Annotated in this window: 101 protein-coding genes and 2 pseudogenes (2 of these 103 cut by a window edge); 52 read left to right on the forward strand and 51 right to left on the reverse strand. The window is 73.3% G+C overall.

From position 1 onward, the window contains the following. The 8 genes from ACE1OC_RS38445 to ACE1OC_RS38480 all read left to right on the forward strand — a co-directional run. Nucleotides 1–1,354: the 3' portion of a beta-ketoacyl synthase N-terminal-like domain-containing protein gene (locus tag ACE1OC_RS38445; protein ID WP_407840929.1), read on the forward strand. The gene continues 3,545 nt to the left of window position 1, outside the view; the window shows 1,354 of its 4,899 coding nt (coding positions 3,546–4,899); its start codon lies beyond the left edge, outside the window; its stop codon occupies nt 1,352–1,354. Next, nucleotides 1,344–1,712: an acyl carrier protein gene (locus ACE1OC_RS38450; RefSeq protein ID WP_407840930.1), complete on the forward strand. Its 369-nt coding sequence runs from the start codon at nt 1,344–1,346 to the stop codon at nt 1,710–1,712. The genes ACE1OC_RS38445 and ACE1OC_RS38450 overlap by 11 nt, the downstream gene beginning before the upstream one ends. A gap of 7 nt (nt 1,713–1,719) precedes the next feature. After that, nucleotides 1,720–2,550 carry an alpha/beta fold hydrolase gene (locus tag ACE1OC_RS38455; protein WP_407840931.1) on the forward strand — a complete coding sequence of 277 codons (831 nt, stop codon included), beginning with the start codon at nt 1,720–1,722 and terminating at the stop codon, nt 2,548–2,550. Next, nucleotides 2,547–3,722, forward strand: a complete 1,176-nt coding sequence (locus ACE1OC_RS38460; RefSeq protein ID WP_407840932.1) for a glycosyltransferase — start codon at nt 2,547–2,549, stop codon at nt 3,720–3,722. Before ACE1OC_RS38455 ends, ACE1OC_RS38460 begins: the two co-directional genes overlap by 4 nt. Next, nucleotides 3,719–5,764, forward strand: a complete 2,046-nt coding sequence (locus ACE1OC_RS38465; protein ID WP_407840933.1) for a class I SAM-dependent methyltransferase — start codon at nt 3,719–3,721, stop codon at nt 5,762–5,764. Before ACE1OC_RS38460 ends, ACE1OC_RS38465 begins: the two co-directional genes overlap by 4 nt. Beyond that, nucleotides 5,761–7,068 carry a hypothetical protein gene (locus tag ACE1OC_RS38470; protein ID WP_407840934.1) on the forward strand — a complete coding sequence of 436 codons (1,308 nt, stop codon included), beginning with the start codon at nt 5,761–5,763 and terminating at the stop codon, nt 7,066–7,068. The genes ACE1OC_RS38465 and ACE1OC_RS38470 overlap by 4 nt, the downstream gene beginning before the upstream one ends. A gap of 130 nt (nt 7,069–7,198) precedes the next feature. Continuing rightward, on the forward strand, nt 7,199–8,485 hold the full coding sequence (locus ACE1OC_RS38475; protein ID WP_407840935.1) for an alkaline phosphatase family protein: 1,287 nt from the start codon (nt 7,199–7,201) through the stop codon (nt 8,483–8,485). Nucleotides 8,486–8,518: 33 nt separating this feature from the next. Further along, complete coding sequence (locus ACE1OC_RS38480) at nt 8,519–9,766, forward strand: MFS transporter (RefSeq protein ID WP_407840936.1); 1,248 nt, start codon at nt 8,519–8,521, stop codon at nt 9,764–9,766. A gap of 10 nt (nt 9,767–9,776) precedes the next feature. On the opposite strand, the gene ACE1OC_RS38485 is transcribed toward ACE1OC_RS38480, so the two are convergent. Next, on the reverse strand, nt 9,777–11,075 hold the full coding sequence (locus ACE1OC_RS38485; protein WP_407840937.1) for an MFS transporter: 1,299 nt from the start codon (nt 11,073–11,075) through the stop codon (nt 9,777–9,779). A gap of 134 nt (nt 11,076–11,209) precedes the next feature. On the opposite strand from ACE1OC_RS38485, the gene ACE1OC_RS38490 reads away from it, so the two are divergent. Further along, nucleotides 11,210–13,243, forward strand: a complete 2,034-nt coding sequence (locus ACE1OC_RS38490; protein WP_407840938.1) for a prolyl oligopeptidase family serine peptidase — start codon at nt 11,210–11,212, stop codon at nt 13,241–13,243. 88 nt (nt 13,244–13,331) lie between these two features. Here ACE1OC_RS38490 and ACE1OC_RS38495 read toward each other — a convergent pair whose 3' ends face one another. Next, complete coding sequence (locus tag ACE1OC_RS38495) at nt 13,332–13,718, reverse strand: peptidoglycan-binding domain-containing protein (RefSeq protein WP_407840939.1); 387 nt, start codon at nt 13,716–13,718, stop codon at nt 13,332–13,334. A gap of 263 nt (nt 13,719–13,981) precedes the next feature. Between ACE1OC_RS38495 and ACE1OC_RS38500 the strand changes: the two genes are divergently transcribed. Both ACE1OC_RS38500 and ACE1OC_RS38505 read left to right on the forward strand, forming a co-directional pair. Next, complete coding sequence (locus ACE1OC_RS38500; RefSeq protein ID WP_407840940.1) at nt 13,982–14,800, forward strand: helix-turn-helix domain-containing protein; 819 nt, start codon at nt 13,982–13,984, stop codon at nt 14,798–14,800. After that, nucleotides 14,797–15,696, forward strand: a complete 900-nt coding sequence (locus ACE1OC_RS38505) for a helix-turn-helix domain-containing protein (RefSeq protein ID WP_407840941.1) — start codon at nt 14,797–14,799, stop codon at nt 15,694–15,696. Before ACE1OC_RS38500 ends, ACE1OC_RS38505 begins: the two co-directional genes overlap by 4 nt. A gap of 27 nt (nt 15,697–15,723) precedes the next feature. On the opposite strand, the gene ACE1OC_RS38510 is transcribed toward ACE1OC_RS38505, so the two are convergent. Beyond that, the gene (locus ACE1OC_RS38510) at nt 15,724–16,428 is read right to left on the reverse strand and encodes a TetR/AcrR family transcriptional regulator (protein WP_407840942.1); all 705 of its coding nucleotides are present in this window, start codon (nt 16,426–16,428) and stop codon (nt 15,724–15,726) included. A 129-nt stretch (nt 16,429–16,557) separates the two neighbouring features. Between ACE1OC_RS38510 and ACE1OC_RS38515 the strand changes: the two genes are divergently transcribed. From ACE1OC_RS38515 to ACE1OC_RS38565, 11 genes are all read left to right on the forward strand, one after another. Then, on the forward strand, nt 16,558–18,240 hold the full coding sequence (locus ACE1OC_RS38515; protein WP_407840943.1) for an amidohydrolase: 1,683 nt from the start codon (nt 16,558–16,560) through the stop codon (nt 18,238–18,240). Between the two features lie 131 nt (nt 18,241–18,371). Further along, complete coding sequence (locus ACE1OC_RS38520; RefSeq protein WP_407840944.1) at nt 18,372–20,087, forward strand: ABC transporter substrate-binding protein; 1,716 nt, start codon at nt 18,372–18,374, stop codon at nt 20,085–20,087. After that, nucleotides 20,084–21,064 (forward strand): ABC transporter permease, encoded by a 981-nt coding sequence (locus tag ACE1OC_RS38525; protein ID WP_274546713.1) that lies wholly within the window; start codon nt 20,084–20,086, stop codon nt 21,062–21,064. The genes ACE1OC_RS38520 and ACE1OC_RS38525 overlap by 4 nt, the downstream gene beginning before the upstream one ends. Next, a complete protein-coding gene (locus ACE1OC_RS38530; RefSeq protein ID WP_407840945.1) occupies nt 21,061–21,960 on the forward strand; it encodes an ABC transporter permease in 900 nt (299 codons plus the stop codon). Before ACE1OC_RS38525 ends, ACE1OC_RS38530 begins: the two co-directional genes overlap by 4 nt. After that, nucleotides 21,957–22,931 (forward strand): ABC transporter ATP-binding protein, encoded by a 975-nt coding sequence (locus ACE1OC_RS38535; RefSeq protein ID WP_407840946.1) that lies wholly within the window; start codon nt 21,957–21,959, stop codon nt 22,929–22,931. The genes ACE1OC_RS38530 and ACE1OC_RS38535 overlap by 4 nt, the downstream gene beginning before the upstream one ends. Continuing rightward, the gene (locus tag ACE1OC_RS38540) at nt 22,928–23,806 is read left to right on the forward strand and encodes an ABC transporter ATP-binding protein (protein ID WP_407840947.1); all 879 of its coding nucleotides are present in this window, start codon (nt 22,928–22,930) and stop codon (nt 23,804–23,806) included. The genes ACE1OC_RS38535 and ACE1OC_RS38540 overlap by 4 nt, the downstream gene beginning before the upstream one ends. Before the next feature lie 207 nt (nt 23,807–24,013). Then, entirely contained in the window at nt 24,014–24,862 is an 849-nt protein-coding gene (locus ACE1OC_RS38545) for an ABC transporter substrate-binding protein (protein ID WP_407840948.1), read from the forward strand. Next, entirely contained in the window at nt 24,829–25,659 is an 831-nt protein-coding gene (locus ACE1OC_RS38550; RefSeq protein WP_374213292.1) for an amino acid ABC transporter permease, read from the forward strand. Before ACE1OC_RS38545 ends, ACE1OC_RS38550 begins: the two co-directional genes overlap by 34 nt. Before the next feature lie 7 nt (nt 25,660–25,666). After that, nucleotides 25,667–26,497 carry an amino acid ABC transporter ATP-binding protein gene (locus ACE1OC_RS38555; RefSeq protein WP_407840949.1) on the forward strand — a complete coding sequence of 277 codons (831 nt, stop codon included), beginning with the start codon at nt 25,667–25,669 and terminating at the stop codon, nt 26,495–26,497. 161 nt (nt 26,498–26,658) lie between these two features. Beyond that, entirely contained in the window at nt 26,659–27,783 is a 1,125-nt protein-coding gene (locus ACE1OC_RS38560) for a mechanosensitive ion channel family protein (protein ID WP_407840950.1), read from the forward strand. Between the two features lie 106 nt (nt 27,784–27,889). Further along, a complete protein-coding gene (locus tag ACE1OC_RS38565; RefSeq protein ID WP_266875230.1) occupies nt 27,890–28,141 on the forward strand; it encodes an EF-hand domain-containing protein in 252 nt (83 codons plus the stop codon). A 78-nt stretch (nt 28,142–28,219) separates the two neighbouring features. Here ACE1OC_RS38565 and ACE1OC_RS38570 read toward each other — a convergent pair whose 3' ends face one another. From ACE1OC_RS38570 to ACE1OC_RS38585, 4 genes are all read right to left on the reverse strand, one after another. Continuing rightward, complete coding sequence (locus tag ACE1OC_RS38570) at nt 28,220–29,458, reverse strand: cytochrome P450 (RefSeq protein WP_407840951.1); 1,239 nt, start codon at nt 29,456–29,458, stop codon at nt 28,220–28,222. A gap of 24 nt (nt 29,459–29,482) precedes the next feature. Further along, nucleotides 29,483–30,877 (reverse strand): NAD(P)/FAD-dependent oxidoreductase, encoded by a 1,395-nt coding sequence (locus ACE1OC_RS38575; RefSeq protein ID WP_407840952.1) that lies wholly within the window; start codon nt 30,875–30,877, stop codon nt 29,483–29,485. After that, the gene (locus ACE1OC_RS38580; RefSeq protein WP_407841815.1) at nt 30,870–31,112 is read right to left on the reverse strand and encodes a ferredoxin; all 243 of its coding nucleotides are present in this window, start codon (nt 31,110–31,112) and stop codon (nt 30,870–30,872) included. The genes ACE1OC_RS38575 and ACE1OC_RS38580 overlap by 8 nt, the downstream gene beginning before the upstream one ends. A gap of 108 nt (nt 31,113–31,220) precedes the next feature. Beyond that, nucleotides 31,221–31,868 carry a hypothetical protein gene (locus tag ACE1OC_RS38585; protein WP_407840953.1) on the reverse strand — a complete coding sequence of 216 codons (648 nt, stop codon included), beginning with the start codon at nt 31,866–31,868 and terminating at the stop codon, nt 31,221–31,223. A 134-nt stretch (nt 31,869–32,002) separates the two neighbouring features. Between ACE1OC_RS38585 and ACE1OC_RS38590 the strand changes: the two genes are divergently transcribed. Genes ACE1OC_RS38590 through ACE1OC_RS38600 form a run of 3 tightly spaced genes read left to right on the forward strand, consistent with a single transcriptional unit; the run spans nt 32,003 to nt 33,674 of the window. Continuing rightward, nucleotides 32,003–32,470, forward strand: coding sequence for a hypothetical protein (locus ACE1OC_RS38590; protein ID WP_407840954.1), 468 nt, complete (start codon nt 32,003–32,005; stop codon nt 32,468–32,470). After that, entirely contained in the window at nt 32,467–32,706 is a 240-nt protein-coding gene (locus tag ACE1OC_RS38595; protein WP_407841816.1) for a helix-turn-helix transcriptional regulator, read from the forward strand. The genes ACE1OC_RS38590 and ACE1OC_RS38595 overlap by 4 nt, the downstream gene beginning before the upstream one ends. Continuing rightward, nucleotides 32,703–33,674 (forward strand): NAD(P)-dependent alcohol dehydrogenase, encoded by a 972-nt coding sequence (locus ACE1OC_RS38600; RefSeq protein ID WP_407840955.1) that lies wholly within the window; start codon nt 32,703–32,705, stop codon nt 33,672–33,674. The genes ACE1OC_RS38595 and ACE1OC_RS38600 overlap by 4 nt, the downstream gene beginning before the upstream one ends. Nucleotides 33,675–33,679: 5 nt before the next feature. On the opposite strand, the gene ACE1OC_RS38605 is transcribed toward ACE1OC_RS38600, so the two are convergent. The 8 genes and pseudogenes from ACE1OC_RS38605 to ACE1OC_RS38640 form a co-directional block, all read right to left on the reverse strand. After that, a complete protein-coding gene (locus tag ACE1OC_RS38605; RefSeq protein WP_407840956.1) occupies nt 33,680–35,242 on the reverse strand; it encodes a PKD domain-containing protein in 1,563 nt (520 codons plus the stop codon). A 79-nt stretch (nt 35,243–35,321) separates the two neighbouring features. After that, nucleotides 35,322–36,983, reverse strand: coding sequence for a hypothetical protein (locus ACE1OC_RS38610; protein WP_407840957.1), 1,662 nt, complete (start codon nt 36,981–36,983; stop codon nt 35,322–35,324). A 117-nt stretch (nt 36,984–37,100) separates the two neighbouring features. Then, a complete protein-coding gene (locus ACE1OC_RS38615) occupies nt 37,101–38,060 on the reverse strand; it encodes a VanW family protein (RefSeq protein WP_420497897.1) in 960 nt (319 codons plus the stop codon). A 112-nt stretch (nt 38,061–38,172) separates the two neighbouring features. Beyond that, nucleotides 38,173–39,417: an MFS transporter gene (locus ACE1OC_RS38620; protein ID WP_407840958.1), complete on the reverse strand. Its 1,245-nt coding sequence runs from the start codon at nt 39,415–39,417 to the stop codon at nt 38,173–38,175. Then, complete coding sequence (locus ACE1OC_RS38625; protein WP_407840959.1) at nt 39,414–40,799, reverse strand: GH1 family beta-glucosidase; 1,386 nt, start codon at nt 40,797–40,799, stop codon at nt 39,414–39,416. Before ACE1OC_RS38625 ends, ACE1OC_RS38620 begins: the two co-directional genes overlap by 4 nt. 88 nt (nt 40,800–40,887) lie before the next feature. Next, nucleotides 40,888–41,454 carry a DUF305 domain-containing protein gene (locus ACE1OC_RS38630; RefSeq protein ID WP_407840960.1) on the reverse strand — a complete coding sequence of 189 codons (567 nt, stop codon included), beginning with the start codon at nt 41,452–41,454 and terminating at the stop codon, nt 40,888–40,890. Beyond that, complete coding sequence (locus ACE1OC_RS38635; RefSeq protein WP_407840961.1) at nt 41,430–42,794, reverse strand: DUF1996 domain-containing protein; 1,365 nt, start codon at nt 42,792–42,794, stop codon at nt 41,430–41,432. Before ACE1OC_RS38635 ends, ACE1OC_RS38630 begins: the two co-directional genes overlap by 25 nt. 72 nt (nt 42,795–42,866) lie before the next feature. Further along, nucleotides 42,867–44,584: pseudogene (locus tag ACE1OC_RS38640) on the reverse strand (discoidin domain-containing protein). Between the two features lie 439 nt (nt 44,585–45,023). Between ACE1OC_RS38640 and ACE1OC_RS38645 the strand changes: the two are divergent. Next, on the forward strand, nt 45,024–46,016 hold the full coding sequence (locus tag ACE1OC_RS38645; RefSeq protein ID WP_407840962.1) for a LacI family DNA-binding transcriptional regulator: 993 nt from the start codon (nt 45,024–45,026) through the stop codon (nt 46,014–46,016). A gap of 49 nt (nt 46,017–46,065) precedes the next feature. On the opposite strand, the gene ACE1OC_RS38650 is transcribed toward ACE1OC_RS38645, so the two are convergent. The 9 genes and pseudogenes from ACE1OC_RS38650 to ACE1OC_RS38690 all read right to left on the reverse strand — a co-directional run bounded on the left by ACE1OC_RS38650 (nt 46,066) and on the right by ACE1OC_RS38690 (nt 56,240). Next, nucleotides 46,066–46,905, reverse strand: coding sequence for a PaaX family transcriptional regulator C-terminal domain-containing protein (locus ACE1OC_RS38650; protein ID WP_407840963.1), 840 nt, complete (start codon nt 46,903–46,905; stop codon nt 46,066–46,068). Nucleotides 46,906–46,968: 63 nt separating this feature from the next. Then, on the reverse strand, nt 46,969–47,712 hold the full coding sequence (locus ACE1OC_RS38655; protein ID WP_338056933.1) for an Asp/Glu racemase: 744 nt from the start codon (nt 47,710–47,712) through the stop codon (nt 46,969–46,971). Nucleotides 47,713–47,829: 117 nt separating this feature from the next. Continuing rightward, nucleotides 47,830–48,744 (reverse strand): fumarylacetoacetate hydrolase family protein, encoded by a 915-nt coding sequence (locus ACE1OC_RS38660; RefSeq protein WP_407840964.1) that lies wholly within the window; start codon nt 48,742–48,744, stop codon nt 47,830–47,832. Nucleotides 48,745–48,864: 120 nt separating this feature from the next. Beyond that, complete coding sequence (locus ACE1OC_RS38665) at nt 48,865–49,977, reverse strand: cupin domain-containing protein (RefSeq protein WP_407840965.1); 1,113 nt, start codon at nt 49,975–49,977, stop codon at nt 48,865–48,867. Continuing rightward, the gene (locus ACE1OC_RS38670; RefSeq protein WP_407840966.1) at nt 49,974–51,005 is read right to left on the reverse strand and encodes a carbon-nitrogen hydrolase family protein; all 1,032 of its coding nucleotides are present in this window, start codon (nt 51,003–51,005) and stop codon (nt 49,974–49,976) included. Before ACE1OC_RS38670 ends, ACE1OC_RS38665 begins: the two co-directional genes overlap by 4 nt. Nucleotides 51,006–51,024: 19 nt before the next feature. Then, nucleotides 51,025–53,316, reverse strand: a complete 2,292-nt coding sequence (locus ACE1OC_RS38675; protein ID WP_407840967.1) for an FAD-dependent monooxygenase — start codon at nt 53,314–53,316, stop codon at nt 51,025–51,027. Then, nucleotides 53,307–53,801: an acyl-CoA thioesterase gene (locus tag ACE1OC_RS38680; protein WP_407841817.1), complete on the reverse strand. Its 495-nt coding sequence runs from the start codon at nt 53,799–53,801 to the stop codon at nt 53,307–53,309. The genes ACE1OC_RS38675 and ACE1OC_RS38680 overlap by 10 nt, the downstream gene beginning before the upstream one ends. Nucleotides 53,802–53,885: 84 nt before the next feature. After that, nucleotides 53,886–55,523 (reverse strand): annotated as a pseudogene (locus ACE1OC_RS38685) (AMP-binding protein); the annotation flags it as partial. Between the two features lie 192 nt (nt 55,524–55,715). Continuing rightward, nucleotides 55,716–56,240, reverse strand: coding sequence for an ATP-binding protein (locus tag ACE1OC_RS38690; RefSeq protein ID WP_407840968.1), 525 nt, complete (start codon nt 56,238–56,240; stop codon nt 55,716–55,718). A gap of 275 nt (nt 56,241–56,515) precedes the next feature. Here ACE1OC_RS38690 and ACE1OC_RS38695 point away from each other — a divergent pair, with 275 nt between their 5' ends. Further along, a complete protein-coding gene (locus ACE1OC_RS38695) occupies nt 56,516–57,475 on the forward strand; it encodes an alpha/beta hydrolase fold domain-containing protein (RefSeq protein WP_407840969.1) in 960 nt (319 codons plus the stop codon). Between the two features lie 89 nt (nt 57,476–57,564). Here ACE1OC_RS38695 and ACE1OC_RS38700 read toward each other — a convergent pair whose 3' ends face one another. The 4 genes from ACE1OC_RS38700 to ACE1OC_RS38715 form a co-directional block, all read right to left on the reverse strand. Further along, on the reverse strand, nt 57,565–58,956 hold the full coding sequence (locus tag ACE1OC_RS38700) for a hypothetical protein (protein WP_407840970.1): 1,392 nt from the start codon (nt 58,954–58,956) through the stop codon (nt 57,565–57,567). 235 nt (nt 58,957–59,191) lie between these two features. Next, nucleotides 59,192–59,977, reverse strand: coding sequence for a substrate-binding domain-containing protein (locus ACE1OC_RS38705; protein WP_407840971.1), 786 nt, complete (start codon nt 59,975–59,977; stop codon nt 59,192–59,194). Beyond that, the gene (locus ACE1OC_RS38710) at nt 59,977–60,198 is read right to left on the reverse strand and encodes a LacI family DNA-binding transcriptional regulator (protein WP_407840972.1); all 222 of its coding nucleotides are present in this window, start codon (nt 60,196–60,198) and stop codon (nt 59,977–59,979) included. The genes ACE1OC_RS38705 and ACE1OC_RS38710 overlap by 1 nt, the downstream gene beginning before the upstream one ends. Nucleotides 60,199–60,323: 125 nt before the next feature. After that, entirely contained in the window at nt 60,324–61,874 is a 1,551-nt protein-coding gene (locus tag ACE1OC_RS38715) for a carboxylesterase/lipase family protein (protein ID WP_407840973.1), read from the reverse strand. 403 nt (nt 61,875–62,277) lie between these two features. On the opposite strand from ACE1OC_RS38715, the gene ACE1OC_RS38720 reads away from it, so the two are divergent. Next, nucleotides 62,278–62,460, forward strand: coding sequence for a hypothetical protein (locus ACE1OC_RS38720; protein ID WP_407840974.1), 183 nt, complete (start codon nt 62,278–62,280; stop codon nt 62,458–62,460). 115 nt (nt 62,461–62,575) lie between these two features. On the opposite strand, the gene ACE1OC_RS38725 is transcribed toward ACE1OC_RS38720, so the two are convergent. Next, entirely contained in the window at nt 62,576–63,193 is a 618-nt protein-coding gene (locus ACE1OC_RS38725) for a phosphatase PAP2 family protein (protein WP_407840975.1), read from the reverse strand. A 977-nt stretch (nt 63,194–64,170) separates the two neighbouring features. On the opposite strand from ACE1OC_RS38725, the gene ACE1OC_RS38730 reads away from it, so the two are divergent. The 5 genes from ACE1OC_RS38730 (at nt 64,171) to ACE1OC_RS38750 (ending at nt 71,684) form a co-directional block, all read left to right on the forward strand. Then, nucleotides 64,171–65,424, forward strand: coding sequence for an MFS transporter (locus ACE1OC_RS38730; protein ID WP_382975349.1), 1,254 nt, complete (start codon nt 64,171–64,173; stop codon nt 65,422–65,424). 219 nt (nt 65,425–65,643) lie between these two features. Further along, the gene (surE, locus tag ACE1OC_RS38735; RefSeq protein ID WP_407840976.1) at nt 65,644–66,570 is read left to right on the forward strand and encodes a 5'/3'-nucleotidase SurE; all 927 of its coding nucleotides are present in this window, start codon (nt 65,644–65,646) and stop codon (nt 66,568–66,570) included. 86 nt (nt 66,571–66,656) lie between these two features. Next, a complete protein-coding gene (locus ACE1OC_RS38740; protein ID WP_407840977.1) occupies nt 66,657–68,288 on the forward strand; it encodes a carboxylesterase/lipase family protein in 1,632 nt (543 codons plus the stop codon). A gap of 316 nt (nt 68,289–68,604) precedes the next feature. Next, nucleotides 68,605–70,203, forward strand: coding sequence for a lipase family protein (locus tag ACE1OC_RS38745; protein WP_407840978.1), 1,599 nt, complete (start codon nt 68,605–68,607; stop codon nt 70,201–70,203). A gap of 17 nt (nt 70,204–70,220) precedes the next feature. Then, nucleotides 70,221–71,684 carry a hypothetical protein gene (locus ACE1OC_RS38750; RefSeq protein WP_407840979.1) on the forward strand — a complete coding sequence of 488 codons (1,464 nt, stop codon included), beginning with the start codon at nt 70,221–70,223 and terminating at the stop codon, nt 71,682–71,684. Between the two features lie 78 nt (nt 71,685–71,762). On the opposite strand, the gene ACE1OC_RS38755 is transcribed toward ACE1OC_RS38750, so the two are convergent. Next, nucleotides 71,763–72,545: a lysophospholipid acyltransferase family protein gene (locus tag ACE1OC_RS38755; RefSeq protein ID WP_407840980.1), complete on the reverse strand. Its 783-nt coding sequence runs from the start codon at nt 72,543–72,545 to the stop codon at nt 71,763–71,765. A 76-nt stretch (nt 72,546–72,621) separates the two neighbouring features. On the opposite strand from ACE1OC_RS38755, the gene ACE1OC_RS38760 reads away from it, so the two are divergent. Continuing rightward, nucleotides 72,622–72,873 (forward strand): acyl carrier protein, encoded by a 252-nt coding sequence (locus ACE1OC_RS38760; RefSeq protein WP_407840981.1) that lies wholly within the window; start codon nt 72,622–72,624, stop codon nt 72,871–72,873. Between the two features lie 217 nt (nt 72,874–73,090). Here ACE1OC_RS38760 and ACE1OC_RS38765 read toward each other — a convergent pair whose 3' ends face one another. Then, on the reverse strand, nt 73,091–74,029 hold the full coding sequence (locus ACE1OC_RS38765; protein ID WP_407840982.1) for an ion transporter: 939 nt from the start codon (nt 74,027–74,029) through the stop codon (nt 73,091–73,093). Between the two features lie 208 nt (nt 74,030–74,237). Between ACE1OC_RS38765 and ACE1OC_RS38770 the strand changes: the two genes are divergently transcribed. After that, nucleotides 74,238–75,566, forward strand: coding sequence for a CoA transferase (locus ACE1OC_RS38770; RefSeq protein ID WP_407840983.1), 1,329 nt, complete (start codon nt 74,238–74,240; stop codon nt 75,564–75,566). 191 nt (nt 75,567–75,757) lie between these two features. Here ACE1OC_RS38770 and ACE1OC_RS38775 read toward each other — a convergent pair whose 3' ends face one another. Together ACE1OC_RS38775 and ACE1OC_RS38780 are read right to left on the reverse strand one after the other, a co-directional pair. Then, nucleotides 75,758–77,785: a putative Ig domain-containing protein gene (locus ACE1OC_RS38775; RefSeq protein ID WP_407840984.1), complete on the reverse strand. Its 2,028-nt coding sequence runs from the start codon at nt 77,783–77,785 to the stop codon at nt 75,758–75,760. Nucleotides 77,786–78,371: 586 nt separating this feature from the next. Continuing rightward, complete coding sequence (locus ACE1OC_RS38780; protein ID WP_407840985.1) at nt 78,372–78,596, reverse strand: hypothetical protein; 225 nt, start codon at nt 78,594–78,596, stop codon at nt 78,372–78,374. Between ACE1OC_RS38780 and ACE1OC_RS38785 the strand changes: the two genes are divergently transcribed. After that, nucleotides 78,565–81,327 (forward strand): LuxR C-terminal-related transcriptional regulator, encoded by a 2,763-nt coding sequence (locus tag ACE1OC_RS38785; protein WP_407840986.1) that lies wholly within the window; start codon nt 78,565–78,567, stop codon nt 81,325–81,327. The two genes, ACE1OC_RS38780 and ACE1OC_RS38785, sit on opposite strands and share 32 nt — an antisense overlap. 55 nt (nt 81,328–81,382) lie before the next feature. On the opposite strand, the gene ACE1OC_RS38790 is transcribed toward ACE1OC_RS38785, so the two are convergent. From ACE1OC_RS38790 to ACE1OC_RS38810, 5 genes are all read right to left on the reverse strand, one after another. Next, nucleotides 81,383–82,828, reverse strand: coding sequence for a glyceraldehyde-3-phosphate dehydrogenase (locus ACE1OC_RS38790; protein ID WP_267040614.1), 1,446 nt, complete (start codon nt 82,826–82,828; stop codon nt 81,383–81,385). An 83-nt stretch (nt 82,829–82,911) separates the two neighbouring features. After that, the gene (locus ACE1OC_RS38795; RefSeq protein WP_407841818.1) at nt 82,912–83,571 is read right to left on the reverse strand and encodes an NADPH-dependent FMN reductase; all 660 of its coding nucleotides are present in this window, start codon (nt 83,569–83,571) and stop codon (nt 82,912–82,914) included. Between the two features lie 131 nt (nt 83,572–83,702). Next, nucleotides 83,703–84,470 (reverse strand): 3-hydroxybutyrate dehydrogenase, encoded by a 768-nt coding sequence (locus ACE1OC_RS38800; RefSeq protein ID WP_407840987.1) that lies wholly within the window; start codon nt 84,468–84,470, stop codon nt 83,703–83,705. Nucleotides 84,471–84,590: 120 nt separating this feature from the next. Further along, nucleotides 84,591–86,012 (reverse strand): 3-hydroxybutyrate oligomer hydrolase family protein, encoded by a 1,422-nt coding sequence (locus ACE1OC_RS38805; protein WP_407840988.1) that lies wholly within the window; start codon nt 86,010–86,012, stop codon nt 84,591–84,593. Nucleotides 86,013–86,086: 74 nt separating this feature from the next. Then, on the reverse strand, nt 86,087–87,601 hold the full coding sequence (locus tag ACE1OC_RS38810) for an alpha/beta hydrolase family esterase (protein WP_407840989.1): 1,515 nt from the start codon (nt 87,599–87,601) through the stop codon (nt 86,087–86,089). A gap of 190 nt (nt 87,602–87,791) precedes the next feature. Between ACE1OC_RS38810 and ACE1OC_RS38815 the strand changes: the two genes are divergently transcribed. Next, nucleotides 87,792–88,400, forward strand: coding sequence for a hypothetical protein (locus ACE1OC_RS38815; RefSeq protein WP_407840990.1), 609 nt, complete (start codon nt 87,792–87,794; stop codon nt 88,398–88,400). Here the strand turns inward: ACE1OC_RS38815 and ACE1OC_RS38820 are convergent. Then, the gene (locus ACE1OC_RS38820) at nt 88,372–89,058 is read right to left on the reverse strand and encodes a CoA transferase subunit B (protein ID WP_407840991.1); all 687 of its coding nucleotides are present in this window, start codon (nt 89,056–89,058) and stop codon (nt 88,372–88,374) included. The two genes, ACE1OC_RS38815 and ACE1OC_RS38820, sit on opposite strands and share 29 nt — an antisense overlap. Nucleotide 89,059: 1 nt before the next feature. After that, on the reverse strand, nt 89,060–89,857 hold the full coding sequence (locus tag ACE1OC_RS38825; RefSeq protein WP_407840992.1) for a CoA transferase subunit A: 798 nt from the start codon (nt 89,855–89,857) through the stop codon (nt 89,060–89,062). Between the two features lie 227 nt (nt 89,858–90,084). Here ACE1OC_RS38825 and ACE1OC_RS38830 point away from each other — a divergent pair, with 227 nt between their 5' ends. Continuing rightward, the gene (locus ACE1OC_RS38830; RefSeq protein WP_407840993.1) at nt 90,085–90,813 is read left to right on the forward strand and encodes a hypothetical protein; all 729 of its coding nucleotides are present in this window, start codon (nt 90,085–90,087) and stop codon (nt 90,811–90,813) included. On the opposite strand, the gene ACE1OC_RS38835 is transcribed toward ACE1OC_RS38830, so the two are convergent. Continuing rightward, nucleotides 90,758–91,735 carry a LysR family transcriptional regulator gene (locus tag ACE1OC_RS38835; protein WP_407840994.1) on the reverse strand — a complete coding sequence of 326 codons (978 nt, stop codon included), beginning with the start codon at nt 91,733–91,735 and terminating at the stop codon, nt 90,758–90,760. The genes ACE1OC_RS38830 and ACE1OC_RS38835 overlap by 56 nt on opposite strands. Before the next feature lie 71 nt (nt 91,736–91,806). Here ACE1OC_RS38835 and ACE1OC_RS38840 point away from each other — a divergent pair, with 71 nt between their 5' ends. Beyond that, complete coding sequence (locus ACE1OC_RS38840) at nt 91,807–92,652, forward strand: reductase (protein ID WP_407840995.1); 846 nt, start codon at nt 91,807–91,809, stop codon at nt 92,650–92,652. A gap of 29 nt (nt 92,653–92,681) precedes the next feature. Here the strand turns inward: ACE1OC_RS38840 and ACE1OC_RS38845 are convergent, their stop codons facing one another. Then, nucleotides 92,682–93,431, reverse strand: coding sequence for a GntR family transcriptional regulator (locus tag ACE1OC_RS38845; RefSeq protein WP_407840996.1), 750 nt, complete (start codon nt 93,429–93,431; stop codon nt 92,682–92,684). A 300-nt stretch (nt 93,432–93,731) separates the two neighbouring features. Here ACE1OC_RS38845 and ACE1OC_RS38850 point away from each other — a divergent pair, with 300 nt between their 5' ends. Genes ACE1OC_RS38850 through ACE1OC_RS38870 form a run of 5 tightly spaced genes read left to right on the forward strand, consistent with a single transcriptional unit; the run spans nt 93,732 to nt 98,611 of the window. Next, nucleotides 93,732–94,901 carry an ABC transporter substrate-binding protein gene (locus tag ACE1OC_RS38850; RefSeq protein ID WP_407840997.1) on the forward strand — a complete coding sequence of 390 codons (1,170 nt, stop codon included), beginning with the start codon at nt 93,732–93,734 and terminating at the stop codon, nt 94,899–94,901. Next, on the forward strand, nt 94,901–95,809 hold the full coding sequence (locus tag ACE1OC_RS38855; RefSeq protein ID WP_407840998.1) for an ABC transporter permease: 909 nt from the start codon (nt 94,901–94,903) through the stop codon (nt 95,807–95,809). Before ACE1OC_RS38850 ends, ACE1OC_RS38855 begins: the two co-directional genes overlap by 1 nt. After that, a complete protein-coding gene (locus ACE1OC_RS38860) occupies nt 95,797–96,789 on the forward strand; it encodes an ABC transporter permease (protein ID WP_407840999.1) in 993 nt (330 codons plus the stop codon). Before ACE1OC_RS38855 ends, ACE1OC_RS38860 begins: the two co-directional genes overlap by 13 nt. Nucleotides 96,790–96,794: 5 nt before the next feature. Further along, nucleotides 96,795–97,949 carry an ABC transporter ATP-binding protein gene (locus ACE1OC_RS38865; RefSeq protein WP_407841000.1) on the forward strand — a complete coding sequence of 385 codons (1,155 nt, stop codon included), beginning with the start codon at nt 96,795–96,797 and terminating at the stop codon, nt 97,947–97,949. Continuing rightward, complete coding sequence (locus ACE1OC_RS38870; protein WP_407841001.1) at nt 97,946–98,611, forward strand: HAD family hydrolase; 666 nt, start codon at nt 97,946–97,948, stop codon at nt 98,609–98,611. Before ACE1OC_RS38865 ends, ACE1OC_RS38870 begins: the two co-directional genes overlap by 4 nt. 85 nt (nt 98,612–98,696) lie before the next feature. Here ACE1OC_RS38870 and ACE1OC_RS38875 read toward each other — a convergent pair whose 3' ends face one another. Both ACE1OC_RS38875 and ACE1OC_RS38880 read right to left on the reverse strand, forming a co-directional pair. Next, the gene (locus ACE1OC_RS38875; protein WP_407841002.1) at nt 98,697–99,179 is read right to left on the reverse strand and encodes a hypothetical protein; all 483 of its coding nucleotides are present in this window, start codon (nt 99,177–99,179) and stop codon (nt 98,697–98,699) included. A gap of 64 nt (nt 99,180–99,243) precedes the next feature. Next, entirely contained in the window at nt 99,244–99,630 is a 387-nt protein-coding gene (locus ACE1OC_RS38880) for a cupin domain-containing protein (protein ID WP_407841003.1), read from the reverse strand. 172 nt (nt 99,631–99,802) lie between these two features. Here ACE1OC_RS38880 and ACE1OC_RS38885 point away from each other — a divergent pair, with 172 nt between their 5' ends. Next, nucleotides 99,803–100,582, forward strand: coding sequence for a GntR family transcriptional regulator (locus ACE1OC_RS38885; protein ID WP_407841004.1), 780 nt, complete (start codon nt 99,803–99,805; stop codon nt 100,580–100,582). A 13-nt stretch (nt 100,583–100,595) separates the two neighbouring features. Here the strand turns inward: ACE1OC_RS38885 and ACE1OC_RS38890 are convergent, their stop codons facing one another. Together ACE1OC_RS38890 and tmpA are read right to left on the reverse strand one after the other, a co-directional pair. After that, nucleotides 100,596–101,204, reverse strand: coding sequence for a phosphonate degradation HD-domain oxygenase (locus tag ACE1OC_RS38890; RefSeq protein WP_407841005.1), 609 nt, complete (start codon nt 101,202–101,204; stop codon nt 100,596–100,598). Next, nucleotides 101,201–102,310, reverse strand: a complete 1,110-nt coding sequence (tmpA, locus tag ACE1OC_RS38895) for a TauD/TfdA family dioxygenase (protein WP_407841006.1) — start codon at nt 102,308–102,310, stop codon at nt 101,201–101,203. The genes ACE1OC_RS38890 and tmpA overlap by 4 nt, the downstream gene beginning before the upstream one ends. A 332-nt stretch (nt 102,311–102,642) precedes the next feature. On the opposite strand from tmpA, the gene ACE1OC_RS38900 reads away from it, so the two are divergent. Next, complete coding sequence (locus ACE1OC_RS38900; RefSeq protein WP_407841819.1) at nt 102,643–103,716, forward strand: DUF2330 domain-containing protein; 1,074 nt, start codon at nt 102,643–102,645, stop codon at nt 103,714–103,716. A gap of 16 nt (nt 103,717–103,732) precedes the next feature. Here ACE1OC_RS38900 and ACE1OC_RS38905 read toward each other — a convergent pair whose 3' ends face one another. Continuing rightward, nucleotides 103,733–104,482 carry a phosphatase PAP2 family protein gene (locus tag ACE1OC_RS38905; protein ID WP_407841007.1) on the reverse strand — a complete coding sequence of 250 codons (750 nt, stop codon included), beginning with the start codon at nt 104,480–104,482 and terminating at the stop codon, nt 103,733–103,735. 236 nt (nt 104,483–104,718) lie between these two features. Beyond that, nucleotides 104,719–105,771 carry a zinc-dependent alcohol dehydrogenase family protein gene (locus tag ACE1OC_RS38910; protein ID WP_407841008.1) on the reverse strand — a complete coding sequence of 351 codons (1,053 nt, stop codon included), beginning with the start codon at nt 105,769–105,771 and terminating at the stop codon, nt 104,719–104,721. A 108-nt stretch (nt 105,772–105,879) separates the two neighbouring features. On the opposite strand from ACE1OC_RS38910, the gene ACE1OC_RS38915 reads away from it, so the two are divergent. Together ACE1OC_RS38915 and ACE1OC_RS38920 are read left to right on the forward strand one after the other, a co-directional pair. Further along, entirely contained in the window at nt 105,880–106,017 is a 138-nt protein-coding gene (locus ACE1OC_RS38915; RefSeq protein WP_407841009.1) for a hypothetical protein, read from the forward strand. A 63-nt stretch (nt 106,018–106,080) separates the two neighbouring features. After that, entirely contained in the window at nt 106,081–106,464 is a 384-nt protein-coding gene (locus ACE1OC_RS38920) for a VOC family protein (protein WP_407841010.1), read from the forward strand. Between the two features lie 4 nt (nt 106,465–106,468). Here ACE1OC_RS38920 and ACE1OC_RS38925 read toward each other — a convergent pair whose 3' ends face one another. The 3 genes from ACE1OC_RS38925 to ACE1OC_RS38935 form a co-directional block, all read right to left on the reverse strand. Further along, nucleotides 106,469–107,212 carry a DUF4232 domain-containing protein gene (locus ACE1OC_RS38925; RefSeq protein WP_407841011.1) on the reverse strand — a complete coding sequence of 248 codons (744 nt, stop codon included), beginning with the start codon at nt 107,210–107,212 and terminating at the stop codon, nt 106,469–106,471. Between the two features lie 181 nt (nt 107,213–107,393). After that, on the reverse strand, nt 107,394–108,182 hold the full coding sequence (locus ACE1OC_RS38930) for an ATP-grasp domain-containing protein (RefSeq protein ID WP_407841012.1): 789 nt from the start codon (nt 108,180–108,182) through the stop codon (nt 107,394–107,396). Continuing rightward, nucleotides 108,179–109,156: an ATP-grasp domain-containing protein gene (locus ACE1OC_RS38935; RefSeq protein WP_407841013.1), complete on the reverse strand. Its 978-nt coding sequence runs from the start codon at nt 109,154–109,156 to the stop codon at nt 108,179–108,181. The genes ACE1OC_RS38930 and ACE1OC_RS38935 overlap by 4 nt, the downstream gene beginning before the upstream one ends. A 344-nt stretch (nt 109,157–109,500) precedes the next feature. Between ACE1OC_RS38935 and ACE1OC_RS38940 the strand changes: the two genes are divergently transcribed. The 4 genes in view from ACE1OC_RS38940 to ACE1OC_RS38955 are tightly spaced (each overlapping or abutting the next) and all read left to right on the forward strand, a layout consistent with a single transcriptional unit that may run on beyond the window. Next, the gene (locus ACE1OC_RS38940) at nt 109,501–111,198 is read left to right on the forward strand and encodes a sensor histidine kinase (RefSeq protein WP_407841014.1); all 1,698 of its coding nucleotides are present in this window, start codon (nt 109,501–109,503) and stop codon (nt 111,196–111,198) included. Beyond that, nucleotides 111,195–111,596, forward strand: coding sequence for a roadblock/LC7 domain-containing protein (locus ACE1OC_RS38945; RefSeq protein ID WP_112451677.1), 402 nt, complete (start codon nt 111,195–111,197; stop codon nt 111,594–111,596). Before ACE1OC_RS38940 ends, ACE1OC_RS38945 begins: the two co-directional genes overlap by 4 nt. Further along, the gene (locus ACE1OC_RS38950) at nt 111,593–111,955 is read left to right on the forward strand and encodes a DUF742 domain-containing protein (protein WP_274546642.1); all 363 of its coding nucleotides are present in this window, start codon (nt 111,593–111,595) and stop codon (nt 111,953–111,955) included. The genes ACE1OC_RS38945 and ACE1OC_RS38950 overlap by 4 nt, the downstream gene beginning before the upstream one ends. Beyond that, nucleotides 111,936–112,377, forward strand: partial view of a GTP-binding protein gene (locus tag ACE1OC_RS38955; RefSeq protein ID WP_407841015.1) — the 5' portion only. Its footprint extends 275 nt past the window's final position; the window shows 442 of its 717 coding nt (coding positions 1–442); it begins with the start codon at nt 111,936–111,938; the stop codon falls past the right edge of the window. The genes ACE1OC_RS38950 and ACE1OC_RS38955 overlap by 20 nt, the downstream gene beginning before the upstream one ends.

A 112,377-nucleotide genomic window follows, 5' to 3' on the forward strand; every position in this document is an offset into this window, starting at 1 on the left:
CACCGTACGGCCCGCCGGACCGGGCCGCGTGCGCGTCACCCTCGGGGAGTACGCCGACGTGTTCGTCCTGCTCGGCGAGCGCTACGACGCCCTGCCCGGCCCCGACACCACCCCGCTGCGCGAACCCCGGCCGGCCCCCGTCAGCGCCGAGGCCCTCTACCGGGACCGGTGGATGTTCCACGGCCCCCGCTTCGCCGGGGTGCACGAGGTGCGGGCCGTCGCCGCGGACGGCATCCGCGGCGTGCTGCGGGCACTGCCCGACCCGGGGGCCCTGCTCGATGCCGCCGGGCAGCTCTTCGGGCACTGGATGCAGCTGAACCTCCCCGTGGACCGGCTGGTGTTCCCGGCCACCGTGGACGGCATCCGCTTCTCGGGGCCGCCGCCCGCCCCGTACGAGCTCGTCGGGGCCACGGCCCGGATCCGCGAGGTCCGCGAGGTCACCGTGCGCGGCGACATCGAGCTGCTGCGCGCGGACGGCCGGGTCTGGGCCCGGATCGACGGCTGGACGTACCGCCGCTTCGGCGCCGACGAGCGGGTCTGGCCGATGAAGTTCACCCCGGAGGTCTGCGGCATCGGCGAACCCCGACCCGAGGGCTGGTGCCTGGCCCGGCGCCGCTGGACCGACCCCGCCTCGCAGGAGCTGGTCATGCGCCGCTACCTCGGCGCCGCCGAGCGCGCGGCCTACGAGCGGCTCGCGCCGCGCGCCCGGGCGCCCTGGCTGCTGGGCCGGATCGCCGCCAAGGACGCGCTGCGCCACCTGCTCTGGGACGGCGGAGCCGGACCGGTCTTCCCGGCCGAGGTGCCGATCGGCAACGACCCGGCCGGGCGGCCCCTCGCCGGGGGAGCCCTGGCCGGGGGAGTCCGCCTGACGATCGCCCACAAGGACCGGATCGCCGTCGCCCTCGCCCACCCCGATCTGCCCGTCGGCATCGACGTGGAGCAGGTGACCACCGACCCGGACGCGCTCATCCGCATCGCCCTGGCACCGGGCGAACTCGGCCTCGCCGAGCGGCTTTCGGCCCGGGAGGGCACCGGACTGCCGGCCGCGCTCACCGCCCTCTGGTGCGCCAAGGAGGCGGCGGCCAAGGCCGCCGGGACCGGACTCGGAGGCCGCCCGCGCGACTGGCGGACCACCGGCGACCCGGACTCCGGCGAACTGCGCGTGCTCTCCCCGGACGGGCACCCGTACCCGGTCCGCACCACCCTGCTCGCGGACTCGCCACTCGACCACCCCGACCACCGTGGCCGGCCCGGCCACACCGGCCAACCCGGCCACGTCGTCGCCTGGACCGACCGGCCGGCGACCCCGTCCCCCGTCCCCTTTTATCTCACGGAGACCAGTCATGGCAGCTGACATCCTCGCCGAGATCACCGGCATGCTCGTGGAGATCGTCGGTGACGAGCACCTCCTCGCGGACGAGGTCACGATGAAGACGACGTTCAACGAGGACCTCGCCCTGGAGAGCATCGAATTCGTCGCCCTCGCCGAACTCCTCCACCACCGCTACGGCGCAGGCGTCGACCTGATGGGCTTCCTGTCCGAGAAGGACATGGACGACATCCTCGCCATGTCCGTGGGCGAACTCGTCGCACACATCGGCCGGATCACCCATGCCTCGCTCACCCACACCCCCCTCACCCACACCCCCCTCACCCACACCCCCCTCACCCGCGCCTCGGCGGGAGCCGCCGCGACCGGATCGGACGGCTGATCCCGCCATGGCCTTCGTTCCCGCGGGCACCGTCCGCTTCCACGTCCAGCAACTCCCGGCCACCGCGCACGCGGACGGCCCCGACGCATCCGACCGCCCCGTGGTGGTGTTCGTGCACGGGCTGGTCGTCGACAACCTCTCCTCCTTCTACTGCCCCCTCGCCGTGCCGGTGGCCCGGGCCGGGCACGAGGTGGTCCTCTACGATCTGCGCGGCCACGGCCGTACCGAGCGGCCGGCCACCGGCTACGACAGCCGCACCGCCGTACGGGACCTCTTCGCCCTGCTCGGCGCCCTCGACCTCGGGCGCCGCCCGGTCCACCTGGTCGGCAACAGCTACGGCGGAACACTGGCGCTGCACGCCGCCCTGGCCCGACCCGACCTGGTCGCCGGGCTCACCCTGCTCGAACCCCCGCTCAGCGGGGCCTGGGTGGACAACATGGTCGACACCCTGTCGGCGGCGGCGCTCAGCCTGGAGGACAGTGCGGTACCCGCCGAACTGCTCACGCTGCGCCTGCGCAAGGCGGCCAACCTCACGGCCATCGCCGACGACCTGCTCAACCGCACCACCCTCATCGACGACATCGCGGCGAGCCGCACCTTCACCCCGGTCGACTACGCCGGACTGCGCTGCCCCGTCCTGATCGTCTGCGGCGAGCACTCCGAACTCGTCCCGGGAGCCCGGGAACTGGCCCGCCACGCCCCGCACGTCACCGCCGTCGAGATCCTGCCGGGCCTCGGGCACGACGTGCTGAAGGAGAGCAGCGGAGCGCTGCGAGCGGCCGTACTCTCCCACCTCGACGCCACGGCCACGGCCATGGCCGGAGCGCTGGTCCGATGAGGGTGCTCTTCACGGTGCCGCCGCTCGCGGGCCACATCAATCCGACCGTGGCGGTCGGCGCCGAACTGGCCGCCCGCGGGCACGAGGTCGCCTGGACCGGCCCGCCGGGGGCGCTGTCCCGGCTGCTGCCCGAACACGCCCGGATCCTCTCCGCAGGCGCCGAAGCGGGCGGCGACTACGCCCTGCTGCACGCCCGCTGGCGCGATCTGCGCGGGGTCGGGGCGCTGCGGTTCCTCTGGGAGGAGGCGCTGGTCCCGTTGGCCAGGGCGATGCTCCCGGGCGTGGTCCGGGCGATCGGCGCCTTCCGGCCGGACGTGCTGGTCGCCGATCAGCAGGCCCTGGCCGGACCGGTGGCAGCGCGGCGGCTCGGGGTGCCCTGGGTGACCTCCGCCAGCACCTCGGCGGAACTCACCCAGCCCTTCGCGGACTTCCCCAAGGTCGGGGAATGGGTCGCCGCGCAGATCGCCGGGCTGCTGGCGGACTGCGGGGGCGGTCCCGAGCCGGCCGGAGAACCGTGGGATCCACGGTTCTCGGAGCGACTGGTCCTGGTCTTCTCCAGCCGCGAACTGGTGGGAGGAGAACTGAAGTTCCCGCCGCACTACGCCTTCGTCGGTCCGGCCTTCGGGGCCCGCCCGCCCACCCCCCGCTTCCCCTGGGAGCGGCTGGACCCGGAACGGCGACGCGTACTCGTCTCGCTCGGAACCCTCAACCAGGAAGCCGGAGGCCGCTTCTACGGTGCGGTCCTGGGCGCCGCCGAACGGCTCGGCGAAGACGTCCAGTTGGTCCTGGCGGCCCCCGCCCCGCTGGTCGGGGCGGTCCCCGGGAACGTACTGCTGCGCGACAGCGTCCCGCAGCTGGATCTCCTCCCGCACCTGGACGCCGTCGTCTGCCACGGGGGCCACAACACCGTCTGCGAGGCCCTCGCGCACGGCCTGCCCCTGGTGGTCGCACCGATCCGCGACGACCAGCCGATCGTCGCCCGGCAGGTCGTGGAGGCCGGGGCCGGGGTGCGGGTGCGGTTCGGCCGGACCAGGGCCGAGGAACTGCGCGACGCGCTGACGGCCGTCCTGGACGACCCCGGCCACCGCCGGGGTGCCCGGCGGATCCAGGCCTCATTCGCCGCGGCCGGCGGGGCCGCCGCCGCGGCCGACCGGTTGGAGGAACTCCTATGACGCGCTCCCCGCTCCCTTCCCCCGCCCGGATCCGCCGCACCGCGCCCCCGCTGCTGTCCGGCGTCCGGTGGACCTCCGTCCTCCTGCTCGCCGCCCTCGGCGCGGGCACGGTGCGCACGGCCCGCCGCCTGCGGGCGGTCCCGGTGCTGCCCACGGCCGTCTCCGCGGACGCCGGGGTGCCGCGCGCCGCCGGCTGGCGGCTGCTCACCGCCGGCGGCGTTCAGCCCGACGCGGCCACCTTCCTCGCCGCCTGCGCGTACGCCGACCGGGAGGGCCTGCGGGTCCTGGACCTACTGCCCGGGGACCTGCCCACCGAGCGGGTGCTCGGCCTGCTGCGCCTGGTCGACCCGGCCGGCTACCGGCAGGACCGGCTCGGCGAGGGGCGCGGCGCCGGGTTCGCCGTGCTCGTCGCCGAGGAGGTGCTCGCCCGGGCCGAGGTGGACCTGCCGGGACCGGACGCCACTCCGGCGGAACTCATGGCCGTGATCCGGCGCGTGAAGGAGTACGCCGCCGATGCCACGGGACTGGCCATCGCGCCCGCCCTGAGCTGCGGACCACCCGCCGACACGGACGGACCGGCGCGGGCGGCCGAACTGCGGGCCCAGGGACTGCCGCCGGGGGCGCTCGCCGCCGCCCAGCTCGCCGGGCTGGCCCTGCTGGCCGGGGCCGCCGCACGCCAGGGCCGGTGGGGGGCCGCCGCGGCGGGGCTGTACTGGATCCAGCCCTACCTGGCCCTCGGCCGGTCCGGCGCGCCCCTGCGCCCCGGCGACCTCGCCCGGGCCACGGCCGCCCGGCCCGTACGCTCCCTCGGCGCGGCCGTGCGTACGGCCGCCGCGACGACCCGTACGCCGACACCCGGGGCCGTCGTACCGGCGAACGGCCCGGACGCCGCGCAGGACGCGGACCGGACCGGCATCAGGGCCGAGGGGGTCCGGGCGGAGGTGGTCCGGGCGGAAGCGGTCCGCGCCGAGTCGCTCCGGGCCGAGGCGGACCGGGCCGAGTCGGTCCGCGCCGAGGCCGTCCGGGCGTACCGGTCCGACCTGGCCGCCGGGACCGACCGGTTCTTCGAACCGCGCCGGCCGGACTGCCCCTGGTGCGGCTCCGGGAACCTGACCGTCCGGGTCCGGGTGCCCGACCTGCTCCAGGGCAAGCCCGGCCGCTTCACCCTGGAACGGTGCGGAGCCTGCGGGCACGTCTTCCAGAACCCCCGGCTGTCCCCGGAGGGGCTGGAGTTCTACTACCGCGACTTCTACGACGGCCGCGGCGGCGAGGGCGCCGCCACGGTCTTCGGCCGGCTCGGCGCCGCCTACCGGGGCCGGGCCGAGATGCTCCGCCCCCACACCGATCCCGTGTCCTGGCTCGACGTCGGCACCGGCCACGGCCACTTCTGCAACGCGGCCCGCGCCGTCTGGCCCGACACCCGCTTCGACGGGCTGGACATGGGCGACGGGGTCCGCGAGGCCGAGCGGCGAGGCTGGGTGGAGACGGGGTACCAGGGCCAGTTCCCGGAGTTCGCGGTGAAACTGGCGGGCCAGTACGAGGTCGTCAGCATGTACCACTACCTGGAGCACACCCGGGACCCGCTCGCGGAACTGGACACGGCGGCCGCCGTCCTCGCCCCCGGCGGCTACCTCACCATCGAACTCCCCGACCCCGAGTCCCGGATGGCCCGGCTGCTCGGACCGGCCTGGCTGCCCTGGTTCCAGCCGCAGCACCAGCACCTGATCCCCTCCTCGAACCTGCGCGAGGCGCTGGCGGACCGGGGCTTCACCGTCCTCGCCGAGGAGCACGGGGCCGCCCACCAGGGCAACGACTTCTTCGGCGCGGTGGCCCTGACCGCGACCCGGCTGGCCCCCGACCCGGACCGGCCCTGGGGACCCCCGGCCACCGCCGGCCGTCGCGCCCTCACCGGCGCCGTACGGCTGGCCTCGCTGCCCTGCTTCGCCGCCGCGACGGTCCTCGACGGGCTGCGCACCGCCGCGGCCCGCCGCACGGACGGCGGCAACGCCTACCGGATGCTGGCCCGCAAGGACGAGCGATGACGGCCCCCGGCACACCGGCTGCCACGGGCCCGGCTGCCACGGGCCCGGCTGCCACGGGCCCGGCTGCCACGGGCCCGGCCGCCACGGGCCCGGCCACCATCGGCCCGGCCGCCACCGGCCCCGCAGAAACCGGCTCCGGCGAAACCGGCTCCGGCGGGAAGGGCCCCGCGGCAGCCGGCTCCGGAGGGATGGGCCCCAGCGGGACGGGCCCCGCGGCAGCCGGCCTCGCCGTAACCGTCCCCGGCGGGAGCCCAGCCGCAGCCGGCCTCGCCATATCCGTCCCCAGCGCGACCGCCCCCGCGGCAACCGGCTTCGCTGAACCCCGCCTCGCCGAACCCCGCCTCGCCGAATCCGCCCCCGGCGCGACCGGCCCCGCGGCACTCCCCGGAGGCGACCTCGCCCGGCGGGCCACCGCCGACCCGCTCTTCCGCCTGGTCGCCTACGCCCTGGAGGCCGCGCACGGCCGGCCCCCGGCCGCCGTCTGGAGCGCCCCGTACACCTTCCACCTCGGCTCCCCGGGCCTCGTCGCTGCCGCCGGCTGGCCAGTGGCGGCCGCAGCGGCCCCGCGCACCGACGGTCTGGTCCGGCTCAGCTCCCTGGCCCACCCGGCGGACGGCTGCGACCTGCCGCTGACCCTGTCCGGGCCGCCGCCCGCCACCCCGGCCTGGGCCGCCCGCCCGTACGCCCTGCTGCGCACGCTGGCCCGGGCCGGCTACGGCCGGGGCGGGACCGACCTGCACGTGCAGGGCTCCCTCACCCAGGCCGCCGGGCTGGCCACGGAGGAGGCCGCCGACTGTGCGGTGGCGCTCGCGGTGGCCGACGTCCACACACCGCCGGGCGAGGACCCGGACCGGGCCCTGCTGGCCCGGCTGATGGAGGAGGCGTTGCCGGACGGCGACGACGCCCTGCGCCGGGGCGCCCTCTTCGCCCGGCCCGGCAGGGCCCTGCTGATCGGCCACCGCCCGGCCGGGCCGGAGCCCCGGCGGCACCGGCAGCGGTACGTGCCCTTCGACCCGGCCGGGTCGGGTTCCCGCCTGGTGTTGCTGGCCCTCCGGCCGGACCCCGACGGCACGCAGGACCGTACGGCCGAACTGGCCCGGGCCGTCGCGTGCGCCCGCCGGGCCGGGGCCCTGAGCGCCTGGCCGCCCGGGCAGCGGCCGGGGCGGAGCGTCTTGGTCCTGCTGCCCGAGGCCCGGCTGACGGCGGTCCGGGCGGCGGTCGCGGAGGACTTCCGCGACCGCGGGCTGCCCGTGCCCCGCTTCCTGAACATCACCGTGGCCGGCGCGGCCCGCCGCGAGGCGTGACCCCGGGCCCTGGCCCAGGGCACTGACCCCGGACCCAGACCCCGGCCCCCCACACCGGCCCCCGATACCAGGCCCCGCACCGGGCCCTCACCCCGAGCACCACACCACTCATCACGAGGAGGAACCACCCATGCCCCTCCGTCCCCCGTCGTCGTCGGCGAGCGCGACCGCTCGCGCGAGACACCGGATCCACCGGTCCGCCCTGGTCGCAGGCCTCGGCGCCCTGGGCCTGCTGGGCGCCTTCACCATCGCCAACTCCCAGGCGGCCGAAAGCGGTTCCGCGGCCCCCGCGGCCGCGGCCGCCCTGCCCTCGTACGACCACGTGGTCGTCGTCGTGTACGAGAACAAGCAGTACGGCGAGATCATGGGCAGCGCCAACGCCCCGTACATCAACCAGCTCGCGGCCGGCGGCGCGAGCCTGACCGGCATGAAGGCGCTGACCCACCCCAGCCAGCCGAACTACTTCAACCTCTTCTCCGGCGCCACCCAGGGCATCACCGGGGACGGCTGCTACACCCCGCAGTCGATGACCGCGGCCAACCTCGGCCAGGAACTGATCGCGGCCGGCAAGACCTTCGCCACGTACAACGAGGACCTGCCCAGCGAGGGTTCCACGGCCTGCACCAACGGCCAGTACGCCCAGAAGCACAACCCGTGGTTCGCTTTCAAGAACGTGCCGCTCAACACCGGCAAGACCTGGGCGCAGTTCCCGCAGAACAACTTCGCGGCGCTGCCGAACCTCTCGTTCATCGTCCCCAACCAGTGCAACGACATGCACTCCTGTTCCGTCGGCACGGGCGACACCTGGACGAAGAACAACATCGACGCCTACGCGCAGTGGGCGAAGGCCAACAACAGCCTGCTGGTGCTGACTTGGGACGAGGACAACTTCCTCGGCTCCAACCAGATCGCCACCGTCTTCTACGGGGCGAACGTGAAGACGGGCACGTACGCCACGGCCTTCAACCACTACAACCTGCTGCGCACCTTCGAGGACCTGTTCGGCACGGCGACGCACGCCGGGAACGCCGCCAACGTCCAGCCGATGAGCGAGGTGTTCACCTCGACGACCCCGACACCCACCCCGACCCCGACGTCCACCACGACCCCGACCCCGACTCCCACGCCCACCCCGACCCCCACCCCGACCTCGGCCCAGCTGAAGCTGGTCAACCCCGGCCCGCAGAGCTGCAAGTTCAACCAGAACTGCACCATCCAGCTCACCACCACCGGCGGAAAGCCCCCCGCCCGCTACACCGCCACCGGACTCCCCTGGGGCCTGACCCTCGACGCCAACACCGGCCGCATCACCGGCAAACCCTGGGCCACCGGAACCATCCAGATCACCGCCACCGCCACCGACACCACCCCGGCCACCGCCACCACCACCTTCCCCCTCACCCTCACCTGGTTCTGACCCACCTGGTTCCGAACGTGCAAGGAGGCACCCGTGTACCTGTCGACCAGCCGTGCGGCGGACATCGCCGCCGACCCTCCGGCTCCGAAGGGCCCCCTGCGGGCCGTCCCCGGCACGGTGCTCGCCCTCGGCATGGTCAGCCTGTTCACGGACGTCTCCGCCGAGATGGTCACCGCCGTCCTGCCGCTGTACCTGGTGGCCGGACTGGGGATGTCCCCGCTCGCCTTCGGCGCCCTGGACGGGCTCAACCAGGGCGCCACCGCGCTGCTGCGCCTCGTGGGCGGACGGGTCTCGGACCGCACCAACCGGCGCAAGCTCGTCGCCGGCACCGGCTACGCGATCTCCGCCGCCTGCAAGGCGGCCCTGCTCGCGGTCACCACCCCCTGGTCGGTGGCGGCGGTGCTCGCCGCCGACCGGACCGGCAAGGGACTGCGCACCGCCCCGCGCGATGCGCTGATCTCGCTGTCCTGCCCGCCGGGGGAGCAGGGCCGGGCCTTCGGCGTGCACCGCGCGCTGGACACGGCCGGGGCCCTGCTGGGACCGCTGGCGGCCTTCGGCGTGCTGTGGGTGGCGGTGGACGGGTACGAGGCCGTCTTCACCGTGAGCTGCTGCCTCGCGGTGTTGGGAGTGCTGGTACTGGCCCTGTTCGTACGGGAGAGTCCCGCGCCCGCACCAGCGGCCGGTACGCCTCCGGTCCGGGCCCTCCTGCGGATCCCGGGCCTCCGGCGGCTCTGCCTGACCGCCGCCGTGCTCGGCCTGTTCACCGTCGGCGACGCCTTCCTCTACCTCCTGCTCCAGCGGCGCCTGGACCTGCCGACGGCCTGGTTCCCGCTGCTGCCGGTCGGCACCGCGGCCGTGTTCCTGCTGGCTGCCGTGCCCGTGGGGCGGCTCGCCGACCGGCTGGGCCGCCACCGGGTCTTCCTCGGCGGGCACCTGCTGCTGCTCGGCGCCTGTCTGCTGCTCCTGGCCCCGGTACCGCCCGGCCCCGCGCTCGTGCTCGGTGTCCTGGGCCTGCTCGGCCTGTTCTACGCGGCCACCGACGGGGTGCTGATGGCCGCCGCCGGGCCGCTGCTGCCCCCCGGGCTCCGCACCACCGGGCTGGCGGTTCTCCAGACGGCGCAGGCACTGGCGCGGTTCGCGGGTTCCCTGCTCTTCGGCGCCGCCTGGACCCTGTGGGGACCGGGCCCGGCGCTGGCCGCGGCGGCCGGCGGACTGCTGCTGGCCCTGACCGCGACGACCCTGACCACCTCCGCTCCGGCGGAGGAACCCCCCGAGGGGTGAGGGCGCAGGGTCAGGCGGTCGCTCCGCTCGGCTGCGGCTCCTCCTCCTTCGCGGCCCGCTGCCGCAGGGCGTCCTCGTCGGTGTCGGCGTCGTAGGAGATCAGCTTCGGCAGCAGGGCGGCCAGGAGCGCCACCGAGGCCACGCAGGCGAGTCCGCCGCTCCAGAAGGCCGAACGGGTACCGGTCCAGCCGGCCATCGTGCCCGCACGGACCTGGCCCAGCTGCGGGCCGACGGTGTACGAGAGCACCTCGATGCCCGCGAGCCGGCCCCGCAGTTCCTCGGGGATGGTCTGGTTCCAGATCGTGGCGCGCCCCAGCCCGCTGAGCATGTCGCCCGCACCGGCCACCGCGAGGCACAGCAGCACCAGCCAGATGTTCCCCGACCAGCCCGCGGCCGCGATGGCCAGCCCCCAGACCCCGGCCCCGCACACCACCAGCAGCCCGTGCCGGCGTACGCGCGAGGCCCAGCCGCTGGTCAGCCCCAGCAACAGGGAGCCCACCGCGCCCGCCGCGTACATCAGACCCAGCGCCCACACGGCGTCGAGCTCGTCCGCCAGGAACGGGAAGATGGCGTTCGGGAAGGCGAAGAGCATCGCGGCCAGGTCCACGGCGTACGTGCCCAGCAGCACGGGCCGGTTCCACGCGTACCGTGCCCCCTCGGCGATCCCCCGCAGGGAGGGCCGCTCGGCGTCCCGCGCGGGCGGAGCCGGACGCAGCCGCAGGCACAGCAGCACCGATACGAAGAATCCCGTGACGGTGACCGCGTACGCGGACGCGTAACCGGCGTACGCGACGACCAGGCCGGCCACCGCGGGACCGGCGATGGCACCGAACTGGTAGCGCAGCCCGTTCAGCGCGGCCGCGGCGGTCAGCTGGTCGTGTGGCACGATCCGCGCCATCAGCGAGTCCATGGCCGGCCGCTGCAGGCCGGTCAGCGCCGATACGCACGCCGCGACCACGTACAGCGGCCACAGCAGGGGAGTCGGCAGGGCCGAGTTCACCAGGAGGACCAGGGCGAGCACCCCGAGCCCGGCCTCGGTCAGCAGGATCAGCCGCCGCCGGTCCACGGCGTCCGCGAGGGCGCCCCCGTAAAGACCGAAGACCACCAGCGGGAGCAGCTCCACCGCGCCCATCGCACCGACCGCGAGCGGCGAGTCCGTCAGGTGCTTGATCTGCAGCGGCAGCGCGATCATCGCCATGAACGAGCCGAAGAAGGTGACCGTGCCCTGGTAGAACAGCAGCCGGAAATCGGGGCTCGACCGCAGCGGGGACAGGTCGGGCAGTACGGAGGCGAAACGGGATCTGCTCACGAGGGCCCATCGTCGGTGCCCGCTCCGCCCGGGGCAACGGATTTTCCGCCCGGGACCGCCGCGGACCGGCCTCGTGCGCCGCACCCGGGCCCGCGCGGTCGGAAGCACGCGGGCCGATCCTGCACAATCGGCGGATGAGTGATGCAGACTCCTACCTCTGGCTCGAAGACGTATCCGGCGAAGCCGCCCTCGGCTGGGTCCGCGAGCGCAACGCCGAGACCGTGGCCGCGCTGACGGAGGACCCCGGCTTCAAGGTGCTGGAGTCGTCGGTCCGCGAGGTCCTCGACGACGACGGCAGGATCCCCTACACCCGCCGCCGGGGACGGCACCTCTACAACTTCTGGCAGGACGCCGACCACGTGCGCGGCCTGTGGCGCCGCACCACGCTGGAGGAGTACCGCAAGGAGCGGCCCGCCTGGGAGCCCGTCCTGGACCTGGACGCCCTGGCCGAGGCCGAGGGGGAGAAGTGGGCCTGGGCGGGCAGTGCCGTCCTGGCGCCCGAGCACCGCCACGCCCTGGTCATGCTGTCGAGGGACGGCGCGGACGCCTGCGTGGTGCGCGAGTTCGACCTGGAGACGCTGGAGTTCGTCGAGGGCGGGTTCGAGGTCGCGGAGGCCAAGACCCGGATCGGGTGGATCGACCGGGACCGGGTCTGGATCGGCACGGACTTCGGCCCCGGCTCGATGTCCGGGTCCGGCTACCCCCTCCAGGTGCGCCGCTGGCGGCGCGGCACACCCCTGGCGGAGGCCGAAACGGTCTACGAGGGCAAGCCCTCGGACCTGTCCGCCTCCGGATGGCACGACGACACGCCCGGCTTCGAACGGGACTTCGTCCACCGGCAGATCGACTTCTGGAAGCAGGAGCTGTTCCTCCTGCCCGAGGAGGGGACCGGCGGCGCGCCCCTGAAGATCGACGTACCGGACGACGCCGGCGCCTCGGTCCACCGCGAGTGGCTGATCGTCGCCCCGAAGTCGCCGTGGCTCGGCCACGACGCGGGCAGTCTCCTCGCCTTCGACTTCGAGGCCTTCCGGGCGGGGGAGCGGGAGCCGGCGGTTCTCTTCACCCCGGACGGGCACACCGCCCTCGCCGGCTGGAGCTGGACCCGCCACCACCTGATCCTCACGACCAGCGCCGACGTCTCCTCCCGGATGGAGATCCTGACCCCCGGCCCGGGCCCCGACGGCTGGAGCCGCGCACCGCTGGCCGGCCTTCCGCCGCTGTCCACGGCCTCAGTCACCGGCACCGACCCGGACGTGAGCGACGAGTTCTTCCTGAACGTCTCGGGCTACCTCCAGCCGTCCACCCTCTACCGGGGTACGGCCCCGGCCGGCGCCGACGAGACCGTCAAGCAGGGCCCGGCGCTCTTCGACACCGAGGGACTCGCCGTCAGCCAGTACTTCGCGACGTCCGCGGACGGCACGAAGGTCCCGTACTTCGTCGTCGGACCCGAGGACCGCACCGGCCCCGGCCCCACCCTGCTCTACGGTTACGGCGGCTTCGAGATCTCCATGGTCCCGGGCTACAGCGCCGTGACCGGTCGCGCCTGGCTCGAGCGCGGCGGAACGTACGTCGTCGCGGGCATCAGGGGCGGCCACGAGTACGGGCCGGACTGGCACAAGGCGGCCCTCGGCGCGAACCGGGTCAGGGCCTACGAGGACTTCGCCGCCGTGGCCCGGGACCTCATCGCCCGGGACGTCACCACCCCCGCCCAGCTCGGCATCGAAGGCGGCAGCAACGGCGGACTGCTCATGGGCGCCATGCTCACCCGTGACCCCGAACTGTTCGGCGCCGTCGTCGCCCACGTGCCGCTGCTGGACATGCTGCGCTTCCACAAACTGCTCGCCGGAGCGAGCTGGATCGCCGAGTACGGGGACCCAGACAGCCCGGCCGACCGGCCCCACCTGGAGGAGATCTCCCCGTATCACCAGGTCCGGACGGAGGGACCCCCGTACCCCCCGCTCCTCCTGCTGACCTCGACCCGCGACGACCGCGTCCACCCCGGGCACGCCCGCAAGATGGCCGCCCGGCTGCGGGAGTTCGGGCATCCCGTCCTCTTCCACGAGCACCTCGGCGGCGGCCACTCCGGCGCCACCGACCACGGGCAGACCGCCTTCAACGAGGCGCTGGTCCACACCTTCCTGTGGGACCGGCTGACCCCGAAGCGGTGAACTCCGGGCAGCGGCCGCGTTCGCCGAACGGGTGCGACGACCGTTCGGCGAACACGGCCGGGGCGCGGCGGCGCGCGTCAGGTGCGGTCTACCACCAGACGCCGGCGCGCAGCTTGCTCCAGGTGTTGGGGCCGACCTCGCCGTCGTCCGCGATCTTGGCCTTCTGCTGCACCTTGATCACGGCGTCGTAGGTCTTCTGACCGAACCGGCCGTCTTCGTCCAGCCAGATCGGATAGCTTGTGTTGTAGTTGATCAGGCACTGCACCTGCTTGATGCGCTTGACCGCCGCGTCGCCGGTCTGTCCCGTCCGGGTGATCGTGGTGCCGGTCGGGTAGTAGTCGCAGGCGGCGGCGGCGCTCTGGCCCGAGAGGGTCGCGGACGCCGGACCGGCGGCGTTGGCGGCGCCACCGAAGGCGAGTCCGCTGCCGAGGACGGTCGCGGCCACGGTCACCATGATCTGCTTGCGAAGGTTCATGCTGCTTTCCTCCGTTGTCGAGGACCGGGCATCCGGCCCGGTGCTGGCAGCGACTCTCCTGCGCCAACATCGGCGGTGTCCAGGAAGCCCGGAGGCCGGGGTCAGCGCGGGACGTCCCACGCTCCGACCTGCTGGGACGTCCTGCGCTGGGACTCTTTCGTGGGATGCCGGGACGAGAGAGAGATCCCGCCAATGCGTGTGTGCCACTGGTGAGCCCCGCGCCGTGGCCCGATGCTGTGCCCTGAGCCGAGGGGGAAGCCACAGTGGCGCGTTGGAAGGAACTGCCCTCCGGGCTCGACAGCCGGGAGGGCCGGCTCGTCGCCGAGTTGCGGCGCCTGAAGGACCGCAGCGGCCTGAGCCTGGCCGCCCTCGCCGCGAAGACCGGATACAGCCGCTCCTCGTGGGAGCGGTACCTCAACGGGAAGCAGCCCGTGCCGCGCGGGGCAGTGGAGCAACTGGCCCGGCTCTGCGGGGCGGACGAGACGCGTCTGGTGGTCCTGCACGAGGTCGCCGTACGGGCGCGCCGGCAGGCTCCGGCCGCACCGGTGGCACCGGTCGCACCGGTCGCAGGAGCCGCCGGGGTGACGGGCGGGACGGCGAACGGCCCGGCGAACGGCCCGGCGGGCGGTGTGACGCCGGGGCCGGAGCCCGCAGCCGTACCGGCCCCGCGCCTCGTCCGGCTGCGCACCTTCCTCGCCGGGATGGCGGCAGCGGTGGTCGTGGCCTTCGGTGCCGGACTGCTGACCGGCGGCGCATGGGCCGACGACGGGGCGCGCGGTGAGGACGCCGGTACGTCCGGCTACCGCCGCGGAGTGGCGTACGACTGCGCCACCGAACGGAAGGACGGCGAGCTGCGGGCCGGGCACAGCACCAGCCGCGAGATCCTGCTCGACACCAACAGCACGGGCTTCGACGTCGTCGAGGTCCAGTGCCTGCTGCGCGAGCACGGCTTCGACCCGAAGACCACCGACGGACTGTACGGCCACGACACCAAGGAGGCCGCGACCCGGTTCCAGGCCGCGCGCGGGCTGGTCACGGACGGCATCGTCGGCCCGAAGACCTGGGCGGAGCTGCGCAAGTGACCCTGCCCGCGGAGTGCGGGCACCTCGCCGCCGAACTCAGGCGGCTGCGCCGCCGGACGGGCCTGAGCCTCGTGGACCTCGGCCGGCGCACGCCGTACAGCAAGTCCTCCTGGGAGCGCTACCTCAACGGCAAGCAGCAGCCGCCCCGGCAGGCGGTCGAGGTGCTGTGCGCCGTGGCCCGGGAGCATCCGGGCAGGCTGCTCGCACTCTGGGAGCTCGCGGACCTCGTCTGGAGCGGCCGGGCCGTCCCCGCGTCCCCCGGGACCGTACCCGTACCCGTGCCCACCTCCGCACCCGGTGCCGCCCCCGCCGCTGCCGGACCCGCCGTCACCGGACCCGCCGTCACCGGACCCGCCCCCGCCCCCGCCCCCGCCGCCGAGCGTGCTCCTGTGCCGGGAGGACGGCGCCGGCGGCTGGTCCTGTCGGGCTCCGTCCTGGGCGGCGTCCTCCTCGTACTGACCGCGGGTCTGCTGCTGTCCCGGGAGTCCGGACCGCGACAGGCCGGCGACCCCGGGCCGGCGGAGAGGATGATCCGCAACCCCGGCTGCGCGGGGGCGGGCTGTGCCGGCAAGGACCCGGTCCGCATGGGCTGCGGGGGAGCGGGCATGGTCACCGCTCTGCGTACCGACACGGGCCCCGGCGGTCGCCAACTGGAGCTGCGGTACGGGGCGTTGTGCGAGGCCGTGTGGGTGCGGGCGTCGGGCCTCCGGCCCGGGGACCGCGTCGAACTGATCGTCCCCGGTGTCGCCGACCCCCAGGAAGTGCGGGCGGGCGACCTGGACGTCGGCAAGTACGTGGCGACGCCGATGGTTCCGGCGCTCCGGGGGACCGCCGGCATCCGCTCGTGCGTGACGCCGGGGGAGCCGGCCGCGGAAGCCCGGGTCTGCTTCGGCTGAGCCGCCCGGCGCGGGCCCGGCCACCCCTCAGACGGCCCTTCCTCCCCGGAGCACCTCGACCCGGGTCTCGATCGCGTTGATCAGGGCTTCCACCCTGGCCTCGAAGATCTGCTCGTCCGTGACCTCGGCCAGCTGGGCGCCGAGCCGGGTGATGTTGGGGAAGCCCGCGGGGTCGACCAGGCGGTACTCGCGGTTCCAGGAGGACTCGTCGGCGGCCCGGACATCCGGGTCGAACAGCAGGTAGGCGGCGCGCTGGCCGACGTAGGCCAGGAGCGAGTCGCCGACCATCCGGTAGTGGACGGCCGCCTCCGCCCCTTCGAGGCCGGCCTCGGTCACCGCGCCGAGGATCAGCTCCACGACGCGGAACTCGTTGGGCCTTCGGGTGGTCCGGCTGGCCATGGTCGAGCCGACCACCGGGTACCTGAGCGCGACTTCGAGGGAGCCGTCGGCGAGTGCCCGCAGCCGGTCCTTCCAGTCGAGCCCCTCGGGGATGCGGTCGAGCACCTCGCCGAGCGTGCGGTCGGCGACCGACAGCAGCAGCTCGTCCTTGTCGCGGAAGTGCCGGTAGATCGCGGTCGGGTCGGCGCCGAGCTCCTCGCCGAGGCGCCGCACGGTGAAGGCGTCCTCGCTGCCGCGAGCCGCGATGCGCAGGCTCGCTTCGATGATCGCGTCGGGTGTGAGCTGGCTGCCCGCGCGCTTGGACCGGGCGGGTGTGTCGGATGACTTCGGCATGGTGGGGCCAGTGTAACGATGTGGAACAGAGCGAGCGCAACACCGTTGACAACATTGTTGCGCTCCCGTTCACTCCTCCTCAACGAACCAGCCGTGCGGGGCTCACCCGCCGAGCCGAAGGATGCGTCGATGGGCAAGACCAGGCAGCGTGCCGACATCGTCTTCGTAGGGGGACGGGTCTTCACCGGCACCTCACCCACCCCGATCGACGCCGCCGTCGCCGTCGGAGGCGGCCGGATCATCGCGGTGGCCGACGCGGCCACCGTCCGCTCGCTCGCGGACGGCGACACCGAGGTCGTCGACCTCGCCGGAGGACTGCTCGTCCCCGGATTCCAGGACGCCCACGTGCACCCCGCGGTGGCCGGCGTCCAGATGCTCGGCTGCGACCTGAGCGAGGAACGCACCATCGACGGCTACCTCGCGGTCGTCGCGGAATTCGCCGCGGCCCACCCCGACGCGGTCTGGATCCGCGGCGGCGGCTGGTCGATGGACGTCTTCCCCGGAGGCACGCCGACCCGCGCCATGCTCGACGCGGTGGTCCCGGACCGGCCCGTCCTGCTCACCAACCGGGACGGGCACGGCGCCTGGGTCAACACCAGGGCGCTCGAGACGGCGGGCGTCGACCGCACCACCCCGGACCCGGCCGACGGCCGGATCGAGCGGGAGGAGGACGGAAGCCCGGCCGGCACCCTCCAGGAGGGCGCCGTCGAGCTGGTGGCCCGGCATGTGCCCATCGCGAGCCCGGACGAGGCGCTCGCCGGACTGCTCGCCGCACAGGAGCACCTCTTCTCCCTCGGCGTCACCAGCTGGCAGGACGCCATGATCGGCGCCTTCCCCGGCAACCCCGACAACTACGGCGTCTACCTGCGCGCCGCCCGCGAGGGCTCCCTGCGCGCCCGCGTCGTCGGCGCCCTGTGGTGGGACCGCGAACGCGGCCTGGAGCAGATACCCGACCTGGAGGAGCGCCGCCGCACCGGACGGGTCGGCCGCTTCAACGCCACCAGCGTGAAGATGATGCAGGACGGCATCGCCGAGAACTTCACCGCCGGCATGCTGGAGCCCTATCTCGACGGCTGCGGTTGCGCCACCAACAACTCCGGGCTCAGCTTCATCGACCCGAAGGTGCTCACCGCGGCGGTGTCCCGGCTCGACCGCGCGGGCTTCCAGATCCACTTCCACGCACTCGGCGACCGGGCCGTGCGCGAGGTGCTCGACGCCCTCGCCGAGGCCCGCGAGGCCAACGGGTCCAACGACAACCGCCACCACCTCGCCCACCTCCAGGTCGTCCACCCGGACGACATCGCCCGCTTCGCGAGCCTGGACGCGGCCGCCAACATCCAGGCGCTGTGGGCCGCCCACGAACCGCAGATGGACGAGCTCACGATCCCCTTCCTCGGGCCGGAACGGGCCCGCCTCCAGTACCCGTTCGGCGACCTCCAGCGCGCCGGAGCCCGCCTGGTCGCGGGCAGCGACTGGTCGGTCAGCAGCCCCAACCCCCTGTGGGGCATCCACGTCGCGGTCAACCGCTCCGTACCCGACGAGGCCCCGAACGCGACCGGGACCTTCGAACCGGCGCCGCCGTTCTTCCCCGAGCAGGCGCTCACCCTCTCCCAGGCGCTCACCGCCTACACCGCCGGCAGTGCGTGGGTGAACCACCTCGACGGGGTCACCGGCACCGTCGAGGAGGGCAAGTACGCGGACCTCGTCGTCCTCGACCGGGATCCCTTCGTGCACCCTCCGATGGAGATCGCCGACACCCGGGTGCTGCGCACGTACATCGACGGCGAACTGGTCTTCGCCGCGACCGACTGAGCGACCGCCACCCGCCCCGCCCCTGCTCAGCCCCGCCCAGTCCCCGCTCAGCCTCCGCACAACCACCGGCCGGGCCGCCACCGGCCGAGCGTCACCCACCCCACCGAGCTCATCCCTCAGGGAGTCAGACGATGTCATCCACCCGATCGGGATCCCCGCTGCGCGACGGCCGCCGCACACACGACCACACGAACGACCGCACGCACGGCCGCAGCCGCGTACACCGCGCCGCGGCCGCCGTCCTCGCCGCGGCGGCCCTGCTCGTCACCAGCGCCTGCAGCGGCACCGCCGCCGACAAGGACGCGGACCGGGCCACCGCGTACAAGATCACGGACAAGACGCCCGCCGCCACCGGGAACGTGGACTCCTTCACCTGGTCCGTCTACGCGGAGCCGACCACCATCGACTACGCGTACTCCTTCGACTTCCCGCCCAACCAGATCCTCTCCAACGTCTGCGAGAGCCTGCTGCGCTGGAACCCGGACCTGACGACCTCCCCGGGGCTCGCGGCCTCGTACACCAACCCCACGCCCACCACCTGGGTCTACCAGATCCGCCCCGGCGTGCACTTCCACGACGGGACGGTGCTCACCGCCGACGACGTCGTCGCCTCCCTGAGCCGCAACCTCGACCCGGAGACCGCCAGCGTCTGGGCGAACCAGTACAAGAACGTCAAGTCCATCGACAAGACCGGCCCGATGGAAGTCACCGTCACCCTGACCAAGCCGGACTCCACCTTCAACAAGTACCTGGCCGCCGGCCCCGGCACCGTGGAATCCGCCGCCACCCTGGCCAAGTCCGGCAAGGACTACGGCAATCCGCAGACCGGCGTGAACTGCACGGGTCCCTTCTCCTTCGGATCCTGGACCTCCGGCCAGTCCCTCACCCTCAAGCGGTTCGACGGGTACTGGAACCAGGAGCTGAAGGCCAAGTCCGGCGAAGTGAAGTTCGTCTTCCTCGCCGATGCCACCACCCGCGTCAACGCCTTCCAGAGCGGGGAGGTCGACGGCGGCTGGATGGTCCCGCCGAACGCCTACGCCCAACTGGGCTCCACCGAGGCCGGAAAGCTCTACTTCGGCCGCAACACCACCGTCGCCGACGAGGTGGTCGCCAACCTCAAGGGCCCCCTCGGCAACCCCAAGATCCGCCAGGCCCTCCTCATGGCCATCGACCGCAAGGGCATCGTCAAGGCCGGCGCCGGCGGGGTCGGCGAGGTCTCCGACTCGCTCGTCACCGACAACCTGTGGGCCGACGCGCCGCCCGCGACCCGCGAAGCGCTCCTGAAGGACCTGCCGAAGTACCCGTACGACCCGGCCAAGGCCAAGGCGCTCGCCGCCGAGGCCGGAGTGAACGGCCAGAAGGTCGTGATCGCGACCAGCCCGCTGGACTCGCAGACCACGATCATCACCCAGGCCGTCGCCCAGGCCGCCACCGCCATCGGACTGAAGCCGCAGATCGACTCCCTCTCCGCGGAGAAGTACACGACGCTCTTCACCGACCCCGCGGCCCGCGAGGGCATCGACCTCTTCCTCACCTTCTGGTACACGTCCATCACCGACCCGCTGGACATGTTCGCCTCGCTGGAGACCGGAGCCTTCAGCAACTACGGCAACTGGTCCGACCCGGCCTTCGACGCCGCCGTCGAAAAGGCCGTCGGGGCCTACGACCCCGCGGTCCACGCGGCCGCCAACGCCGAGGCGCAGAAGATCGCCTCGCGCGAACTGCCCTGGCTGCCCCTCTACACCCTGCCCGTCAGCGTCTTCATGGGCAAGAAGATCACCGGCGTCCAGCCCTCCATCGCCTACCTCTACTACCCGTGGGCGGCCGAGATCGGAGCCAAGGGATGACGGCCGCGGCGAAGGCCGCGACCACCCGCGCCGTACGGGTGCTGCGCCGCCTGGCCGGCATGGCGGCGACCCTGCTCGTCACCTCCTTCCTCGTCTTCTCCTCCCTCTTCCTCGCCCCCGGGGACCCGGCGAGCTTCCTCATCAAGGGACGCAGCCCCAGCCCGGAGGACCTCGCCGCGCTGCGCAGCCAGTACGGCTTCGACGAACCCTTCCTGGTCCGGTACTGGAACTGGCTCGAAGGGGTGCTGCACGGCGACTTCGGCCGCTCCTACCTCTTCCACCAGGACGTCTCCTCGGTCATCTGGTCGCGCCTGCCCTCCTCCATGCTGCTGATCGCCGTATCCGGCCTGATGATCGCCGTGTTCGGCATCGGCTCCGGCATCATCGGCGCGCTGCGCCGGGGTTCGCGCACCGACCGTTCCCTGATGCTGTTCGTCACGGTGGGCGCGGCCGCACCCGCCTTCGTCGCGGCCCTGCTGCTCAGGTCGGTGTTCGGAGTGCAACTGGGCTGGTTCCCCACCATCGGCAACGGCGAAGGCCTCATGGACCGGCTGCACCACGTGATCCTCCCGGCGGCGGCCCTGTCCGTCACCTTCACGGCCCTGGTCACCCGGGTGACCCGCTCGGCCATGCTCGACGAACTGGGCCGCGACCACGTGGAGGTAGCCCTGAGCCGCGGAGCGCCACGGCGCACCGTCATCCGGCGGCACGTCCTGCGCAACGCGCTCGGACCGATCGTCACCGTCTCCGCCCTCCTGGTCTCCGGCATGCTGGTCAGCACCGCGATCGTCGAGACCGCCTTCGGAATGTCCGGCGTGGGCTCCCTGCTGGTGCAGTCCGTCGACCAGCTCGACTTCCAGGTCGTCCAGGCCATCGTGCTGCTGGTGGTCGCCGCGTTCGTCGTCGTCAACGCCCTCGTGGACCTGGTCCAGCCGCTGATCGATCCGCGCACGGCCGCGGCGGGGAGCGCCCGATGACCACCCTTCCCACCCTTCCCGACACGGGCACCACGCCCCTCGCCCCCCGTACCCGGCGGGACCCGCTCGCCCGGCTGCGCCGCCTCGGCGGCAGCCGGCTCCAGCGGACCTGCCTGGCGCTCCTCGTCCTGTTCGTGCTCATCGCACTGCTCGGACCCTGGATCGCCCCGTACGACCCCACCTTCGGACAGCTCGGCGACACCCTCCTGGGGCCGAGCGCCCAGCACTGGCTGGGCACCGACCAGGGCGGCCACGACACCCTCTCGGCGCTGCTGGCCGGCACCCGCACCAGCCTGGCCGGTCCGCTCGCGGTCGTCCTGTTCTCCACGGTCCTCGGCGTCGCCATCGGCCTGTTCACCGCTTGGCGCGGAGGCTGGATCGACACCGCCGTCGGCCGGGTCCTCGACGTCCTGTTCGCCTTCCCCGCGCTGCTCCTCGCGATCCTCGCGGTGGCCCTGTTCGGCAAGGGGATGACGGCTCCGGTGATCGCCATGGCCATCGCCTACATGCCGTACACCGCACGCCTCGTACGCAGCCTGGCCGTCCGGGAGAAGTCCCGGCCCTACATCGCCGCCTACCAGGTACAGGGTCACTCGCCCCTGTACGTCACCGTCCGCAGACTGCTGCCCAACATCGCCCCGACGCTGCTCGCCCAGTCGACGGTGAACTTCGGCTACGCCCTGCTCGACCTCGCCGCCCTCTCCTTCCTGGGCCTCGGCGTCCAGCCGCCCACGCCCGACTGGGGAGCCATGATCAACCAGGGGCAGGCGGCCGTCCTCCAGGGGCAGCCGCTCTCCGCGATCGCGCCGGCCGTGGCGGTCGTCCTGGTCGTGGTCGCCTTCAACGTCGTCGGGGAAGACCTCGGCGACCGCCTCGCGGGGAGGGACTCCCGATGACACTGCTCGCCTACGAAGCCCTGCGCGTCACCCTCCCCGCCATGGCCCGCCCCCTCCTCGACGGCGTCAGCCTCACCGTCGCGGCCGGCGAGGTCGTCGCCCTGGTCGGCGAATCCGGCTCGGGCAAGTCCGTCACCGCCCGCGCCGCCCTGGGCCTGTTCCCGCAGGGCGCCGAGATCGGCGGCCGGGTCCGCGTGGAGGGCACCGACCTGGTCGGCGCCGACCCCGCGAGCCTGCGCGAGGTGCGCACGAACAAGGCGGCGATGATCTACCAGGACCCCCGGGCCGCCATCAACCCGGTGCGCCGGGTGGGGGACTTCCTCACCGAACCGCTGCGCCTGGTGCACGGCTGGTCCAAGGCCCGGGCGAACGTCAGGGCCGCCGAACTGCTCGACGCGGTCGGCCTGCCCGACCCCGTCCGCCACCTGAACCAGTTCCCGCACGAGCTTTCCGGCGGCATGCTCCAGCGCGTCGTGATCGCAGCGGCCCTCACTGCCGAGCCGGGGCTCCTGCTCTGCGACGAGCCGACCACCGCGCTCGACGTCAGCACCCAGGCCGAGATCCTGGCCGTCCTGGGCCGCCTCCAGCGCGAACGCGGCCTCGGGCTCCTCCTCATCACCCACGACATCGAGCTCGCCGCCTCCGTCAGCGACCGGATCTACGTCATGTACGCGGGCCGGATCGTCGAAACGGCGCCCGTGGCGGAACTCTTCGCCTCCCCACGGCACCCCTACACCGCGGGCCTGCTCGGCTCCTCCCCGCCGCTCGAAGGGCCCCCGGCCCGTCTCACCCCCATCCACGGCGCTCCCATGGGCTTGCTGGAATCGGCTCCCGGCTGTGCCTTCGCGCCCCGCTGCCGGTTCGCCGAACCGGGGCGCTGCGACGAGTCACCGCCGGAACTCGTGCGACACGGCCCGGCCGAGGTCGCCTGCCACCGCGCCGCCGAACTGGCGCCCGAGGAGGACCGTTGAACACTGATGCGCGCAAGGACACCGCCCCGGAACTCCTCCGGGTGACCGGACTGCGCAAGACCTACCGGACCGGCGGGACGGAGGTCGTCGCCGTCGACGACCTGTCGTTCTCCGTGCGGGCCGGCGGGGCACTCGGCATCGTGGGCGAATCCGGTTCGGGCAAGACCACCACGGCCCGGATGCTGATCGGCCTGGAACGTCCCGACGCCGGTGAGATCCTGGTCCAGGGCCGTCCGTTGGCGGCCTCCGTACGGGGGAGGCCGGCCCGGCTGGCCCGTGCCAAGGCGGTCCAGATCGTGTTCCAGGACCCCTACCTCTCCCTGGACGCGCGGCTCGGCATCGGCGAGACGGTCGACGGGGTGCTCAAGCTGCACGGGATGTCCGACCGTGCGGCCCGGGCCGCACGGGTACGGGAACTGCTGGCCCAGGTCGGCCTCGGCGACCGCGAGGCGGCCGCCCTGCCCCGCAGGCTCTCCGGCGGGCAGCGCCAGCGCGCCGCGATCGCCAGGGCGCTGGCCGTCGAGCCCGCCGTGCTGGTGCTCGACGAAGCGGTGTCCGCCCTGGACGTGTCCGTGCAGGCGCAGGTGCTCAACCTGCTCTCCGACATCCGGCGCGACACCGGGATCGGCCTGGTCTTCGTCAGCCACGACCTGGCCGTCGTCCGCTACGTCTGCGACGAGGCGCTCGTCATGTACCGCGGCCGCACGATGGAACACCGCCCGGTCGACGAGCTCCTCACCGACCCCCACCACCCCTACACCCGGCTGCTGCTGGCCTCCGTACCCCGTCCGGGCTGGGACCCCGACTCGATCAGCCGACGCCGCCGGGAGCTGGACCCGCTGACGACGGCGACGGAGGCGGCGGCGGGGGCGTGACGCCGGGGCGGGTTCGTGCGGGCCCGCCCCGGCCGGCGGGCGGAGGGACGCCGCCTTGGGGCAGTCGGGCGATCTTGGCCGGATCCGCCCTGGCGCCCCCGGAACGCATGGCGGAAGATCCCTCAGCGGGCGCCGCCCGTGGCTTACGATCGCCGCGGACGGTCCCGCCCGTGATCGCCGCTCGACCCGCACTCGTGGAGGTCCACCGTGTTCCGGACGGCAAGAGGAAACCGCAAGCGTCCCGGCAGCCACCGCATCCGCGTCACCGCCGCGGCCGCGGCGGCGGGCGCGTTCCTCGTCGCGGGATGCTCCTCGGGCGGTGACGGCCCGAGCGAGGCGGCCGGCGGCGTGCCCGTCGTGGAGAAGGGCAAACTGACGACCTGCACCCACCTGCCCTATCCGCCGTTCCAGTTCGAGAAGGACGGCAAGGTCGTCGGCTTCGACGTGGCCCTGGTCGACCTGGTGGCGAGCCGGCTCCAGGTCGAGCAGAAGATCCTCGACACCCCCTTCGAGAACTTCAAGACCGGCGCCTTCCTCAACTCCGGCGAGTGCGACCTCGCGGCCGCCGGCATGACGATCACCGACGAGCGCAAGAGGAACGTCGACTTCTCCGTCCCCTACTTCGACGCCACGCAGGCGCTGCTCGCCACCAAGAAGAGCGGCGTCACCTCGCTCGCCGACCTCAAGGCGAAGTCGAAGAAGCTGGGCGCGCAGGCCGAGACCACCGGCGAGAGCTACGCCAAGGCCCAGGGCTTCGACCCCGTCGCCTTCGAGAGCTCGGACGCGGTCATCAACGGACTGCGCACCGGCCAGGTCGACGCGGTCGTCATCGACTACCCCGTGGTCCAGGGCTGGCTCAAGGACCCCAAGAACGCCGCCGAGTTCACCCTCGGACAGAACATCGAGACCGGCGAGCAGTACGGGTTCTCGGTGAAGAAGGGCAACACCGCCCTCGTGGCCGCGATCGACAAGGCCATCACCGACGCCAAGGCCGACGGCACCTACAAGAAGCTCTACGAGCAGTGGATCGGCCCGCTGCCCCAGACCACCCCGTGACCTCCCGGCTGACCCGGCGCCAGCGCCGCCGGGTCTCGCAGGGACTGCAGTACGCGCTCTTCGTCGCGGTGCTGGTGCTGATCGCCGTCTCCGCGGACTGGGGGAGGCTGCAGAACCAGTTCGCCCAGAAGGACCTGGCGCTGCGGCTCTTCCCGGAGATCATCACCACGGCCCTGCGCAACACGGTGATCTACACGACCTCCGGGTTCCTCCTCGGCCTGGTCCTCGGCCTGGTCATCGCCATGATGCGGCTGTCCTCCGTTGCCCCGTACCGGTGGGTCGCGAGCGTCTACATCGAGCTGTTCCGGGGGCTCCCGGCCCTGCTGATCTTCATCTTCGTGGGCGTGGCCGTGCCCCTGGCGTTCCCCGGTACGGAGATCCCGGGCGGCACGTACGGCAAGGTGGCGATCGGGCTGGGACTGGTGGCCGCCGCCTACATGGCGGAAACGATTCGGGCCGGCATCCAGGCGGTGCCCAAGGGGCAGATGGAAGCCGCCCGCTCGCTGGGCTTCTCGCACGCCCGCGCCATGGTCTCGATCGTCATCCCGCAGGCCTTCCGCATCGTCATCCCGCCCCTCACCAACGAACTCGTCCTGCTGTTCAAGGACTCCTCGCTCGTGCTGTTCCTCGGTGTGACGCTGTCGGAGCGGGAACTGACCAAGTTCGGCCGGGACCTCGCCAGCCAGACCGCCAACTCCACCCCGATCCTGGTCGCGGGCCTGTGCTACCTCCTGGTGACCGTGCCGCTGAGCTTCGTGGTGCGCCGCCTGGAGGCCCGCGCGGACAAGGCCGTGTGAGGAAGACATGCAACAGGAGGCCCCAGCGGTGGACACGACGGCCACGGACGGCCCGGAGATCGAGATCCGGGGACTGCACAAGTCCTTCGGCGCCAACCACGTCCTGCGCGGCATCGACCTCGACATCGCCCGGGGTGAGGTGGTGTGCGTCATCGGGCCCTCCGGATCGGGCAAGTCGACGCTGCTGCGCTGTGTGAACCTGCTCGAAGAGCCCAGCGAGGGCCGGGTCTTCGTCGGCGGCACCGAACTCACCGACCCGGACGTCGACATCGACGCCGTGCGCCGCCGCATCGGGATGGTCTTCCAGCAGTTCAACCTCTTCCCGCACGTGAGCGTGCGCGAGAACCTCGTCCTGCCCCAGCGCCGCGTCCTGGGCAGGAACAAGGCCGAGGCCGAGGCCGTGGCCCGGAAGAACCTCGCGCGCGTCGGCCTCTCGGACAAGTCCGAGGCGTACCCCGCCCAGTTGTCCGGCGGTCAGCAGCAGCGGGTGGCGATCGCCCGGGCCCTGTCGATGGGCCCGGAAGTGATGCTCTTCGACGAGCCGACCTCCGCGCTGGACCCCGAACTCGTCGGCGAGGTACTGGCGGTGATGCGGGTCCTGGCGGGCGAGGGCATGACGATGATGGTCGTCACCCACGAGATGAGCTTCGCCCGCGAGGTCGCGGACCGGGTCGTGTTCATGGACGGCGGAGTGATCGTCGAGCAGGGTCCGGCGGCCCAGGTGGTCGGGGATCCCCTGGAGGAGCGGACCAGGAGCTTCCTCAACCGGATCCTGGACCCGGCGGCGGCCGAGGCGCCCGGAGCCCGGGGAGAAGGCCCACCTGCGCCGCCGCGTTGATCATGGGGCAGGATGGCACCCCGTTCCGGATGCGCACGCATGCGCGAACGCGGCCCCACGCACGACGAACTGACAGGTGACAAGGTGACCACACCCCTCATACGGCGGCCCGCAGGGGCAGCTCCCACTTCCCCGGTCCGGCGAGGGGCGGAGGGCGTCCGATGAGCCGGGAACTCGTCCTGCACGACTGGCTGGTCGCCGGCATCGCGCTGGTCGCGGGCGGGATCGCCGGGCTCCTCCTGCGCGCCCTCGTGCGGTGGCTCGCCCGGCACGCCCTCAGGACCCGCTGGAGCGGCGACGACATCATGGTCGACGCGCTGCGCACCCTGGCACCGGCGGCGGCCGTCATCGCGGGCGCCGCCGTGGCCGCCTCGACGCTGCCCCTCGGCCCGCGCGCCTCGGGCTGGGTGAGCCACTCGCTGACCGCGCTGCTGATCCTCGTGGCCACGATCGGCGCGGCCCGCGTCGTCGCCGGCCTCGTGCAGTCCGTGGCCCAGGCGCGGACGGGAGTGGCCGGATCGGCCACCATCTTCGTCAACATCACCCGGGTCCTGGTGATCGCGATGGGCGTGCTCGTCGCCCTGGAAAGCGTGGGCGTGTCCATCGCGCCGCTGGTCACGGCCCTCGGGGTGGGCGGTCTCGCGGTCGCCCTGGCCCTGCAGGACACCCTCGCCAACCTCTTTGCGGGCGTGCACATCCTCGCCTCGAAGACGGTGCAGCCAGGTGACTACATCCGTCTGACGAGCGGCGAAGAGGGATACGTCGTCGACATCAACTGGCGCAACACCGTGGTCCGCAACCTGTCGAACAACCTGGTGATCATCCCCAACGGGCGCCTCGCGCGCACGAACATGACCAACTTCACCCAGCCCGAGCAGCAGTTGACGATCCTGGTCCAGGCGGGAGTGGGCTACGAGAGCGACCTGGAGCACGTCGAGCGGGTGACCATCGAGGTGGTCGACGAAGTGATGGCGGACGTCAAGGGCGCGGTCCCCGACCACGAGGCACTCGTACGCTTCCACACCTTCGCGGACTCCAGGATCAACTTCACCGTGATCCTCGGCGTCGGCGAGTTCAGCGACCAGTACCGGATCAAGCACGAGTTCATCAAGCGGCTGCACAGCCGGTTCCGGGCGGAGGGCATTTCGATCCCCGCCCCCACGCGGACGGTCGCGCTCCGGCAGGAGGACTCCCGGTCCGAGCCGCTCGCCGCGGCCCCGCCGGTGTCGCCCGTCCCCCATCAGCGCGAGGCGTCCGTCCCGGCCCTGGCGGACGGTGCGCGGTAGCGGGGGACACCGGAGGAGGGCGGCGGGGAGGCGGGTCATAAGCTGACGCTCCGGGGCCCGCGCCCCGTCGTCTCCCGCACCGCGCCGCCATCGAAAGGACCCTGTCATGAGTGAGAAGGCCCGCAAGCTCTTCGACGCGCTCGACCTGAACAGCGACGGGGTGCTGACCCGGGTCGAGGTGATCACGGCCCTGCGCAGCAAGGGCCCCACCCTCGCCGCCCAGGGCGATCTGCCCTTCTGGGCCGTGGGCGACGTGGACACCTCCTCGGCCCTCTTCGACCGGGCGAACGCGGACGGCGACGACGTGCTGACCTTCGAGGAGTTCGAGCGCGAGGTCGACCGCCGCTTCGGCTGGTAGCCGCGAACGGGCCCCGGACCAGGGTCGGTCCGGGGCCCGGCTCGGGGCTGCTCAGGGCACGCTCGGCTCAGGGCCTGCTCAGGCGCGGATCCCGTCGCAGGCGATCCGCAGGTGCCGCGGCCCGCGCAGCACCGCGTTCTGCCGGTAGGGCGGCGGGTCCTCCAGCAGCCGCGGGTTCTCCAGCCGCCGGGCCAGCTCGCTCAGCGCGAGCTGCGCCTCCAGCCGTGCCAGCGGGGCGCCGAAGCAGCTGTGGATGCCGCTGCCCAGGCCCAGGTGCTGGATGTCCTTGCGGTACGGGTCGAAGCGGTCCGGGTTCTCGAAGCGGTTCGGGTCCCGGTTGCCGGAGGCCAGGATCAGCCACATCGAGGAGCCCTTGGGGATGGTCACCCCGCCGACCTCGATGTCCACCAACGGCGTGCGCTGCGGCAGCAGTTGCACCGGAGGCTCGAACCGCAGCAGCTCCTCCACCAGAGGCGCGGCCAGACCGGGCTCCTTCCGCAACTGCGCCAGCACGTCCGGGTTGCGGAGCAGCGTCAGCATCCCGTTGGTGATCAGGTTGACCGTGGTCTCGTGGCCGGCGATCAGCAGCAGGGCCGCCGTGCTCAGCAGCTCCATCGTGGACAGGGACTCGTCCGGGCCGTGTCCCGCGGCCAGTTGGGAGAGCATGTCCTCGCCGGGATCCTTGCGGCGCTGTTCGATCAGCCCGGCCAGGTACATGCCCAGCTCCATGCGGGAGTCGTGGGTCTTGCGCTGCCGTTCGGCGGGATCGGAGTCCGGATCGGGGTCCAGGCTGGCGGCGAGGGTGTCGGCCCAGACGTGGAACTTGGGCTCGTCCTCGCGCGGTACGCCGAGCAGCTGGCAGATCATCGTCACCGGGAACGGGTACGCGAACTGGTCGACCAGGTCGATGTCCTCGGTGTCCCCGAGGTTGTCGATGAGGCCGGTGACGATGTCCCCCAGCCCCCCGCGCATCCCGTCGACGCGGTGCGGGGAGTGCGGCGGCCCGAAGGGCCGGTTGGTCATCCGGCGCAGCCGGTCGTGTTCCGGCGGGTCCAGCTTCAGGAAGCTCGGCGGCAGCGCGGTCTCCTCCGCCTCCCCGCCCTCGGCCAGCGGATCCCCGGCGGTGGCGGCCAGGTTGCGGGCGTCGGAGCTGAGCCGCGGATCGTGCAGCAGGTTCTGGATGTCGTAGTAGGTGCTGATGACGTAGGGGCCGGTGCCGTCGTGGAAGACGGGGGTCTTGCGCAGCTCCTCGTACAGCGGGTACGGGTTCGCGCGGCTGGAATAGTCCAGGATCTGGCTCAGGATGCCGTGGGCCATGGGGGTCCTCCGGGAACGTGCGGGTCAGTGCCCGGCGGGGGTGAAGGTGGCGATCCGGCGGTCGGCCGGCGAGTACCCGCTGAGGGTGATGGTCGGGCCGTGCGTGGGCACGGAGGGGTCGGGGAAGTCGGCCGGGATCGGCCGCTGCCCGTCGGGGCGCCGGTCCACCGTGGTGTACGGGGGCGGGAACGGCGCCGTGCACTCGATCTGCTTCTCGTAGAACTGCAGCCAGCGCGCGTTGTCGAAGGTGACGGCCCCGATGACCCGGCCCTGGTAGCCGTAGACCCCGGTGAACCGGCGCTCGGCCCGGGACCCCTGGGTGATCATGATCTCGGTGCCCATGGAGGGAACGCCGACGGACTTGATGTTCACGCCGAACTGGGAGGACCAGAACGCCGGCACCCACAGGTGCGGCCGGCGGTCGGTGCTCTCGCTCAGCATGTTGTGGGCGGCGGTCTCGGCCTGCGCCACGGCGTTGCCCCAGTGCTCCAGGGAGAGGAACTGGTAGCCGAACAGCGCGTGCGGGGAGCGGGCCACGTCGCCCGCCACGTAGATGTCGTCGGTGACGATCCCGCGGAGGTCGAAGGCCCGGCAGCCGGCGTCGCAGGCGATCCCGCGCGGTCCCGCACCGAGCCCGGAGCCGGTCAGCCACTCGGTGTTGCGCTGGGCGCCGAGGGAGACGACCACCACGTCGCATTCCAGCGTGGTGCCGTCGGAGAGGTGCGCGGCGCGCACCCGCCCGGTGGAGTCGCCCTCCAGGGCGGTCACCGAGATCCCGGTCCGCAGGTCCACGCCGTTCTCCCGGTGGAGTTCGGCGGCCACGGCCCCGATCACCCCGCCCAGGGCGCCGACCAGGGGGCCGTTGCCGCGTTCGGCGACGGTGACCTCCAGCCCGCGTTCGCGGCACGCCGAGGCGATCTCGGAGCCGGTGAAACCGGCGCCGATGACCAGGACCCGGCGCGGTCCGGCGGCCAGGGCGCGGGCCAGACCCGCCCCGTCCTCGCGGGTGCGCAGGGTGAAGACCCCGTCGAGTTCGCCCTCGGCCTCGTTCGGCCAGGGCCGGGCCCGGACCCCGGTGGCGATCAGGAGACGGTCGTACGGGACCTCCTCGCCGTCGGCGAGCTTGACCGTACGGGCCGCCATGTCGAGCCCGGTGGCCGCGACCCCGAGTCGCCATTCGGCTTCGATGTCGCGCCGCCGGGGGAGCAGGGTCTGCTCGGCCTCGGCCTTGCCCAGCAGCACCCCCTTGGACAGCGGGGGCCGGTCGTACGGCTGGTGGGGCTCGTCGCCGATCATGGTCAGCGTGCCGGCGAAGCCCTTCTCCCGCATGACCTCGGCGGCGCGCAGGCCGGCCAGCGAGGCGCCGACGACCACGATGCGGCCGGAGCGCTTGAGGTGGTCCAGGGCGGTGTCAGCCATCGGAGGCCTCCCCTGCGGAGCGGGCGGGGGCGGTGGCGGCCAGGTCAAGTTCGTCCACGAGGATCGCCTGCACGGGGCAGGCGGCCACGGCCTGGGCCACGCGCTCGCGCTGGGCGTCCTCGGCCTGCGGATCGTAGAGCAGGCCTTCGTCCCCGTGCATCGCGAAGACGTCGGGGGCGAGGAAGGCGCACTGCGCGTACCCCTGGCACCGGTTGAGATCGACGACGAGCCTCAGCAAGGTGAGTCCTTTCGGTGCCCCCCTGGGCCTTCCGGACCAGCCTGTGTTCGCCGGTGCCAAGGAGCGCGTCAGGTGCCGCCATCGGAGTGGTGTGCGGGTCGCCCCTCAGACGGCCGGGCGGGGGCGGCCCCGGCCCGACCGCAGGATGTACAGGCTCACGAGCAGGGCCCAGGCCGGGAAGACCAGCTCGGACCAGGGCAGGGAGGAGCCCGCCACCAGCAGCACCAGGCCGGCGAGGTACCCGGCCAGGGCCAGCGGGCGCGGGAAGGCGCCGAGCCGGCGGCCGATCGTGGAGGTCGCGAACACGAACACGGCGGCCATCCGCATCCCGTACGTGGTCAGCAGCGTGTAGGCGAAATTGCGGCCGAACTCCTGGGGCTGATCGGCGTCCAGCACCGTCCCGGCCGCGGCGGAGGCGCCGAAGAGGCAGGCGACGAAGACCATCCCGCTGCCCAGGAAGACGCTGGCGACGAACCGGTCCTCGGCCTCGCCGGAGTGCTCCCGCAACGCACCCATGAACCACAGGAAGGCGATGCCCGCGAAGGGGACGAGCTCCAGCGCGGTGGTCACCGCGTCCCGCTGCCCCGAGGTGACCTCGATCTCGGCCGCGCCGCCCCCGCCCTCGGGCAGGCCGATCCGGGCCAGCACGATCGCCGCCGCCATGAGGACGGCGAAGAGGATCCCCGCGAGCCCCGCCGCCCTGGGGGTGCTCAGGCTCTGTCCCGGGGGCGTCCCCGGTGCTTCCGGTCTCATTCGTCCAGCAAGCCCGCGGTGCGGCCGTGGTGCCAGCGGGGCCGCGCGCCCGGGTGACACGGCCCGCTGGCCGCTCCCCGAAGGTCGTATGTAAGAAATTATTGACACGAAGTATGGATCCTTTTACCTTCGTGATGTCAAAGTTCTTTTACACGGGAGCGGGTGCGGTCGTGGCCTTCGAAGAGAAGCGCGCATGGATCATGGGGGTGGTCGCGGCCGTCGGGTACGCGGTCTACCTGGCCCTCGTGCTGGGCCGGTCCGGCGACGGGGTCCCCCTCGCGGAGGTTCCGTACGTCGCGCCGCTGCTCTGGACGGTCGGCGGCGCCATCGCCGCCGCGATCCTGCTCAACATCGCCGTGGCGTTGGCCAAGCCCGGCGAGGCCGACGTCAAGGACCAGCGGGACAAGGAGATCGGCATCCTCGGCGAGCACGCCGGACAGTCCTTCCTCGCCATCGGAGCCGTGGCCGCGCTGGTCCTGTCGATGGCCGGGGCGGACCGCTTCTGGATCTCGAACGCCCTCTACCTGGGCTTCGTCCTCTCGGCGGTGCTCGGTTCGGCCGTCAAGCTCGCCGCGTACCGCGAGGGGTTCCAGTCGTGGTGAAGCCGACCGGCATCACGAACCGGATCAGGATCCTGCGCTTCGAGGCCGGGGAGATGACCCAGGCGGAGCTGGCGGAGCGCATCGGCGTGACCCGCCAGACCGTCATCGCCATCGAGAAGGGCCGCTACTCGCCCTCCCTGGAGACGGCCTTCAGGATCGCCCACGTCTTCGCCGTACCGCTCGAACAGGTCTTCCAGTACGCAGGCAACGCAGACGACGAAGGGACGGCGCCGTGAAGGCGATCGTGCAGGACACGTACGGCTCCAGCGAGGTGCTGGAGCTCAGGGACGTCGAAACGCCGATACCGGGCAAGGGGGAGGTGCTCCTGGCCGTCAGGGCCGCCGGCCTGGACGCGGGCGTCTGGCACCTCATGAGCGGCGAGCCCTACCTGCTGCGGCTCCTCGGATACGGGCTGCGCGCGCCCAAGGTTCCCGTACGCGGCCGGGAGGTGTCCGGGCGGGTCGAGGCGATCGGCGAGGGGGTGAGCGCCTTCGGGGTGGGCGACGAGGTGTTCGGCATCTGCGAGGGCTCCTTCGCGCAGTACGCGACCGCCCGCCAGGACAAGCTGGCGCCGGTACCCGCGGGGCTGCCCCCGGAACAGGCGGCCGCCCTCCCGATCTCCGGGCTCACCGCCCTCCAGGCGCTGCGCGATGCGGGGCGGGTGCAGCCCGGGCAGCGGGTCCTGGTCATCGGAGCCGCGGGCGGGGTCGGCACCTTCGCGGTCCAGCTGGCGAAGGCGTACGGGGCGCACGTCACCGGCGTGTGCAGCACCACGAAGACGGAGCTGGTCCGGGGGCTCGGCGCGGACGAGGTCATCGACTACACCCGTGAGGAGTTCGCGGACGGCGTGCGCCGCTACGACCTCATCCTGGACACCGCGGGCAATCGCGCCCTGTCCCACCTCCGGCGCGCCCTGACCCCGCGCGGAACGCTCGTGATCGTCGGCGGCGAAGGCGGCGGCCCCTGGCTGGGCGGCATGGGCCGGGTCCTGTGGGCCGCACTGCTGAACCCCTTCGTGCGCCACGGCCTCAAGGGGTTCATCTCCGCCGAACGCCAGGCCGACCTGGAGGTCCTGCGGCGGCACGTCGAGGACGGCACCCTGTCCCCGGCCGTCCACCTCACCTGCCGGCTCGCCGAGGCCCCCGAGGCCATCGACCGGCTCCACCGGGGCGAAGCGCGCGGGAAGATCCTGATCACGCCTTAGGCTGCCTACTTCGCGTCGTAGTGGCCGAGCTGGTCGATGACCAGATCGGTCGATTCCCAGCCCTGGTTCCAGAAGTCGAGGATCTGTTCCTCGCCGGTCGATGCCTGGACCAGGTTGGGGACGGTCGTGCCCCGCGTCCAGTTCAGCGCGGAGGAGAGGGGACGCTCCGGCTTGACGGTGTTTCCCGTCTCGTAGTCCTCCCACGAGTTCGGGTCGGCGGCGACCGAAAGGAAGCCTACCCCGGCCGTGTTGGTGACCGTGGTGTTCAGCACCACGGCCTCGAGCGAATCGGACCGCCCGAAGAACGGAACGTGGGCGAACTCGCGGCCCTTCAGAGGACCGCGGGACCGGAACCAGGAGCCCTGACGGCTGTCGAAGATCCGGTGCGGCGCCTCGGGCACGAAGGCGGCCTGGCTGTCGGGGCTGTAGTAGCCGACGATGTCGACCACCACGTCGGACGGCTTCCAACTGCCGTTGCGGACGACGATCTTCCCGTCGGGACTGATCGGGACGATCACCGAGTTGGCCACGGTCTGACCGGCGGCGAAGTTCACGTTCGACGTGCCCGGAGCCGTCTGCCCGCTGGGGTAGGCGGTCAGGTGACCGGACTCCCGCGGGTTCGTGGCGGTCAGGTTGAGCGCCACGGCGGTGGCGCCCTTCGGGACGCCGCCGTGTCCGGCGATCGCGATGTCGAAGGCGCCGTAACCGGGGACCTGGCCCTGCGCCGTGCCGAGGCCCTCGCGGGTGTCGACGGCGCGGACCGGGGTCAGTGCCGTGTAGCCACCGGCCGGCGACGCCTTGAAGTAGCCGGTGACGTCCGCGACCAGGTCGACCGGCTGCCAGCCGCCGTTGAACATCTGCACGTGTCCGTCACGAACCGGCACGATCACCAGGTTCGGAACCGACTGGCCCGCGACGTAGTTCAGGTTCGAGGTGGTGGCCTCGTGGGGGGTCTTGCCCGGCTGGACCGCGATGTGGCCCGCGTCAACCGTATTGGTGACGGTGACGTTGAGCGCCACGGCGACCACGTCGGCGGGGATGTCGGCGCTGCCCGCGACCTTCAGGGCCACGGACTTGCGACCACCGACCTTGGCCTTCGCCGCGCCGAGGCCGGAACGGGTGTCCAGCAGTCGGGTGGGTGCGTGCGGGGTGAACTCGGTACCGTCCGTGACGGCCTCGACGGTCTTCACGTCTTGAACACCGGTCGCCGTGTCCTTCACCGTGACGGTGACGGTGTACGCGCCGACCTCGGTGTACGTGTGATAGTCCCAGTTGGCGTCGAGGCCGGTGGAAGTCTCCTTGCTGGTGGTCCCGTCGCCCCAGTCGTAGGTGATCTCGTAGGTGGCGAGCCGGTCCAGTGTCTGGACGATCACCTGGACCTCGTGCGCGGTGATGGGAGCGGCGAAGAGGGAAATCTCGAAGTCCGAGTCCCCCGTGTCGGCCTTCGTCTGTGCGTCGTCCGCCCGGGCGGCGGGTGTGACGGGACCTGCCGCCTGAGCGATGCCGGGTGTGAGGCCGACGGAGGCAGCCACCAAGGCGGCGGAGAGGATGAATCGGTGCTGGCGCATGGGCCCCCCAATGTGCGTGATGGCGGTCGAGCAGCGCTCCGGGACCGGCGGCCGGTCCCGGAGCGGCGGTGAAGCGAGCTCAGTTGGTCTCGTAGTAGCCGAAGACGTCGACGATCAGGTCCGTGGGCTCCCACCCCTGGTTCCAGAAGTCGACGATGCCGTTCTTCCCGGAGCTCGCCTGCGCGAGGTTCGGGACGGTGGCGCCCCTGGTCCAGTTCAAGGTCGAGGACACGGGGCGCTCGGGCCAGACGTTCGTGCCGTTCTCGTAGTCCGCCAGCGAGTTCGGGTCCGGAGCGACCGAGAGGAAGCCGGGCCCGCGCGTGTTGGTGACCGTGGTGTTCAGTACGTAGCCGGAGACGCCATGCACGCCGGGGGAGAGGGGGACGGCGTAGTAGCCCCGGGGGCTGACCGGGCCGTCGGAGTCGGCGGCACGGGTGTCGAGGACCCGGCCCGGCTCGTCGAGCGTCATCAGGGAACCGGCGCTGCCGGTGCTGTAGTTGCCGACCAGGTCGACGACGACGTCGGTGGGCTGCCAGGCTCCGTTGCGGATGGTCACGGAACCGTCGGCGGCGACCGGCACGATCACCGAGTTGGCGATCGTCTGGCCGCCCAGGAAGTTCAGGTTCGAGGTGGTGGGCGCCGGCTGGTCGCTCGGGTAGGCCGTCAGGTGGCCCGCGTCCCGCGGGTTGGTGACGGTCACGTTGAGTGCGACGGCCGTGTAGAGACCCCGCGGGAACTGGATCTTGAACGATCCCTGACCGGCGACCTGGCCCCGCAGACCGCCCCGCCCGATGCCCGCGCGGGTGTCGACGATGCGAACCGGCGTGCTCGGGGTGTAGCCACTGGCCTGCGTGCGGCTGAAGTAGCCGGTGACGTCCGCGATCAGGTCGATCGAGTCCCAGCCGCCGTTGTACAACTCCACGTAGCCGTCCTTGCCGACCGGCACGATCACCAGGTTCGGCACCGTCTGGCCGGGCGCGAAGTTGAGGTTCGACGTGGCCGGCCGCTCGCGGCCCGAGGCGAAGGCGATCACGTGGCCGCCGCTCGTGGCGTTGGTGACGGTGACGTTCAGGGCCACCGCGGTGACCCCGGCCGGGATCGTGCCGTTACCGGCCACCTTCACCCGGACGCTCTTGTACGCGGGCACGTTGGCCCGGCTGCCACCGATGGCGTTGCGGGTGTCCAGGAGGCGGGTGGGCCCGTACGGGGTGAAGTCCGAGCCCGCGGCCAGGAGCGGCAGCTCGTTGACGATCTCGGCCTGGTTCACGGGGTCGGTCACCGTGATCTTGGCCTGGTGTTCACCGGCCTCCGCGTAGACGTGCTCGGACGTCAGCACCTCGTCGCCGAAGGCGTCGGCCCGATCGGAGGTCCCGTCACCCCAGTCGATGACGACGTTGAGCGAGACGTCCGCACTCCCGATCGTGGTGACCAGTCGGAACCCGTGCGCCGACGTGGCCTCGGCAGCCAGGACGACCGACAGGCCCGGGTTCCCGTCGGCGGCCTGCAGCGCCGAGGCCGTCTTCCCGGCGGCGGGCAGCGTCCGCCGCACCGCGTTGCCGGCCGGGCTGGCGAACTTCTGGAACCCGGCCTGACCGGCCTTCTTCACGTCGAACCCGGGCGCGGCCACCCCCTGGGCGCCCGGCGACACCGGATCGGCGGCATGGGCCGCACCCGGTACGAAACCAATGCCGGCCGCCGCGGCGATGGCGACGGCTGACGCTACGAGTCGGCGATTGCGCACCGGCCCCCCTTTTTTCTGCTTTCACACCTTCGGCCTTGTCGGGGGGTATGACATGCGACCGGCCCTGAGGGTTGTACGCATCCCCGGACCAATTCCGGGGTCAGCGGCCGTAGGCGCTCAGGACGCCGAGGGGGAGGCGGAGACGGCAGGGGAGGCAGGCACGGAAGGGGCGGAGGCGGACGGAGACCCGGAGGCGGACGGAGAGCCGGAGGCCGCCGGGGTCGCGCCGGGGGTGGCCGTGGGGGATTCCGGGGCGCAGACGATCTCGTCGCGCGGGGTGTAGTGCGTACGGAACGTCTCGCGGCCCACCTCGTGGCCGCCCCGGACGAAGACGCGGTCCACGGAGACGTCGAACCCTTCCAGCGGGGTCTGCGGCTCGCACGTGGGGCCGGCGACGGTGCGCTTCACCGGCGGCGTGACGTGGGTGCGCGGGCCCTTGGTCGCAAGGATCTCGTCGTACTGCTTCGTTCCGAGCAGGGTGACGGTGACCGACTTGTCGGTGGACGAGGCCCGGACGGTCACGGGGTGTCCCGAGTCGTTCTGCCAGCGCAGGTCGAGGGTGCCCCAGGCGACGGTGGCCTCGCGGCCCTCCGGGTACCGCTCGATGTAGAAGGAGTGCGCGCCGTGCTCCACCGGCTTCAGGCCCGCGAAGAACATGGCGTTGTACATGGTCGTCGCGACCGCGGAGACCCCGCCGCCGGGGGATTTCACGTAGCGGCCGTCGTTGATCATGATGCCGTCGACGAAGCCGTTCTCCACGGTCCGCTCGCCCACGGCCTGGTTGAAGCTCCAGATGTCGCCCTGCTCGACGACGGCCCCGTTGATCAGTTCCACGGCGCGCGCGATGTTGTGCGTGCGGTAGGGCGCGGCGGGATAGGCGACGGTGAAGGTGGAGAGGACCTGCTGCCCGAGGGCTGCCGGGGCGGCTCCCGTGGGTGCGGCGGTCCGGTCCGGGGCGGGCGTGCCCGCGGCGGCCGCGGTACCGGCGGAGAAGCCGCCGAGGCCGAGCACGGCGGCCGTACCGGCCGATATCAGGGCGATCCGCGTGGTGGCCGTACGGCCGTGGGCGCGTCGCATGTCTCTCCCTGTCGCTTCGGAATCCGAACCACACAAGCTTGGTCCAAAACGGACCAAAAGGGTGAGAAATGTGCCGGGTCTCACGATAATGCCCTACGGGACCGCATTGCCCCTACGGAACCGAGCGGATCCTCCGGACCAGCAGCGATCCCGCCAGGGCCAGGGCTCCCGCCAGCGCGTACAGGGCCGTGTACCCGCCGAGGTGGGTGACGACCGGGGCGGCGATCACGGGGGCCAGAACCTGCGGCAGCGCGTTGGCGATGTTGATGACGCCCAGGTCCCGGCCGCGATCCTCGGCGGTCGGCAGAACGTCCGTGAGCAGGGCGAAGTCCACCGCCGTGTACACGCCGAAGCCGAGCCCCAGGACGAGCGAGGCGACGACCGCGCCGGTCCAGGTCTGCCAGACGGCGAGCAGCAGCGTGGCCGCGGCGATGACCAGCCCCGATCGGATGACGTAGGACTTCCGGCGGCCGCTGCGGTCGGACCGGATGCCGCTGATCACCACGGTGGAGAGCAGGGTGAGGGCGTTGAGCGCGGTGAGGATCAGGACGCCGGTGTCCGCGTCGCCGCGATAGTGCACGGCGTCGGTCAGGTAGTAGAGCAGGTACATCGTGCTGATGGAGTACGAGAGGTTCATCAGGAACCGGGTCAGCCAGGCCCAGCCGAAGTCGGGATGGCGTCGCGGGTCGATCCAGAAGCCGGTCAGGAAGCCGCGCCACCGGAAGACCGGCCGGGCGGCGGGGGCGAGCACCGAGTCCCGCCGCATCAGGGCGTACGGCACGGCCGCGAGCACCGAGAAGGCCGCGCAGGCCAGATAGCCGGCGGTGATCCCGCCCGCGACCGTGGCCAGCGCCGTGCCCACGAGGATCCCGATGACCTGGGAGACGCCGAGCCAGCCGCCGACCAGCCCGCGCTGCCGGGCCGGGACCTGGTCGGGGACGGCCGCGGTGAGTGCGGCGAAGGCGGCGTTGAGCGCGAGCTGCACCAGGCACCAGCCCGCGATCACCACCGCGATGCTCTGTGCGAGCCCGAGGACCACCAGGCCGGCCGCCCCGCCCGTCACCCCGGCGATCACCCAGGGGATCCGGCGGCCCGCGCGCGCCGTCGTACGGTCGGACAGGGCTCCGAAGACGGGATTGGCGACCATCGAGACGGCCGCCCCCAGCCCCGTCACCAGGGCGAGGGTGGACGCCTTGTGGTCCGGGGCGAGCTGCTCGGCCTGGCGCGCCAGCAGCAGTTGGAGCGGGCCGAACCAGCCGACCCACACCCCGAGGTTGGCGAGGGACAGCGCGCTCACCCACCGGCCGCCCGGCGGTGCGGTCTCCTCCGCCGCGGCGGCCTTCGGCCCGGCGGTCACCTGCCGCTCTTGATCAGGTCGCGGTACCAGGCGTACGACTCCTTGGGGGTCCGGGCGAGGGTCTCGTAGTCGACGTGGACCAGGCCGAACCGCTGCCGGTAGCCCTCCGCCCATTCGAAGTTGTCGAGGATCGACCAGATGAAGTAGCCGCGGACGTCGGCCCCCTCGGCCATCGCCTCGTGCAGGGCGCGCACGTGGCCCTCGTGGTACGCGATCCGGCGGGCGTCCTCGATCCTGCCCGTGCCCGGGTCCGGCCCGTCCCCGTACGAGCAGCCGTTCTCGGTGATGTACAGCGGCGGCAGCCGGTCGCCGTAGCGCTCGCGCAGGGTGGCGAGCAGTTCGCGCAGCCCGTCCGGGACCACCGGCCAGTCGAAGTCGGTCCGCTCGTACCCCTCGATCTCCCGGATGCCGAAGGGGAGTCCGGAAGGGATCTCGATCCCGCCGAAGGCGGACGTGCCGGCCGGGGTGGGGGCGCCGACGAGCATCGGGTTGTAGTAGTTGATCCCGTACCAGTCCAGCGGCGCCGAGATCGTCTTGAGGTCCTCGGCCACCGGTCCGGGCAGCAGGGACTCCAGGCCGTCCGGGTAGGCGCCGGTCAGGATCGGGTCGGCGAAGAGGCGGTTGGTGAGGGTGTCGTACAACGCGGCGGCGGACCGGTCCTCCTCGCTGTCGCCGGCGGCCCACACGGGGCTGTGCGAGGCGGCTATGCCGATGTGGCGGGCGCCCGCCGCGCGCAGGGCCTGTACGCCCAGACCGTGGGCCAGGAGCTGGTGGTGGGCGGCGGGCAGGGCGTCGAAGACGAGCTGCTTGCCCGGGGCGTGCTCGCCGAGGCCGTACCCCAGGAGGGTCACCTCGGCGGGCTCGTTGATGGTGATCCACATCGGCACGCGGTCGGCGAGCCGCTCCGCGACCACCGAGGCGTACGCCGCGAACCGCTCGGCGGTGTCGCGCTCCAGCCAGCCGCCCCGCTCCTCCAGGGCGAGCGGGGTGTCCCAGTGGAAGAGCGTGGGGACCGGATCGATCCCCGCGGCGCACAGCTCGTCGACGAGCCGGTCGTAGAAGTCCAGACCCGCCCGGTTGACCGCCCCGTGCCCGTCGGGCAGGACCCGGGACCAGGAGACGGAGAACCGGTAGGCGTCCACGCCCAGTCCGCCCATCAGGGCCACGTCCTCGCGGTAGCGGCGGTAGTGGTCGGTGGCCACCTCCGCGTGCGAGCCGTCCTTGACGCGCCCCGCCTCCCGCGTGAAGGCGTCCCAGGAGGAGGGCCCCCGGCCGTCGGCGCTGGGGGAGCCCTCGATCTGGAACGCGGAGGCGGAGACACCCCAGCGGAAGCCGGCCGGGAAACGGGGAACGGGCGGTGCGGGCGGTACGGACGCTGACATGCGGACTCGCTTCGGTCTCGGGGACGTTCACGGCACTTTCGGGTTCCCGGACCCGCCCTGTCAATGGAAAGTGAACAATTCTCAACTTTTAGCGGGACGGGGGGCGCGCCGCATCGAGCAGGGCGAGCTCCTGCGCGCCCGACGTCTCCAGCTCCCCGGCGAGCTGCCGGACCTCCCCGGCGCCGCCCGAGGCGCGTTCGCCCGCGCAGAGCAGCAGGGACTGCGTGAGATGGGCGCGCAGGGCGGCCGCGAAGACCCGGTCGAACTCCTCCCCCGACAGTGCTCCGGCCCTGCGCAGGGTGTCGGCGGAGACCATGCCCGGCATGTCGTGCCCCTCGTGCGGGCGGGTGTCGGGCGCCGCGGACAGCGCCAAGAGCCCGCGCAGCCGCGTGAGTTCTGCCTCCCGCCGGTCAGCCGCCCGCTCCGCGAACCGCACCAGGGCCGGATCCCCGCCCCGCCCCGGCGCCAGGCCGGTCAGCAGCCGGGCCCGCTCGTCCATGGGGATCATCAGCTGGATCCAGGCGATGTCGGTGGGCGTGAAGGCCGCCGCCCCCGGCGTCCCGGCCACCGGCTGCGAACCGCAACCGGTGACCAGGAGCACCGCGAGCAGGGCCCACGCGGGCCGCCGGCTCAGAACGTACCGGCGGAGTTGCACTTGGCGCTCTGTACGACGCAGTCCTTCACGCGCTGGCCGAGCGCGGCGTTGTCCCAGGCGTTGAAGAAGTCGCCGTGGATGGAGGAGGCCATGCCCGAGGACAGCGAGAGGCCGTCGGGGCTGCCGCTGGTGGGGTAGCCGATCACGAAGGAGACGGAGGGAATGGCGACGGGGTGGGCGCCGGAACACTTGCCGTTGACGGTGTTGTAGGAGACGTGCGACTTGTGGTCGGGGCTGTCGAGGTGCTTGCCGTCCCAGCAGTCCGGGAAGACCAGCTGGTACACCAGCTTGGCGGTCGGAGCGCACACCGGCCAGTTCCCGTCGGCGCTGCGGCCGATCTCACCGCCCTCGCCCGCGCACCAGAACTGGTTGGGCGAGCCGGCCGGAGTGGGCACCTGGGACTTGGAGTTGCCCGCGATCACCCGGAAGCCCTGGGGGAAGGGGACCGTCGCCGTGGGGTCGGGCAGCCGGGAGCCGTAGTAGACGATCATCCCTTCCGGTTCGACCGCCTTGCCGCGCTCGTACAGGGTCGGGATCCAGTAGCTGGAGAGGTCCTTGGCGGGCGAACAGCTGGTGGCGGTGTGGGACAGCAGGGACTCGGTCGTCGTGAAGGCGTCCGTGCTGCGGTTGCCGAAGAAGCTGTGCATGTGGGACGCGCCGGGCAGTCCGGGGGCCACGATCGGGTCGTCGGGCTTGGAGTGGCTGTAGACGCAGGTGGCGTTGAACTCGGGAACGCGCACCGAGTTCGCGGGCACCGGAGCGGGGCTCATCGCCCTGAACTGAGCCAACTGCGCACCCCACTTCGCCTGATCGACGGGGATCCATCCCGGGGCGGAGCCGGTTCCGAAGGAGAACCAGTTGATGTTGACGAAGTCCCCGGCGCCGCTGTTGCGCATCACCGCGAACACGGTCTGCGGGCCGGTGGGGTGGGCGGTCACGTCCGCGGTGCGCGTGGCCCAGCTCTGCCAGCCGCCGGTCACCGGGATCTCGATCCGGGCGAGCAGCGGTCCGTCGGCGGATCCGGTGTGCAGTTCCACGGCTCCGGGGCCGCCGACGGCGGAGGCCACGCGGGCCGAGACCGTGAGGGGGCCGGCGGGGCCCAGGTCGACGTTGTCGAAACGCAGCCAGTCGCCGTCGGCGAGGTACGCGGCGTTCTGTCCGCCGTCCGCATCGGCGGTCGCTTCGAACACGACGCCGTTCTGGGCGGCGTGGGCCTCGGCCTGGACCAGGACGGTGGCGGCTCCGGCGGGCGCGCTGGAGATCGTGGCGCTCAGACTGGCGGCGAGCACCGTCGCCAGCCCGCACGCGAGCAGGGCCCGGCGCATTCGGGGTCTTCTCATGGGGATTCCTCACAGGGCTGAGGGGGTGGGGGAGGGGAGGGGCTGCCCGTGGGGCCGGGCAGCCCCGGCGGGTCACTGGTAGACGCGCACGTAGTCGACGAGCATCCGGGCGGGGAAGGGAGTACTGGCGTCCGTCGGACCGGGCCAGTCACCGCCCACCGCGAGGTTGAGGATCATGTAGTGGGGGTGGTCGAAGACCCATGGCCCGCGGGTGCGCTCCACCTGCTCCTTGTCGAGCGTGAAGACGGTCCGCCCGTCCAGGCTGTAGACGATGCCCTTGCTGTTCCAGTCGGCGGCCCAGACGTGGAAGTCGTCGGAGAAGTCGGCGTTGCCCGGAAGCGTGTACGGCCCGCCGATCCCGCCGCCGCCGTTGTACGCGGGGGCGTGGACGGTGGAGTACGAGGTCTTCACGTCCTTGCCGAGGACCTCCATGATGTCGACCTCGCCGTTGTACGGCCACGGCCGCCCGGTCAGGAAGTCGCCGCCCATCATCCAGAACGCCGGCCACAGCCCATTGCCCTTGGGGACCTTGATCCGGGCCTCGACGCGCCCGTACGTGAACTGGAACGCGGCCCCGGTGTTCATCCGCGCGGAGGTGTACTGGCAGGTGGTGCTGCCGGTCAGCGGGTCGGGCGGGCAGCCCTTGCCGGGCGTGGCCTCCTTGCGGGCCTCCATGACGAGGTGGCCCGCGCCGTCCTGCGCGGCGTTCTGGTGGTCGGTGTAGTACTCCAGCTCGCCGTTCTGCCCGGTGCCGGGTCCGCACGCCACTTGGCCGGATCCGGCTTGCCGGCAGCGGGGCCGTCGAACTCGTCGCTCCACACCAGCCGCGGCGGGTTCGCGGGGTCCGGCGGGAGCGGCGGGGGAGTCACCGGGGCGCCGCCGGTGCCGTACACCTGGAACTCCCACAGGGAGTATCCGTACGGGGTCGCACGCTCGGTGCCGTACATCCGCACGTACCGCCCGGAGCCCGAGACGGTCAGGGTCTGCTTGAAGCCCGTGCCCGCCGTCGTGGAGTAGACCGGGGTCCACGTGTTCCCGTCCGGGGAGACCTGGATCTGGAAGGACTTGGCGTAGGCCGGGTCCCACTGGAGGACCACCTTGTGGATCTGCGCGGGCGCGCCGAGGTCCACGGAGATCCAGCCGGGATCCGTCCAGCCGGTGGCGGGGCTGGTCGCCCAGCGGGAGGCGGGGTCGCGGTCGAAGGCCCTCGCCGGGGTGCATTCCCAGCAGTTCCCGTCGGCCTGCGAGGAGGAGGCCGCGCCGGTCCTGCCGTAGGAGAGGAGCACGTCACCGCCGCCGTCGCCGGTGCCGGGGGTGCCGTAGACCTGGAACTCCCAGAGGGAGTAGCCGTATCCGGTGGCGCGCTGGGTCCCGTACATCCGGACGTAGCGGCCGGTGCCGGAGACGGTCAGGTTCTGGATGCCGCCGGCGCCGGCGGTCGTCCCGTAGACCGTGGTCCAGTTCGCGGCGTCGTCCGAGACCTGGATCTGGAAGGCCTTGGCGTACGCGGCCTCCCAGACGAGGGAGACCCGGGTGACCGTGGCCGTGGACCCCAGGTCCACCTGGATCCACTGCGGGTCCGCGAAGGCGCTGGACCAGCGGGTGCCGGCGTTCCCGTCGACGGCGCTCGCGGGGCTGTAGCCGGGCTCGCTGCCGGAGACGGTGACGGATCTGCCCTGCGACAGCAGGGTTTCGGCGGCGCGGGCGGGGGAGGCCGGGAGGGTGCTGAAGGTGAGGAGGGTGAAGGCGACGGCGAAGAGTAAGCCGAGGCGGCGCAGCGACGGGGGCACGGCGGCTCCAGAGTGCGTGGGGGGAGAGAGGGGCGAGAAGGGCGAGGAGGGAGGGAAGCCGGGAGGAAGGCCGGGAGCAATCCCGTGGGCAACCAAGGGACTTGGCCGTTCCGGAAGCCAGAGAGCGCTCCCTGAGGGGTGAGGATGGGGCGGCCCACCGGGGCTGTCAAGGTCTCCCGTTACCTGGTGGAAACGCGGACGACACCGGTTCGTCCCGCAGTGGAGCGCTCTCCCAAGATCTGTGTGTCACTCACCGGACCGTGGTGACCAGGCATAAGCCGCCGCAGCCCGGGGAAGCGCTCTCGCATCGCCCCAACCGTGAAAAAATCAGGCCCTGTTGACAGTCGATCAGGCTCGGGTCCACCATCACGGGAGAACGCTCCCCGCGGGCCGTCCGGCCCGGACCCGGCGGCAGCACCGCCCAACGGAACGGGGCGCAATGAGAAGACCCACGCTGGAAGTGGTCGCCGCCCGCGCGGGCGTGTCCCGATCGAGCGTCTCCCGCGTCGTCAACGGCGAGGCCACGGTCGCGCCCGAGATCCGCGAGGTCGTCATGCGGGCCGTCCGTGAACTGGGCTACGTGCCCAACGCCGCCGCCCGCAACCTCGTCACTCGCCGGACCCACGCGGTGGCCGTGGTCGTCGCCGACCCTCCCCAGGGCGTGGTCTCCGACGACCCCCTCTTCTCCACCGTGGTCCGCGCCGTCAGCAGGGAACTGGAGGCCGCCGGAAAACAGGTCGTGCTCATGCTCGCCGAATCCGACCGGAGCCGGGCCCGGGTCGAGGAGTACGTGGCCGGCGGACACGTCGACGGCGTCATGCTCGTCGCCCTGCACGGCACGGACCCGCTGCCCGCGGCCCTGGCCAGGACCGGCCTGCCGGTCGCCTCGTTCAACCGCACCTGCGCCCCGGACGTGCCGTACGTGGAACTGGACAACGCGGCCGGCGCCGCGCTCGCCGTACGCCACCTCCTGGAACGCGGACGGCGCCGGATCGCCACCATCACCGGACCGCTGGACCTCTTCGAGGCCCGCGAGCGCCTCGACGGCTACCGCGCCGCCCTGCGCGACACCGGGCGCCGGTCCATCGTGGCGCTGGGCGATTTCACCCGGGCCTCCGGAGCCGAGGCCATGCGGCAGCTGCTGGAGGACGACCCGGAGCTGGACGCGGTGTTCGCGGCCAACGACCTGATGGCCATCGGCGCCTTGCGGACCTTGCGGCAGGTGGGCCTGCGGGTGCCCGAGGACGTGGCCGTCGTCGGCTTCGACGACATCGAGGCCGCCGCCTACACCGTCCCCGCCCTCACCTCCGTACGCAGCCCCATGGCCGATCAGGCCAGGGCCACGGTGCGGCTGCTCCTGGGCCTGATCGAGGGCGGCTCCAGGGACCGGGTGGTCATGCCGAACGCCCTCGTGGTCCGCGATTCGTCCTGAGGGAGCCGCGGGCCTCGGGGAGCGCTCCCCGAGGCCCGCGGGACACCCCCTAGGGCTGCCCGCCGGCCGCGGTGCCCGTCACGTCCTGTACGTGCCGCAGGCCCGGCCCCGCCAGTACCTCGTGCAGTTGCTGGAAGACCTGCCGGGCGCCCACGGCGTTCCAGTCCGCGGGGAGCAGCTCGGCAGGCAGGCCCGGGTCGAGGTAGGGCAGCCGGCGCCACTCGGTCAGCATCGGCACGTAGTGGCGGAAGGCCTCGGCGGCGTCGATGCCGTCCTGGAGGGCGAGCTTCGCGGCGACCGGTGCGTACGCACCGGTGAAGGTGGCGTACTGGGCCTGGATCGCGGGGAAGTCCCACCAGGAACTCACTGCCTCCGGCAGATCGCTGAACGCGGCGTAGTCGGCGGCGGCGAACAGGTGGACGTACTCGCTCAGGCCGAGCCGGACGAGCATGTCGCGCGCGTCCTCCAGGAGCCGGCCCGGCGCCAGCCACACGCCGGGGGCGATGTTGCCGAAGCCGAGCCAGGTCAGCCTGGTGCGCAGCTGGTAGCGGTGGGAGCGTTCGGACTCCGGGACCGAGAAGACGGCCATGGCCCAGCCGTCGTCGAGGTCCGCCGGTTCGAGGCTGGCGAAGATGCGCCGGTCTCCGGCGTCGAAGACGGGGTGGACGGCCGGGCTGAGCCGGTACCCGGTGGCTCCGCGGCGCTCCGGTTCGAGGACGCCCTTCTTCTTGAGCCGGGAGATGGCCGAGCGCACCGCCTGGCTCTCGACGCCGAGTTCCGACATGAGCGTGATCAGGTCGGCGACGGAGATCCAGCCGCCGCTCCCGCGCACGAAGGCCCCGTAGACCGTACTGATCAACGAGCTGGGCCTGAGGGGGCTGTCCGACATGATCACCTTCCCGTGGTGTGGGGTGGTGATCCTATCGAGGAGCAGCGGCCGGGCCGCCGCCGGTCACCCCGCGGCCGGCCTCCCGGGGTGCAGGGGGGCCTCCGCGTACGCACCGGAGAGGAGGTGGCCCGCGCCGGGGGCGACGGCCGGCAGGTCGAGGGCGCGCAGCATCTGGTGGGCGGTGCAGACCGCCGCGGAGACCACCGGCTTGCCGAGCAGCTGCTCGGCCTCCTCGATGGCGCCGAGCGAGGGCATCTGCACGCAGGCCGACAGGACGACCGCGTCCGCGTCCGCGTAGTCCAGGGCGCGGGCCAGGCCGGGGAGCCTGGCCGGGTCGTGGGCGGCCACGTCGAGGTTGTTCGGGATCTCCAGGGCCTGGAAGTCGAGGACCTCGATGCCCTCGTGGGTGAGGTAGTCGACGACGGTCTGGGTGAGCGGGCGCATGTACGGGGCCAGCAGGGCCACCTTCCTGGCGCCCATGGTGTGCAGCCCGTGGACCAGGGCACCCGCGCTGGTCACCACGGGGGCGGGGGCCCCGTTCTCCACGGTGCGCGCGTGCAGGCGTTCCTCGGAGGCGCGGTGGTAGCCGAGGCCCATGCTCATGATGGCCACCAGACAGGCGTAGCCGAGCACGTCGACCCGCGCGTCCGAGAGTTCCACGGCGCAGCGGTCGGAATCGGCGTCCATCGCCTTGAGCTGCTCCGGCGTCACGTGGGTCATGCGCATGCGGCTGGAGTGGAAGGTGAAGCGGTCGTCGGGCGCGATCCCCATGCGGGCGCGCAGGATCGCGGGGACCTCGGTCTCCATGGTGACGTTGGAACTCGGGACGATCTGACCGATGCGGTAGGTGCGGGGCGGCACGGGTGCTCCTCGGGTCTGCGGCGGGGGTGCCGGGGTGGGTGTCGGGGCCGGGTTCCGGCCGGATCAGCGGGCGTCGACGACCGGATTGGCGAGGGTTCCGATGATCTCGACGGTGGCCTCGACGGTGTCGCCGGGCACGAGGAACTCCGGCGGGACCATGCCGGCCCCGACGCCGGACGGGGAGCCGGTCGCGATGACGTCCCCGGGCTCCAGGGTCACGCCCGAGCTGACGTCGGCGATGAGCCGCGCGATGGGGAACAGCATGTGGCGGGTGTTGGACTTCTGCTTGGTGACCCCGTTCACCCGCAGTTCGAGGTCGAGGTCCATCGGGTCCGGGACCTCGTCCGCGGTGACCACGGCCGGGCCGAAGGGGGCGTAGGAATCCTGGCCCTTGGAGAAGAACCACTGGCCGGATCGGCGCTGGTCGCGGGCACTGATGTCGTTGACGATGCTGTAGCCGAAGATGTGGCCGTACGCCTCCTCCTCGGTCACCCGGAAGGCGGTCGTACCGATGACCACGGCGAGCTCGCACTCCCAGTCGAGCTGCGTCGTGAGGTCGGCGTTGTGCAGGATCGGCGACCCGGGGCCGGTGACGGCGGTGGCGGGCTTGCTGAAGAGCACCGGACGCGGGGGCAGGTCCTTGTCCGTGTCCAGGCTCCGGCTGGACTCCTCCACGTGCTCCACGTAGTTCAGCCCCACCCCGATGATCTTGCCGGGGCGCAGCGGAGCGCGCAGGGTGACGTCCTCCAGCCGGTGGACGGCCCCGGCGGGCCGGTCCGCGGGGTCGCCCGCCAGCAGGAGGGCGGCCGCCTCGCGGGCGGGGGCGCCGGCCCGGACGAAGGAGAGCAGGTCGGCGGGCAGTTCGACGCCCGCGTGCAGGGCGAGGGCCGCGAGGTCGTACACCAGGCCGTCGGCCTGGGCGCCCAGGCGGTCGGCGGCTGAGGTCATCGGCGCGGTCGTGTAGGTCACCAGTCGCATCGGTGGCTCCTAGGGGAGAGGGGCGGGAGATCAGGGGCGGGGAGGAAGGGCGGTGGTGCGGGGGTGCGCCGCCGCACCGGGACCGGTGTCAGGGCCGGCGGTCCGGTGCGGCGGCGCGGCTCAGGAGGCGGGCTGGTGCCCGCCGTTGTCGGGGTACGCCTCTTCGCGGTGGAAACCGAGGGACCGCATGACGGGGAAATCGTTGAAGGAGAACAGGCAGGCGTCCTCGGACTCGTCGAGGTTGCGGTGCTCGTGCCAGGCCCACGAGGGGACGCAGAAGATGTCGCCCTGCTTCCACTCGAAGCGCTGCCCGGCGATCACCGAGACGCCGCGCCCCTTGGCCGCCGTGTAGATCACCGACCCGGTGTGGCGGTGGGCCTGGGTGGCCTGGCCCGGGCGCAGCAGCTGCATGTGGGCGCTCATGGTGGGCATCACCGAGCCGCCGGTCACCGGGTTGGTGTACTCCGCGATGACCCCGTCGTACGGGGAGCCCTCGGTGGCCTTGGCCAGGCCGCGCAGGGCCTCGTAGGTCTGCTCCCAGGGGTAGGCCAGCAGCGGGGAGTAGGGGCGGGTCCACTTCTCGGAGCCGTACGGGAGCAGGTTCGCGGCGTAGGTCAGGACCGAGGGGTTCACCACCTTCCCGGGCTGCTGGTACAGCTCGGGGTGCACCTCGTAGAACCCGGCGTCCAAGGCGTTGACCAGCGGGATGTCGAGGCCGTCCTGCCAGATCACCGGGGCGTCGGCGGCATCGTTGCCGTGCTCGTGCCAGGTGCCGTTCGGGGTGATGGCGAAGTCGCGCGGCCCCACCTTCAGCTTCTGGCCGTCCACGATCGTCCACGCCCCGGTGCCCTCGTGCACGAAGCGCAGCGCCGCGGCCTGGTGGCGGTGGGCGGTCATGGCCTCGCCGGGACCCATGATCTGCAGGCCGGTGTAGAGGAGTCCGGCGGCGGCACTGACGTCCCTGCGGCCGGGGTTGACCAGCATCACGACGCGGCGGCCCGCGTCGTCGGCCCGTACGAGGCCGAGTGCCTTGTGGACGAGGGGTCGCAGCTCCTCGTAACGCCACAGCACGGGAACGGACTTGGGCTGCGGGTACCAGGGCTCGATGTCGTTGGCCACCGTCCACAGCGCACCCGCTTCGAGGGCTTCGAGCTCGCCGTAGTAGGCGGTGAGTTCGGGGGTGTCGGAGACCCGGGCGCGGCCGAGTGCGGTGTCGTCCTGGTCGGTGGTCATGCGTCCTCCTCGGGGGTGGTGGCGGTCGGCAGGGCCGGGTGCGGGACGGTGAAAGTGACCGGCGTGCGGGGGCGGTTGTCCACTTCGAGGCGGAAGACGTCGAAGCGGTTGTAGTGCCCGGTGATGTCGTGCATCTGCTTGGGCTGGATGCACCGGTTCAGGTCGATCTCGGCGTAGACGATGCCCTCCACGTCGACCAGCGGCTCCGTGACCGGGCGGCCGTCGGGACCGAAGATGCCCGACAGGGCGCTGCGCGGCCGGGCGAACAGGGCCCGGACCGCCTCGTCCTCACCGGCGACCGCATCGACGATCTCGGGGGAGACGGTGGAGCAGGCGACGACGGAGAAGACCTTGCCCTCGAAGCTGTGGGCCGCGGTCCGGACGGCGATGGCCTCGGCCATGTCGTAGTCGGTGGGCGCCACGGGCAGGGCGATGTAGCAGGCCGCGTGGACCAGTTCGCCCTGGGCAAGGAGCGCGAAGCGGGCCAGGGTGTTGGTGTTCTCCCCGCACGCCAGGGCGCCGACCGGGCCGAGGGGGGTCTGGTGGACGCGCAGGGAACTCCCGTCGCCGCCGGTCCAGGTGAGCTTCTCCGCCCAGGTGGGCACCAGCTTGCGGTGCACACCGAGCAGTTCGCCGTCGGGGCCGATGGTCAGCAGCGTGTTGTAGAGCACGCCCAGGCTGTGCGGGGCGCGTTCGTTGACGCCGATGACCAGCACGACCCCGTACTGGCGGGCCGCCGCGCGCAGGGTGTCCACGTGCGGTCCGGGCACGTCGATGGACGCGCGCTGCAGGCGCTCGAACCAGGGCGAGCCCTGGACCGGGTTCATCGTCCAGTTCCAGTACGGGTAGCCGGGGACGAACGCCTCGGGGAAGACGACGAGTTCGGCGCCCTTCCCGGCGGCCTCCGCGATCAGGGCGACGGCCTTGTCGACGGTGGCGGCGGGATCGAGGTAGACGGGAGCGGCCTGGACGGCGGCCGCGGTGAAACGGGGCAGGTCGTTCGGGGGACGGGTGTCACGGATGTCCATGAGGTCTCGGCCGTTCCGTTCAGAGGGCCGGCGCGGCGACGCGCGGCAGCCATCGCTGGTGCACCGGTGCGGCGGGCTGCCGCAGCAGTTCGAGGCGCGGCGGCACCCGGTCGGTGCGCGCGGCCGGCGGCCGGGCGCTGCCGGCCCGCCAGGACCGGGCCCACGGCGCGGCCGCCCCGCGGTACCCCTGGGCCACGGCCGCGTGCAGGGTCCACAGGGGGTCGTGGAGCTGGGCGCGGCCCACCGCGCACAGGTCGGCGCGGCCCGCCAGGATCACCGAGTTCACGTCGTCGTAGGTGGAGATCGCACCGACGGCGATGGTCGCCACCCCCGTGGTGTTGCGGATCAGGTCCGCGTACGGGGTCTGGTAACTGCGGCCGAAGGCCGGCCGCTCGTGGGCGACGACCTCACCGGTCGACACGTCGATCGCGTCGGCCCCCGCCGCGGCCAGGGCGCGCGCGATGTGCACCGCGTCCGCCTCTTCGAGGCCGCCCTCGGCCCAGTCGGCGGCCGAGACGCGGACCAGGAGGGCCTTCCCGGCCGGCCACACCGCGCGTACCGCGCCCAGCACTTCGAGCGGGAAGCGCAGCCGGTTCGCCACCGGCCCGCCGTACTCGTCGGTGCGCCGGTTGGTCAGGGGGGAGAGGAACCCGGACATCAAATGTCCGTGCCCGTACTGGAGTTCCAGCACGTCGAAGCCGGCCCGGTCGGCGCGCTCGGCCGCGCGCACGAAGTCCCGTACGACCAGGTCCATATCGGCGCGGGTCGCCTCGCGGGGGACCTGGCCGTTCTCGTCCCAGGGCAGCGGGGAGGCGGCCAGCAGCGGTCCCTGGGCGGCGCGCCGGCCCGCGTGGGTGAGCTGGATGCCGAGGCAGGTGTCGGACTGGCCGTGCGCGAAGGAGGTGATCCGCCGCCAGGCGGCCTCCTGCTCGTCGGTCCACAGACCGGGGCAGCCCGCATCGGTCCGGCCGTCGGCGCCGACCGCCGTCATCCCGGCGATGACCAGGGCCGCGCCGCCGAGGGAATGGGTGCCCAGGTGGACGAGGTCGAACTCGCCCGGGACTCCGTCGACGGCGGTGGACAGGGCCATCGGGGGGACGACGATCCGGTTGCGCAGGCGCAGGCCGCCGATCCGGAAGGGCCGGAACATGGGCGGGACCGGCGCCGAGGCGTTGACGGCGGTGGTGAACTCCTCGTCGCGCACCCGCAGGTTGTCGTAGGTGACCCGGCGGCTGCGGGTCAGCAGGTTGAAGGCGAACTGGTGCGGGTCCTGGCCGGTGTACCGGTCGATGTTCTCGAACCACTCCAGGCTGGCCTGCGCCGCCCGCTGCGTGGACTCCACCACCGGCCTGCGCTCGTCCTCGTAGGCGGCCAGCGCGCTCTCCACGTCGGGGTGTTCGTGCAGGCAGGCGGCCAGCGCGAGGGCGTCCTCCATGGCGAGCTTGGTGCCGGAGCCGATGGAGAAGTGGGCCGTGTGCGCGGCGTCCCCGAGCAGCACGGTGTTGCCGTGCCGCCAGGTGCGGTTGCGCACGGTGGTGAAGCGCAGCCACTTGGAGTTGTTGGGGATGAGGCGGTGGCCGTCCAGGTGCCCGGCGAGGATCTCCTCGCAGCGGCGGATCCCCTCCTCGTCACTGGCGCCGGGCGCGAGGTCCGGGCCGGCGGACCCGGCGAAGCCGCCGCGCTGCCAGGTGTCCTCGTCCATCTCGACGATGAAGGTGGAGCGGGTGTCGTCGTACGGGTACGCGTGCACCTGGAGCGTGCCGAAGTCCCGCTCCTCGACGATGAAGGTGAAGGCCTCGAAGACCTTGTCGGTGCCGAGCCACATGTAGCGGCCGGCGCGCTCGTCGAGATCGGCGCCGAAGGTGTCGGCGTAGGCGGCCCGGGTGGCGGAGCGCACACCGTCGCAGGCGACCACCAGGTCGTATTCGGCGGCCAGTTGCTGCGGCGGAGGCGCCTGCGTGCGGTAGCGGACGTCCACGTCCAGGGCGGCGCAGCGTTCCTGGAGGATCTGCAGCAGCCGGCGGCGGCCCAGAGCGGCGAAACCGTGCCCGCCGGAGGTGAGGGTCCGGCCGCGGTGGCGCACGTCGATGTCGCTCCAGCGGGCGAACTCCGCCGACATCGCGGCGTGGACGGCGGGAACGGCCTGGGCGATGCCGTCGAGGGTCTCGTCGGAGAAGACCACCCCGAAGCCGAAGGTGTCGTCGGGCGCGTTGCGCTCCCAGACGGTCACCTCCCAGTGCGGGGAGATCTGCTTGGCCAGGGCGGCGAAGTACAGGCCGCCCGGCCCGCCTCCGATGACTGCTATGCGCACGGGGCGCCTCCTCGGTTGTTCTCGATCAGTTCGGGGGCCTGCCGTCCGGCCTTCGTGAGGACCTCGCGGACCTCGGCCGGCCAGGGGGTGGTCCCGGTCGCGCGGGCGGCGGAGTGGGCGATGACCATGCGGCCGGTGGCGGCCACGGTGCCTTCCCGGCCCGCGGTGCCTTCCGGGCCCACCGCGCCTTCCGGGCCCGGCTCGCCGCGGACGGTGAAGGCGTAGTGGAGGGAGCTCGCTCCGACCTTGGTGACCCGCAGCTCGGTCCGCACGGCCTCGCCGAACCAGAGCCGGGCCCGGTAGTCGGCCTCGAAGTGGACGCGCGGCGTGCTGCCGAAGAGGTGCGACAGGCCCAGACGGCGCAGCAGCACGGCCTCGGCCGCCTCGACCCAGCGGATCACGGTGGAGTGGTGGTAGTGGCCCGCCGCGTCGGTGTCGGTCCACTCGACCCGGCGCTCGACGACGACGCTGGGCAGGTGCGGCACCTGCGCCTCGGGGCACCCGGCGGCGCACCCGCCGTCGTCCGGGGCCGCGGTGGTGGCCTCGGCGGCTTCGGCCGGTTCCCCTCCCCGGGCGCGCAGTTCGCCGCGCCGGAGCTTGCCTGTCTCCGTACGGGGGAGCTCGGTGACGAACTCCACCGCACGCGGGTACTTGAACGGCGCGATGGCCGCCTTGACGTGCTCCTGGAGCTCGCGGACGGTCTCCGGGACGGCCGGGACGCCCGCGCGCAGGACCACGTACGCCTTGACGAGCATGCCGCGCCGTTCGTCGGGGACCCCGACGACACCGCAGTCCGCCACGTACGGGTGGTCGGCGAGCGCCTTCTCGACCTCGGGCCCCGCGATGTTGTAACCCGAGGAGACGATCATGTCGTCGCTGCGGGCCACGTACCAGAAGTAGCCCTCGGCATCGCGGACGTAGGTGTCGCCCGTGATGTTCCAGCCGTCGCGGACGTACGTGGACTGGCGCGGGTCGTCCAGGTAGCGGCAGCCGGTGGGCCCGGTGACGGCCAGGAGGCCGGGCTGCCCGTCCGGAACGGGCACCCCGTTCCCGTCCACCACCGCGGCCCGGTAGCCCGGGACGGGCCGCCCCGTGGAGCCGGGGCGGATGTCCTCGTCGGCCGCGGAGATGAACACGTGGAGCATCTCGGTGGCGCCGATGCCGTCGATGATGCGCAGCCCGGTCGCGGCGTGGAACTCCTCCCACACGGCGGCGGGCAGGGGTTCGCCCGCCGAGACGCAGCGGCGCAGACCGGCCAGCCTGTCGGCCGCACCGGCGGCCAGGATGGCGCGGTAGGCGGTGGGCGCGGTGAACAGGACGGTCACCCCGTGCTCGGCGACGAGGTCGGCCAACTGCCCCGGCGTCGCGGTCTCGACGAGCAGGGTGGCGGCGCCGACGCGCAGGGGGAAGACCACCAGGCCGCCCAGCCCGAAGGTGAACGCGAGCGGCGGGGTTCCGGTGAACACGTCGTCGGACTGCGGCCGCAGCACGTGCCGGGAGAAGGTGTCCGCGTTGGCGAGCACGTCCCGGTGGAAGTGCAGGGTCGCCTTGGGGCGCCCGGTGGTGCCGGAGGTGAAGGCGATCAGGGCCACGTCGTCCGCGGCGGTGTCCACGGTGGTGAAGACACCGTCCTTGGCCGAGCACCGGACGGTGAGGTCGTCCTCGCCGGGGCCGCCGTACGCGATCACCCGCGGGGCGGTGTACTCGGCGGAGCCGTCGCCGCGGGCCGCGGCGGCCGCGGCCCCTTCGATTTCTCCGAGGTAGCGGTGGTCGCACAGGGCGACGGCGGGGCGGCTGATCTCGCACAGCGCGGCGAGCTCGGCGGCGCGCAGCAGCGGCACCGTGGTGACGGCCACTCCGCCGGCCTTGAGCACGCCGAACCAGGCGGCGACGAGCCAGGGGTTGTTCGGGCCGCGCAGCAGCACGCGGTTCCCGGGGAGCAGGCCCAGGTCCTCGGTGAGCACCTGGGCGACCTGGTTGGCACGGTGTCGCAGTTCGCCGTACGTCCAGCGCTCTTCGGTGGTCAGCAGACAGGGGCGGTCGGGCCCCCAGCGCTCGACGGCGTCGTCGAGGAGGCTGTGGGCGCAGTTGAGCCGGTCCGGATAGTCCAACTCGGGTAGATCGAAGTGGAGTTCGGGCCAGAGGTCGAACGGCGGAAGCCGGTCGCGGCAGAAGGTATCGGCGTGCGCCGAAGGGGAGAGCTCCATGGGGCGGCACCTCAATCAGGGAGCAGCGGGGGAGATGGGGCAAGTATCTCGATAATTTGGCGGGCGTCAATTCCTCGCCATATTTCTGTGAGGTCGATCGCTTCTCCGGCGCCCTCTCGGCGCCTCCCCGGCGGACCCCCTCACCCCCTCCCGGGCCCCCGGTCGGCGCGGACGTTCGCGGCGATCGGCGGGTCAGGCGGCCGGTACGCGCACCCGTACGGACTTGCCGAACTCGTCGGCCTGCACGCTGAGTCGGCCACCGGCCTCGGTGGCCATCAGGTGCACGATCAGCAGGCCGCGCCCGCTCTCGGCCTCCTGGTCCACCTCGTCCCGCGGGTGCGGCAGCCGGGGCGGAGGGGAGGCGCCGTCGGCGACCTCCAGCTGGAGCCATCCCCCTCGCAGGGAGACCTCGACGCGCAGGCGGCCCGCGCCGGCGGCGTGCAGGACGACGTTCCCGACGAGCTCGCTCACGGCCAGCAGAAGGGCGTCCGCGATCTCGGCGGCGATCTCCCAGCCCTCGAGCACGGAGCGCACGCGGGAGCGGATCAGGGGGACCGTCGCCGCAGTGGGCTCCGCGGCCCAGCGGCCGAAGCCGCGGGCCCGGGAGGTGGTCGCGGAGCCCGGGGTGTCGGGGTCGGTCGGGGCGTCCGGATCGGCGCCGGGCCGGATGGCGGGCCGGGCGGTGGTTCGGACGGTGGGGGGTGTGGAGGTGAGCATGGCGTGCTCCCGGAGGGGAAGGCGACGACATTCGCGCGGTGGCTCGTGTAACTGCCGGGGAACTTGGACTGCCCGTGCTCTTGTGGTCTGCGGAAACGCGTCGCTAGAGTCGTGATTACACGTGTAACACGCTAAGCCTCCTCCACGGCCCGCGCAAGCATTTCGGACATACGTTACGAAGCCTTGTCCGTCCTGCTCGCGCGGCCGCGGCCGGACCCACAGACCCGCACCTGGACCCGTCGGCCCCCCGGGCCGAGCAGATTGGAAGGGCCGCAATGACGCAATCGCCCCCCGCCGCGATCGATACGGCGGACATGACCTGGCCGCCGCCGCCGTTCCGGACCCCCGTGTCCGCCGTCGTGGACGCGGACGGGGTCCGCCGCTTCGAGGGGATCACTTACGCGACCTCGCCCGGCTACCGCCCCCGGCTGCTCGACGTCCAGGTGCCCGCCGGTGAGGGGCCCTTCCCGGCGGTGGTGTGGATCCACGGCGGCGGCTGGCTGGACGGCGACCGGCGCTATCCGCCGCCGACCGTGCCCGTCGAGCTGCTGCACGGCTCGGTGCTGGGGGCGGGGCTGGCCCTCGTCTCGATCGACTACCGGCACAGCCTGGAGGCCCCGTTCCCGGCCCAGCTGCACGACGTGAAGGCCGCGATCCGCTACGTCCGGCAGTTCGCCTCCGAACTGGGCGTCGACCCGGACCGGATCGGGGTCTGGGGCGAGTCCGCAGGCGGCCACCTCGCGGCCCTCGCCGGCGTCGTCGGCGCGGCCACCCCGGACGCCGGGGCGCTGGAGGGCACGCACGGAGTGGGCGCCGGCGACACCGCCGTACGCGCCGTCGTCGACTGGTACGGGGTCTCCGACCTGGTCACCCTCTCCGAGCACCCCATGCCGGCGTTCCCGCCGCTGCCGGGCGGAGTCGACTTCCCCGACCCGTACGAGGCCCTGCTCGGCGCGTCCGTCGCCGCACGCCCGGAGCTGGCGCGGGCCGCGAGCCCGGTCACGTACGCGGTCGAGGGATCCGACCCGCCGCCGTTCCTCCTGATCCACGGAACCCTCGACGGGCTGGTTCCGTACAGCCAGAGCGAGGAACTCGCCGCGGCCCTCGCGAAGGCGGGTGGCGAGGTGGTCCTGACCCCCGTGGAAGGTGCCGACCACATCTTCCTCGGCTCGCCCGACATCGGCCGCATCGTCGCCGACAGCGTGGCCTTCCTCGCCCGCCACCTGGGGGCCTGAGGTCCCGTAACAGGCGAAAGGACGGCACCGGCGGCGGGCCGCCCCGAAACACGGGGCGGCCCGCCGCCGGTGCCGTCCTGAGGGGACCGTCAGCCGGTGCAGCCGGGGACCGTGCCGGCCGGGCTGCAGTTGTTCGGCCGGTTGGCACGGACGTCGTCGCCGTTCAGGGTGAGGACGCCGGACGGCGCCTTGAAGATGCCGCCTCCGTCACCCGCCCGGTTCTTGGTGATGGTGTTCTCCTCCAGCGTCGTACGGCCCAGCCCCTCGGAACCTCCGGCGTGGTACAGGCCGCCGCCCTGCGCGGTGCCGTTCTTCGCGGTGACCGTGTTGTGCAGGATCTTGTTGCGCTTGGCCGTCAGGCTGCCGCCGTCGGGGTTGTCGAGGCCGCCGCCCTGCGCCGTGCCGCCCACCGCCTCCGCGGTGTTGCCGGTGATGTGGTTGTCGGTGAGGTCGAGGGTGCCGAAGGGGCCCACGCGGACACCGCCACCGCGGGCGGTGCCGTTCTCGGCGACGGCCCGGTTGCCGCTGATCTTCACGCCGCTCACGGTCATCAGCGCGTTGTTGGCGATGCCGGCGCCCTGGGCGACACCGTTCGGCGCGTCCGAGGTGTTGTCCGTGATGGAGCCGCCGGTGATGGTCATCCTGCCGGGCGCCGGGATGCCGTTGGAGACGGTGGCGCGCGCGAACCCGCCCCGGGCGAAGGAACGGTTCTTGCTGATGACCGTGGACTCCACCGTGGTCTCGGCGAAGCTGATGATCCCGGCCCCGAACGCGAAGCTCTGGGTGTTCTCGGTGACGGTCGCCGTGTTCCCGGTCAGCCGCGAATCGGTGACCGTGAGCGGACCGTCGTTGGCGATGGCGCCGCCCGCGGCACCGCTGCCGATGTCGCTGCCGCTGTAGATGACGTGGTTCGCGGTCACCTCGGTCTCGCTCACGCTTCCGGTGCCCGGATTGTCGATGCCGCCGCCCTGGGCGAACACGTCGGACCGGGACGTATTGCCGGTGATCTTGCTGCGGGTCACGGCCATCTTCCCCAGGTTGGAGATGCCGCCGCCGCAGGCCAGCCCCGGTGGGTCGGGGAAGGCGGGGCAGTCCGTGGCGAAGCCGCCGCTGATCGTCGTCCGGGTGAGCGCGAGGTTCCCCGTGGGGCCGACGAGGAGGATCCGGAACTTCGGCACCTCGTGGCCGCGCTCGTCCCGCTTGATCGTGGCCCCTCGTCCGTCGATGGTGATCTCACTGGTGATCACCGGCAGCCCGGTGCCGGGGTTCGCGGGGTCCGGCGCCGTCAACTTGTACGTGCATCGGTGCGCCAGCCGGAGGGTGTCCGGCCCGGGCGAGCCGTTCGCGGCGTTGATCGCCGCGACGAGATCGGGAACCGAGCAGCGGACCTGCACCGCGGCGGCATGGGCGGCCGGGGCGGGGACCGCCACCAACACGCCCGCCACGAGACCGAGGACGGCCGAAACGTGCCGACGAGACATCGGGGGACTCCTCCTTCTGCGCTGTGGGGCCGGCCGGCAGGGGACCGCAACCGGCCGAGCCCAGCCGACCACGCGCGGTCACCGTCGGCTTCCCGGCTTGATCCATACAGCCGGGCGGACACCCCCGGACGGGGCACGAAGGCGTGCGAACGGGCCAAGGAGCGCGTTGGGAGGTGACAGGTCCTCAGGAGGCCGGGAGGTGACAGGACCTCAGGAGGTACACGGCGTCAAGGGGTCAGGAGGTCTCGCGCTGGACCAGGATCGCCTTTATGTCGGGCACGGGCGCCGTGGCGCCCGTTTCGACCAGCTCGTGCACGGCGTCGGCGACCATGGCCGGCGAGGCCAGATCGAGGCGGATGGAGGTCAGCGGGGGTTCCTGGAGCGAGGAGAGGACCAGGTCGTCGGAGCCCACGACCGCCACGTCCTGCGGTACGGAGATCCCCTCGGCCCGCAGCGCGTGGAGGAGCAGGGCGGCGTACTCGTCGTTGTACGCGAACACGGAGTCCAGCCCGAGGCTCCGCCAGCGCCGGGCCAGCGCGGTCGCGGACTCCCGGGTGTACGAGAGCTCCACCGGGGTGACGGTGGCCATGTGGCGGGCGGCGACGGATTCGGCGCCGGCCAGCCGGGGCTCGGCGAACAGGCCGAGGCCGCGTTCCTGGGGCATGACCACGCCGATACGGGTCCGGCCGCGCGCGATCAGGTGCTCGGCGGCGGTGGCGCCGATGAGGGCGTGGTCGAAGCCGATGGTGTGCACGCCCGGTACGGGGCGGGCCGCGAAGGCGATCAGCCCCCGCACCCCGGCGCGCCGCAGCAGCTCGGCGGCCTGCGCGGTGAGGCGGTCGCCGTCGAGGGCGATGACGGCCGCCGGGCGCAGTTCGGCCCAGGCGCGGGCGGCGTCGAGGGGATCGGTGAAGCGCCCCGCGTGGAGGACCGCGGTGTAGCCGTGCCGGTCCAGCTCGCTGTGCAGGTCGTCGACCCAGTCGCTGACGAGGCGGCCGACCGCGGAGATCGACGAGGGCATCAGGACGAGATTGCTGCGGCCGGCCCGCAGGGACCGGCCGCGGCGTGCGGTACGTAGCCGAGCTGCCGGGCGGCGTCGAGGACGCGCGCGCGGGCGGCTTCGCCGACGCGGTGGCCCTGGGTGTCGTTGAGGACGAAGGAGACCGTGGCGCGGGACACCCCGGCGAGGCGGGCCACGTCGGCGCTGGTCGGGGACGCCGGGACGGGAGTGTCTTTGGCCATGACGTCGATCGACGCTCCTTTTGATCGGCTCGATGCCTTCCCTTCGAAGGTTACACGAGTTAGATCAAGGGAGCGCGGGCCCGCCCGGATGGGCGGGGCGCTTCCGGGGGTCTGGTGGGGCGGGTCTACCGGGGCCGGGCGAGCGCTCCCTCGTGCAGGCGCAGGGAGTCTCCGGCGAGGTCGTCGAGCGCGGTGACCACGGAGTCGAAGCGCATCGTGGTGCGGGTGTCCTTCTCGTACGGGTTCCAGGCCGGCATGTCCGGATGGTTCGGGTCGCCGGTACGGACGAAGGCGATCCAGGCCTCGTGCATGGTGTGTGCGAGGCCGTCCCGGACGGCGGGGTCGAGCCCGGCCGTCAGCGGTGCGTGGGCCCACTGGTCGAAGTTGGCGAAGGCGAAGGGCAGTTCGAGGCAGTGAGCGGCCCCGAGCCGGCCGTCGTAGGAGGCCGCGGGGAGGTCGAACTGGTAGGCCCACACCGGACGGCCCGCCGCGGCCCGCGCTTCGGCCAGCCGGAGGGCGGGTACGCGGAAGAGCTCGTCGGTGATGAGGTCCATCAGGACGCCGGCCGGCCCGTTCCCCGGCCGGGCGCGCTCGTACGCCGCGTACACGCCGGGGGCGGCCTCGGGGCCGAAGGTGTCCGCGATCCGGGCGGTCACCTGTTCCCGGTCGGCGGCGCCGTAGGCCTCGTTCAGTGCGAATCCGAAGTTGGCCTCCTCCCGGGTCCATCCGATCATCACGTCGATGTCCGCGGCGGCGCCGTGCAGCAGGGCCTGCCCCGGGTGGCGGGGGAGGGTGACGCCGTCGACCACGGGCAGGAACGGCGTGGGCCAGTACCCCCACCGCGTCGTCAGGGCGAAGAGCCCGCCCATGGCCCCGATCAGCTCGGGCCAGGGCACGGCGCGCAGCTCGGCCAGGGTCTTGGCCCCGGCGAGCTCCAGGTACGCGGCGGTGCGCTCCCGGTAGGCGTCGGGCGCGGGGAGGTCCAGGCCGAACGGCGGGCTCATCAGGATCACCCGGCGGATCAGCTCCCGGGCCTCGGGCAGTCCGGCGAGGGCGGCCGTGGACACGGCGCCGCCCGACTGGCCCGCGACGGTGATCGAGTCCGGGTCGCCGCCGAAGGCGGAGATGTTCTCCCGTACCCAGCGCAGGGCGGCGAGCTGGTCGGCCAGCCAGTGGTTGGCGCCGGAGCCGTCCGGCTCGTCCTCGGTGCCGGTGTAGAGGTAACCCAGCGGCCCGATGCGGTAGTTGATGCTGACGACGACCAGGTCCCCGTCGCGGGAGAAGGTCGCGCCTGAGTAGTTGGGCAGCGACCCGGAGCCGGAGACGAAGCCGCCGCCGTGGATCCAGAGCAGCACCGGCCGCCGGGCGTCGTCGACGGCGGGAGTCCAGAGGTCGAGGGTCAGGCAGTCCTCGTCGAAGGGCGGCGAACCGTGCCCGCCGAGGACGGGGTCGCCGCCCTCCATGTACATCTGCGGGGCGCTGGGCCCGTCGGCGGTCGCGTCCCGCGTGCCGCTCCAGCCCGGATGCGGCCGCGCGGGCCTCCAGCGCAGCTCGCCGACGGGCGGCGCGGCGTAGGGCACGGCCCGGAAGACGGCGAGCCCGTCCTCGAACGCGCCGCGGAGCGGGCCCGCGGGCGGATGCGCCACGGGGTGATCGGGGCCTGGGGTGGGTGCCATGAGTCGATCCTTCCTGGGCCGCGCGCCGAACGCGCGCCGACCCGTCGAGAATATGGTGCGAATTCTGCGACCGTCAATGTTTCGCGATAGCGGGGCTGGCCTGCCGGACGGTCTGCAACGGCCTGCCGGCCGACGCTCCTGACCGCCGATGACGTTGTCGGACCACCTGGAGGGCTCGGGCGGCCGGAGCGGCACGGTGCTTCGCTCGGAAAATGCGGCTCTCCGTGAATTCCTGTGCGGGACAATGCCCGGCATGACGACTTGAAGAGCACCGGCCGGGCGGCAGCATTGGCGGAAGGTCGGGACGTAGGACACGATCCTCGACGCTGGTCGACACGCATGTGCCGCCTGCGGAACGTCCGTCCGCTCGCGCCAGTACCGCTTCCATCCGCCTGAATCCTCGATGTTCGAGCGCTGCGTCGGACTCGTCTGGTGTTCCGGTTGCAGGATCTACTCCGGCAACGTGGTCCACGTCCCGCGCGAGCGGGTCCTGGTCGACCTCTTCGCCTCCCTGCCTCCTGAGCGGCGAGACCGGGTTCTCCGTTCGGAGACGCGGGTGGTCGAGTTCCTGGACCGTCAGCCCTAGGGCCTGTCGGCGGGCCAATGGGGTCTTCGGGCGGTTGCCGCGCCGGAGCCCCCTGCCGAGGGGGCCCGCGCGGCCCGTCGGTAGGGAGGCCCGGCCGGGCCGTCGCGGAGGTCCGTCACGTCCAGAGGGTGTCGGACGCCATGCGTTCCGCCTCCGTCTCCAGGAGGGGCGCGAACGCCCGCCACAGGAGCAGGCAGGCCCCCGCGGCGGCCAGGACCCCGGCGAAGGTGTCGCTCAGCCACTGGGCGTGCTGCCAGGTGCGGCTCCACATCATGGCGCCGGTGTAGCCCGCGCCGAACAGCCACCACCAGCGCCGGCCGCCCGGCGGGAACAGCACCACCGCGGCCGCGATCACCAGCGCCACCGCGCTGAAGACCTGGCCGGACGGGTACGAGCCGTCGTTGACCAGGGTCCACGTGTGCGGGGGCCGCGGGCGGTCGGCCAGCTGCTTGAGCGGTAGCACCAGGAGCACGTTGGCCAGGACGGCCGTGGTGAAGACGAAGAGCGCCGACCGCCAGCGCCCGTACATGCACAGGCAGCCCATCAGCAGCAGCGGTACGACCGTGCCCAGCGGCCCGCCCAGGCGGTCGAGCACCGTGGCGAACCCGCTGGCGGTGTCGGCGGGCGACCCCTTCAGCGAAGCGGCCCATGCGTCGTCGAGGCCTTGGAAGAAGGGCCGTTCGTCCAGGCGGAGGAGCAGCCCCGTGAGCACGGACAGCAGGGTCAGAGTCACACCCCAGGCGAGGGCGTACCGGGGCGGAGGTGCGGGGACGGGCCGCCGGGGCGGCCGGGTGGGGACCGGAGGCGGAGTGAGGGCGCGATCGGGGAAACCGGGGAATCCGGACACGGAGGAACCTTTCGACGCCGCCTCCCCGGGTGATGGGGGAGTGGGAAGGCGGCGGACGTGGCGCGAAGCGCGATGGGGACGGAGCGGAGCGGAGCGGACGCGCCGACGGGCGCGTGCGGCGGGGGTGTGCGGAGGGGATGCGCGGAGCTGCGCGGCGGCGGCGCAGAGGGTGGCGTACGGAGCCGTCCGAGTCGCCCGAGCTCCCGGGGTTCCCAGCCGCCCGGGCTGCGAAGGGTGCCCCAGCCGCCGGAGTCGGCCGACCGGGTAGCCCGTGCCGTCGGGGGTGGCCCGAGGTGGTCGAGTCGGGGCGCAGGGGGGTGGGGTCCGCCGGGGTGCGGCGGTGCGGTGCGGAGTATTGCGGAAACGTGACCGTCGCCACAAGGGCAAGAGGGTTCTCGGTCGGGCTGGACCCGCGCGGAGGCCGCATTTGATTGGTTACACGTGATCGACCTGGACTTCGTCTAGGGGTCACGATCTGTACGGAGACCTGCGCCAACCCTTGGCGAGACCGGTGAACGAGTGCTACACAGTGTCCAAGCACCTGAAGTGACACGTGTAACAACGACATTCCAACCTCGTGTCGCCGCATGGCGTCACACCGCACGGCGTCACACCGCACGGCGCCACACCACGCACCGCAGGGCACCCGCACCCCCGCCTCACACAGCACCGCATCCCCATCGCACCGCACCGCACGCACCGCGCCGAGCAATCGCACCGCGTCAGCCGCCTCGCGCTCGGCGCGGCATTCCCCCGGCGGCGCCCTCGTGCGCGACAGCACCCTCGGCGTCGCCGCCCTCCCCGCGCACCGCACCGGCGGTCCCCCCACGCCACCTCCCCGCTCCGTCCCCCGAGGAGTCGTCATGGCTACGAACGAGATCATCGACCCGCCCGTCCCGGCGGATCCCGAACCCTCCCGCGGACGCGGGCTCCTGCTCCTCCTCCTGGTCGCGAACTCCGCGATGATGGCCGTCTACATGGGCGTCGGCTCCGTCCTCCTGCCCACCCAGATCGCCGCGATCGCCGGCGACGACAAGGTTGCCGTGCTGGGCCTGATCGGCGGCATCAGCGCGATCTTCGCGACCGCCTTCAACCCGATCGCCGGCGCCCTCTCCGACCGCAGCGGCCGCCGCAACCCCTGGGTGCTGGGCGGTGCCATCGGCTCGCTGGTGGGCCTCGCCGTCGTCGGCAGCGTCAGTACCGCCCTGCTCGTCGGGATCGGCTGGTGCCTGGTCCAGGCGACCATGAACATCTACCAGGCCGCCGTCACCGCGATCGTGCCCGACCGGGTGCCCGCCGCACGGCGCGGTACCGCGTCCGCGCTGGTGGGACTGGGTCTGCCCATCGGCGGCACGGTCGGCGTGCTGATCGCCTCCCAGACCTCGGAGCACCTGCGCACCGGCTACCTGGTCTTCGGCGGGGTCATCGCCGGAGCCGCGCTGCTGCTCACCACCTTCTGCCGGGACGTACCGAGATCCGAGCCCGACCCGGACGCGCCGGCCGCCCCCAAGGGGGCCCAGCTCAAGGCCTTCCTCTCAGCGCTCGCCAACCACGACTTCCGGTGGGCCTTCATCGGGCGCGCCCTGATGGTCCTCGGATACTTCTCGGTGGTCGGATACCAGCTCTACATCCTCGGCGACCACATCACGCTCCCCGCAGGGCTGACCCCGCCCGCCGCGATGGCGATCCTCACCCCGGTGTCGATGGTCGCGATGGCCGTCTCCACGGTGGTCGGCGGGTTGCTGTCCGACCGCTGGAACCGCCGCAAGGTGTTCGTCGGCGTCTCGGCGGCCCTCGCCGGGCTGGTCATGGTGGTCCCCGTCGTCAGTCCGACGTGGACGGGCATGCTCGTCTTCAGCGCGCTCAACGGCCTGGCCTTCGGATGCTTCATGGCTGTCGACACCGCGCTCGTCACCCTGGTGCTGCCCCGGGCCGAGGACGCCGCCCGCGACATGGGCGTACTGAACATCGCCAACGCGGGGCCCCAGATCATCGCCCCGTTCGTCGCCTCCGCCGTGGTCACCACCCTGGGCGGGTACACCCCGCTGTTCCTGGTGGGCGGCGCGCTCTCGCTGATCGGCGCCCTCGCGATCCTCCCCATCCGCAGCGTGCGCTGATCCCACCGGGTCCCGTACGGGTCCCGCACCGGTCCCCGTACGGGTCCCGTACGGATCCCTGTGCCCCCGGGTCGCCTTCGACCTCCGGGCCGCCCCTCCCGGGCGGCGGCCCGGTCCGCACTCCGGCGGGCTCGCGCCGAGGGTCGCGAGCCCGCCGGGCCCCACCCCTCCCCACCCCCACCCTCGCCCAGTTCCCCTCCCTCTCCGAAGGAGCGTTCCGTGCAACGCAAGCGAGTTCTGCCGTTGGCCGCCCTGCTGCTCTGCGCACCGGCCCTCGCCGGTACGGTGCCCGCCGCCGCGGCCGAGCCGCAGGGCGGGCCGGCGCCCGCACCGGTGCCCGCGGGCCCGCTGCGGATCCTGCTCACCAACGACGACGGCTACAACGCGCCCGGCATCCGCCTGGCCTTCGCGCGGCTGACCGCCGCCGGGCACGACGTCACCATCGTGGCCCCGCTGACCAACCAGAGCGGCGCCGGTACGAAGACGTCCAACGCCCCGTCCATCGCCGTCCGCCACCCGGAGCCGAAGGTGTGGGCGGTCGACGGATCCCCCGGTGACTCGGTGAACTTCGGGCTCGCCGAGGTGTTCGAAGGGCGGGCGCCCGACCTCGTCGTGTCGGGCACCAACTTCGGTCCGAACGTGGCCGCGCTCGCCAGTCACTCCGGCACGGTCGGCGGCGCCGTCGCCGCCCTGGACGCCGGCGTGCCCGCCATCGCCCTGAGCACCGGTGGCGTCGCCGCCCCCGACCCCGTGACCACGGTCAACGCGATGGGTCCGACGCTGGACTTCGCGGTCAAGCTGATCGACCGGCTGCGCTCGCGTGCCCGCTCCGGCCCCCTGCTGCCCCAGGGCGTCGGCCTCAACGTCAACCACCCCGTCGTAGGCGCCGACGGCAAGGGGACTCCGGCCGGGGTCGCCACCACCTTCCAGGACGCGCAGGCGCTCCTGAAGGCCGACTTCACCGATGCCGGAGACGGCACCTGGAAGGTCGGCGTGACGGTGGACCTGAAGACTCCGGCCCGGGGCAGCGACGTGGAAGCCGTGGCCGCCGGGAAGATCGCCGTCAGCCCGATGAACGCCGACTGGAACACCGGACCGGTCGACTTCGCCGTCACCGCGGCCCTGCTCACCGGGCTCCGCCCGTAGGTCCCCGAACCAACCAACCCTCCGGGGGGCGGGGCGGGGTGTTTCCCGCGCCCCGCCCCCGGATCGCCCCGAACCCAGGAGTACGGATGTCACGGCCTTCGCACCGGACCACCCGGCTTTCCGCCTCAAGACCCTTACTCGGCACGGTACTCGGCCTCGCCGCGCTGATCGCCGCCGCGCTCCCGGCGGCGGCATCTCCCGGCACACCCACCGGGGGAGTTCCGGACGGCTCGCCCCGCCCGGTGGTCTCCGTCGCCCAGGGCGCGCTGCGCGGCCGCGCCCACGACGGCGCGCAGGAGTTCCTCGGAGTGCCCTACGCCGCCGCCCCGGTCGGGGAGAACCGGCTGCGCGCCCCGCAGCCGCCCCGGCGCTGGAAAGGAGTGCGCGAGGCCGTCGAACAGGCCCCGGCCTGCCTGCAGTTCTCGCCGTTCGGACTGCGCGATCCCTCGGCCGTCAGCGAGGACTGCCTCTACCTGGACGTGTACCGGCCCGGCCGGGCCCGCGCCGGGTCCCGGCTGCCGGTGATCCTCTGGATGCACGGGGGTGCGTACAGCCAGGGCACCGGCACCCAGTTCGGCGGACGCACGGTGGCGGAGCTGACCGGCTCCGTCGTGATCAGCATCAACTACCGCCTGGGCCAGCTGGGTTACCTGGGCCTGCCCGAACTGGGCAGGGAGAACGCACTGCGCTCCGGATCCTTCGGGCTGATGGACCAGATCCAGTCGCTGCGCTGGACGAGGGAGAACATCGCGGCCTTCGGCGGGGATCCGGGCAACGTCACCGTCTCCGGCCAGTCCGCGGGCAGCGGATCGGTGTGCGGGCTGCTGGCCGCCCCGTCGGCGGCCGGCCTGTTCCACCGGGCCGTGCTGCAGAGCGGTCCGTGCACGCTGCTGCGTACCCCCGACCGCGCGCGGGCCGAGTCCGAGGCACGGGCCTTCGCCGTGGGCGCGGGCTGCGCCGATCCGGCCGACGTCGTGGCCTGCCTGCGCGCCGCGTCCGGGCCGTCACTGGTGAACGCGGCTCGTACGCAGGCCACTTCGGGCCCCGCGTCGGGCGACGGGCTGCTGCCGAGGGACCCGGCCGCCGCGATCTCGGCCGGGTCCTGGAACAAGGTCCCCGTCCTGATCGGGAGCACCCGTTCCGAGGCGCGCTTCTTCGTGGCGCTGACCCAGCCCGGCCTGACGGCCGAGCAGTACGCGCAACAGGTCCTGGCGGGTTACGGCGCGGCCGGACCGGAGGTCCTCGCCCGCTACCCGGTCGCCGCGCACGGATCCCCGTACCTGGCGCTGTCGGCGGTCCTGACCGATTCGACGTTCGCCTGCGAAACCGCCCGGACGGCCCAGTCGTTCGCCCGGCAAGTGCCCACCTTCGCCTACGAGTTCGACGACCCCGACTCGCCCACTCTGGCGGGCGCGCAGGTCCCCGGACTGGACGAGTCGAACGCGCACAGTGCCGAGCTCGCCTACCTGCACGACTTCACCATGGGCGAGCGGACCCTGACCTCCGTCCAAGTCGCCCTGGCGACACGGATGAAGCGCTATTGGGGTGCCTTCGCCCGCCACGGTGTTCCCGCCGTCGCGGGGCAGACCCCCTGGCCGGCGACCGGACCGGGTGGCACCGTCCTGACGCTGGCACCCGCAGGGGACCGGCTCGACCCGGCGTTCGCTGCCGAGCACCAGTGCGGCTTCTGGCGCGACCAGCCCTCCCGGCCGCTCTGACGGGAGACGAGACCCGGTGGTCCGTACGGGGGTGATCCGCGCTCGCGTCAACGCGTGAGCGCCGGCCTCATCCCTTGGTGATCACCGATTGGGCGGCGGCCCGGGGGGTGCCGCCACGCCGCCGGATGCCCCGAGGACCACGGTCCCCACGGGCATCCGGCGGTTCCTTGCGTCCATGGCGCGGGTGCGGCGCGCGCAGCGGCGGGCGATCGCCGCGCGGAACGTGCCCCGCACGGTGCCAGCATGCCCGTTCGGGCAACGGAACCCAGGCGAAGCCGTTGCGCAGGCACGGAAGCAGGCACGGAAGGTGGGCAACGTGACCGCTCGAACGGTGGACGCGGAGGATCGGCCGGCACCCGCGGGGGACCGGCGCGCGGAGTCGCCCACACCCGGGGATCCCGCCGGGGCCGGGGCCGCGGAGGCGCCCGGCCACGCGGAGACGGCAGGGGCCGCGGAGCCTTCTCCGGCCGCTGCCTCGGCCCCCGATCCCGCACCCGCCCCCGATCCCGCCCCCGATCCCGCCCCCGATCCCGCCCCCGCCCCCGCGGAAGCCGCCCCGCCGGACCGGCGCCGCACGGATCCGGAGCTGCTCCTCGCGGCCTCGGTCCTGCTCGCGGACGCCGCCCTCACGGCGAAGCAGGCGGGCGCCGAGCTCTCGGGAGCGCTCAGCAGCCGACGGCTGGCGCTGGAGGCGCTGCGCCGCCCCGGCTGGGCCCTCGGTACGGCGGTGTCCTGCGCCCGGGCTCTGGCCGGCCCGTCGGGGCTCGGGTTCGGGTCCCACGGCGGACTCGTCGGGGAACTGGCCCGGTATGCCGGGATCGTGACGTACCGCCGGCCGGCCGCCGTGGCCCTGGCCGTGGACGCCTTCGCCCTGCGGATCGGCGCGATCGCCTCCGACCACCCCAACCTGGACGCGCCGCTGGCCAGGCGGCTGACCGACGCCGTGGTGGCCGGCAACCGGCTGGAGGCGCTGCGCGCCATGTACGCGCTCGTCGAGCTCCTCGGGCTCACCCGCGCCCTCACCACGGTGAGCCCCGTGATCATGGAGCTGCTCGCGCTGCTGAGCCTGCTCGACGAGAACCCCGTCAACGACGGCTTCTCCTGGGTGACGCTCGCCGGCGGGGTGCCGACCGCCGATCCGCTGTTCGGGCTGCCGAGCACCCTGCTGAAGTACCTCAACCCCGGTCCCGGCCGGGCCGAGCGGGCCGAGGCCGACTCCATCCTGGGCAAGGTGCTGGGCACTTCCGCCAACGACATCGTCAGCTACGTCACCGACATCGGCGCCCTCGGCAACCACGGACTGGTCCTGCTGCGCCGCGTCGAATGCACCGACGGCGCCGTCCGGTACGTCCTGCTGCTGCCCGGAACGAGCTTCGCCCTGCTGAGCAACAGCACCCCGCAGGACCTGGTGGGTGCGTTCGACGGACTGCTGCGCACCGATACGACCTACACCCGTGCCGCACGCAAGCTGCTGCTGCGCGCCGGGGTGCCGGCCGGGTCGGAGATCATGCTCGTCGGGCACAGCCTCGGCGGCCTGACGGCGATGAACCTCGCGGCCGACGTGGAGGTGTCCTCCCGCTACCAGGTGACGCACGTGATCACACTGGGCTCGCCCATCGACGGCAAACGGCCCGCCGACCACACCACCCGGGTCGTCAGCCTGGTGAACAAGCACGACGTGATCCCGATGCTCGACGGACGCGGCCCCGCCTCGCCCAACGGCATCCCCGACAGCTGGGTCGAGTTGGCATGGCTGGACGAGTCGTACGACTACCCCCTGTCGCACGCCCCTCAGGCCTACTCGGACACCCTGCGCGGCCCCATGGCGCATCACCGGGAGAAGGTCAACGCGCTGATCGGCGCCTACGACGGCCGCATCGTCGGCAACCAGCCCTACATGCTGCGCGACAAGTGACCCCGGGAGAGCCCGACATGACCCCTGCCCCTGAGACGATCCCGGCCCCCGTGCCCTCTGCCCCCGTGCCCCCGGCCCCCGAGACCGCCTGGGCCCTGGAGAACGCAGTGTTCAGTGCGGCCATGGTCGCCCGGCGGCTGCCGTGGACCGATGCCCCGGCCCGTGCGCTGGGCCTGGACGTGCTGACCCGTGAAGGGATCGCGCGGACCCTGCTCGAGCACCTGCGGCGCACCCGCTCCGGGCGCCCGGTCCGGCTGCGCACCCCCTTCGGGGAGTTCCTCGTACCGCTGACCCCCGAGGTATCCGAGTCCCTCCTCGTCCGGGCGGACGAGGAGGGGGTGTTGGAGCCCGCCACGGGGCTCACGGCCGGCGGGCACCGGTACGAACCGTCCCCGCACACCGAGCTGCCCTGGGAGGTCGCCGCACCCGACGGTGAACTCTCCGCCCTCGTGGCCCGGGACGTCGACGAGGCGGTCGCGGGCCGGCGCGGTGACGGCACCCTGGAGTGGCAGGGCTGGCACGAGGTGATGGCGCGGCTGGGCCGCCGCCTGGTGGCGGGCGAGGCGGCGGCCGAGGACACCCTGCTGAGCGCGATCGCGACCCGGGCCGAGGCGGCGGAGAGCCGCAGCGCCCGCGCCGAGGCGGCGGCCGCCCTCCGGCGCAGGACGGCCCGCTACCTGGAGAGCCCGGACCCCGCTTCCCTCGCCGGCCGCCTGGTCGCGGCCGGGACCTGTCCGGACACCACGGTGGCCGCGCTCGCCCACGCGCTCGCCCTGGTCTCCGAGGCCGCCTCCACCACGGTCCTCCAGGCCCTGGCCCTGCACACCCTGGAGCCGGCGGCCGCGGAGGAGGCCGTGGCCCGGGCGCTGCGTCACTACCCACCGGTGGCGGCCTCCGTCCACCGGGTCCGCGCGCCGTTCGTCTGGGAGGGCCTCGGGATCGGTGCGGGTACGGAGATCCTGTGCGCTCCGGGCTGGCTCTCGCCGCCGAAGGAGGCCGCAGGGCCGGGCATCTGGCCGTCGGCGCTGTGCGGAGCGCCCGGCGCGTGCGCGGCGACCCGGCTCGCGGTGCTCGTCGCCGAGGAGCTCGTCCGCGCGATCACCGCGGTCGCCCGGCCCTTCGTGGTCCACCCGAGGCTGACCGTCGGCCGGCTGCCGGGCACGCTCGACCCGCGCTCCCTGCTCGTGGCGCTCGCGGAACCCCCCGGCGGGCCGGGCGACGGGCGGGTGACCGTGGGCAGCCCGTCGGCCGTACCGGTACCGGTACGCGGCTACGCCCCCGCGGCGTACGGGGCCCTCGCGCGGGCCAGTGCGGAGCGGCTGGCGGCGCACGCGGAGAGCCTGGCGGCCTGCGCCGGGGCGGACGGCTGGGACCGGGACGAGGCGGGGGAGAAGTTCCGCATGATGCTGCTGGACCACGCGGGACGGTGCGCGCAGGCGGCCGACGGCGTGCGCAGGGCCGCCCACCGGCTGGCGGACTGAGACGTGAACCGGGCCGCATCCGGGCCGCATCCGAGGCGGCATGCGCGCGGGCGCCGGGCGGCCCCCGGCACGCCGGGGCTACCAGAAGGGCGTCGCCCGCCTGGCGCGCTCCCGGTCCACCAGGGACTGCACAGCATCCCGGGCCTCGGCGCACAGCCCGCGCGCCGCGGCCGACCGGGCGGCGAAGGACTCGGGCCGGGGCGGCGCGGGGATCGGCTCGCCCACGGTGACGAGCCACTTCGCGGGCAGCGGGAAGAGCGGGGTGAGCGGGAAGAAGGGGAGGTCCAACAGGCGCGCCAGGGACGGGATCTCGCCGAGCCTGGGGCAGGCCTCCTCGGCGCCGATGACGGCCACCGGAACCACGGGCGCCCCGGCCTGGACGGCGGTCACCGCGAACCCGGGGCTGAAGGGGCGCAGCCGGTAGCGGTCACGGAAGGACTTCTCCAGACCGGAAGTCCCCTCGGGAAAGACCCCCACGAGTTCCCCGGCCGCGAGATGTTCCAGTCCGAGCGTCGGATCGAGAGGAATGGCGCCCCCTTTCCGGGCGTACGAACGAATGACCGGAAAGCGGAAGACGGGGGAAGCGGACGGCACGCGCACAGGGCGGTCCAGATGGCGGGTGAGTGCCTTGACGAGGACGAATGCGTCGAGCCCCCAGGCTCCCGAATGGTTGGCCACGATCAGGGCGGGTCCTTCCGCCGGAATGTTTTCCCACCCCGTGATGTCGAGCCGGAAATAATCGTCCATCAGCCAGTCGAGCAGCCGGTCGCAGGCTTCCTCACCCACCTCTTCGAGCCGCTCCCGCGCGTACCGGAGTTCCGCGCTTCCCGTCGCGATCACATCGTTCACGCTTTCCGACACGAGTATTCTCCTTCACCCCTCGGCCATCTGCGTCACCCTGGCGCAACGGGCCGCGATACCGCAAATGAGAGATTCCATGACCACGTCCGCACCCGAATCCACGATCGATCTGATCGGTGCGATCCTCATTGAAATGTTCGAATTTCCGGCCGAGGAGATCCAAGGCGGCACCCTGATGCGGGACATGCTCACCGACTCGCTCATGGTGGTGGAGATGGCGATCGTCCTTCACGAGAGGCTGGGCATCAAGGTGGACGAGGAAGAGCTGCGCGCCCTCACCCTCGCCGAGTTCGCCGAAGTCCTCGACGCGCGCATCACCGCTCGCTGAGGGACGCCCCCGCCGGCCGGCCGGCGGGGGCGTCCCGGCGCACGACCCTGGCCGCGTGCGTCGAGCGGGAGCATCCGGGGCACGCCTGGCCGGCGGACCTCCGGCCGGGCGGCGCCCGACCGGCCGGAGGCCTTCCCGACGGCTCCGACGCGTCCGACGGCTCCGACGGGTTCGCCGCGGCCGACGGGTTCGCCGCAGCCGACGGGACCGTCCGGCCCTAGCGTGCGCCCGCCGCAGCGTGGGCCGGTGCGGCGGAGGGCGCGGCCACCGCCGCCGACGTGGCGTGCACGGTGTCGAGCTGGGCCTCCATGTCGTCGAGCGCGCTGCGCACCGCCGCGATCCGCAGCAGGAGCTCGTCCGCCGCGTCGGGCGGCGACTGCGTCGCCAGGAGCGCGGCCCGCTTCTCCTCCTTCTCGGCCTCGTCCTCCATCTCCCGCGCCTCCTCGAGGGCGTTGAGGACCACGCCGATCAGGACGTTGACCAGGACGAAGGAGGCGAAGAGCACGTAGGAGGCGTAGAAGAGGATGCTCAGCGGAGAGATGGCCAGCCCGGCGTGGACGGCGTCCCCGAGCCCCTCGAGCGTCATCAGCAGGAACAGGGTCAGCCCGGCCCGGCCGATGGACCCGTAGTGCTGCGGGTCGTGCTCGGCGAAGCAGATCCAGCCGATCATCGCGTACACGTAGACGATCAGCGCGCCCACGAACAGGAAGCTGACCGTACCGGGCAGGCTGCGGCCCACCGCGACCAGCAGGACGCGCAGCTGGGGCATGAACCGGGCGGTCCGCAGGACCCGCGCCAGCCGCAGCAGCCGCAGCAGCGTGGTGTTCTCCCGGAGGAACGGGATGAAGGCCGAGGAGACGACCAGCAAGTCGAAGATGTTCCAGGGGTCTCGGAAGAAAGCTTTCGGCCGGTCGGCGTGCGCGCCCAGGCGGATCAGCATCTCCAAGGTGAAGGCGATCACGCAGAAGCGCTCGGTCGCCGAAAGGAGGCCGCTGTACTCGGCGGACAGGCCGCTGTACGTCTCGGCCCCCATGAGTGCGGCGTTGAAGAGGATCACCGCGAAAACGGTGAGCGAGAACGCGGGCGCCTCGCACACGTCACGGCAAGGTGCGGCAAGCCTTCCACGCCAGGTGTCCACCGCGGTCGGGTCGGTCATCGTGCTCCCTCGTACGGGCCACCGGCCGCCCCCGGACCGCACGCGCCGGCTGCGCCGCGACGGAAGACGAGGCAGCCGAGGCGATGTTCATGTTCCGGGTCGTGTAACGCCGTACGGGGGAAATCGAGACGCCCTGGAGTGCTACATCGCCCGATCGGGGAAGCGCCCCGCCCCGCGAGGGCCGGGGCGCGGTGTGCAGGATGGGCCCATGACGACGAGTGACGGTGGGACCGGACAGGCATGGGCCGCGTTGGGCGGCCCCGAGGAGCTGGCGGAGCGGGTCGGCTACCGGGGGCCCGGCGGGCTGGGGGACGGGCCCCTGCCCGTACGGGAACTCGCGCGGGCCACGGTGGGCGTGTGCGCGCTGGCAGCCGCCGAGCTGGCCGCCGTACGGGCCGGGGGGAACGCGGACGACGTGGCTCCGCTGCAGGTCGACGAAGGGGCCGTGGCCACGGCGTTCGTCAGCGAGCGCCACCTGCTCGTGGACGGCCGGGCGCCCGTCACCTTCGCGCCGCTGTCCGGCTTCTGGCGGGCCGCCGACGGATGGGTGCGGACGCACGCCAACTATCCGCACCACGAGACCGCGCTGGTACGCGTCCTGGCTGCCGGGACCCGGGAGGGCGTGGCCGGGGCGATCGCCCGGCGCCGGGCCGTGGACGTCCAGGAGGAGGTCTACGCGGCGGGCGGGCTGGCGGTGGCCGTGCTGACCGACGGGTACGGCGCACCGCAACCCCTCGTGGAACGCACGGAGTCGGGTGTGCGCGGGCGGCCCCTCGGGGCGGTCGCCGCGGGCACCGGACTGCCGCTGGCCGGGGTCCGGGTGCTCGACCTGACCCGGGTCATCGCGGGACCGGTGGCCACCAGGACGCTCGGACTGCTCGGCGCGGACGTCCTGCGGATCGATTCCCCGGGGCTCCCGGAGTCGGACGACGCGTACGCGGACACCGGATTCGGGAAGCGCTCCGCGCTCCTCGACCTGGGGGAGGCGGGGGACCGGGCGGTGTTCGACGGGCTGCTCGCCGGAGCGGACGTGGTGGTCACGGGATATCGGCCGGGAGCACTGGAGCGGTACGGCCTGGGCGCGGAGGAACTGCTGGCGCGGCGGCCGGGCCTGGTGGTGGCCGAGCTGTGCGCGTGGGGCCCGCGGGGCCCCTGGGCGGGGCGCAGGGGCTTCGACTCGCTCGTACAGGCGGGGTACGGGATCTCCGCGGCCTGCGGGGACGAGCGCGCCCCCGGGGTGCTGCCGGCGCAGGCACTGGACCACGGGACGGGGTACCTGGCGGCCGCCGGGGTGCTACGGGCCCTCGCGGAGGGCGGCGGGCAGGCCCTGCGGTTCTCCCTGGCGGGGACGGCGTCGTGGCTGGTCCGCGAGGTCCCGCGGACCGGCGCCGCCGAACCGGGGTACGCCCCGGAACCGTGGCTGCGCGAGAGCGCATCGGGATACGGGCCGCTGCGGTACGCGGCTTCGCCGCTCGGGGGCCGGGCGTGGGACCGGGGCCCTTCCCGGTGGGGGACGGACCGGGCCGCCTGGCTCTGACCCGGGGCGACGGGGGCCGGGGCACGCACCGAGGCGGGGCCCCGGCCAGGGTGTCGGCCGGGGCCCCGCGGGAAGGTGCCGACCGCCTCCGGGGTGTGGAGGGGGCGGCATGGAGCGGATCGGGTGCGGGCGGAAGCGGGCGGAACGCGTGAGGTGGCTGGTCGGGCCGCCTCACGTGCTCCGGAGCCGGCCTAGAAGTAGACGTTCCAGGTGACGTTGACCGAGGAGGACTTGCCCGCGGCGTCGGTCACGGTGAGGGTGCTGCCGCCGAAGCCCCAGGTGGTGGGGGAGCCGGTGATGACACCCGTGGCGGCGTTGATGCTCAGGCCGGCGGGCAGGCCGGTGGCCTTGAAGGCGTAGGGCGCGGTGCCGCCGGTGGCCTTGAGGGAGAGGCTGACGGGCTTGCCGATGTAGACGGTCTGGTTGCCCGGGTTCGTCAGGACGGGACTGGTGCCGGTGACGGTGCTGACGGTCCAGGAGAACGCGGCGGACGCGGTCTTGCCCGCGTTGTCGGTGGCCGTGACGGTCACGTTGGAGGTTCCGGCCGTGGTGGCGGTGCCCGTGATGGTGCCGGTCGTGGAGCCGATGCTCAGGCCGGCGGGCAGGCCCGTCGCGGACCAGGAGTAGGGCGCGGTGCCGCCCGCGGCCTTGACGGTCAGGTTGGCCGCGGCGCCGACGGCGGAGCTCTGGCTGCCGGGGTTGGTCACGGACAGGGCCGTACCCGCGGTCGTGATCGTCCACGAGAAGGAGGTGGAGCCGGTCTTGCCGGCGTTGTCGGTCGCGGTGACGGTCACGTTGGAGGTTCCGGCCGTGGTGGGGGTGCCCGTGATGGTGCCGGTGGAGGAGTCGATGGCCAGCCCGGCGGGCAGGCCCGTCGCGGACCAGGCGTAGGGGGCCGTGCCGCCCTCGGCGCTGTTGCGCAGCTCGGGTATCCGGGCGCCGATGACGCCGTTCTGCGCCGAGACGGCGGCGACGGTGACGTTGCCGGGCTGCGGGGTGGAGGTGACCAGGGCGACCTTGAAGTAGGTCAGGGCCTCGATCACGGGCTGGAAGATCGTGTACTTGTCACCACCGCTCGTGGAGCAGATGGCCGAGCCGCCGCCGGAGTGCAGGCCCACGGCCTTGCCGCCGGTCGCCGTGACGTACGCACCGCCCGAGTCGCCGCCCGCCGAGCAGGCGCTGGAGAAGGACAGGCCGCCGATCTTGACGTTGCCGTAGTCCACCTCCTGGTTGACCTTCGTCACTTCGCCGCACCGCAGCTGGGTGGTCTGACCGGAACGGCAGATCGCGGTGCCGACGACGGCTTCGGCCGACCCGGTGAGGGTGAAGTCGGGCTGGGTCCCGTAGCCCGCGACCTTGGGCGCGAGGTTCCATCCGGGCTGGTCCACGTCGACGAGACCGAAGTCGCCCACCGGCCCGTTCACGCTGTTGTTGCCGCCCTTGTTGGACGTACCCAGACGGCTGCCGTCCTTGCCGTAGGCCGCCTGGTTGGCGTCGTTGGTGCAGTGGCCGGCCGTCACGAACGTCTTGCTGCCGTCGCTGGTGCGGGTGGTGGAGAAGCCGATGGAGCACGGGCTCTCGGAGCCCGGCACCCACTTCTCGCCGCCGACCACGTCACCGCCCTGCTGCCGCGGGCTGCCGGTGGTCTCGGTGACGTGGACGATGCCGCCCAGGGCTCCGAGGCGGGCCACGAAGGCGTCGGTGGACGCGTTGTGCGCCGTCCGGTCGACCATGACGTCGATCCGGTTGTTCCGGACGTCGGGACCCCACGACACCACACCCGCGATCCCGGACCCGACGTCGCGCGTCACGATGCGGGCGGTGGCGGCCAGTTCGGCCGCGCCGTACCGGGCCTGCCGGGCGACGGCGCCCGCGTCCCGTACCACCGCGGCGTCCGCGGCGTTGGTGACGGCGGCGTTCAGACGTCCCGTGGAGGAGTCGAACCACAGGCCCGCCACCCGGTCGCCGACCCGGCCCCGGATGAGGGTGGCGGCCTTGCCGGCCGCCGTTTCGTCGGCGATCCGGTCGCGGGCCTGTCCGGGGGTGAGGTGGAGATCGCGCTGCATGGCCTCGAAGACCTGCGGTGACACGGACGGCCCGGGCCGGGCGGCCGGAGTGGCCTGGGCGGGCAGGGCGCCGAGGCCGCCGAGGGCGACGACGGCCGTGACCGAGGCGGCCGCAACGGAGGCCCACGTAGACCTGGTTGGCAGATTTCGCACGGAAATCCCTTCATGGGGGGCGAACCGGAGGGGTAGGCCGGTACGGATGAACGTCCCGTGGGGGAGCACGGGACCCTTCACGTCCCCGGAGTGCGGAGGTCGGGGAGCCGCGCCTTCGCCCTCCGGGATGGCCAACAGAGTGATCCCGGGCCGGTGCCGCGAGCATCGGAGGAATCCCTTGCTGCCGGGGCGGCCGGCCGTCGGCCACGGGCCGGTCCGGCCCGCCGTGCCGGATCCCAACCTGGCTGGTACCGGGCCGCGTTGGTCCTCCCGGGCCAGCGGGCCCGGGGCTCACGCGCGCGGCGGCCCGCGCCGCGCGCGTAGGGCGCCCCCGGCCCCGACGCGCCGGGCCCGGGGCGCGGCACGGCGGGCCGTCCGGACCGCGCCCCGCTCCTCCCGTGGAGGGTGCGGTGCTCCGGGTCTGCCACCCCGCACCCGGAGCGCGGACGGCCCGCCGTCGCACCACCATCGCCGGGAGCCGGACCCCTTGGCATCAGGGGAAACCCTTGATCCCCCGGCCCGGCGGCACTCGGCGTTGTCACGGGAACCGACGCCGCCTACGGTGCCTCCTCGTGACGCCGGACACTTACTTGGCCAGCCCCGCCAGCCCCGCCAGCCCCGCCAGCCCCGCCAGCCCCGCCAGCCCCGCCAGCCCCGCCAGCCCCGCCAGCCCCGCCAGCCCCGCCAGCCCCGCCAGCCCCGCGCCGATCACCGGGGGGAGGCACGGGGCCTCGGGCGCGGCCGCACGAGCGGCCGCGGTGCTGGAGCGCGAGGGGCGGGTGGCGCTCGCGGGCCCCTGGGGCGCGGGCAAGACCACCGCGCTGGAGGAGGTGCTGCGCACCCTGGCCTCCGGCTCCGGCTCCGGCTCCGGCTCCGGCTCCGGCACCGTCACCGGCAGCGGCAGCGGCACCGGTCGTACGGTGCTGCGCGTCACGACCGTCGAAGAGGACCGCGACCACGTCTTCGGCGCGCTCGCCCAGATGCTGTCCCACTGCGGTACGGCCCAGCTCGCGGTGCTCTCCGGCCGGCAGAACGAGGTGGTCGACCGGATCCTGCACCGGGGAGCCGACGAACCGCTCGCCGACTCCGAGCAGTTGCCCGCCCGCCTCGCGGTGACCGCGCTGCTCGCGTCGGGCCGCTGGACCCTGGCCGTGGACGGGGCTCAATGGCTGGACCCGGCCAGCGCCGACGTCCTCGGCTACGCCCTGCGCACCCTCGCCGCACCCGGGCTCACCGCGCTCGTCACCGAACGCGTCCACGGCCGCGCGCAGGCCGCCGCCCGGCTGCTCGGCGGGCATCCCGTCCAGGTCGACGTGGACCCGCTCGACGCGGAGGGGACGGCCGCCCTGCTCGACGCGCACGGCCTGCCCACCCGCTGGGCGGGCCCCCTGCAGAGCCACTGCGGCGGCCACCCCCTGCTGACCTCCGTGTCCTGTACGGCACTTGCGCGGCTGCCCGCGTCCCAGCGCCACCGGCCCGGCATGGCCGAGCAGACGGTCGACGCGGCCGGAGCCTGGCTGCACGCCACGCTCGGCGAACCCGCCCGGCACACCCTGATGCTCGCCGCCCTGACGAGCCGGCCCTCGCTGCCGCTCCTCCTGCGGGCGGGCCGCTCCGACGCCGAGGAACACCTGGCCCAGGCCCAGGCCGCCGGGGTACTGAGCGTGGGCCCGGCGAGCGCCGTCCACTTCACCGCGGCGGCCCTGGCCCGGGCCGCCGCCCGCTCCGGGGCCAGGCCCCTGCGCGCGGCCGCCCACCTGACGCTCGCACGGGCCGTCGGAGACCCCGTCCACGAGGTGCGCCACCGGGCCCTGGCCGCGGACCTGCCCGACCAGGGACTGGCCGAGGACACCGAGACCGCCGCGGCCACCGCCCGCGAGGCGGGCGAACGGGCCCTGGCCGCCGAGCTGTTCCTGCTGGCCGCCGAGATCACACCGCCGGCCCGCTCCGCCCTGCGCATCCGCAGGCTCTCGTACGCGGCCCAGGAGGCCGCCTGCGCCGGCTCCGTCGACATCGCCCGGCAGGCGGCGGACGCGCTGATCGCCGGCAGGGCCGAGCCCACCGACCAGGTCACCGCGCTGCTCGCCGTCGTCGACGCCCACGGCCAGGCCGTCTCCGATCTGGAGCCGCTGCTCGCGCGCTGCCGGGAACTGGGGGCGGGACACCCCGACCTGCTCGCCGCCGTCGAGCTCCGCGCGGCCATCGCCGCCAACGTCGCCCACGCCGCCCCCGAGCGGGCCCTGCGCGCGGCGGGCCGGGCCGCCGAACTCGCCGCGGCCGGCGGCCACCGCCCCCTGCAGGCGGCCGCCCTGACCATGCGGGCCCGGATGGAACGCGTCCTCGGCACCGCCGACGCGCCGGGGACCCTCGCGGAGGCCCTCGCCCTGGGGATACCGGCCCAGCACTCCGGCATCCGCAACAGCGCCCAGTACCTCGCCGCCCGGCACGCCGTCTTCGACGACCGGCTGGCCGAGGCGCGCGAACGGCTCGTGGAACTCCTCGCGCTCGCCGAGCACGAGGGCGACGCCGAGGACCTGGTGGACATCTGGCGCAGCCTCGCCGAGGTCGACACCAGGCTCGGGTCGTGCGCCCCGGCGCTCGCGTGGGCCGATCAGGCCGTACGGCTGTCCACCGCGGCGGGGCTGTCCATGGGCCCCGCCTGGTACACCGCGGCGCTGACGCAGAGCGCCGCCGGATCCTTCGCGGCCGCCCTGCGCACCGCCTCCTGCGGGGCCCGCGCCTCGCAGGAGGAGGGGGACGGACTGTACGTGTCGCGCAACCTGTGGGTCCTGGGCGCCGTCCAGCTGCACACCGGGGACGTCGCCGACGCCGTGGCTTCCCTCACGGCCGTCGCAGAGGCCGAGCGGCACGTCCCGTCGGCCGACCCCGGCATGTTCCGCTGGCAGCCGGACGCCGTGGAGGCCTTCACCTGCGCGGGCCGGCTCGACCTGGCCAGGGCCCTGCTGGAGGGTGCGCGGCCCGCCCCGGGCCGGGCCGGAGCGGACTCGGGCCCGGGGGCGGCGCTGGAGCGCGCCCGGGGGATCCTGCTGGCCCGCGATGGAGCCGTGGAGGAGGCGAGCGGCCTGCTCCACCGCACGGCGGCCGCCTTCGAACGGCTGGGTCTGCCCCTGGAGCAGGCCCGTACGCTCCTCGCCCTGGGCCGGGTCGAGCGGGCCCGCAGGCGACAGGCGGCCGCCCGTGCGGCCTGGGAGGCGGCCCGGGCCGTCTTCGACGAGACCGGCGCCCGCCCCTGGCAGGAGCTCACCCAGGAGCTCCTCGACCGGGCGGGCGGGTCGGCTCCGGCCGCGGGGCCCGCCCCGGGCGCGGGGAGGCTGACCGAGTCCGAGTCGCGCCTGGCGGACCTCATCTGCCAGGGGGCCACCAACCAGCAGGCGGCCCAGCACATGTTCATCTCGGTCAAGACCGTCGAGGGCATGCTGAGCCGCGTCTACCGCAAGCTCGGCGTCCGCTCGCGCACCCAGCTCGCGGCGGCCCGCGCCGCCGCGGCCCCGGGGCGGGACGGACGAACGCCCCCCGGGTGACCTGGGGTCACTCGGGGGGCGTTCGGTACGTCCGGTCCTACGGGGCCCTGCGGAATCAGGCCGCCGGAGCCGGGTAGGTCGGGTACTCGACGCCGGACACGTGCTGGACCACGCGGATGACCTGGCAGGAGTAGCCGAACTCGTTGTCGTACCACAGGTAGAGGATGGCGTTGTCGCCGTCCACCTTGGTGGCGCCCGCGTCGACGATCGAGGAGTGGCGCGAACCGACGAAGTCCATGGAGACCGCGTCGGGAGCCGTGGTGAAGTCGATCTGGCGCTTGAGCGGCGAGTGCAGCGAGACGTCGCGGAGGTAGTCGAGGACCTCTTCGCGGGTGGTCTCACGGCCCAGGCGCAGGCTCAGGATGGCGATCGAGACGTCCGGGACGGGGACGCGGATCGAGCTGCCGGTGATCGGCGCCTTGAGGTCCGGCAGCGCCTTGGCGACGGCGGAGGCGGCGCCGGTCTCGGTGATGACCATGTTCAGCGGCGCGGAGCGGCCGCGACGGTCGGCCTTGTGGTAGTTGTCCAGCAGGTTCTGGTCGTTCGTGAACGAGTGGACGGTCTCCACGTGACCGCGCAGGACACCGTACTCGTCGTCCATGGCCTTGAGCGGCGGGACGATCGCGTTGGTGGTGCAGGAGGCGCAGGACAGGATCTGCTCGTCCGGCTTGATCGTGTCGTGGTTGACACCGTGCACGATGTTCGGGACGTCGCCCTTGCCGGGAGCCGTCAGGACGACCTTGTCGATACCGGGGCGCAGGTGCTTGGACAGACCCTCGCGGTCGCGCCACTTTCCGGTGTTGTCGATCAGGATGGCGTCCTTGATGCCGTACGCCGTGTAGTCGACCTCGGACGGGTCGTTGGCGTAGATCACCTTGATCTCGTTGCCGTTGGCGACGATCGTGCTGGTCGCCTCGTCCACGGTGATCGTGCCCTGGAACTGGCCGTGGATCGAGTCGCGGCGCAGCAGCGAGGCGCGCTTGACGAGGTCCGCCTCACCGCCGCCGCGGACGACGATGGCACGCAGGCGCAGGCCGTTGCCGGAGCCGGCCTTCTCGATCAGCAGGCGGGCGACGAGGCGGCCGATGCGGCCGAAGCCGTAGAGGACCACGTCGCGGCCGTCGCCGCGCTCGATCTTGTTGGCACCCGTGGCACCGGCGACGGCGAGGGCGGTGAACTCCTCCACCGAGAGGCCGCGCTCGTCGGTCGCGTACGTCGCGGCGAGCATGCCGAGGTCGATCTGCGACGGACCGAGGTCGAGCGTGGTGAGCGCCTGGAGGAACGGCAGGGTCTCGGTGACCGAGAGCTCCTCACCGTCGATCTGGCGGGCGAAGCGGTGGGTCTTGAGAATGCTGACCACGGACTTGTTCACCAGGGAGCGGCTGTGGAGCAGGATCGTGACGTCCCGCTCGCGGTGCAGCTTCCCGATGATCGGGATCATCGACTCCGCGATCTCCTCGCGGTTCTTCCAGTTGGTGAACGAGTCGTCTTTGACAGTCACAGATCATTATCTTTCGAGCTAGGCGGCGCTCATATGCTAACCCGTGCCCGATTCGGGACTTCAGCCACCCCCTGAGCAGCCCGTCAGCCCTCGGCCCGCTGGGTGACGGGGGCGTTGCTCTCGTCGCCCAGGAACTCGTACCAGCGGCGCTGGAGGCACAGGTAACGGGTGTCCGCCTCGGCGAGCGCGAGGAAGGAATCCACCGTGTCGGCCAGCCGTTCGCGCAGGCCCGGATCGGTCAGCTCGCCGTCCTCGCCGAAGGCCGAGTGCGCCGCGGCGAGGCTGAACATGTCCGGGTACACCCGGGCCCCCAGGTGTTCGAGCGGGACCCGCAGCGCCCAGAGCCCGCGGTTCCCGCCGACCATCGACGGGGAGGCCGACACCAGCAGGGTCTGCTTGTCCTTGAAGGGCTGCGGCCGGAACCGGGAGACCCAGTCGACGGCGTTCTTCACGACGCCGGGCACGGAGGCGTTGTACTCGGGCGAGGCGATCACCAGGGCCTGCGCCGCGAGCAGCCGCTCGCGCAGGGCGGCCGATCCGGCGGGCTGGCCGTCCGCCTGCTCGGCGTCGCCGTCGTAGGTCGGCATCACGAAGTCCCCGATCCGGGCGAGGTCCGCGACGGCGCCCGAGCGCTCGACCTGACCGGCGACGAGCGCGGCCAGCCGGGCGTTCACAGAGCCCTCGCGGGAGGATCCCGCGAGGACGAGGACCCGTAGCGGGTCGGGTGCGGTGGTGACGTTCAGGGGATCCGGGGCGGCCGGATCCGTCGGGAACTTCGGGCTCTGGGGCTGGTTCGCATCGGTCACGTGCGGGACCGTACGGGACCCGCCGCGGGTCCCCGCAGCGCGGCGCACGGGCTGTCACCCGGACGGGGTCAGTTGGCGCTCCAGCCGCCGTCCAGGGGGAGCGAGGTGCCCGTCACGTATCCGGTGTGCGGACCGCACAGCCACAGGGCGGCCGCCGCGACCTCCTCGGGCTCGATGAGCCGCTTGATCGGCGACCGGGTCAGCAGCACCTCGGAGAGGACGTCCGCGGCGGGGATGCCGTGCGCGGCGGCCTGGTCCAGGATCTGCCCCTCGACCAGGGGAGTGCGGACGTAGCCGGGGCTGATGCAGTTGCTGGTCACCCCGTACGGGGCCCCCTCGATCGCGGTGACCTTGCTCAGCCCCTCCAGCCCGTGCTTGGCCGCCACGTAGGCCGATTTGTACGCGCTGGCGCGCAGCCCGTGCACGCTGGAGATGTTGACCACCCGGCCCCAGCGGGCGGCGTACATGTGCGGCAGCACGTGGCGCAGCAGCAGGAAGGGCGCGGTGACCATCACCTGCTGGATCAGGGCGAAGCGCTCGGGCGGGAACTCGGTGATCGGGGCGACGTGCTGGAGTCCGGCGCTGTTGACCAGGATGTCGACGGCTGCGGGCAGCTCCCCGATGGCGGCGGGATCGGCCAGGTCGACGACGTGGGCGTACCCGCCGACGAGGGTGGCGACGGCCCCGGCCGCCTTCGCGTCGACATCGGCCACGTGCACGACGGCCCCGGCGTCGGCCAGGGCCACCGCGCACGCCCGGCCGATGCCGCTGCCGCCGCCCGTGACCAGGGCGACGCGTCCTCGCGGACCGTTGGGGGAAGGAGGTTCGCTCGTCATGGCCCGAAGCCTAGGGAGGGCCTGGGGCCGGGCCCACGGTGCCGCACCCCATACTCGGAGCCGCCCGTATGGAGACGATCACCATGCGCCCCGCGGCGTGCGTGGCGGGGGCGGGGTTCCTCAGGAGTCGAGCGGGCAGCTGGTCAGCAGGGACGCCGGGGTGGCCGACGGGTCCCGGGGGACGGTGTGTCCGAGCGGAGGCCGCACACCGCGGCCGATCCAGTCCTCCAGCGCGGTGAAGGCGGCGCGATGGCAGGGTGTGAGCGGGCGCAGCCGGTCGGGGAAGACGTCGACGAGCGAGTCCACGTGGGTGCCGCCCTCGATGCGGTAGTAGCGCAGCAAATCCCCGCGGCCGGCCCGCCGGACCATGTCGGCGTACACGTCGGAGTCCCGGGAGATGGGGAGCAGGACGTCGAGGGTGCCGTGCAGGGTGATCAGCGGTTTGCCGATCCGGCCGGTGAGCGCGACCCGCCGGACGGCGCGCCGGACCTCCGCGGGCCGGTCGGCGTAGGCGTAGTCGGCGTCACAGGCCGGGGTGCCGGGCGCGCAGAAGGGGGTCCCGGCCTCCGTCGGACCGTCGAAGCCGGGATCGAACTCCTCGCGGTAGATCCGCTGGGTGAGGTCCCAGTAGGAGCCGTGGTGGAAGGGCCACAGGAACTCCGAGCCGGCCGGGAAACCGGCGGCGAGCATCGCCTCGTGCGCCTGCCCGGCGCCCGGGCCGCCGGCCGCGTAGGTGGGGTAGGCGGTCAGTGCCGGGGGCAGGAAGGTGAGCAGGTTGGGGCCGTCGGTCCGCCACAGGGTGCCCTCCCAGTCCACCCCGCCGTCGTACAGCTCCGGATGGTTCTCCAGCTGCCAGCGCACCAGGTAGCCCCCGTTGGACATGCCGGTGGCGAGGGTGCGGGAGGGGGCCCGGTGGTAGCGCTGGGCGACGACCGCGCGGGCGGCCCGGGTGAGCTCGGTGACGCGGGTGTTCCACTCGGCGACGGCATCGCCGGGTGCCTGCCCGTCCCGGTGGAAGGCGACCCCGGTGTTGCCCTTGTCGGTGGCGGCGAAGGCGTAGCCGCGCGAGAGCACCCAGTCGCCGATGGCCCGGTCGTTGGCGTACTGCTCGCGCACGCCCGGGGAGCCGGCGACGACGAGACCGCCGTTCCATCGGTCGGGCAGCCGGATGACGAACTGCGCGTCGTGGTTCCAGCCGTGGTTGGTGTTGGGGAGGGCGGCCGGGGCGGCCGTGTCGGGGAAGTAGCCGTCGATCTGGATGCCCGGCACACCCGTGGGGACGGTCAGGTCCCTCGGGGTGAGACCGGCCCAGTCGGCCGGATCGGTGTGCCCGGATGCCACGGTGCCGGCGGTCGTCAACTCCTCCAGGCAAGCGGCCTGTTGGTGTTCGGCCCCCGGTACGCGGAGGTGGGCGCGGCGGGCACAGTGCGCGTCGGCCCCGCCGGCGGCGGCCGGGGGAGCGGGGAGCGCCGGCAGGACCGAGGCCAGGAGGGCGACGGCCGCGGCGGCGGTGGCGGTGACGGAACGGATGGCCGGTGGCATGGGGGAGGCTCCAGAGGGCGCGTCGGGACGGGGCGGGGAGGACGGCCGGCCGGGTGGCCGGCCGTCAGGGCGGTTCAGGGGCAGCCCGCGTCGGCGATGACGAAGTAGCCGGCGGGAGCCTCCTTCAGCGTGTGCGTGACGTAGAGGTTGTAGAGGCCGAGGTTCTGCCCCGAGCCCTTGGCGTAGGCGTAGCTCCCGTTGGTCGTGGCCCGACCGGCCTGTACCTGCTGGTAGTTGTTCGCCTTCCAGCACGCGGCGGGCGCTCCGGTCGTGCTCGCCGTGAGCGGCGCCGAGCGGGCCCCGGCCGCTCCCGCGCCGTCGCGGGCCGCCACGGTCCAGGTGTGACCCGTCCCCGGGGCGAGGCCGCTGTCGGTGTAAGGGGGCCCCGCCGGAGTGGCGACCTGGATCCCGTCCCGGTGGACGGCGTAGTCGGTGGCGCCCGGCACGCGGTCCCAGGTGAGGGTGACGCTGGTGTCCCCGACGGCGGAGGCGGCCAGGCCGGAGGGCGCGGGCAGGGTGCCGGGACCGGGGCCGGGGTCGGTTCCGGAGCCGTCCAGACCGAAGAACTTCGAGATCCAGTGGGCGGAGCAGATCGAGGCGAGGAAGTACGCCGCCCCGGTGTGCCCGCACTGCCCGGGACCGGAGCCCGGATCGACCGGGGTGCCGTGCCCGATGCCCGGGACCCGGTCCACCTCGACGGCCACCGTGCCGTCGGCGGCCCGGTACTCCTCCTGGCGGGTCGAGTCGGGCCCGATGAGGGAGGTGCGGGCGGGGGTCTGCGCGAGCCCGTGCAACGCCGTCCACTGGTCGCGCAGTTCATCGGCGTTGCGGGGGACGACGGTGGTGTCCGCGTCGCCCTGCCAGATCGCCACGCGTGGCCAGGGGCCGGACCACGTGGGATGGGCGTCCCGGACCAACTGCGCCCACGCCGCTGGGGACTTGTCCACCCCGGGACTCATGCACGTGTACGGGCTGCTCCCCTTCGCACAGTCGTACGGCAGCCCGGCGATCACCGCCCCGGCCGCGAACACGTCCGGGTAGGCCGCGAGCATCACGGCGGTCATGGCGCCGCCGGCCGACAGGCCGGTGACGAAGGTGCGGGCGGGGTCGGCGGAGTAGGCGGAGACGGCGTGAGCGGCCATCTGTCGGACGGACGCGGCCTCGCCCTGACCGCGCCGGTTGTCCGCGGGCTGGAACCAGTTGAAGCACTTGTTGGGGTTGTTCGCGGAGCTCGTCTCCGCGAAGACCACCAAGAACCCCTCGCGGTCGGCGAGTTCGGGCAGACCGGAGTTGTCGGCATAGGTCTGGGCGTTCTGCGTGCAGCCGTGCAGGGCGATCACCACCGGCGGGTCGGCCGGGAGGGAGACCGGGCGGTACACGTACATGGCGAGCTGTCCCGGATTGGCCCCGAACCCGGTGACCCGCTGGAGCGCGACGGCCGCGCGGGCGGGGGAGGCGGACCCGGCCACGACTCCCCCCACGGCCAGCAGCGCCAGCGCGAGCACCCGCGCGAGGGCTCGGCGCGTCCGCCCGTACGTCTGTCGTCGTCCGGTGGACCGGGATTCGGACGGTCTGCTGCGCAAGGACATGGCGGCTCCCTGAGGTGACGGGCAGGGCGGAGCCCCGTCACACGGGGCGGCCTGCGGTGCCCGCCACCGTAGGACCGGCTCCGTCCGCTCCGGCATGGCGCGGAGCGCCATACTCGGCCCCCGGTTGCGGGGCCCGCGAGGGTTGCGGACGGCTCCCGTCCGCTGCTAACGGCCTGATCTGCTGGGGCACATGAGCATCGGGGAACTCCTCGCACGCGCACGGCGGCTGGCAGCACACGAACGCCGGTGGATGGCGAGCCTGGGCCTGTGGGCGACCCGGCGCGTGCACGGCATCGGGGACGGAGGCGTCGCCGTCGGGTACTCCCGGGCCCAGGCGCCGACGGCGTACGGGCTGGTCTTCGTGTTCGCGATCGAGACGGTCGGCGTGTCCTTCATGCTCGCCGACCATCCGGTCGCCCACCTGGTCATGCTGCTCCTCGACCTCTATACGGTGTTCCTGGTCCTGGGGCTGCACGCCGCGGCCGTCACCCGCCCCCACGTGGTGCGGCCGGACGAGCTGCGGGTCCGGTACGGGGCACGGCTGGATCTGCGGATCCCCCTGGACCGGATCGGATCCGCCCGTCACGACCTCCGCTTCCCGGACGCGAACACGTCCGAGGACGAGGTGCTGGACGTGGCCGTCGCCTCACAGACCTCGATCACCGTCACGCTGACCGAACCGGTCACCGCCGTGACCCTGTGGGGGCGGCGCAGGAAGGTCCGTACGGTCCGCTTCCACGCCGACGACCCCCGGACCGCCGTCGCGGCGATCAATGGGCTGTTGCCGGCCGACCGATGACGGCCCCCGCCGCCGCCGTACTCGTCGCCGCCACCACCAGCTCCGCGTCCGTCGCGGTGCGGACCTCGTCCAGGGAGACCCCGGGCGCCAGTTCGCGGAGCAGGAAGCCTTCCGGGGTGACGTCGAGGACCGCGAGGTCGGTGATCACCCGGTGGACGACACCCCGCCCGGTCAGCGGCAGCGAGCACCGCTCCACGAGCTTCGGCGTGCCGTCCCTGGCGGTGTGCTCCATCAGTACGATCACGCGGCGCGCACCGTGCACCAGGTCCATCGCGCCGCCCATCCCCTTGACCATCTTCCCCGGGATCATCCAGTTGGCCAGGTCGCCCGAGGCCGACACCTGCATGGCGCCCAGCACGGCCGCGTCCACGTGCCCGCCGCGGATCATGCCGAAGGACAGCGCGGAGTCGAAGAACGAAGCCCCCGGCCGGACCGTGACCGTCTCCTTGCCCGCGTTGATCAGGTCCGGGTCCACCTCGTCGGGGAGCGGGTACGGGCCCACGCCGAGGACGCCGTTCTCCGACTGGAGCACCACCTCGACCCCCGGCGGAACGTGGCCGGGGACGAGGGTGGGCAGCCCGATGCCCAGGTTCACGTACGTACCGTCCGTCAGCTCGCGGGCGGCGCGGGCCGCCATCTGCTCGCGCGTCAGAGCCATGTCACATTCCGCCTTGCTGTTCGGGGACGAGGGCCGTCCGGACCGTGCGGCGCTCGATGTGCCGCTCCGCCGCCGGATCACCGGGACGCACGCGGACCACCCGCTGGACGAAGATGCCCGGTAGGTGGACGGCGTCCGGATCCAGCTCTCCCGGCTCCACCAGTTCCTCCACCTCGGCGATCGTGATGCGCCCCGCCATCGCGGCGAGGGGATTGAAATTGCGCGCCGAGGAATGGAAGACGAGATTGCCGTGCCGGTCCCCGACCGCCGCCCGCACCAGGGCGAAATCGGTGGCGATGCCCTCCTCCAGGAGGTACTCGCGGCCGCCCCAGCTGCGCAGCTCCTTGGGCGGCGAGGCCACGGCAACGCCGCCGTCGGCGCGGTAGCGCCACGGCAGGCCGCCCTCCGCGACCTGCGTACCGGCCCCGGCCGGCGTGTAGAACGCCGGGATCCCCGCGCCACCGGCCCGCAGCCGCTCGGCCAGGGTGCCCTGCGGGACCAGCTCCACTTCCAGTTCGCCGCTCAGGTACTGCCGGGCGAACTCCTTGTTCTCGCCCACGTACGAGCTGGTCATCCGGGCGATCCTGCCCTCGCGCAGCAACAGGCCCAGACCCCGGTCGTCCACCCCGCAGTTGTTCGACACCACCGCCAGACCGCATACCTCCGTACGCTCCAGGAGCGCGCCGATCAGCACGCCCGGCACCCCGCACAAACCGAAGCCGCCCACCGCGAGCGAGGCTCCGGCGGGGATGTCCGCCACCGCCCCGGCCGCGCTCGCGACCTCCTTGTCCAGCCCCATCGCACACCCTCCATCGCCCGGCCCCGGGCCGCCGGCCACCCGAACGGGCCGGCGCGCGACCGGGCCCGCCCGACCGACCCTAGGAACCGCCGGCCCGCCCTGGCCATGGCGGCCGGTCACACAGCGGGCCGTCCTTCTGTGTGGTCCGGGCGCCCTGGGAACCGGTGGAGCCGGCCGTACGTCACAGGCGTGCCGATCGGGCAACGGAGAACGAGGGAGAGCTGCTGATGGTGCGTCGAACCGGCCGGGGACACCTGAGAGTCGTGAAGGCGAAGGCGAGGGCACAGGTGAGGGGCGGTGCGGCCGCCGCCGTGGCCGCGGGCATGGCCGTCGCGCTGCTCACCGGCTGCGGAAAGGGCCCGGCCGCGTCGGCCGTGGCCGATCCGGTCGCTCCGGCCGCTCCCGGCGCGGTGGCCGCCTCCCCCGGAGCGGACCGCACGTGCCCGGTGATCGACCCCACCGCACCGCAGTCGCCGCCGGTGGTGATCGACGGCTCCCCGGCCAACACCCCCGAGGGCGAGCGGCTCTCGCAGGCCATCGGGGCGCAGGGCTACGGGGCCTTCGCCGACGTGTACGCCACCCAGATCGTCGACCACCCGGCGGGCCGGGTCGCCCTGTGCGTCACCGACCTCGCCCGCGGGCGGCTCCTGGTGGAGGCCGCGCACGCGGCCGATCCCGAGGCGGACCCGGCCCGGGCCGACCTGTACCTGAGCAAGTACGCGCACCGCACCCTCATGGCCGCCGGCGACAAGCTCGTCGATCTGAAGGCGAAGTTCCCGATCTACAGCGTCTCCGGCGGCCACGGAGCCGCGGTGGAGGTCACCACCACCGCGGAGGGCGCCGCTTCGGCGGAGTTCAAGGCGCAGCTGGAGAAGGCCACCGGGGGCATCCCCGTCGCCGTCACGAAGGGCGAGCCGGCCACGCCCCTGGAGGGCCCGATGACGGCCGCTCCCTGACGAGCGGCCCCAGGCCGTCGGCCAGGGCCCCCGTCAGGGCCGCGGCGTAGGGATGCGGACGGCGGCGGCGCGGGGTCAGCACGCCGATGTGCCGTGCGGGGTACGGTGCTTCGACCCGTACGACGGACACGCCGGGGGCCGCCCCGTCACGGCCCCCGGTCGGGGCACCCGGAGGCAGCGCGACCCCGGGGATCAGCGCGACGCCGACGCCCGCCTCGACGAGGGAGCGTGCGAAGAAGTAGTCCGTGGTGGAGGCCGCCACGCGGAGGTCGAAACCGGCCCGCTCCGCGTACCTGCGCAGGTACGCCTCCGTCTTGAGGCAGCCCAGCACCCAGCGGTCGGAGGCGAGTTCGGCCGGGGCGAGCGACTCGCGCCCCGCGCACCGGTGCCCCGGCGGCAGCACCAGCGCCAGCGGATCCTCCATCAGCGGCAGCCAGTCCAGCGCGGCCCCCGGCCGGAGCGGCAGCGGACCGTCGAAGTGGTAGGTCAGTGCCAGATCGGCGGCGCCCGAAGCCACCATGGGCACCGCATCCTCCGGCTCGGCCTCCAGCACCGTCAGCTCCACCTCCGGATGCGCGGCCACGAACCCGGCGAGCGCGGCCGGCAGCAGCCTGCGGCCACCGCTCACGAAGGTGGCGACCGTCAGCCGCGGCCGCTCGGCGGTGACCCGGTCGATCTCGTGGCGCACCCGGTCGAGCTCGGCCGATACCGCCTCCGCCGCCTCCACCAGCAGCCGGCCCGGCTCGGTGAGCGTGATCCCGCGCGTGCTGCGCACGGCGACGGGGTGACCGAGGCCGCGCTCCAGGGCCGCGATGTGCTGGGACACGGCCGAGGGCGTCAGGAGCAGCGCCGCGGCGGCCTTGTTGAAGCTGCCGTGCTCGGCCACGGCGCGCAGGATGCGCAGCCGCTGCACATCGATCATCAGTTTCCCTTACGACGCGGACAGCATTCCGGTAGTTCCGCTGGGGACGGTACCGCGGCAGAGTCCCGGGCATGAAGAAGATTCTCGTCATCGGCGGAAGCCGCTATTTCGGAAAGCACCTGGTCACCCTGGAGCGGGACGCCGGGAACGAGGTGACCGTCCTCAACCGGGGCTCCGCCGTCCCGCCCCGGGGCGTCGGTCACGTGATCGCCGACCGGGAGGACGAAGCGGGGCTCCGGACGGCGCTGGGGGAGCGCACCTTCGACGTGGTCTTCGACCAGGTCTGCTACACGCCCGGGCAGGCGGAGACCGCCCGCCGCGTGTTCGCCGGCCGCACCGGGCGGTACGTGATGACCTCGACGATGGAGGTCCACGACCCCGCGCCGCCCACCCCCGAGGCGCGCGCCTACGCCGAGGGCAAGAGGCGGGCCGAGGCGGTCCTGGGGGCGGAGCCCGCCTTCGGGCACGTGGCGGTGCGCGCCGCGCACGTACTCGGCGGCGGCCGGGCGGAGTTCACCGGCCGTCTCGCGCACTACGTGGAGCGGAGCGGCGCCGGGATCCCGGTGGCGGTGCACGAAGCCCCGTACCCCACCTCCTTCATCCACCACCACGAGATCGCCCGGTTCCTCCACTGGGCCGGGCAGCGGGACTTCACGGGGCCGGTGAACGCCGCCTCGCACGGGGAACTGGACGTGCTCGGGCTGTCCGGAGCGGTGGGCGAGCAGGTCGGGCGGGCGCCGCTCCTGCGGACCGTCGCGGCCGGGTCCGAGGCCTCGCCGTTCTCCTTCGACCGGGCCTACGCGATGGACAACGGCCGGGCCGCGGCGCTCGGCTTCCGCTTCGGGCGGCTCGCGGACTGGCTCCCGGAGGCCATCGGGGAGAGTGCCGCCGAGAGCGCCGCCGCGCTCAGGGCGTAGCGCCCGGAGCGCGGGTGCCCCGGGGCGCCCTAGGACTGGTCCCCGGCCCGGCGCTCCAATGGAGTTGCTACTGCCGAGTTGTTCACACTGAAGGTGACGCTGCCCGCCCGGTAGCGGTCGTCGGACCACTCGATGGGGCGGCCCGTGCGGGTCGCGGAGACGTGCCGCTGGCGCAAAAGCGGGCTTCCGCGGCGGATCTCCAGCAGCCGGGCGTCCTCGCTGCCGGCGGGAAGGGCGTCGATGAGGTGCTCGCCGTAGTGGGCGACGATGCCGGAGTCGTTCGCCAGCCCGTCCATCACCGAGCGGCAGTCCTCCGGCATCGCCTCGACCGCCGCCGCCACCCAGTCGGCGTAGGCCGTGCGTTCGACCATCGTCGGCTCCCCGTCGAGCAGCCGGAGCCGTAGGACCGCGAGGATCTCCGTGCCGGGAGGCAGGGCCAGCCGGTCCGCCTCCTCGGCGGTGGCCGGGCGCCGGGTGCGCGACAGGAAGCGGCTCGCGGCCTGGTGGCCGACCCCCTCGGCCCACTGGGCGAAGCTGTTGAGCTCGCCGAAGCTGTGCTTGCGCTCGTGGCGCAGGACGATCCTGCGGGCCCCCTGCCGGGAACCGATCAGCCCCTCGGCGGCGAGCGTCGCCACGGCCTGGCGGACGGTCCCGCGGGAGGCCGACCAGCGCGCCGCCAGATCGCTCTCCGAGGGCAGTTGGGCGCCCACCGGGTACTGCCCGGAGAGGATCGCCCGGCGCAGCGCCTCGGCGATCTCCAGATACCGCACCGTAGCCATGCTGTCCCGTTCCCCCTCGCGTGGATGTGTCCACCGGCCGTGCAGTCCTGCTGCCCCGCCGCCCGGTGCCAGTCGCGCCCGCCCTCAAGCCTAGGGGGTGCGCCGAGCCCGAAGATCATCTTGAGGGGCCCCCGTCACGTCTGTATCCGGCCAGTCTCCGGTCTTCGTCGAGACGTGCTGCACGGGACAGCCGCCGTTCACCGTCCGTACAGAGACCCAGGGCGAACTGGAGCCAACTTGTTCAGACAAGTGAATTCCCCTCCACGCGTTCTTCATGCGTTTTCGTCTCCGGGAGAGACCGTGCTCAGTTCCTCCGCCCGTCGCGGTGCGGCCGTCCTGCTCAGTGCCGCCGTGCTCACCACGCTCAGCGCGTGCGGTGCCGCACCCGACCAGTCCGCCGGCTCCGCCGGTGGTGACGGCAAGAACAAGACCCAGCCCGGCACCGCCACCTCGGTCGCCGACTTCGGCGGCCTGGAGGGCCTCGTCGCGGCCGCCGAGAAGGAGGGCGAGCTCAACGTCATCGCGCTGCCCGCCGACTGGGCGAACTACGGCGAGATCCAGAAGGCCTTCGCGGCCAAGTACCCCAAGATCAAGATCAACGCCGAGAACCCGGACGCCTCCAGCGCCGACGAGATCGCCGCCGTCAAGTCCCGCAAGGGCCAGACCCGCGCCCCCGACGTCCTGGACCTCGGCATCGCCTTCGCCCGCAGCGGCGCCGCCGAGAACCTCTTCGCCCCGTACAAGGTCACCGCCTGGGACCAGATCCCCGCCTCCCAGAAGGACGCGGAAGCCCGCTGGTACAACGACTACGGCGGCTACGTCTCCATCGGCTGCGACGCCGCCCGCATCCCGAACTGCCCGCAGTCCTTCGCCGACCTGGCCAAGCCCGAGTACAAGGGCAAGGTCGCCCTCAACGGCAACCCGACCAAGTCCGGCTCCGCCTTCGGCGGCGTCTACGCGGCGGCCCTCGCCAACAAGGGCTCCTTCGCGGACATCCAGCCCGGCATCGACTTCTTCGGCCGGCTGAAGAAGAGCGGGAACTTCATCCCCGTCGAGTCCACCCCGGCCACCGTCGAGAAGGGCGAGACCCCCATCTCGATCGACTGGGACTACCTGAACGCCGGCTACGCCGAGCAGTTCAAGGGCAAGGGCGTCGACTGGAAGGTGGCCATCCCCACCGACGGCGTCTACGCCCAGTACTACTCGCAGGCCATCAACAAGGACGCCCCCCACCCGGCTGCCTCCCGCCTGTGGATGGAGTTCCTGTACAGCACCGAGGGCCAGAACCTGTGGCTGAAGGGCTTCGCCCGCCCCGTACTGCTGCCCGCCATGATCCAGGCCGGCACCGTCGACAAGGAAGCCGTCACCAAGCTCCCGCAGGTCCAGGGCACTCCGGCCTTCCCGGCCTCTCCCGAGCTGGACAAGGCCAAGGCCACCCTCGCCGAGAAGTGGGACAAGGCCCTCAGCTGATGTCCGCCTCCACCACCCTCCCCCACGCGACGGGGACCGCCGGCGGCAGCACCACCCGCCGCCGGCGGCGCGGCCCGCGCACCTGGCTCGCCGCCCTCCCGCTCCTCGTCTTCACCGGACTGTGCTTCGGCGTCCCGCTGGGCGCCATCGCCTTCGGCGCGGTCACCCGTACGGACCCCGTGAGCGGCGCCACCGAAGCGACCGGCGAGCACCTGGCCCGCTCCCTCCAGGGGCCCTACCTCGGCTCCCTCATCGGCAGCGTCCAGCTCTCCGGCCTCACCGCACTCGTGGCCGGGGTGCTCGGCGTCCTCATCGCGCAGGCCGTCGTCACCTCCCCCTCCCGGGCCCTGCGCGGAGCGACGCTGACCGCCTCGGGCGTCCTCGCCAACTTCGGCGGGGTCCCGCTCGCCTTCGCGTTCATCGCCACCGTCGGGATCTCCGGGGTCGTCACCCAGCTCGCCGACCTGACCGGCCTCGGCTGGAACCTCTACTCCTTCACCGGCCTCACCGTGGTCTACCTCTACTTCCTGACCCCGCTCATGGTGCTGGTGACCGTCCCCGCGCTGGACGGACTGCGCCCGCAGTGGCGCGAGGCCGCCCAGAACAACGGGGCGAGCGGATGGCAGTTCTGGCGCCACGTCGGCCTGCCCGTCCTCGCGCCCTCCCTGCTCGGCGGGTTCGTGCTGCTCTTCGGCACGGCCTTCGCCGCGCACGCCACGGCCGCCGCCCTCGTCGGCGGCTCCGTCCCGCTGGTCACGCTCAAGATCGCGGACGCCCTGTCCGGGAACGTGCTGACCGGCCAGGAGAACGTGGCTCTGGCCCTCGGCCTCGACATGATCGTGATCGCCGGCCTGGTCATGGCGGTCTACCTGCCCCTCCAGCGACGGAGCGCCCGATGGCTGCGATGACCCCGACGCCCGCCCCGAACGACGAGGCCGCCCCGGCTGCTTCGAGCACCCCGGCGGCCGCGCACGCCCCGGCCTCGGCCGCTGCGGATCCCCGGGACCGGGCGCCGCGCCGGTTCCGCTCGCGGCCCCGGCCCCGGGTGTGGCGCGGAGCGGTCCTCGCGCTCGCAGGCGCGTACTTCCTCCTCCCGCTCCTCGCCTCCTTCGTGTTCACCGTGCACGTCCCCGGCCAGGGCGTCAGCTTCGAGGCGTACACCCAGCTGCTCGGCGCCGAAGGGTTCACCCGGAGCCTACTGCTCTCGTTGGGCCTCGCCGCCGCGACCATCGCCGCCTCGCTGCTCCTCGCCGTGCCCGCGCTGGTCGCCGTACGCATCGGCTCGCCGCGGCTGCGCCCGGTCGTGGAGGTGATGTGCATGATGCCGCTGGTGGTGCCGCCGATCGCCCTGGTCACCGGCATCTCCACGGTGCTGCGCTGGGGTCCCGAACACCTCTCCAGGACCCCGCTTTACCAGACCTTCCTCGCCGTCCAGAACCCGGACTTCCCCCTCGTCCTGGTCCTCGCGTACACCGTGCTCGCGCTGCCCTTCGTCTACCGCTCCCTCGACGCGGGCCTGCGTGCCGTGGACGTCCCGACCCTGGTCGAGGCCGCCCGCAGCTGTGGCGCGAGCTGGCCGTACGTGGTCCTGCGCGTGATCCTGCCGAACCTGCGGGCCGCCCTCGCCGGAGCCGGCTTCCTCACATTGGCCCTGGTCCTCGGCGAGTTCACCATCGCCTCGCTGCTCGGCTTCCAGCCCTTCGCGGTGTGGATCGTGTCGATCTCCGGTGCGCACGCCCGCATGTCGGTCGCCGTCTCCGTCCTCAGCCTCCTCATCACGTGGTTGCTGCTGCTCCTCCTCTCCCGGGCCGGCACCGCCCCCGCTACCGTGTCTCCCGGGACCTCGCGTCACTTCCGTACCTCCCGCACCTCCGGCAAGGAGTCCTGACCCGCATGTCCCTCACCCTTCCCGAGGCCAGGAAGTCCGCGGAAAGCGAAGCGGCCCCCGGCGGAGCGCGCGTCGAATTCCGTGGCCTGCGCCGGGCGTTCGGCCCCACCGTCGCCCTCGACGGACTCGACCTCACCATCGAGCCCGGCGAACTCGTCGCCCTGCTCGGCCCGTCGGGCTGCGGAAAGACCACCGCGCTGCGCGTCGTCGCCGGCTTCGAACAGCCCGACTCCGGCGAAGTCCTCCTCGACGGGCAGGACATCACCCGCATCCCGGCCAACCGCCGCGACGCCGGAATGGTGTTCCAGTCGTACAGCCTCTTCCCCAACCTCAGTGCCCGCGACAACGTGGCCTTCGGCCTGCGCGTCCGCAAGGTCGGCGCGGCCGCACGCCGCGAGCGCGCCGCCGAACTCCTCGACCTGGTCGGCCTGCCCGACCACGGCGACCGGTACCCGCACCAGATGTCCGGCGGACAGCAGCAGCGCGTCGCGCTCGCCCGCGCCCTCGCCCTGCGCCCCCGCGTCCTGCTGCTGGACGAGCCGCTCTCCGCGCTCGACGCGAAGGTGCGGGCCGGACTGCGCGAGGAGATCCGCCGGCTCCAGCTCTCCCTGGGCATCACCACCGTGTTCGTCACGCACGACCAGGAGGAGGCGCTGTCCATGGCCGACCGGGTCGCCGTGCTCAACGCGGGCCGCCTGGAGCAGTGCGCCGCCCCGGCCGAGCTGTACGAGCGGCCCGCGACCCCGTTCGTCGCCGAGTTCGTCGGCACCATGAACCGGCTCCCCGGACGGATGTCCGGCTCCGGGACGGTGGAAGTGGCCGGCTCCCGGCTGCCGGTGGACGGCCCGGTGCCTTCGACCCCGGACGTCGAGGTCCTCGTACGCCCCGAGAACATCACGGTGACGGCGTCCGCAGGGGGCGCCGAAGCCACGGCCACCGTCGTGTCGGCCTCGTTCTTCGGGTCGGTGACCCGGCTCCACCTGGATCTGCCCGACGGCACCCGGATCAAGGCCGACCTGCCCTCGCGCGACGCCGGAGCCCTCCGGCCGGGTGCGCGGGCCGCCGTGGGACTGGCCGAACGCCCCGTCCTCGTCGTCGCCGCCGCGACCGCCGCGGTGACCGCCTCGGCCTCGGCCTCAACCTCAGGGGATGCCCTATGACCGGACTCGCCGCCGTCCTCTTCGACATGGACGGCACCCTCGTCGACACCGAGGTCCTGTGGTGGCAGACCACCGTGGAGATAGCCGCGGACCTGGGCTACGCACTGACCGAAGCCGACGCGCCCGAGGTCGTCGGCCGGGCGGTGGAGGACACCGCCGCCCACCTCGTACGGGTCGCCCGCGCGGGAGACGCGCAGGAGGTGGCGCGGGCCCTGACCGACAGCTTCTTCGGCCGGGTCGAGGAGGGCGCGCCCATGCGCCCGGGCGCGCAGCGGCTGCTGGCCGCCCTGGAGGCGGAAGGCCTGCCGTTCGCCCTGGTCAGCGCCTCGCCGCGGGTGGTCGTGGACTCCGTGGTGGGCGGCTCGCTGGCCCACGTCCCCTTCGCCTTCACGCTCTCCGCCGACGACACGTCCCTGACGAAGCCCCACCCGGACCCCTACCGGGCCGCCGCCGCGCGCCTCGGCGCGGAACCCCGGCAGTGCGTGGCGGTCGAGGACTCCCCGGACGGCGCCGCCTCGGCCGAGGCGGCCGGCTGCGCCGTGCTGGTGGTCCCGTCCCTGCTGGAGGTCCCCGCGTCGCCGGTACGCACCTTCGCGCCCTCCCTCTCGGAGGTCACCCCGGCCACCCTGCGGGCCTGCCTGGTCGCGCCGCTGGGGGTCTGACGGGGCCGGCTCCGGGACCCCTCGGATCGTCGGGTCGTCCCGCAGGGGCGCGGGCCCGGCCCGCTCCGGAGGCGGCAGAGACGGCCTAGACCGCCAGGTCGAGCAGGCTCAGGATGCCCTCCGCGTAGGCGGCCGATTCGGAGCCCGGGCGCCGGGTCGCCGTCTCGCGCAGCCCCGGCGCGCAGGCGCGGATGTGCGCGGCGCACTGGCCGTACAGGCCCGCTTCGTGCGAGGAACCGTCGTCCTCGGTGCCGAGGAGGCGCAGCAGGGCCCACAGCAGGCCCTCGCGCGTCGACTGCCGGGGCGGACCGGCGGACCAGACGGCCATCAGGACCCCGCACACCGCCGGGGCGGGCGGCCGCAGCACGCCGTTGTGGAAGGCATGGCCCTCCAGGGCACGGAACGCGGCCGGGTGTCCCTCGGCCGCGTCCCACAAGGTGTCCACGAGATGTCCCGCCGGGCGGCCGCAGCCGCATTCGATGGAGTTCCAGTCGTGCCGGGCGATCTCCCGGGCCACCGCGTCGGGCACCAGTGGGCTGGTGCGGGGCTGCTTATCCGTCGTTCTCACGGGAGAAGTATGGGATCAGGCCGGTGGCCCGTCCAGAGCGGCCCTCCCGAAGGGGACCGGGGGGTCAGCCGCCGTGCCCCTGGCAGCCGCAGCCCTTCGCCGCGGCCCGCGGCAGCCCCTCGGTGAACTCGCTCTGCGAGAACACCGCCAGGACCGTCGCCGGCTCCGTGCCCTGGTTGACCAGGGTGATCTCCTTGCCGGCCGGCAGCATCGCGAAGGTGCCCGCGGTCACCGTCTTGGCACCGCACCCGCAGGAGGCCTCCACCGTTCCGGCGACGCCCGTGAGCAGCAGTTCGGACGCCCCGTGCGCGTGGGCCGGGATCGTCCCGCCGGCCGGCACCTGGATCCGGACGGCGGCGAGCTCGCGGAAGGGACCGCCCGCGGGGTCGAGGCGCAGCGCCGGACCGCCGGCGGTCGTGTCGGGGGTGGTGTCGATGGTCATGCCGAACATGGGTGGTTCCTCTACGCGTTGGTGCGCGGCTCCCGCCGCGCGGGCCGTGCCACGGCCACCGGTCCTTCCGGTCACGCTTCGAATTTAGACGACCGGCATCATCTCAATACCGGGTGAAACGTCCCGACCTCCCGGGCCTTTCGCCCCACCCGGCCCATGGCAGGCTGACCCCGTGAACGAGGCACCGCGCGACCCGGAACCCAGGACCCCGCTCTACCTGAAGGTCGCCGGCGACCTGCGGGCCGCCATCACCGCGGGCGAGTACGGATCCGGTGCGCGACTGCCCGCCGAGGACGAGCTCGCCCGCCGCTACGGAGTCTCCAGGGGCACCGTGCGCCAGGCCCTCGCCGCTCTGCGCACCGACGGGCTGATCACCTCGCGGCGCGGCACGCGACGGGTCGTCCTCGGCGGCGCGGGGGAGGCCGGGGGAGTCGCGGAGCTCCGCAGTTTCACCCGGTGGGCCCGCTCGCTCGGCGAGGACCCCGGAGGGCGGACCGTCACCGTGGACCCGGGCGAGGCGGGTGCCGAGGAGGCGGAGCAGCTACGGATCGACGCGGGCGCCCCCGTGTACCGGGTACTGCGGCTGCGCACCCTGTCCGGGACCCCCGTGATGGTGGAGCGCACGACGTACCCGGAGCCGGTCGGAGCCCTGGTGGCGGCCATGCCGCCGGACACGGTCTCGTACTCCGAGGAACTCGCCCGGCACGGAGTCCTCTTCGCCGACGCCCACCACACCATCGACATCGCGCCCGCCGACGCCGACGACGCACGGCTGCTGGGCTGTCCGCAGGGCGAGGCCCTGCTGCGCGAACGGCGCCGCTCCACCGACCCGGCGGGGATCCCGGTGGAGTGGTCGCAGGACCGCTACCTGCCGGGGACGGTGGCTTTCACCGTGCACACCACCGCCGCCGGCGCGCTGGGCCGGCTGCTCACCCCTGATCAGGCGTTCTGATCAGGCGTCCTGATCAGACGTTCTTGATCAGCAGGGCCTCCAGCAGCGGCCGGAAGTGGTCGAAGCCGGGGGTGGCCCCCTCGGGGTCCTTGGCCTGCTCGTCCCAGCGCCGCACGGCCACGGCGTCGGCCGCGCCCGGGAGCGCCTCGAACGCCCGCGCCTGCTCGGCGGTCATCGGGCCGCCCTGGACGCGCAGGGTGTGGACGGAGGCCTCGGAGAGCAGGTCGAAGTAGCCAGGCTCGGCCGTGCACAAGTACCGCTTGGCGGCCACGTGCAGCCGGACCGGCTCCGTCACCTCCGGCCCGAACCACCGGGCCAGCCGGTCGGCGCCGGTGTGGCTGTGCCGGTTGTCCTGCCCGCCCTCCATCAGGTCGCGGCCGGTCACGGTTCCGTGGAAGTGCCCGATGTCGTGCAGCAGGGCGGCCGCCACCAGATGCGCGGGGGCCCCGGCGGCCTCGGCGAGGGCCCCGGCCTGGAGCATGTGCTCGGCCTGGGTGACGGCCTCGCCGAAGTACTCGGCGCTGCCCTCGCCCTCGAAGAGGCGGGCGAGCGCATCGATGGCGCCGGAGGTGCCGGCGGTGTGGGTGCTCTCGGTGGTGTCGGTGGTCTCGTGGGCGTTCATGCGGAGGCTCCTTCGCGGCGCAGGACGGCGAGGGTGGAGAGCAGCCCGTCGAGATCGGCGTAGGTCCCCTGGAGGTGGCGTCCCCCCGATTCGGCGAAGGCGGTACGGGCGTGCAGCAGGCGGGTGTTGTCGAAGACCACGCAGTCCCCGGGCGCGAGCCGGAAGTCGAGCCGGAGCCCGGGCTGTTCCAGCAGCTCGCCGAAGAGGCGGTAGGCGGCGTAGAACTCCTCCAGTACGGCGGCGGGCTGGTGCAACGTGGAGAGGGAGCGGTTGTTGAAACGGACCTCGCGGATCTGCCCGAGCGGGTCCACGTCGATCATCGGCCGGTGGGCCCGCAGTTCGCAGTGCGCGTCGGCGAAGGCGAACTCCGCCGGTACGCGGGTCAGCACCTCGAAGGCCGCCGGTTCCCGCTCGCGCAGCAGCGCGGCGGCGCGGAAGCCGTCGACCAGCCCGGAGTCGCCGCCCCGGGCCTCGTTGCGCAGGCAGTGCAGCAGCTGGAGGGTGGGTACGGGATCCCGGTAGGGGTTGTCGGTGTGCGGGGTGATCAACGCGCCGGTGAACGCCAGGTTGTTGGGGTCGGCCTCCACGCGGACGTCGAAGAGCTCCCCGTAGTTGGTCTCGCGGACGAAACCGAAGGTGCGGGCCACGTCCAGCACCATCCGGTCCCGGCACGGAACCTCCCGCAGGAGGACGAAGCCCAGCCGGACCACGCTGTCGAGGACCTGCTCGCGGACCTCGCGGGAGCCGATGTACGCGTCCCAGCCGGCCTGCGGGATCCGCCCGTCCAGGTCCGCCGCCGTCCACAGCTCCTTGTCCGCCTCGGTCCGTCCGTCCCCGGCCGCGCGGTACGCCGGTCCGCCCGGGCCGTGGGCGTCGAGCCACCGGGCCGGGTACAGGGAGCGGTGGCCGTCCGGCTGCCACTCCACCTCCCAGCCCGGCCCGCCGTCGGCGGCCGCCGCTTCGCGCACCGGGCCGACGGCCAGCCCGGCGGGCAGCTCGGTGATCTGGAACAGCTTCTGGCCGGTGCGCGGGTCGCGGCACTCGGCGCAGGGGCAGTTGTCGCGCAGCCAGGGCGCGGGCGGGCGGGTGATCGCCGGTACGGACATCGGTGGCTCCTGCCAGATTCGGAAAGTTGTATATACAACTCTGGGACGCTCGCAGCGTGGCAGGAGCAGGTGGCCGGCAGGTGACGCACGGGTGACCGGAACCGGATCAGGGCGCCGGACGTCTGAGCCCCGGGCCGGACGGGCCCGCAGGGGAAGGAGCCCGGGTGCGAACGGGCCCGCGGCCGGCTGAGCGAGGGGTGTGGGGCGTGGGGGAGACGGTGGGGACGGCAGGCGCGAGGACCGTCGGGAGGCGGACCGCAAGGGTGGCGGCCGCAAGGGTGCGGGCCGCGGCGGCGGGGACGGCCGTGTGGATCCGGCGCAGGGTCGGGCTCCTGCTGGTGGCGGTGCTCGCGACCCAGCTGGGGTCCCTCGTCAGCCCGGCCTACGCCTGTGGCTGCGGGGCCATGGTCCCCGACGGCACCTCGCGGATCGGCGTCTCCCGGGAGGCCTCGGTGGTCCGCTGGGACGGCAGGACCGAGCAGGTGGCCATGCGGTTCACCGTCGGCGGCGATGCCAAGCGGGCCGCCTGGGTCATGCCGGTCCCGGGACGTGCCACGGTGCGCCTCGGCGACGGCGGGCTGTTCTCCCAGCTGGTGGACCTCACCGGGCCCGAGCACCGCACCCGCGGCTACTTCTGGCCCCGCCACGGGGACTGGCCCTTCGACTCCGGCCGGGGAGACGCGGCCGGAGCGGCCCCGCCCGGCAGCGCGGAGGCGCAGGTCGGCGTCATCGGCCGGGAACGGCTCGGCGACTTCGACGTGGCCCGCCTGACCGCGACCGACCCCGCGGCGCTGGGCGACTGGCTCGAGGCCAACGGGTTCGTGCTGCCCGACCGCCTCTCCGCCGAGCTGGAGCCGTACGTGGAGCAGCGCTGGGAGTACGTCGCCGTACGCCTGGCCCCCCGGGAGCCGGGAGCCACCCTGCGCGGCACCCTGGACCCGCTCCTGATCCGCTTCGAGAGCGACCGGCTCGTCTACCCGATGCGGCTGTCGCGGCTGGCCGCCACCGCCCAGTCGCTGGGCCTGTACGTCCTGGCGGAGCACCGCATGGAACCCGTCTCCGCGATCGGCGGCAACGCGCCCGAGGTGACCTTCGCCGGCCGGATCACCCCGACGGGAGCGGTCGCCGAATTCGCGGGCGCGGAGCCGGTGTTCCTGACGGCGATCGACCAGAGCTTCCCGGTCCCGTCCCGGATCGACGGCGACCACGAACTGCGCGCCGCCGCCGGGGACGCCCCGTACCGCCGGGTCGAGTACACCGACGAGCTGCTCACGGCCGGCGGGGTCCCCGTCTGGATCCTCACGCTCGGAGGCGTGCTCGGGGCGGCGGCCCTGGCGGCCGTCCTGACCGCGCTGCGGCTGCGCCGCGGCCGGACGACCGCCGGGCCGGGTGGGACGCACGTGTAACACGCGGCTCTTGCCCTCAGCGGGCGGGGGAATCCGCTTCCGTCGACCGCCGCCGGGTGCGCGCACGCCCGGTGCCCCGTCCGGCATCCCGGGCCAGTGCCGGGGCGCAGAGCCACCAGGCGACCAGCCCGGCCCCCGCACCTGCGGCGGCCCCGGCGGCGGTGTCGCTGAGCCAGTGCGCGTGCAGCCAGGTGCGGCTCCACATCATCGCCAGCGTGAACACCGCGCCGCCGATCCACCACGCGCGGCGCCGGGCGGCCGGGACGAGGATCGCGCCGACGATGACGACCAGGAGCGCCGCGCTGGCCGCGTGACCGGAGGGGAAGGAGCCGTGGTCGACCCGGACCAGCGGGTTCTCCGGGCGCGGCCGGTCCACCAGGTGCTTGAGGCCTTGGATGACGAGCATGTTCCCGGCCATGTAGACGGCGAAGAAGAATCCCGCCGACACCCAGCGCCGCCGGACGAGCAGGAAGACCAGCAGGCCGAGGGGGACGACGGCGCCCGCCGGGCCCCCGAACCAGTTCAGCAGCGTGGCGATCACGGAGGGGAACCCCTCGTGCGGTCCGCCCATCCAGGTCAGCCAGCGGTCGTCGAGGGACTGGAAGGGCGGCCGGGTGACGTCCCTCCGTACGACGAACCCGAGCACGGCGGCGGATCCGAGCAGGGCGATTCCGAGGCCGAGGGTGCCGGTGCGGCGGCTGCCCCGGTCCGTCGCGGACGCGGGTGCGACGGCTTCGAGGGGTGGGTCGACGGGGATCGTGGACATGGCTGTGCTGCCTCTCGCGGCGGGTGGAGAAAGAGGGGAGACGAGGGGGTGCGGGGGAGGAGGGGACTGCGGGTGTGAAAGAAGCGCAGGGGGTGTGGCGGGTTCAGTGTGGCCACATCTCGTGCTTACACGTGTAATCAAGGAATGTAGTCATGCCCTCCCCGCACCACAAGCCCCTCGTGACCGGCAGCCCGGCGGGCCGGCAGCTCCACGGGTCGGCGGCCCGGTCGCCCGGCTCAGTTCCGTCCGTCGGCCCCCGGCCGGATGATCGTGATTCCGGGTCCCGGCGCGGTACCCATCGCCGCCAGCGCGGCCGGTGCCCCGTCCAGCGGGATCGTGGAGGAGACCAGCAGGTCGGGCCGTAGGGCTCCCGAGCGGACCAGTTCCATCATCGGCGGGTACGCGTGCGCCGCCATGCCGTGGCTGCCGAGGATCTCCAGCTCCCAGCCGATGACCCTCTCCATCGGCAGCGCCGCGGCCCCCCGCGCCGCGGGAAGCAGCCCGACCTGCACGTGCCGTCCGCGCCGGCGCAGCCCGCCGACCGACGCCGCGGCCGTGATGGGGGAACCCAGTGCGTCGAGGGACAGGTGCGCACCGCCGCGCGTCAGCTCCCGTACGGCCTCGGCCGCGTCGGCCCGACCCGGATCCACGCAGTGCGCGGCCCCGAAGGCCCGCGCCAGTTCCAGGGCGGCCGGCGCGGTGTCCACGGCGACCACCCGGGCTCCCGCCGCCACCGCGATCATCACGGCCGACAGCCCCACCCCGCCACAGCCGTGTACGGCGACCCACTCGCCGGGCGCCACCCGCCCCTGCGCGACGACGGCCCGGAAAGCCGTCGCGAACCGGCAGCCCAGCCCGGCCGCGGTGTCGTACGAGAGCTCCTCGGGCACCGCCACCAAGTTGACGTCGGCATGCTCCAGGGCCACGTACTCGGCGAAGGATCCCCAGTGCGTGAACCCGGGCTGCGTCTGCCGGGAGCACACCTGGTGCTGCCCCGCGGCGCACTCCGCGCAGCTTCCGCACGCGCAGACGAACGGCACCGTCACCCGGTCCCCGGTGCGCCAGTTGGCGACTCCCGAGCCCACCGCCTCGACCACACCGGCCAGTTCGTGGCCGGGCACGTGCGGGAGCCTGATGTCCGGGTCGTGCCCCATCCACCCGTGCCAGTCGCTGCGGCACAGCCCCGTCGCCTCGACCCGTACGACCACCCCACCGCCGGACGGCACCGGATCGGGCACGTCCCGCACCTCGCCGGGCTCTCCGTATCGCTCGAACACCATCGCGCGCACGCCGACCGCCTCCACTCGCCTGACCCGTCCGACCCGGGCCCACTTGTCGGCCCCCGGCCCGGATGCGAAGCTGCCGGGACGACCACCACACACCATCAGGGGGACCCCATGACCCGCAAGACGAACCGCAAGCGCGCCACGGCCGTCGCCGTATCCGTCCTGCTCGCCCTCACCGTCACCGCCCTCGGCGCGAGCGCGTCGGCGTACGCGGCCGCGGGCGAGAAGAAGGTCGAGGTCATCAAGTAGCCGGACCGGCCCCCGGTCCTGCTTCCGGTCCGGCGCGCGGGCCGTCTCCCTACACTGGCGGGCATGGTAAGCCGCATCAGTGAGCTGGTCATCGACCGCGCCGACCCCGAGCGCCTCGCCGCGTTCTGGAGCGAGGCCCTCGGCTACGTGGAGCTCTCCCGGGAGGACGACGGGAGCATCGAGATCGGGCCGGCCACTCCCGGTTTCGGAGGCCCGCAGCCCACCCTCGTCCTCAGCCCGAGCAGCGACCCGCGGCGGGGGAAACTCCGCCTGCACATCGACGTCAACCCCGTCGACCGCGACCAGGACGCCGAACTGGAGCGGCTGCTCGCCCTCGGCGCCCGCCCGGCCGACGTCGGCCAGACGGGCGCCGAGAGCTGGCACACCCTGGCCGACCCGGAAGGCAACGAGTTCTGCCTCCTGCGCACCCGCCTGCAGCCCCTCTGATGCCTCAGGAGGGCTTGGCGGAGGACCAGGCGGTGACGGTCACCTTGTCGTCGCAGAAGGCGAACACGCCGTCGTCCATGGCGATCTGGTGCTTCCCGGCGCCGAGTACGCCGATGACCACCGTCGGGTAGGAGCCCGGGGTCGCGCCGGACGCGCAGTAGCCGTCCGCCTCGCCCTGGACCTGGACGAAGGTGAGCTTCGTCCAGGCGCGGGCGCCCGGAGCCAGCACCACGTCGGCCGCGTCGGGGCCGGTGTGGGTGGTGGCCAGCGGCTTGTTCTTCTCCGGCGAACCGTTGCCCGCCGCCGCGACCGTCGGGTACCCGTACACCTTGCAGGCGGCCTTGGAGGTGTTGGTGACGGAGACCACGGCGGCCCCGGTTCCCGTGCCCGACGGGCGGACGTCGGCCTGGTGCCCCTCGGAGACCTTGATGTCGTCGACCGTGCAGGGCTTCTTCGTCGCGCCGCCGGTACCGCCGGAGGAGGAGCCGCCCGAGGACGTGCCGCCCGAGGGGGAGCTCGAGGGCGACGCGCCGCCCGTGGAGCCTCCGCTGGCGCCGCCGTTGGTCGTTCCGCCCTTGTCGCCGCCGGTGGCCGTGGGCTCGGCCGGCCGCGAGGCCGTGGTCGGAGCCGAGGGTGCGGCGGCCCCGCCGCCGTCGCCGGTCGGCGTACAGCCCGTCATCAGGGCCGCGGCCGCCAGAACCGTCGCCAGAGCCGCCGCGGTCCGGCCGGTGCCTGCTGTGTACTGCATTGGGTGCTCCCCGAGGTTCACGACCGGTCCCGCACCGGCACTCGCGTGCAGGATCACGACTCCCTGACCCGAGCAGGTTCCCGCCGCACGCCGCTGTGGCGGTTCCGTGACGCGCCCATGACGAACGAGATCACCCCGGAGCCGTACACCGGGCACCGAGGCGCTGCACGGCAACCCCGGCCTAGCCCTTGGCCCGGCTCAGGGCCAGGGCTGCCAGGGCCTCGGGGGCGCCCGGCTGGTCGCGGACGCCGGGGAAGGCGTTGACGTCGACGATCAGGGGGGAGCCGTCGGCCGTGGCGATGATGTCCACGCCGTAGACGTCCAGGGAGTAGAGCTCGCCGACGCGGCGGGTCAGATCGGCCCATCCCCGTGGGAGCCGGGGCAGCGGCAGGGTCGGGCCGAGGCCTTCCGGAGAGAGTTCCGAACGGCGCAGGGCCGCGAAGACGCGGTCTCCGATCGCCCAGAGCTTGTGGTCCCAGCCGCTGTTCGGGGCGAAGTCCTGCACCACCACCGGTTCGTCGGGCCAGTCCTCCGCCAGCTCCGCGAGGCGCGCGGTGTCGTCGACGCGGGCCACGAGGTCCTCGCGACGGCTGTGGCGGCTCTTGACGACGACGGGGGAGCCCAGCGAGACACCGGCCGCCCACTGCGCGAGCGCGCCGACGGTACGGGTTCCCGCGAACGGCAGCCCGGCCCGGACCGCCAGCTCCGCCATCAGGGTGCGGTCCTGGCAGAGGGTGGTCGCCGCGGCGGAGTTCACCACCGGCGCCCCGAGCCGCTCCAGGCTCCGGGCCAGTTCCAGTCCGGGCGGGGTGTGGGCCTTGAGGAGGTACACGTCGGCCGGAGCTCCCGCGGCAGCGTCCGGTGAGCCGGGATCCAGCAGCTCCACCCCGTGTCCTCCGGCCCGCAGGAGACCGGCCGCCGCCGAGAGCAGCGGATGCCCGGGCTTGTCCGTGATCAGGCCGATCCTCATACGGGTTCTCCCGTGGGGGCGGCCGGGGCGGCAGCCGCTACGACGGAAGCCGCGGCAGAGGCTGCGGTGGCTGCCGTAACCGCTGTGGCCTGGAGGGGGATCGACATCTCCTGCCCGGACCGGCGGGGGAGGGCGGACCCGACCTCCGGGCAGGGGCGCGAACCGGAGCCGCGCGCGAGGTCCAGTACCGCGCGGGCCACCCGGGCCGCGGCATCGGGTACCTGACGGAAGCTCGGGAAGTCGTTCACGTCCACGACCACCGGCCCGTCGGGCCCCAGCAGCACGTCCACCCCGTACAGGTCGAGCCCGTACACCTCCCCGACCCGCGCGCCGATCTCCGCGATCTCCGCGGACAGCGGGACGAGGCGCTCCGGGACGGAGGTGTCCGGATGCAGGGGAGAGCGGCGCTCGGTGGCGAAGAGTTCCCCGCCGACCGCGTACACCTTGAGGTCGGTGCCCGAGTTCGGGACGTAGGGCTGGGCGACGAGCATGCCCTCACCGGCCAGTTCGGGGAGCATCGCGGCCAGCCGCTCCGGCGAGGAGACCAGGTGCACGGCCCGCCCCGAGCTGCCGTCGGCGGGCTTGACGACCAACGGGTACTCCGACGCCGGGATCTGCGCCAGCAGCTCCGGCCGGGCCGCGGCGTAGGTCGGCGGCAGCGGCAGTCCCCGGCCGCGCCCGATGGCGGCGGCCAGCGCCTTGTCCCGTACGCCCCGGATCGCGCGGGCGTCGTTGACGGTGGTCGCCCCGGCCGCGGCGGCGGCTTCGAGCAGGGTCAGCCCCGGCCCGCCGGACACTGTCTTCAGGACCCAGGCGTCGTGGGCGCCGGCGTCCACCGCCTCGCTCATCCGCAGGAGCGATCCGCCGGGCCGCAGCACTTCCACCCGGTGGCCCCAGGCCTTCAGTTGCCGGACCACCTCGTTCGGCATGCCGTCGTGGCGGTAGTGCTCCTCCACCAGGAAGCAGAGCCTCATGGACCTTCCCCATATTCCCCGGACGTCCGCCGATCCCGTCCGGCGAGTTGTGACGTCACAGGATGTCATGGGCTGCAATGTGATGATCGGTCCGTGTACGCAGCGACCCGGTCGCAACCCGGCCGCCCTCCGATCGCTGTCCGGCCACTGGGACGCGGGCGGATCGGATGGCGCGAGCTTGCGATTTCCCTTCCGTCCAAAGCGCGACAGAAGGATCCTTACCGGTCGCGGTTGAGCGGAAAACTTGTCAGAGGCTGCCCAAAGCGATCAACAACTCTCCTATAGTGATGCCTCGTTGCCAGGAACCTTCTCCTCCATTTACGCCCGGTATGAGGCTTTGATTGATGACGGCGTCGCCCTCCCCCCTTCGCCCCTCCGCGCTGGCCCTGCTGATCACCGCAGTCGCCGGTGGCGCGCTCACCACGGCGGCGGTGGCCGCGGCCCCGTCGTCCATCGCCACCGCCCTCGGCTGGTTCGCCGGCGCGGGCGTCCTGTTGCTCGCGGTATCGGCCTTCGCCGTCACCTGGTGCGCGCGCACCTCCCGGGTCCAGCGCGCCCGGATCTCCGGCCTGAGCGCCGAACTGGTCGCCCGTGACGGGCACATCGCCCGGCTGATCGCCGACGCGACCCGTGACGCGGCCGCGCACACGGCCGAGCGGTCCCGCCTCACCGCCGAACACGCCGCCGTACTGGAGCGGCTGACGGGCGACCACGCCGCCGCGCTGGAACACCTCACGGGTGTGCACGCCGCCGAACTCGACGGACTGGCCGCCGCCCAGAGCGCCTCCCGCGAGCGGCTCGGCGGAGAGCTGCGTCGCGCCGAGTCGGGCCGGGCAGCCGCCATGGCCGCGGCCGCCAACGCCGCCGGGCGGATGCAGGCCCTGGCCACGGGGATGCTCGCGGATCTGCGCGACATGGAGCACCGGCACGCCGACGAGGACGTCCTCGGCGACCTGCTCCACCTCGACCACCGCACCGCTCAGGCCGGGCGCCTGGCCGACTCCATCGCCGTCCTCACCGGGGCCCGTTCGGGCCGCCGCTGGGCGAAGCCGATCGTCATGGAGTCGATCCTGCGCGGCGCGATGGGCCGCATCGGCGGCTACCAGCGGGTCAGGCTCCACTCCACCAGTGACGCCGCCGTCGCCGGGCACGCGGCCGAGGGCGTCATGCACGCACTCGCCGAACTCCTCGACAACGCCGCCAACTTCTCCCCGCCGACCGCCGAAGTCCACGTCTACGTGGAGGAGGTGCCGTCCGGGATCGTCATCACCGTCGAGGACAGCGGCCTCGTCATGAGCGAGGTCCAGCTGCGCCGCGCCGAACAGGCCGTGACCGCCGCCTCCCTGGACCTGGCCGGACTCTCCGGGACCCGGCTCGGCCTCGCCGTCGTCGGCCGGCTCGCCCGCAAGCACGGACTGACCGTCTCCTTCCGGCCCTCCGCCCGCGGCGGTACGGGCGCGCTGATGATGCTCCCGCAGGAGCTCATCAGCCGGACGCCCGCCGAAGCCCCCGCCGCGCCGCTCGCCGTGCCGGCACTGCCGTCCGCCCGGGTCGCGCGGAAGGCTCCCGCCGCGACCGGAGCTCCCGCCGGGCCCGAGCCCGAGCCCGAGGCCGTGCACGACACCGCCGCCGGCCGGGACGACACCGTCCGCGCGCAGGACCGTACGGCGACGACGGACGGCGGGACCGCGCTCCCCGGCGCAGCGGACACCGACGCCGACCTCGGCGCCGCCTCCGAATCCACCGGCGAGCACCCGCACTTCGGCGACAGCGGCCTGCCCCAGCGCCGCCGCGGCCGGACCCTGGCAGCCGCCCACCCCGAGGGCACCGACGGCGCGGGCGCCGATCCCCGTACGGCCGCGACCCCGGTCACGGGCACGGCATCCGTGCCCGGCGGGGCGTCGCGGTCGGCCGCGCGGTTCGGCAGCTTCCGTCAGGCCGTCCGCGGCACGGCGGCACCGGGCGCAGCGGCGGCCGGAGCCCCCGGCGAAGAGCAGCAGCCCGCGCACACCCCAGACCCGGAAGGCAACACGCACTCATGACCGGCTTCACCACCGACGAGACGCTCAACTGGCTCCTGGAAGGCCTCCTGGAACGCACACCGGGCGCCCGCCACGCCCTCGTGCTCTCCCGCGACGGCCTCAAGCTGTGCCGCACGCCCGAGCTCTCCGTCGACCAGGCCGACCAGCTCGCCGCGATCGCCGCCGGGATCCAGAGCCTGTCCCACGGGGCGTCGATCGAGTTCGGGGACGGCACCGGCGGAGTCCGCTCGGCCATGGCCGAGTTCTACGGCGGGATCCTCTTCATCGTCGAGGCCGGCGAGGGGGCGCACCTCGCGCTCGTGGCCAACGAGGACGCCGACGCCGGACTCGTCGGCCACAACATGTCCGAACTGGTCGAGCAGCTCGGCGAACACCTCATCGCCAGGCCCCGGGGATGAGCCGGCCCCGGCCGGGCCGGGACGATTCGCCGGACCGGCTCTACACCCTCACCGGTGGCCGCAGCCGCTCCGGCTCGGACGTCTTCGACCTGGTCACCCTGGTCGTCGCCGAAAGCGATCCGGCGCCCGGCATGCAGTCCGAGCACGCGGCGATCCTGCGGATGTGCCAGTTCCCGACGGCCGTCGTGGAGATCGCGGCCGAGCTCGGACTGCCGGTGTCGATCGTCCGGATCCTGCTGGCCGACCTGCTCGCCACCGGACGGATCCGCGCCCGGCACCCGCGTACGGCGAACTCGGCGTACAGCTTTACCGACCCCGACATCCTGGAGCAGGTGCTCGTTGGACTCCGCAATCTCTGACGCGACGATCCCCGAAGCCGCGTCGCCGGCGAGCGCCGTGCCCATGGGGGCCGAACAGCTCGAACCGCTCCGGCCCCGCCAGGCACTGCGCAGCACGGCCGACAACGGACTGAAGATCGTCATCGTGGGCGGTTTCGGCGTCGGCAAGACCACGATGGTCCGATCGGTCAGCGAGATCCGCCCGCTGAACACCGAAGAGACCATGACCAAGGCCGGCGAGGCCGTGGACGACACCCACGGGATCGCCGGGAAGAGCGCCACCACGGTGGCCTTCGACTTCGGGCGCATCACCCTCGACGCCCGCAACGTGCTCTACCTGTTCGGCGCCCCCGGCCAGGAGCGGTTCTGGTTCCTGTGGGACCGGCTGTTCTCGGGCACCCTCGGCGCCGTGGTCCTCGTCGACACCCGGCGGCTGGCGGACT

The sequence above is a fragment of the Streptomyces stoeckheimensis genome, assembly GCF_045822005.1.
Classification (GTDB): domain Bacteria; phylum Actinomycetota; class Actinomycetes; order Streptomycetales; family Streptomycetaceae; genus Streptomyces; species Streptomyces stoeckheimensis.

Bases quoted from the DNA above. Each gene is read 5' to 3' on its own strand.
- ACE1OC_RS38525 (WP_274546713.1), top strand. From the start codon at position 20,084: ATGACGGCCGCGGCGAAGGCCGCGACCACCCGCGCCGTACGGGTGCTG.
- ACE1OC_RS38460 (WP_407840932.1), top strand. From the start codon at position 2,547: ATGAGGGTGCTCTTCACGGTGCCGCCGCTCGCGGGCCACATCAATCCG.
- ACE1OC_RS38490 (WP_407840938.1), top strand. From the start codon at position 11,210: ATGAGTGATGCAGACTCCTACCTCTGGCTCGAAGACGTATCCGGCGAA.
- ACE1OC_RS38855 (WP_407840998.1), top strand. From the start codon at position 94,901: ATGTCCGCCTCCACCACCCTCCCCCACGCGACGGGGACCGCCGGCGGC.
- ACE1OC_RS38585 (WP_407840953.1), bottom strand. From the start codon at position 31,868: ATGAGACCGGAAGCACCGGGGACGCCCCCGGGACAGAGCCTGAGCACC.
- ACE1OC_RS38660 (WP_407840964.1), bottom strand. From the start codon at position 48,744: ATGCGACTGGTGACCTACACGACCGCGCCGATGACCTCAGCCGCCGAC.
- ACE1OC_RS38905 (WP_407841007.1), bottom strand. From the start codon at position 104,482: ATGTCCACGATCCCCGTCGACCCACCCCTCGAAGCCGTCGCACCCGCG.
- ACE1OC_RS38690 (WP_407840968.1), bottom strand. From the start codon at position 56,240: ATGCTCACCTCCACACCCCCCACCGTCCGAACCACCGCCCGGCCCGCC.
- ACE1OC_RS38800 (WP_407840987.1), bottom strand. From the start codon at position 84,470: ATGACGAGCGAACCTCCTTCCCCCAACGGTCCGCGAGGACGCGTCGCC.
- ACE1OC_RS38475 (WP_407840935.1), top strand. From the start codon at position 7,199: ATGCCCCTCCGTCCCCCGTCGTCGTCGGCGAGCGCGACCGCTCGCGCG.
- ACE1OC_RS38700 (WP_407840970.1), bottom strand. From the start codon at position 58,956: ATGTCTCGTCGGCACGTTTCGGCCGTCCTCGGTCTCGTGGCGGGCGTG.
- ACE1OC_RS38650 (WP_407840963.1), bottom strand. From the start codon at position 46,905: ATGTCGGACAGCCCCCTCAGGCCCAGCTCGTTGATCAGTACGGTCTAC.
- ACE1OC_RS38665 (WP_407840965.1), bottom strand. From the start codon at position 49,977: ATGACCACCGACCAGGACGACACCGCACTCGGCCGCGCCCGGGTCTCC.
- ACE1OC_RS38865 (WP_407841000.1), top strand. From the start codon at position 96,795: ATGTCCCTCACCCTTCCCGAGGCCAGGAAGTCCGCGGAAAGCGAAGCG.
- ACE1OC_RS38710 (WP_407840972.1), bottom strand. From the start codon at position 60,198: ATGGCCAAAGACACTCCCGTCCCGGCGTCCCCGACCAGCGCCGACGTG.
- ACE1OC_RS38645 (WP_407840962.1), top strand. From the start codon at position 45,024: ATGAGAAGACCCACGCTGGAAGTGGTCGCCGCCCGCGCGGGCGTGTCC.
- ACE1OC_RS38655 (WP_338056933.1), bottom strand. From the start codon at position 47,712: ATGGAGACCGAGGTCCCCGCGATCCTGCGCGCCCGCATGGGGATCGCG.
- ACE1OC_RS38635 (WP_407840961.1), bottom strand. From the start codon at position 42,794: ATGAGAAGACCCCGAATGCGCCGGGCCCTGCTCGCGTGCGGGCTGGCG.
- ACE1OC_RS38840 (WP_407840995.1), top strand. From the start codon at position 91,807: ATGAAGAAGATTCTCGTCATCGGCGGAAGCCGCTATTTCGGAAAGCAC.
- ACE1OC_RS38760 (WP_407840981.1), top strand. From the start codon at position 72,622: ATGACCACGTCCGCACCCGAATCCACGATCGATCTGATCGGTGCGATC.
- ACE1OC_RS38815 (WP_407840990.1), top strand. From the start codon at position 87,792: ATGAGCATCGGGGAACTCCTCGCACGCGCACGGCGGCTGGCAGCACAC.
- ACE1OC_RS38915 (WP_407841009.1), top strand. From the start codon at position 105,880: ATGACCCGCAAGACGAACCGCAAGCGCGCCACGGCCGTCGCCGTATCC.
- ACE1OC_RS38455 (WP_407840931.1), top strand. From the start codon at position 1,720: ATGGCCTTCGTTCCCGCGGGCACCGTCCGCTTCCACGTCCAGCAACTC.
- ACE1OC_RS38590 (WP_407840954.1), top strand. From the start codon at position 32,003: ATGTCAAAGTTCTTTTACACGGGAGCGGGTGCGGTCGTGGCCTTCGAA.
- ACE1OC_RS38535 (WP_407840946.1), top strand. From the start codon at position 21,957: ATGACACTGCTCGCCTACGAAGCCCTGCGCGTCACCCTCCCCGCCATG.
- ACE1OC_RS38705 (WP_407840971.1), bottom strand. From the start codon at position 59,977: ATGCCCTCGTCGATCTCCGCGGTCGGCCGCCTCGTCAGCGACTGGGTC.
- ACE1OC_RS38730 (WP_382975349.1), top strand. From the start codon at position 64,171: ATGGCTACGAACGAGATCATCGACCCGCCCGTCCCGGCGGATCCCGAA.
- ACE1OC_RS38715 (WP_407840973.1), bottom strand. From the start codon at position 61,874: ATGGCACCCACCCCAGGCCCCGATCACCCCGTGGCGCATCCGCCCGCG.
- ACE1OC_RS38520 (WP_407840944.1), top strand. From the start codon at position 18,372: ATGTCATCCACCCGATCGGGATCCCCGCTGCGCGACGGCCGCCGCACA.
- ACE1OC_RS38720 (WP_407840974.1), top strand. From the start codon at position 62,278: ATGTTCGAGCGCTGCGTCGGACTCGTCTGGTGTTCCGGTTGCAGGATC.
- ACE1OC_RS38495 (WP_407840939.1), bottom strand. From the start codon at position 13,718: ATGAACCTTCGCAAGCAGATCATGGTGACCGTGGCCGCGACCGTCCTC.
- ACE1OC_RS38555 (WP_407840949.1), top strand. From the start codon at position 25,667: ATGCAACAGGAGGCCCCAGCGGTGGACACGACGGCCACGGACGGCCCG.
- ACE1OC_RS38765 (WP_407840982.1), bottom strand. From the start codon at position 74,029: ATGACCGACCCGACCGCGGTGGACACCTGGCGTGGAAGGCTTGCCGCA.
- ACE1OC_RS38565 (WP_266875230.1), top strand. From the start codon at position 27,890: ATGAGTGAGAAGGCCCGCAAGCTCTTCGACGCGCTCGACCTGAACAGC.
- ACE1OC_RS38930 (WP_407841012.1), bottom strand. From the start codon at position 108,182: ATGAGGATCGGCCTGATCACGGACAAGCCCGGGCATCCGCTGCTCTCG.
- ACE1OC_RS38510 (WP_407840942.1), bottom strand. From the start codon at position 16,428: ATGCCGAAGTCATCCGACACACCCGCCCGGTCCAAGCGCGCGGGCAGC.
- ACE1OC_RS38835 (WP_407840994.1), bottom strand. From the start codon at position 91,735: ATGATCGATGTGCAGCGGCTGCGCATCCTGCGCGCCGTGGCCGAGCAC.
- ACE1OC_RS38615 (WP_420497897.1), bottom strand. From the start codon at position 38,060: ATGCGACGCGCCCACGGCCGTACGGCCACCACGCGGATCGCCCTGATA.
- tmpA (WP_407841006.1), bottom strand. From the start codon at position 102,310: ATGTCCGTACCGGCGATCACCCGCCCGCCCGCGCCCTGGCTGCGCGAC.
- ACE1OC_RS38945 (WP_112451677.1), top strand. From the start codon at position 111,195: ATGACCGGCTTCACCACCGACGAGACGCTCAACTGGCTCCTGGAAGGC.
- ACE1OC_RS38925 (WP_407841011.1), bottom strand. From the start codon at position 107,212: ATGCAGTACACAGCAGGCACCGGCCGGACCGCGGCGGCTCTGGCGACG.
- ACE1OC_RS38810 (WP_407840989.1), bottom strand. From the start codon at position 87,601: ATGTCCTTGCGCAGCAGACCGTCCGAATCCCGGTCCACCGGACGACGA.
- ACE1OC_RS38625 (WP_407840959.1), bottom strand. From the start codon at position 40,799: ATGTCAGCGTCCGTACCGCCCGCACCGCCCGTTCCCCGTTTCCCGGCC.
- ACE1OC_RS38750 (WP_407840979.1), top strand. From the start codon at position 70,221: ATGACCCCTGCCCCTGAGACGATCCCGGCCCCCGTGCCCTCTGCCCCC.
- ACE1OC_RS38825 (WP_407840992.1), bottom strand. From the start codon at position 89,857: ATGGGGCTGGACAAGGAGGTCGCGAGCGCGGCCGGGGCGGTGGCGGAC.
- ACE1OC_RS38830 (WP_407840993.1), top strand. From the start codon at position 90,085: ATGGTGCGTCGAACCGGCCGGGGACACCTGAGAGTCGTGAAGGCGAAG.
- ACE1OC_RS38670 (WP_407840966.1), bottom strand. From the start codon at position 51,005: ATGGACATCCGTGACACCCGTCCCCCGAACGACCTGCCCCGTTTCACC.
- ACE1OC_RS38950 (WP_274546642.1), top strand. From the start codon at position 111,593: ATGAGCCGGCCCCGGCCGGGCCGGGACGATTCGCCGGACCGGCTCTAC.
- ACE1OC_RS38890 (WP_407841005.1), bottom strand. From the start codon at position 101,204: ATGAACGCCCACGAGACCACCGACACCACCGAGAGCACCCACACCGCC.
- ACE1OC_RS38515 (WP_407840943.1), top strand. From the start codon at position 16,558: ATGGGCAAGACCAGGCAGCGTGCCGACATCGTCTTCGTAGGGGGACGG.
- ACE1OC_RS38935 (WP_407841013.1), bottom strand. From the start codon at position 109,156: ATGAGGCTCTGCTTCCTGGTGGAGGAGCACTACCGCCACGACGGCATG.
- ACE1OC_RS38805 (WP_407840988.1), bottom strand. From the start codon at position 86,012: ATGCCACCGGCCATCCGTTCCGTCACCGCCACCGCCGCCGCGGCCGTC.
- ACE1OC_RS38570 (WP_407840951.1), bottom strand. From the start codon at position 29,458: ATGGCCCACGGCATCCTGAGCCAGATCCTGGACTATTCCAGCCGCGCG.
- ACE1OC_RS38575 (WP_407840952.1), bottom strand. From the start codon at position 30,877: ATGGCTGACACCGCCCTGGACCACCTCAAGCGCTCCGGCCGCATCGTG.
- ACE1OC_RS38470 (WP_407840934.1), top strand. From the start codon at position 5,761: ATGACGGCCCCCGGCACACCGGCTGCCACGGGCCCGGCTGCCACGGGC.
- ACE1OC_RS38940 (WP_407841014.1), top strand. From the start codon at position 109,501: ATGACGGCGTCGCCCTCCCCCCTTCGCCCCTCCGCGCTGGCCCTGCTG.
- ACE1OC_RS38770 (WP_407840983.1), top strand. From the start codon at position 74,238: ATGACGACGAGTGACGGTGGGACCGGACAGGCATGGGCCGCGTTGGGC.
- ACE1OC_RS38860 (WP_407840999.1), top strand. From the start codon at position 95,797: ATGGCTGCGATGACCCCGACGCCCGCCCCGAACGACGAGGCCGCCCCG.
- ACE1OC_RS38560 (WP_407840950.1), top strand. From the start codon at position 26,659: ATGAGCCGGGAACTCGTCCTGCACGACTGGCTGGTCGCCGGCATCGCG.
- ACE1OC_RS38870 (WP_407841001.1), top strand. From the start codon at position 97,946: ATGACCGGACTCGCCGCCGTCCTCTTCGACATGGACGGCACCCTCGTC.
- ACE1OC_RS38605 (WP_407840956.1), bottom strand. From the start codon at position 35,242: ATGCGCCAGCACCGATTCATCCTCTCCGCCGCCTTGGTGGCTGCCTCC.
- ACE1OC_RS38740 (WP_407840977.1), top strand. From the start codon at position 66,657: ATGTCACGGCCTTCGCACCGGACCACCCGGCTTTCCGCCTCAAGACCC.
- ACE1OC_RS38450 (WP_407840930.1), top strand. From the start codon at position 1,344: ATGGCAGCTGACATCCTCGCCGAGATCACCGGCATGCTCGTGGAGATC.
- ACE1OC_RS38465 (WP_407840933.1), top strand. From the start codon at position 3,719: ATGACGCGCTCCCCGCTCCCTTCCCCCGCCCGGATCCGCCGCACCGCG.
- ACE1OC_RS38880 (WP_407841003.1), bottom strand. From the start codon at position 99,630: ATGTTCGGCATGACCATCGACACCACCCCCGACACGACCGCCGGCGGT.
- ACE1OC_RS38695 (WP_407840969.1), top strand. From the start codon at position 56,516: ATGACGCAATCGCCCCCCGCCGCGATCGATACGGCGGACATGACCTGG.
- ACE1OC_RS38530 (WP_407840945.1), top strand. From the start codon at position 21,061: ATGACCACCCTTCCCACCCTTCCCGACACGGGCACCACGCCCCTCGCC.
- ACE1OC_RS38920 (WP_407841010.1), top strand. From the start codon at position 106,081: ATGGTAAGCCGCATCAGTGAGCTGGTCATCGACCGCGCCGACCCCGAG.
- ACE1OC_RS38820 (WP_407840991.1), bottom strand. From the start codon at position 89,058: ATGGCTCTGACGCGCGAGCAGATGGCGGCCCGCGCCGCCCGCGAGCTG.
- ACE1OC_RS38845 (WP_407840996.1), bottom strand. From the start codon at position 93,431: ATGGCTACGGTGCGGTATCTGGAGATCGCCGAGGCGCTGCGCCGGGCG.